This window comes from Pseudomonadales bacterium, assembly GCA_024234615.1.
Taxonomy (GTDB): Bacteria; Pseudomonadota; Gammaproteobacteria; order Pseudomonadales; family IMCC2047; genus JAJFKB01.
The window spans coordinates 1,269,900-1,385,242 of sequence record JACKNY010000001.1 but is presented as its reverse complement, the minus strand read 5'-3'; the positions used below and the strand labels follow the sequence as shown (position 1 = coordinate 1,385,242).

The 115,343-nt window shown below is 48.0% G+C and carries 96 protein-coding genes, 2 tRNA genes, 1 other RNA gene and 1 pseudogene (2 of these 100 cut by a window edge); 30 read left to right on the top strand and 70 right to left on the bottom strand.

All coding sequences use genetic code 11. The features are described 5' to 3' along the window. The 3 genes from H6995_06365 to H6995_06355 form a co-directional block, all read left to right on the top strand. A protein-coding gene (locus tag H6995_06365; protein ID MCP5214610.1) for an aromatic-ring-hydroxylating dioxygenase subunit beta crosses the window boundary here: on the top strand, positions 1-5 show its end. Its footprint begins 493 nt before the window's first position; 5 of the gene's 498 nt are visible here — the last part of the coding sequence; its start codon lies beyond the left edge, outside the window; it ends in the stop codon at positions 3-5. A 151-nt stretch (positions 6-156) separates the two neighbouring features. Continuing rightward, positions 157-1,083 carry a hypothetical protein gene (locus H6995_06360; GenBank protein ID MCP5214609.1) on the top strand — a complete coding sequence of 309 codons (927 nt, stop codon included), beginning with the start codon at positions 157-159 and terminating at the stop codon, positions 1,081-1,083. Next, positions 1,061-2,068 carry a U32 family peptidase gene (locus H6995_06355; protein ID MCP5214608.1) on the top strand — a complete coding sequence of 336 codons (1,008 nt, stop codon included), beginning with the start codon at positions 1,061-1,063 and terminating at the stop codon, positions 2,066-2,068. The genes H6995_06360 and H6995_06355 overlap by 23 nt, the downstream gene beginning before the upstream one ends. On the opposite strand, the gene H6995_06350 is transcribed toward H6995_06355, so the two are convergent. The 4 genes from H6995_06350 to H6995_06335 are packed head-to-tail and all read right to left on the bottom strand — an operon-like array spanning position 2,024 to position 6,547. Next, complete coding sequence (locus tag H6995_06350; GenBank protein MCP5214607.1) at positions 2,024-4,168, bottom strand: TonB-dependent receptor; 2,145 nt, start codon at positions 4,166-4,168, stop codon at positions 2,024-2,026. The genes H6995_06355 and H6995_06350 overlap by 45 nt on opposite strands. Positions 4,169-4,209: 41 nt before the next feature. Next, positions 4,210-4,620, bottom strand: a complete 411-nt coding sequence (locus tag H6995_06345; GenBank protein ID MCP5214606.1) for a c-type cytochrome — start codon at positions 4,618-4,620, stop codon at positions 4,210-4,212. A 14-nt stretch (positions 4,621-4,634) separates the two neighbouring features. Then, positions 4,635-5,123, bottom strand: coding sequence for a hypothetical protein (locus H6995_06340; GenBank protein ID MCP5214605.1), 489 nt, complete (start codon positions 5,121-5,123; stop codon positions 4,635-4,637). Continuing rightward, the gene (locus H6995_06335) at positions 5,120-6,547 is read right to left on the bottom strand and encodes an FAD-dependent oxidoreductase (GenBank protein ID MCP5214604.1); all 1,428 of its coding nucleotides are present in this window, start codon (positions 6,545-6,547) and stop codon (positions 5,120-5,122) included. Before H6995_06335 ends, H6995_06340 begins: the two co-directional genes overlap by 4 nt. Before the next feature lie 138 nt (positions 6,548-6,685). On the opposite strand from H6995_06335, the gene H6995_06330 reads away from it, so the two are divergent. Next, a complete protein-coding gene (locus H6995_06330) occupies positions 6,686-7,321 on the top strand; it encodes a TetR family transcriptional regulator (GenBank protein MCP5214603.1) in 636 nt (211 codons plus the stop codon). 152 nt (positions 7,322-7,473) lie between these two features. On the opposite strand, the gene H6995_06325 is transcribed toward H6995_06330, so the two are convergent. Continuing rightward, entirely contained in the window at positions 7,474-8,211 is a 738-nt protein-coding gene (locus H6995_06325; GenBank protein MCP5214602.1) for an enoyl-CoA hydratase, read from the bottom strand. Positions 8,212-8,270: 59 nt separating this feature from the next. Beyond that, positions 8,271-10,874, bottom strand: a complete 2,604-nt coding sequence (locus H6995_06320) for a TonB-dependent receptor (GenBank protein ID MCP5214601.1) — start codon at positions 10,872-10,874, stop codon at positions 8,271-8,273. A 293-nt stretch (positions 10,875-11,167) separates the two neighbouring features. On the opposite strand from H6995_06320, the gene H6995_06315 reads away from it, so the two are divergent. From H6995_06315 to H6995_06300, 4 genes are all read left to right on the top strand, one after another. Beyond that, positions 11,168-11,749 (top strand): RNA polymerase sigma factor, encoded by a 582-nt coding sequence (locus tag H6995_06315; protein ID MCP5214600.1) that lies wholly within the window; start codon positions 11,168-11,170, stop codon positions 11,747-11,749. Continuing rightward, positions 11,742-12,821, top strand: coding sequence for a FecR domain-containing protein (locus tag H6995_06310; GenBank protein ID MCP5214599.1), 1,080 nt, complete (start codon positions 11,742-11,744; stop codon positions 12,819-12,821). The genes H6995_06315 and H6995_06310 overlap by 8 nt, the downstream gene beginning before the upstream one ends. Before the next feature lie 35 nt (positions 12,822-12,856). Beyond that, positions 12,857-15,133 (top strand): TonB-dependent receptor, encoded by a 2,277-nt coding sequence (locus tag H6995_06305; protein MCP5214598.1) that lies wholly within the window; start codon positions 12,857-12,859, stop codon positions 15,131-15,133. A gap of 143 nt (positions 15,134-15,276) precedes the next feature. After that, entirely contained in the window at positions 15,277-16,854 is a 1,578-nt protein-coding gene (locus tag H6995_06300; protein ID MCP5214597.1) for a sulfatase-like hydrolase/transferase, read from the top strand. A 213-nt stretch (positions 16,855-17,067) separates the two neighbouring features. On the opposite strand, the gene H6995_06295 is transcribed toward H6995_06300, so the two are convergent. The 9 genes from H6995_06295 to H6995_06255 form a co-directional block, all read right to left on the bottom strand. Next, on the bottom strand, positions 17,068-17,472 hold the full coding sequence (locus H6995_06295) for a RidA family protein (protein ID MCP5214596.1): 405 nt from the start codon (positions 17,470-17,472) through the stop codon (positions 17,068-17,070). A gap of 354 nt (positions 17,473-17,826) precedes the next feature. Continuing rightward, positions 17,827-19,404 (bottom strand): GMC family oxidoreductase, encoded by a 1,578-nt coding sequence (locus H6995_06290; GenBank protein MCP5214595.1) that lies wholly within the window; start codon positions 19,402-19,404, stop codon positions 17,827-17,829. Next, the gene (locus tag H6995_06285) at positions 19,397-19,969 is read right to left on the bottom strand and encodes a gluconate 2-dehydrogenase subunit 3 family protein (GenBank protein ID MCP5214594.1); all 573 of its coding nucleotides are present in this window, start codon (positions 19,967-19,969) and stop codon (positions 19,397-19,399) included. Before H6995_06285 ends, H6995_06290 begins: the two co-directional genes overlap by 8 nt. Before the next feature lie 16 nt (positions 19,970-19,985). Further along, a complete protein-coding gene (locus H6995_06280; GenBank protein MCP5214593.1) occupies positions 19,986-21,560 on the bottom strand; it encodes an arylsulfatase in 1,575 nt (524 codons plus the stop codon). A gap of 230 nt (positions 21,561-21,790) precedes the next feature. Then, positions 21,791-24,142, bottom strand: coding sequence for a TonB-dependent receptor (locus H6995_06275; GenBank protein MCP5214592.1), 2,352 nt, complete (start codon positions 24,140-24,142; stop codon positions 21,791-21,793). 238 nt (positions 24,143-24,380) lie between these two features. Next, positions 24,381-25,331 (bottom strand): LysR family transcriptional regulator, encoded by a 951-nt coding sequence (locus tag H6995_06270; protein MCP5214591.1) that lies wholly within the window; start codon positions 25,329-25,331, stop codon positions 24,381-24,383. 65 nt (positions 25,332-25,396) lie between these two features. Then, on the bottom strand, positions 25,397-26,146 hold the full coding sequence (locus H6995_06265; protein ID MCP5214590.1) for an SDR family oxidoreductase: 750 nt from the start codon (positions 26,144-26,146) through the stop codon (positions 25,397-25,399). A 65-nt stretch (positions 26,147-26,211) separates the two neighbouring features. Next, a complete protein-coding gene (locus tag H6995_06260) occupies positions 26,212-28,173 on the bottom strand; it encodes a tetratricopeptide repeat protein (GenBank protein ID MCP5214589.1) in 1,962 nt (653 codons plus the stop codon). A gap of 225 nt (positions 28,174-28,398) precedes the next feature. Then, positions 28,399-29,982 carry a sulfatase-like hydrolase/transferase gene (locus tag H6995_06255; protein MCP5214588.1) on the bottom strand — a complete coding sequence of 528 codons (1,584 nt, stop codon included), beginning with the start codon at positions 29,980-29,982 and terminating at the stop codon, positions 28,399-28,401. A 187-nt stretch (positions 29,983-30,169) separates the two neighbouring features. Between H6995_06255 and H6995_06250 the strand changes: the two genes are divergently transcribed. Continuing rightward, on the top strand, positions 30,170-31,162 hold the full coding sequence (locus tag H6995_06250) for an AraC family transcriptional regulator (protein MCP5214587.1): 993 nt from the start codon (positions 30,170-30,172) through the stop codon (positions 31,160-31,162). A gap of 60 nt (positions 31,163-31,222) precedes the next feature. Here the strand turns inward: H6995_06250 and H6995_06245 are convergent, their stop codons facing one another. The 6 genes from H6995_06245 to H6995_06220 all read right to left on the bottom strand — a co-directional run bounded on the left by H6995_06245 (position 31,223) and on the right by H6995_06220 (position 36,739). Then, a complete protein-coding gene (locus H6995_06245; protein ID MCP5214586.1) occupies positions 31,223-32,728 on the bottom strand; it encodes an FAD-binding oxidoreductase in 1,506 nt (501 codons plus the stop codon). A gap of 12 nt (positions 32,729-32,740) precedes the next feature. Then, positions 32,741-33,064: a cytochrome c gene (locus H6995_06240; GenBank protein ID MCP5214585.1), complete on the bottom strand. Its 324-nt coding sequence runs from the start codon at positions 33,062-33,064 to the stop codon at positions 32,741-32,743. A 232-nt stretch (positions 33,065-33,296) separates the two neighbouring features. Next, positions 33,297-33,372 (bottom strand) — tRNA-Glu (locus H6995_06235). 4 nt (positions 33,373-33,376) lie between these two features. Continuing rightward, positions 33,377-33,452 (bottom strand) — tRNA-Ala (locus tag H6995_06230). A 64-nt stretch (positions 33,453-33,516) separates the two neighbouring features. Further along, positions 33,517-34,899, bottom strand: a complete 1,383-nt coding sequence (locus tag H6995_06225) for a PhoH family protein (protein ID MCP5214584.1) — start codon at positions 34,897-34,899, stop codon at positions 33,517-33,519. 355 nt (positions 34,900-35,254) lie between these two features. Continuing rightward, entirely contained in the window at positions 35,255-36,739 is a 1,485-nt protein-coding gene (locus H6995_06220) for a glutamate--tRNA ligase (protein ID MCP5214583.1), read from the bottom strand. 248 nt (positions 36,740-36,987) lie between these two features. On the opposite strand from H6995_06220, the gene H6995_06215 reads away from it, so the two are divergent. From H6995_06215 to H6995_06205, 3 genes are all read left to right on the top strand, one after another. Next, positions 36,988-37,590 carry a hypothetical protein gene (locus H6995_06215; protein ID MCP5214582.1) on the top strand — a complete coding sequence of 201 codons (603 nt, stop codon included), beginning with the start codon at positions 36,988-36,990 and terminating at the stop codon, positions 37,588-37,590. A 379-nt stretch (positions 37,591-37,969) separates the two neighbouring features. Next, positions 37,970-38,704, top strand: coding sequence for an NYN domain-containing protein (locus H6995_06210; GenBank protein MCP5214581.1), 735 nt, complete (start codon positions 37,970-37,972; stop codon positions 38,702-38,704). Positions 38,705-39,012: 308 nt separating this feature from the next. After that, positions 39,013-39,861, top strand: a complete 849-nt coding sequence (locus tag H6995_06205; GenBank protein ID MCP5214580.1) for a DUF3014 domain-containing protein — start codon at positions 39,013-39,015, stop codon at positions 39,859-39,861. A 34-nt stretch (positions 39,862-39,895) separates the two neighbouring features. Here the strand turns inward: H6995_06205 and H6995_06200 are convergent, their stop codons facing one another. The 5 genes from H6995_06200 to amrB all read right to left on the bottom strand — a co-directional run bounded on the left by H6995_06200 (position 39,896) and on the right by amrB (position 42,627). Beyond that, positions 39,896-40,021, bottom strand: coding sequence for a M48 family metalloprotease (locus H6995_06200; GenBank protein ID MCP5214579.1), 126 nt, complete (start codon positions 40,019-40,021; stop codon positions 39,896-39,898). A gap of 177 nt (positions 40,022-40,198) precedes the next feature. Beyond that, positions 40,199-40,501, bottom strand: a complete 303-nt coding sequence (locus H6995_06195) for a DUF898 family protein (protein MCP5214578.1) — start codon at positions 40,499-40,501, stop codon at positions 40,199-40,201. 168 nt (positions 40,502-40,669) lie between these two features. Beyond that, entirely contained in the window at positions 40,670-41,308 is a 639-nt protein-coding gene (msrA, locus tag H6995_06190) for a peptide-methionine (S)-S-oxide reductase MsrA (protein ID MCP5214577.1), read from the bottom strand. After that, on the bottom strand, positions 41,301-41,867 hold the full coding sequence (gene amrA / locus H6995_06185) for an AmmeMemoRadiSam system protein A (protein ID MCP5214576.1): 567 nt from the start codon (positions 41,865-41,867) through the stop codon (positions 41,301-41,303). The genes msrA and amrA overlap by 8 nt, the downstream gene beginning before the upstream one ends. Continuing rightward, positions 41,854-42,627 (bottom strand): AmmeMemoRadiSam system protein B, encoded by a 774-nt coding sequence (amrB, locus tag H6995_06180; GenBank protein ID MCP5214575.1) that lies wholly within the window; start codon positions 42,625-42,627, stop codon positions 41,854-41,856. The genes amrA and amrB overlap by 14 nt, the downstream gene beginning before the upstream one ends. A 64-nt stretch (positions 42,628-42,691) precedes the next feature. On the opposite strand from amrB, the gene amrS reads away from it, so the two are divergent. Then, a complete protein-coding gene (gene amrS / locus H6995_06175; GenBank protein MCP5214574.1) occupies positions 42,692-43,771 on the top strand; it encodes an AmmeMemoRadiSam system radical SAM enzyme in 1,080 nt (359 codons plus the stop codon). A gap of 9 nt (positions 43,772-43,780) precedes the next feature. On the opposite strand, the gene H6995_06170 is transcribed toward amrS, so the two are convergent. Both H6995_06170 and nudC read right to left on the bottom strand, forming a co-directional pair. After that, positions 43,781-44,686, bottom strand: a complete 906-nt coding sequence (locus H6995_06170) for an alpha/beta hydrolase (protein MCP5214573.1) — start codon at positions 44,684-44,686, stop codon at positions 43,781-43,783. Positions 44,687-44,711: 25 nt separating this feature from the next. Then, entirely contained in the window at positions 44,712-45,545 is an 834-nt protein-coding gene (gene nudC, locus H6995_06165) for an NAD(+) diphosphatase (GenBank protein MCP5214572.1), read from the bottom strand. 51 nt (positions 45,546-45,596) lie between these two features. On the opposite strand from nudC, the gene maf reads away from it, so the two are divergent. Then, on the top strand, positions 45,597-46,172 hold the full coding sequence (maf, locus tag H6995_06160; protein ID MCP5214571.1) for a septum formation inhibitor Maf: 576 nt from the start codon (positions 45,597-45,599) through the stop codon (positions 46,170-46,172). A gap of 89 nt (positions 46,173-46,261) precedes the next feature. Next, complete coding sequence (locus H6995_06155; GenBank protein MCP5214570.1) at positions 46,262-47,728, top strand: rubredoxin; 1,467 nt, start codon at positions 46,262-46,264, stop codon at positions 47,726-47,728. Positions 47,729-47,733: 5 nt separating this feature from the next. Here the strand turns inward: H6995_06155 and H6995_06150 are convergent, their stop codons facing one another. The 3 genes from H6995_06150 to rluC are packed head-to-tail and all read right to left on the bottom strand — an operon-like array spanning position 47,734 to position 50,427. Then, positions 47,734-48,729: a S49 family peptidase gene (locus H6995_06150; protein MCP5214569.1), complete on the bottom strand. Its 996-nt coding sequence runs from the start codon at positions 48,727-48,729 to the stop codon at positions 47,734-47,736. A 37-nt stretch (positions 48,730-48,766) separates the two neighbouring features. Beyond that, positions 48,767-49,432 (bottom strand): HAD-IA family hydrolase, encoded by a 666-nt coding sequence (locus H6995_06145; GenBank protein ID MCP5214568.1) that lies wholly within the window; start codon positions 49,430-49,432, stop codon positions 48,767-48,769. Positions 49,433-49,467: 35 nt separating this feature from the next. Further along, positions 49,468-50,427: a 23S rRNA pseudouridine(955/2504/2580) synthase RluC gene (rluC, locus tag H6995_06140; protein MCP5214567.1), complete on the bottom strand. Its 960-nt coding sequence runs from the start codon at positions 50,425-50,427 to the stop codon at positions 49,468-49,470. 843 nt (positions 50,428-51,270) lie between these two features. On the opposite strand from rluC, the gene H6995_06135 reads away from it, so the two are divergent. Beyond that, positions 51,271-54,399, top strand: a complete 3,129-nt coding sequence (locus H6995_06135) for an Rne/Rng family ribonuclease (protein ID MCP5214566.1) — start codon at positions 51,271-51,273, stop codon at positions 54,397-54,399. Positions 54,400-54,459: 60 nt separating this feature from the next. On the opposite strand, the gene murB is transcribed toward H6995_06135, so the two are convergent. From murB to H6995_06085, 10 genes are all read right to left on the bottom strand, one after another. Then, entirely contained in the window at positions 54,460-55,476 is a 1,017-nt protein-coding gene (gene murB, locus H6995_06130) for a UDP-N-acetylmuramate dehydrogenase (GenBank protein MCP5214565.1), read from the bottom strand. 21 nt (positions 55,477-55,497) lie between these two features. Further along, positions 55,498-55,977, bottom strand: coding sequence for a low molecular weight phosphotyrosine protein phosphatase (locus H6995_06125; protein ID MCP5214564.1), 480 nt, complete (start codon positions 55,975-55,977; stop codon positions 55,498-55,500). A 75-nt stretch (positions 55,978-56,052) separates the two neighbouring features. After that, a complete protein-coding gene (gene kdsB, locus H6995_06120) occupies positions 56,053-56,832 on the bottom strand; it encodes a 3-deoxy-manno-octulosonate cytidylyltransferase (protein MCP5214563.1) in 780 nt (259 codons plus the stop codon). A gap of 9 nt (positions 56,833-56,841) precedes the next feature. Then, entirely contained in the window at positions 56,842-57,027 is a 186-nt protein-coding gene (locus tag H6995_06115) for a Trm112 family protein (GenBank protein ID MCP5214562.1), read from the bottom strand. An 8-nt stretch (positions 57,028-57,035) separates the two neighbouring features. After that, positions 57,036-58,043, bottom strand: coding sequence for a tetraacyldisaccharide 4'-kinase (locus H6995_06110; GenBank protein ID MCP5214561.1), 1,008 nt, complete (start codon positions 58,041-58,043; stop codon positions 57,036-57,038). A 35-nt stretch (positions 58,044-58,078) separates the two neighbouring features. After that, positions 58,079-58,501 (bottom strand): biopolymer transporter ExbD, encoded by a 423-nt coding sequence (locus tag H6995_06105; protein MCP5214560.1) that lies wholly within the window; start codon positions 58,499-58,501, stop codon positions 58,079-58,081. A 5-nt stretch (positions 58,502-58,506) separates the two neighbouring features. Then, complete coding sequence (locus tag H6995_06100; GenBank protein ID MCP5214559.1) at positions 58,507-59,145, bottom strand: MotA/TolQ/ExbB proton channel family protein; 639 nt, start codon at positions 59,143-59,145, stop codon at positions 58,507-58,509. Between the two features lie 150 nt (positions 59,146-59,295). After that, complete coding sequence (locus H6995_06095) at positions 59,296-60,123, bottom strand: phytanoyl-CoA dioxygenase family protein (protein ID MCP5214558.1); 828 nt, start codon at positions 60,121-60,123, stop codon at positions 59,296-59,298. Positions 60,124-60,158: 35 nt separating this feature from the next. Then, positions 60,159-60,479 carry a hypothetical protein gene (locus H6995_06090; GenBank protein MCP5214557.1) on the bottom strand — a complete coding sequence of 107 codons (321 nt, stop codon included), beginning with the start codon at positions 60,477-60,479 and terminating at the stop codon, positions 60,159-60,161. Between the two features lie 92 nt (positions 60,480-60,571). Further along, complete coding sequence (locus H6995_06085) at positions 60,572-61,345, bottom strand: helix-turn-helix domain-containing protein (protein ID MCP5214556.1); 774 nt, start codon at positions 61,343-61,345, stop codon at positions 60,572-60,574. 176 nt (positions 61,346-61,521) lie between these two features. Between H6995_06085 and H6995_06080 the strand changes: the two genes are divergently transcribed. Beyond that, positions 61,522-63,690 (top strand): Fe-S protein, encoded by a 2,169-nt coding sequence (locus H6995_06080; GenBank protein MCP5214555.1) that lies wholly within the window; start codon positions 61,522-61,524, stop codon positions 63,688-63,690. Between the two features lie 33 nt (positions 63,691-63,723). On the opposite strand, the gene H6995_06075 is transcribed toward H6995_06080, so the two are convergent. Beyond that, positions 63,724-65,013, bottom strand: coding sequence for a hypothetical protein (locus tag H6995_06075; GenBank protein ID MCP5214554.1), 1,290 nt, complete (start codon positions 65,011-65,013; stop codon positions 63,724-63,726). Positions 65,014-65,200: 187 nt separating this feature from the next. Here H6995_06075 and mnmA point away from each other — a divergent pair, with 187 nt between their 5' ends. From mnmA to purB, 3 genes are all read left to right on the top strand, one after another. Beyond that, a complete protein-coding gene (gene mnmA, locus H6995_06070; GenBank protein MCP5214553.1) occupies positions 65,201-66,298 on the top strand; it encodes a tRNA 2-thiouridine(34) synthase MnmA in 1,098 nt (365 codons plus the stop codon). Beyond that, on the top strand, positions 66,291-66,926 hold the full coding sequence (gene hflD / locus H6995_06065; protein ID MCP5214552.1) for a high frequency lysogenization protein HflD: 636 nt from the start codon (positions 66,291-66,293) through the stop codon (positions 66,924-66,926). The genes mnmA and hflD overlap by 8 nt, the downstream gene beginning before the upstream one ends. Before the next feature lie 69 nt (positions 66,927-66,995). Then, entirely contained in the window at positions 66,996-68,372 is a 1,377-nt protein-coding gene (gene purB, locus H6995_06060; GenBank protein MCP5214551.1) for an adenylosuccinate lyase, read from the top strand. A 102-nt stretch (positions 68,373-68,474) separates the two neighbouring features. Here purB and H6995_06055 read toward each other — a convergent pair whose 3' ends face one another. Continuing rightward, the gene (locus H6995_06055; GenBank protein MCP5214550.1) at positions 68,475-69,422 is read right to left on the bottom strand and encodes a LysR family transcriptional regulator; all 948 of its coding nucleotides are present in this window, start codon (positions 69,420-69,422) and stop codon (positions 68,475-68,477) included. A gap of 236 nt (positions 69,423-69,658) precedes the next feature. On the opposite strand from H6995_06055, the gene H6995_06050 reads away from it, so the two are divergent. Beyond that, positions 69,659-71,251: an isocitrate lyase gene (locus H6995_06050; GenBank protein MCP5214549.1), complete on the top strand. Its 1,593-nt coding sequence runs from the start codon at positions 69,659-69,661 to the stop codon at positions 71,249-71,251. Between the two features lie 276 nt (positions 71,252-71,527). Here the strand turns inward: H6995_06050 and H6995_06045 are convergent, their stop codons facing one another. Further along, positions 71,528-73,699 carry a PQQ-dependent dehydrogenase, methanol/ethanol family gene (locus H6995_06045; GenBank protein MCP5214548.1) on the bottom strand — a complete coding sequence of 724 codons (2,172 nt, stop codon included), beginning with the start codon at positions 73,697-73,699 and terminating at the stop codon, positions 71,528-71,530. Between the two features lie 131 nt (positions 73,700-73,830). Next, entirely contained in the window at positions 73,831-76,176 is a 2,346-nt protein-coding gene (locus H6995_06040) for a TonB-dependent receptor (protein ID MCP5214547.1), read from the bottom strand. A gap of 276 nt (positions 76,177-76,452) precedes the next feature. Here H6995_06040 and H6995_06035 point away from each other — a divergent pair, with 276 nt between their 5' ends. Next, entirely contained in the window at positions 76,453-77,418 is a 966-nt protein-coding gene (locus H6995_06035) for a helix-turn-helix domain-containing protein (protein ID MCP5214546.1), read from the top strand. Positions 77,419-77,537: 119 nt separating this feature from the next. Here the strand turns inward: H6995_06035 and H6995_06030 are convergent, their stop codons facing one another. After that, positions 77,538-79,358 (bottom strand): SLC13 family permease, encoded by a 1,821-nt coding sequence (locus H6995_06030; protein ID MCP5214545.1) that lies wholly within the window; start codon positions 79,356-79,358, stop codon positions 77,538-77,540. Between the two features lie 192 nt (positions 79,359-79,550). Then, positions 79,551-80,954 carry a hypothetical protein gene (locus H6995_06025; protein ID MCP5214544.1) on the bottom strand — a complete coding sequence of 468 codons (1,404 nt, stop codon included), beginning with the start codon at positions 80,952-80,954 and terminating at the stop codon, positions 79,551-79,553. 267 nt (positions 80,955-81,221) lie between these two features. On the opposite strand from H6995_06025, the gene H6995_06020 reads away from it, so the two are divergent. Beyond that, positions 81,222-81,467: a type II toxin-antitoxin system CcdA family antitoxin gene (locus H6995_06020; GenBank protein MCP5214543.1), complete on the top strand. Its 246-nt coding sequence runs from the start codon at positions 81,222-81,224 to the stop codon at positions 81,465-81,467. Then, positions 81,467-81,785: pseudogene (locus H6995_06015) on the top strand (CcdB family protein). Before H6995_06020 ends, H6995_06015 begins: the two are co-directional and overlap by 1 nt. Before the next feature lie 335 nt (positions 81,786-82,120). On the opposite strand, the gene H6995_06010 reads toward H6995_06015, so the two are convergent. The 21 genes from H6995_06010 to H6995_05910 form a co-directional block, all read right to left on the bottom strand. Further along, positions 82,121-82,915, bottom strand: coding sequence for an HNH endonuclease (locus H6995_06010; GenBank protein ID MCP5214542.1), 795 nt, complete (start codon positions 82,913-82,915; stop codon positions 82,121-82,123). A 70-nt stretch (positions 82,916-82,985) separates the two neighbouring features. Next, positions 82,986-83,429 (bottom strand): hypothetical protein, encoded by a 444-nt coding sequence (locus H6995_06005; GenBank protein MCP5214541.1) that lies wholly within the window; start codon positions 83,427-83,429, stop codon positions 82,986-82,988. 109 nt (positions 83,430-83,538) lie between these two features. Then, on the bottom strand, positions 83,539-83,874 hold the full coding sequence (locus H6995_06000) for a hypothetical protein (GenBank protein ID MCP5214540.1): 336 nt from the start codon (positions 83,872-83,874) through the stop codon (positions 83,539-83,541). A gap of 446 nt (positions 83,875-84,320) precedes the next feature. After that, complete coding sequence (locus H6995_05995; GenBank protein MCP5214539.1) at positions 84,321-84,410, bottom strand: FRG domain-containing protein; 90 nt, start codon at positions 84,408-84,410, stop codon at positions 84,321-84,323. A 995-nt stretch (positions 84,411-85,405) separates the two neighbouring features. Further along, positions 85,406-85,555: a hypothetical protein gene (locus H6995_05990; GenBank protein ID MCP5214538.1), complete on the bottom strand. Its 150-nt coding sequence runs from the start codon at positions 85,553-85,555 to the stop codon at positions 85,406-85,408. Between the two features lie 291 nt (positions 85,556-85,846). Beyond that, positions 85,847-86,560, bottom strand: a complete 714-nt coding sequence (locus H6995_05985) for an NrdJb (GenBank protein MCP5214537.1) — start codon at positions 86,558-86,560, stop codon at positions 85,847-85,849. Between the two features lie 100 nt (positions 86,561-86,660). Further along, a complete protein-coding gene (locus H6995_05980) occupies positions 86,661-88,811 on the bottom strand; it encodes an adenosylcobalamin-dependent ribonucleoside-diphosphate reductase (protein MCP5214536.1) in 2,151 nt (716 codons plus the stop codon). Positions 88,812-89,288: 477 nt separating this feature from the next. Next, positions 89,289-91,214 carry a molecular chaperone HtpG gene (htpG, locus tag H6995_05975; GenBank protein MCP5214535.1) on the bottom strand — a complete coding sequence of 642 codons (1,926 nt, stop codon included), beginning with the start codon at positions 91,212-91,214 and terminating at the stop codon, positions 89,289-89,291. A 138-nt stretch (positions 91,215-91,352) separates the two neighbouring features. Beyond that, positions 91,353-92,054 (bottom strand): DUF599 domain-containing protein, encoded by a 702-nt coding sequence (locus tag H6995_05970; protein MCP5214534.1) that lies wholly within the window; start codon positions 92,052-92,054, stop codon positions 91,353-91,355. Between the two features lie 137 nt (positions 92,055-92,191). Beyond that, a complete protein-coding gene (locus H6995_05965) occupies positions 92,192-93,115 on the bottom strand; it encodes a histone deacetylase family protein (GenBank protein MCP5214533.1) in 924 nt (307 codons plus the stop codon). An 8-nt stretch (positions 93,116-93,123) separates the two neighbouring features. Then, a complete protein-coding gene (locus H6995_05960) occupies positions 93,124-93,573 on the bottom strand; it encodes a YcgN family cysteine cluster protein (protein MCP5214532.1) in 450 nt (149 codons plus the stop codon). A gap of 7 nt (positions 93,574-93,580) precedes the next feature. Continuing rightward, positions 93,581-93,865 (bottom strand): YcgL domain-containing protein, encoded by a 285-nt coding sequence (locus H6995_05955; protein ID MCP5214531.1) that lies wholly within the window; start codon positions 93,863-93,865, stop codon positions 93,581-93,583. Then, a complete protein-coding gene (gene rnd, locus H6995_05950) occupies positions 93,862-95,013 on the bottom strand; it encodes a ribonuclease D (protein ID MCP5214530.1) in 1,152 nt (383 codons plus the stop codon). Before rnd ends, H6995_05955 begins: the two co-directional genes overlap by 4 nt. 26 nt (positions 95,014-95,039) lie before the next feature. Further along, positions 95,040-95,639, bottom strand: a complete 600-nt coding sequence (gene recR, locus H6995_05945) for a recombination protein RecR (protein ID MCP5214529.1) — start codon at positions 95,637-95,639, stop codon at positions 95,040-95,042. A 55-nt stretch (positions 95,640-95,694) separates the two neighbouring features. Further along, on the bottom strand, positions 95,695-96,018 hold the full coding sequence (locus H6995_05940; GenBank protein ID MCP5214528.1) for a YbaB/EbfC family nucleoid-associated protein: 324 nt from the start codon (positions 96,016-96,018) through the stop codon (positions 95,695-95,697). A gap of 67 nt (positions 96,019-96,085) precedes the next feature. Continuing rightward, positions 96,086-97,969 (bottom strand): DNA polymerase III subunit gamma/tau, encoded by a 1,884-nt coding sequence (gene dnaX, locus H6995_05935; GenBank protein MCP5214527.1) that lies wholly within the window; start codon positions 97,967-97,969, stop codon positions 96,086-96,088. 186 nt (positions 97,970-98,155) lie between these two features. Then, positions 98,156-98,252, bottom strand: an RNA gene (gene ffs / locus H6995_05930) — signal recognition particle sRNA small type. 51 nt (positions 98,253-98,303) lie between these two features. Then, a complete protein-coding gene (locus H6995_05925; GenBank protein ID MCP5214526.1) occupies positions 98,304-99,140 on the bottom strand; it encodes a hypothetical protein in 837 nt (278 codons plus the stop codon). Further along, positions 99,121-99,816, bottom strand: a complete 696-nt coding sequence (locus H6995_05920) for a class I SAM-dependent methyltransferase (GenBank protein ID MCP5214525.1) — start codon at positions 99,814-99,816, stop codon at positions 99,121-99,123. The genes H6995_05925 and H6995_05920 overlap by 20 nt, the downstream gene beginning before the upstream one ends. 171 nt (positions 99,817-99,987) lie before the next feature. After that, positions 99,988-100,332, bottom strand: coding sequence for a carboxymuconolactone decarboxylase family protein (locus tag H6995_05915; protein MCP5214524.1), 345 nt, complete (start codon positions 100,330-100,332; stop codon positions 99,988-99,990). A gap of 18 nt (positions 100,333-100,350) precedes the next feature. Beyond that, positions 100,351-100,641: a winged helix-turn-helix transcriptional regulator gene (locus H6995_05910; GenBank protein ID MCP5214523.1), complete on the bottom strand. Its 291-nt coding sequence runs from the start codon at positions 100,639-100,641 to the stop codon at positions 100,351-100,353. A gap of 198 nt (positions 100,642-100,839) precedes the next feature. Here H6995_05910 and H6995_05905 point away from each other — a divergent pair, with 198 nt between their 5' ends. The 5 genes from H6995_05905 (at position 100,840) to H6995_05885 (ending at position 110,032) form a co-directional block, all read left to right on the top strand. Next, positions 100,840-101,493, top strand: coding sequence for a response regulator transcription factor (locus H6995_05905; protein MCP5214522.1), 654 nt, complete (start codon positions 100,840-100,842; stop codon positions 101,491-101,493). Positions 101,494-101,593: 100 nt separating this feature from the next. Next, complete coding sequence (locus H6995_05900; GenBank protein ID MCP5214521.1) at positions 101,594-102,634, top strand: hypothetical protein; 1,041 nt, start codon at positions 101,594-101,596, stop codon at positions 102,632-102,634. Positions 102,635-102,690: 56 nt separating this feature from the next. Continuing rightward, the gene (locus tag H6995_05895; GenBank protein ID MCP5214520.1) at positions 102,691-105,369 is read left to right on the top strand and encodes a response regulator; all 2,679 of its coding nucleotides are present in this window, start codon (positions 102,691-102,693) and stop codon (positions 105,367-105,369) included. Between the two features lie 309 nt (positions 105,370-105,678). Beyond that, positions 105,679-107,814 carry a TonB-dependent receptor gene (locus H6995_05890; protein MCP5214519.1) on the top strand — a complete coding sequence of 712 codons (2,136 nt, stop codon included), beginning with the start codon at positions 105,679-105,681 and terminating at the stop codon, positions 107,812-107,814. 112 nt (positions 107,815-107,926) lie between these two features. Then, positions 107,927-110,032, top strand: coding sequence for a TonB-dependent receptor (locus H6995_05885; GenBank protein ID MCP5214518.1), 2,106 nt, complete (start codon positions 107,927-107,929; stop codon positions 110,030-110,032). Between the two features lie 80 nt (positions 110,033-110,112). On the opposite strand, the gene H6995_05880 is transcribed toward H6995_05885, so the two are convergent. Next, a complete protein-coding gene (locus tag H6995_05880) occupies positions 110,113-111,867 on the bottom strand; it encodes a carbamoyltransferase (protein MCP5214517.1) in 1,755 nt (584 codons plus the stop codon). A gap of 459 nt (positions 111,868-112,326) precedes the next feature. Here H6995_05880 and H6995_05875 point away from each other — a divergent pair, with 459 nt between their 5' ends. Next, the gene (locus tag H6995_05875; GenBank protein MCP5214516.1) at positions 112,327-114,792 is read left to right on the top strand and encodes an EAL domain-containing protein; all 2,466 of its coding nucleotides are present in this window, start codon (positions 112,327-112,329) and stop codon (positions 114,790-114,792) included. A gap of 101 nt (positions 114,793-114,893) precedes the next feature. Here the strand turns inward: H6995_05875 and H6995_05870 are convergent, their stop codons facing one another. Further along, positions 114,894-115,343, bottom strand: the 3' portion of a protein-coding gene (locus H6995_05870) for an MgtC/SapB family protein (GenBank protein ID MCP5214515.1). 45 nt of this gene lie beyond the right edge of the window; only the last 450 of its 495 coding nucleotides appear in the window; its start codon lies beyond the right edge, outside the window; its stop codon occupies positions 114,894-114,896.

The following is a 115,343-nucleotide window of genomic DNA, read 5'->3' as shown; positions in this document are numbered from 1 at the left end:
TGTAACCCAAGACGCTCCTCGCAACGAAACATGCTGATGCCGTAAATCAATTTTACGGCATCTTTTTTTACATTCAGACTCTGGATATTACTTTTTAGTACGGTTGTATGGTTTAATTTTAATCTCTCAGTTATCACCGGAGATTTTGTAAACCACATGCCTCAAACAAGATCCGAAGCGGACCATCATCACCCCCTTCTCTATCTATCACTAACCGACGCCAAAGCGATTGGTCCGTTAGACTGCCTCGAATCACTGAGCGCCGCTAACTGTCTGAACGCACTGCATGCCGACCTCTCCTGCTATCCCAACGACCTTTCCGAAAGACGCATCAACGGCATTCAATTTGGTAACGAATTTTGCGAGCGCCTATTGCCTACGCAAAGGGATGTCTCTCGAATAACAGATTGGTGCCAAAGCAGAAACTTGACCTTTAGCTTCGCCACCCCCATGCTGGCCGACAAAGGTATCGCGCAACTCGCCAAGCTGTTAGGACTATTGCCAGCACAATGCGAAGTGGTCTGCAACGATTTCGGCGTATTGCGCTTAGTCACCCAGGGGTTTCACGGGTTGCAGCCGGTTGCCGGACGCCAGCTATGCAAAATGATCAAGGACCCCCGCTTGCCATCCGCAGATTGGGCGAAGGCGATACCACCCGGATTACAATCATCTTTGTTCGTGCGCATGCTGCATCGTTTTAATATTTCCAGCCTGGAAACCGACGTGCGCCCCTTTGCCGATACGACAGACTTTGAACCCAATGGGCTGGATCTATCGGTGCATATCCCTTTTGGCTATACCCTAAAAGGTCGTATTTGCCGACCCGGTTCACTGCACCTGTCTAAGCAAAAAAAGTTTACCCCAGGGCACAGTTGTCAAAAGGAATGCCTAAGCTATTTCGGCAAAATGGAGCGCACTGGAAAGCAGAGCCCACACGAGCTTAAAGCCTTTACGCGCGGCAACAGCATTTTCTACCATTACGCCGATGAACAGCAGCGCGTGCTAAAGCACGCCATTAACAAGGGCTGGGTAAAGCGTTTGATTCTCGCGGGAGACTGGCATGAAAATCGTCGCTCCCATTAGCCACATTGACGAGCTTGAGCCGGTGCTCGACGTCGGCGCCGATGAGATTTATTTTGGCATGGTGCCAGAAGAATGGGTGAGCCAGTTTGGTATTTCCAGTATTAGCCGCCGCATGTTTGGCAATATCACTTGCTATCAAGACATGCGACGGATTATCGAAACCACAGGGCAAGCAGGTAAACAGGCCATGCTGGTACTCAATGCACAGCATTATACGCAAGCACAAGCGCAATGCCTGATTCAGCTCGCCGAGCGCTTCTCCGCAGCGGGAGGACATGCCATTATCATTGCTGACGCTGCCTTATTATTTGAACTATCCACCCTGAATCTCAATGCCCGTTTGCACCTAAGCTCGATCGCCGCCTGTCGAAATACCGAGGCCACCAAACTCTTCGAGAGTATTGGCGCAGACCGTATTATCTTTCCTCGCTACATGACATTAGCCGAAATCAAAGCCATGACACAGTCGTTGCCGAACCTGGAGTTCGAAGCCTTCGTGCTTAACGACGGTTGCATTTATGAAGAAGGCGTTTGTCATACCATCCATTTGCCTAAGCAATATGGCGGCCCCATCTGCATGGATAATTACCGTTACAGCTACTACCGCACCGATGGCAGTGACATCGCCCCAGACGAGCAAAGCTTACTGCTCCAAAATGAAAAAGACTACGCTGAATGGACCTGGTATAAATTCAGCTGTGGCTTTAGCACTTCCAAACAAGGCTACACTTTCGGTCCCTGTGGGCTCTGCGCCATTGACGACTTCATGCGCGCAGGTCTAACCGCAATTAAAATCGCCGGCCGCGAAGCACCGCTGGAGCGAAAAATCAAAAGTATTGAGTTAGTTAAATCCGTGCGTGACAAAATTAAGCGCGGCGCAACGAAAAGCGACATACTCAACTACGCCACTCAGGTGAGAACGAGGCCGGATTTATGCGAGTCAGGCTATATGTGCTATTACCCGGAGGTATTGCAGATAACTTAAAAAGCCCCCAGGCTCCACAAGTGGTGTCTGGGGGCAAAGGGACGCTGGCATTAGAAAGAATAACTGAAATTCATTCCATACCGTGTAGGCATCTTCTGCGGAAATGGCAGAGTTGGTGGCCTCAATAAACTGATCATCGTTCCAGACACCATCCAACTGAGCCGCTACTTTACCGCTGCCCATTTCCCACTCATAGCGGGCGAGAAAGTTAAAACTCAACTCAGGCGCATTAGGAAATTCAGCTTTCGCGGTGCCGCCGAATACATCTGGCACAGCATCCACTTCGGAATCCAGAAATGACAGCCCAACCAGCAAATCAAGGTTCTCTGTCGGACTTATAGTCAGCTCGATTTCACCGCCATGGGCCGAAGCATCCGAGTTGGCTACCTGAGGTGTTAAGCCAATGAGTGAAAAGGCCTGATAATCCTTATAGTCATAGTAGAAAATCCCGACATTTAAACGGGCCCAATCGTTGAGATCCGTCTTAATACCCAACTCATAGGAGTAGAGCACCTCTTCATCATGCTTTAAATTCGCCGGGTCAATAGCAGCTACGGTACCCAGTGGATCAATCGACCAGTTCCCACCCTTAATACCTCTATTGATCGAGCCGTAAATCAGAGCACCCTGTTCCGTAGTGTAGTTAAGCTGCATTCTGGCGGCATAATCCTCATAGTCAATTTGATCAATTCCGGAAATTCCAACCTGCGAAATATCAAAGGTCTGGAATCTCGCTATACCAGCGCCTGGCTCCTCGTAAAACTGGGTGAAATCAATACTTTTATCGTCATCAGAGTAACGCACTCCGGCAATGAAGGTTAGCTGGTCGGAGAGATCAAACTCCACCTGACCGAATACCGACCAGTTTTTCGCATCAACACTGGATATTGTTTCCGCAAACGCGGTATCCGTGGTCGCCCCCGCTCCCTCTAAAATAGCGACTCCAGAGACACTTTGATTGGTGTCCGTTGACATATCAAGATAATAGACTCCGGTTTGCCAGCGTATACCGTCGTTTTCACCTGAGAGCCTCAACTCCTGCGAGAAGCTATCGAACTCCGTTGGCACAACATAGGGGAAAAAGAATAACCCACCCCCTGCGTCCTCAACATATTGCTTTTCCATATCCAAATAATTGGTGATGGAAACAAACTCGTTGCCATTAGCAAGATCCCAGGTAAGGGTCGCCGTGATATTGGTAGACTCGCGATCAAAACTCCCTTCCAGGGAGGAAGCATGTTCAAGCTCATCACTCAGTCTGCCGGGTGCCGGGACGCCTAAACCAGTGCCCGGATCAAATCCGGCAAAATTGATGGAGTAGGTGCCCGATGGAACATCGTCATCCTCCGACCGAGTCACCCGCAGGTCCGCCAGTAAATTGTCCGAAAGATCAACCTGCAATGCCCCCCTGACGGTATAGCCATCCGCACCGTGGGCATCGCGGATTCCTGGTGTTTGCGATTCCATATAACCGTCGTTTTCCAACCAGCGGGCGGCCAAGCGACCACGCACCTTTTCGCCCAGAGCGCCCCCGATCGCTCCCTCTATCGCACGCATATCGAAATCACCCGCCGACAACTCAAGATATCCGTTGATTTCAGACTCCTCAGCGCCACGAGTAATATAATGCACTAGGCCGCCGGTAGTATTTCTGCCGAACAGCGTCCCCTGTGGACCCCGCAGTACCTCTACACGACCCACATCAAACAGTTGTCCATTGATGGCATTCATGCTCGGCACGTAAGCGCCATCTACATAAACCGCCACCGGCGCTTCCAGATTATCCTGAAAGTTATTCTGCGAAATGCCACGCAAGTTGATAATAGTGAAGGCTGAGGTGAAGGTTTGTAGCTGCATACCCGGGATCTGCTGTGTTATTTCGGTAGTGTTGGTCACACCCAAATCTTTAAGCTGATCACCGCTAAAAGCAGTAACAGAAATACCCACGTCCTGAAGATTCTGCTCTCGCTTTTGCGCAGTTACTATTACCTCTTCCAGCACCGCAGCGTTGGCTAAACCGCTAATGGAGCTGGCAGTAATTGCCACCGCCAATAGACATTTCCTAAAATATTTTCGATTTTGTAATATCTCTCTTTTCATGACTTATCCCCCTCTATCCTAATTAAGATTATCGCTCTATATCAATCCGCACCCTGCGCCAGATAACAAATAACAGCTGCTCTTTGATGCGGTTTGGCTAAGCCCCCGAACGCCATGGTGGTTCCGGGAATAGCCGCCATCGGTTGTTGCAAAAAACTATCCAGCTCCGATTCCGTCCAAAGACGCTGAAACGCTTGCATCGCTTCCGAGTAGGGAAACCCACTGGAACTGCCCGACGGTTTACCAATTATTGAATTTAAATTTGGTCCTGCTCCGTGTCTGCCCGATGCATCGAAGGTATGGCAGGCGGCGCATTTAGTGAAAATTTTTGCTCCCAAGGCCAAATCACATGGCTCGGCTGCTTCAGCCCGTGCGGCACCACCAGCAATAGTGGCGCTACATCCCAGTATCACCAGAGCAACCGCCAGGACTTCAAGAAATGGAAATTTCATCACCATTTACCCCACTATTTTTTTAATCCCGGCGCAGAAACAAACCCCTTACCTTCATCTACACCCAGAAATATTTCCGGTGATGGTGCCGGTAGATACTCAAAATGACTGACAATCTCTCCGCTCGCCCCAACCCATTTCCCGGTACCGCCATTGATTTTGTAGTGATTGGATTCTCCCTCAGTGTGAAGGCTCACGTGCAGCCTATCCTTGTCCGCATCGGCCCAACTACAGCGTCCAATCCCGGAGGTCGTCTGTGCTGTGCCCACTTCATCAAAACCCAGACAGTCGATAGAGAACTTCCATTCATTGCCCTTCCCGTCCCGTAGTTTGGTGGCCCCTAGCACGCTGTAGATAAAAGCACTCTGCTCTGCACCGGTACTGATCATTCTTTCCGTCACGGCATGAAAAGCGCCTGTTAACGTAACAGTTATTTTTTCCGCAGCGGCTACCGAACCACTGAGGCTAATCATTGTGATTAAGATCGAAGTTATTGCTTTCATACTTTAATTCCTTTGGTAATAATCTTTTCAGAAACTAGTTGCGCGGCCCGTGCGCCGCTTTCGATGGCGCCGTCGATAAAACCACGCCACCCATTGGCTATATCGGATCCGGCAAAATAGATATTTTGTTCAGGTCTTTGCAGCTCCTTGAGCGCACCGGTAAGCATTCCGGGCGGATACATACACCAAGTACCTTTTGAGTAAGGATCCAGATTCCAGTCGTAGCTAAAAGACTCGATTAATTCTGCCTGCGGCTGAAACAGGTGTATGGCTTTTTGAATCTCCTCGTCATCGTTAACATCCAGAAACTCCGGCGACGCGTTGAAACCCACCATAATCTGACTGTCCTTGTCATCGTATTCGGTCCAGTAGAAGTTAAGCGGCATATCCTCGGTGCCCTGACCGAACATGATGGGATGCTTACCCTTGATACGCATATAGAGCTTACTGCCAGAGCCGGTATGACCCTGTTGGCTGGCGTTGACCTTGATGCTTGAAAGTGCTGGTTTAAAGTTGATCTTGCCGATGAGGTTTAGCGGTAAGGCAAAAATAGCTGTTTTGGCCCGATATAGATTCCCACGTGCAGTTGCGATTTCGACAATGCCATTTTTCTGAACCACGGATTTAACCGCCTCACCCAGCTTAAGTTCAGCTTCACTATCGGATTGCATTTTTTCAAGCAGAACCCGAGTACCTCCGGCAAGGCGGTAATACCCCAGATTTGACCACATAAACGCCTGATTAAACCCCCCCAGAGCGATCCATCTAAGCTGGTCGAGATAACTACTGTGAGTGGAGATCGAATGTCCGTTAATAGCCGCAAAACTTTTCACCAAATCCTTTTCTGCATCACTTAGGTCCAGGCTGTCAATCGCCTGTGCTGCTGAGATTTTATCCAGCTCCTGGAATTTTTTATTGCTTGAAGCAAACAGCGGGTCATAAGGCCGTGGGAACATCTCTCTGGCTGGCGCATAGAATTTCGCGTTGGCTCGTTCCGAAAACGGGCCAAACTCATCCGCACCACCCTCGTTACGTTGATTTTTAGAAAACCAAACGTATTTTTCTGCAATAGTCGATGCGCTCTCCTTTATCGGCAAGTTATAACGCATCCGCTCAGCCCAAATATGCGGCTGGCCCCAGCCAAACCAGGTGCCACCTACATCAATATCATGGCCAGCAAACTTTGTAGTAAATGTGCGGCCCCCTAATCTCGGGCGCGCTTCCAGTAGAAGCGTATTTAACCCTTTTTGGCTCGCATCTCTGGCAGCGGTAACACCGGCAAACCCTCCTCCAATCACGATGGTATCGAATATTCCATCCCTTTCCGGGACTAAACCTTCAACCGTTTGCGACATGCCTGTGGTAATTGCCGATATACCGGCCGCTCCGGTAATCGCATTTATTATGAAGTCACGCCGTTTCATTCTTCCTCCCAAAAATATGTTTGGTCGTATGACTAAACATTATTTGCCCGCACAAATAAAATGTCAAGATTTTTTTAGTCGCTTAACCAAAGAGATTGATTTGTGTATAATCCTCGAATTGAAAAAAACGGAGCAACGATGACAAAACTTTCTGAAAAAAATAGCCGTCATACAAGGTTAGGGACTGCGCAACGGGATGGCGGAAAAGCCACGGCTATGAAGCTGATTAAAACCGCGCACGAGATGCTTATGAAAGGTGCTTACGCCGATTTCACTATGCGAAACATCGCAAAAACTGCCGACGTTCGCTTAGCCAACCTACAGTATTACTTCCCTAAAAAGGAAGATCTGATTCTTGCCTTAATGCACTATGTGGGGGAGCTTTATGATAATCATTATATAAAGCGCTTAAAAAAGGCTGGCGATAATCCCCTTGAGCGTTTTGAGGCGGCAATAGAATTTAATTTGGATGATATTTATTGTCTTAAAACTCGTCATTTTTTTATCCAGTTCTGGCCGCTCATCGCTATTGTCGATAATTACTCCGGCAAACTGTTGAGCGAATTTTATATCCCACAATTGCGCCAGTTTGAAGAGCTGGTAAAAGAACTTGACGCCAACGCCGAAGATAACGAAGTTCAGCGGCGGGCAAATATGATTATCGCGCTGATTGAGGGCCTGATGGTTGTTGCCTCACCCCCAGGGAAAAAAGAACAAATCACTTTCCGAAAAAATGTGCTGCAGCAATGTTTGTCTATTGCTCGGGGTATTTAATCTTTATGGGTTTATTTCCACCACCTAGCTGCTAAATATCTCGCTACGCCATTCAGATCTGAGCAAGGCCAGACTTATACGAATCGGGTTATATGTGCTACTACCCGGAAGTCATAAATTAACCGCCAGCAGGTACGCTGATCCGGTTATTGTTACCCTTTAGAAAAAAAGGCCGTCATTATTCGGCGCGATTCTTCAGAATTAAGCAAGGATATGAACTGTTCATTTTCATTACTAATAGCTTGCGCAACTAATGGCTCCTGATGTTTTCGAATCAGTGCTTTGGTAGAGAGGATAGCAGCCAGCGGTTTCGCTGCTATTTCTTCAGCAAGCGCTCTGCCAACACCAAGGTATTCTTGTGCGGTGCAAACACGGTTGATTAGCCCCAACTCACCGGCTTTTGCCGCATTAATCCGCGCACCAAGCAACAAAAGCTCAGAAGCACGGCAATGCCCCAACATCCGCGGCAACAGATAAGAAGCACCCGCTTCGGGGCATAGGCCAAGATCCGTAAAGGGCATCATAAAGTAAGCATCTTCCGCCGCCACCACCAAATCGCAATGTAACAACATGGTCGTGCCCACCCCGACCGCAGGGCCGTTCACCGCTGCCACAATTGGCTTTTTAACCTGGCTAATGCACTTTACAAAATCCGCCGCCGCTTGTGCGCCGGTTTCGAGAAAATCCTTTAGGTCGTTGCCCGCACAAAAACATTCCTGCGTACCACACAGGAAAATACAATGAACATGATCATCGGCGTCGGCTTTTTTGAAAGCCTGAATCAAGCCCCGATACATCGCCTCAGTCAGCGCGTTTTTTTTAGCCGACCGGTTGATCTGTATCGTGAATATTTTTTCATCCTGTTCCACCATCAGATCATTTAAATGCATCACCTATCTCCAAACCACTTCTATTTCGAGTCAATAAAAAAGTAATTTTACGTTTATCACTAAAACCGTATTAAGCCTTGTACGGAAAACGCTCGCGGTGACTCAACCAAACGAAAATAGCTGCCTTCGCTAAATACACCCGACAGATCATTCGAAAAGTTGCTAGTGATTTCATCAGTCAAATTTCTGAGCACTGCCGAAATTTCCCAATCCCGGCGATCATTGGTCAGCGTGAAACGGGCATTTATTTTGGCGTATTCCTTTTGGAAGGTATAGGGGTCAAGGTCAAGCGCCAAGGCAACCTTATCGGAATAGTAAGCTTCAAAAGTACTGATTAATGCTAAACGATCCGACAGCTGCATAATATATTCTGCGCTAGTGAAAACAGCCCATTCCGGCGCATATTGCAGGCGTTTATCACTGAGGTCCTGAATACCGGTGGTTGGCGTCAGCAACCGACAGTCTGGCGAAGAAGTACGTACCTGTTCATCACTACATGGTGCGTTTGCAAAATCATTATAACGGGCATCCAAATAAGCCATGGACCAGGAAAAATTTAAATTTTTAGACGGACGCCAGCGCCCGTCAAATTCAATCCTCTGGGTAATGGCCGAAGCTGCGTTCCCTACACTGAAGGTTATATTATCCTGTACTGAACTCACTTGGATGTTGTCGAATTCGTTACGAAAGATAGCAAAGTTCATCTGCGAGGAGCCACCGCCAAATACCCATTTTGAGCCCAGCTCATAAGCCACGACCTGCTCTTTGTTAAACTGAAAATTCTGCTCGGCTGCCGACTGCTCTGCGACCAACTGATGATCGAACCCTCCGCCTTTAAAACCTTTGCGAATACTAGCGTATAACATCATCTCATCAGTAGGATGCCATTGCAGTGTCAACGAGGGTGACAGGTCATCTTCCCTGCGATCTTGCGCAACATCATGCCCTCCAGCAGCGGGACCGGATGCGATGGCGGTAGGATTGCGCGTATAAAGCGCCGCCGCGAATTGTTTCGACCGGGCGTCTTCCTCTTCCAGCGTATAACGAGCACCGACGGTAGCCGACAGTGCAGCGCTTAACTGCCAAGTGATCTGCCCAAAGACGGCATAGCTATCACCTTCCTGCCGGGTCGCGATAACCCGTGTCGCCCTATTTTCCAGCGGTTGGTCGGTGAAATGAACATCCAAACCACTGGTTTGGTCGGTATGGATAAAATAAAAACCCAGGATGTAATCCAACTGACTGTTTTTATCCGAGCTGATTCTCAGTTCCTGCGTCCACTGCGACCATTCTTCCAGCGCATCGAGGTTACCTAGTTCAAGAGGAAGCAGGTCACTGATCACTTGATCGTTAACCTTGTAGTTGGCGTAGCCGGTTAACGACGTCAATGTGCTTTGACTGAATTCACGGTTCAAGGTCAGCCCAAAGGTATCGAAGTCGGTATTGAAATCCTGAAAGTCACCCACGCCATTGCGTACTCCAACCGCCGAGCGCTTCAGATTGACACGACAGTCTTCCGGCAAGTCATTTTGCGCGATAAAATCCAGCAGTCGTTGTCCGCAACGGGATATTTCACGCGCCCTCCCCTCGCGATTCAAATCGCCCTTTTGATATCTTAGTGTCGCATTGAACGGAGCATCCGGATGCCAGGTTGCCGTCAAACGCCCGGTAATATCACCCATGGCCTGGCTGTCTTTACCAGTAACACTGTTGTGCGTCCAGCCATCATGCTGATCGATTCTAAGCGCCAGCCGCGCCGCGAGCGTTTCAGATAACGGGCCGGATAGCGCACCCTCCATCGTATAGCCTTGATCGGCTTCAAATTCATAGTTAGCCGAAACCCAGCCTTCAAAATGATCGGTGGGGATTTTAGAGGTGATATTGATTGCTCCGGCAGTGGTGTTTTTGCCAATTAAAGCCCCCTGCGGTCCTTTCAGTATTTCCACCCGTTCAACATCAAGAAAAGCAGCGCGACCGAAACGGCTGCGACCGTAGTAAAAATCATCAATCACTTGGCCCACCGCATTTTCAAAACCGAAATTGACACCCGAGCCCAAGCCACGAATAAATAGCTGGTCGTTCGCCGCTACCGCTTCGCTATAATGGAAGCCAGGCATCAGTGGCGCTAAGGATTCAAGACGATTAATGCCGGCCACTTGCAGATCCTCTCCTTGCGCCAGCAAAATAGAAATTGGTACGTCCTGTAATCGCTCTTCACGCTTTTGTGCCGTAACAATAAATTCCTCGATAAAATACTGGCCTTCAGGTTCCGGCCCAGCCTCAGGTAACGCAACAGACTCCGTGTTTGCCACTGCTTTAGCCGTTTGTTCTCTAATGACCACAATCAAGCCATTGAAAACAAACTCCAGGTTGGTATTTTCTATCAGTAAGGCTAAGGCTTCCCGGGCCAAAAAACGACCTTTAACGGCCGGGCTTATATGTTCAGGTATCGCTTCAGGAGAGTACATCAGCTGTAGATCAGCCTGTTTAGCAAACTGTTGCAACGCCGTGCTAAAAGATTGGCGGTCGATGTCAAAATCCAGTATTGCTTCCGCTAAGACTCGTGGCGGCGCTGTCGCCAATAGTAGCAGCAAGAGACCTTTGATGATTAATAACCATGCAGAATCAAGTACGGTGCGGACGCAATGAAGAAAGCGTAACATAGCTAATGGAGAGCCATATCGGTAAGCGCTAGATCTCACACCGAGATAAGAATGCAGAAAACTAACCAAAAGGTTCATTACAGCACTTTTTCTTGCATTAATCGTTGACATAGCGCTCTGTAGCAGACCCTCACGGTTTTATGTATCAGCGTTTGGCAATGGATAAAAATCTTTTCACTACAATAACATTTTTTCATTTTGTCGCAAAAAGCTGTCGGGGTTTTGCCTGCACCACGTTATTCCTATTGAGCGTGAGATAAAACCTAACTCACAGACAGGTTATAAAAGGCAATATGCAAAAAGCCAAATTGAAGCTCGTCAAAATAGTTGCCAACCGTTCGCAAAGCTTTGAACAAAAGAGCCGCGACGAGCATGCCTATTTAGAGTCGCTGTTCGGCAAATATCGGATGGCACTGAGACGCTACTTGGCCAAGTTGATGCGCAACGAGGAAGATGCTGCCGATTTGCTGCAGGAAACCTATCTAAAGCTCATTGAACAGGACAGTCTGGATCATCTCGAGGCAAACGCCAGAGCTTACCTGTTTCGTGTCGCGACCAATCTGGTGCGCGACAAAGCACGCAAGGATAAGGTCCGGGCCAAAGATCAGCATATATCCACAGAAAATACGGAATTGGAGAGTCAGCGGGCATCCCCATGCCAGCAGGCAGAATGGGATCAGGCGCTGATGAAGGTTAACAAGGCAATACTCCGGTTAAAACCACGCTGTCAGGAGATTTTTATTCTGCACCGTTACCGGGGTATGAGTTATCCGGAAATTGCCAAAGTAATGAGAACCACCACGAGAACCATAGAAAGAGAAATGAGCGTCGCAATAGCACAGCTTAAAGCCAGTTTGGATGAAAGCAATGAGTAACAACACAGAGAACAGTAAAAAAAGGAATACCGCCGTACAACCCTCGGCCGATACCGACTGGTTCGTCAAGCTTAAAAAGGACTCGTTAAACGACGACACGAATGATGAGTTTTTGGCCTGGCTCCAGCAGAACCCGGAAAACGAACTGGAATACGAGCGCTGTGAATTAGCTTGGGAACTCGCAGGGGAACTCGAAAACGAGCCTGCGGTTGCAGCTTTGATCAGCCGTTGTGACGAGCAGATTGCACAAGCTCAGCGTCAGGCTGAGACTGGCTTCTTCGTAGTATTGGCACAACGCTTACGCGGCCTATTTACCGCTCGCCCTATCTTCACAGCCGGCGCGATCGCATTTGCTTGTATCACGGTGATATCTACTCTGTTGTTATTTTTGCCGAAAACCTATGAAACCGGCATTGGTGAGCAGCGTTTAGTAACACTCCCGGATGGCTCCAGCATTATATTAAATACGAATACTGAGTTGGCTGTCAGCTTTAACAGTGATCATCGTGAAATAGCCCTCAAACGCGGCGAAGCCCTCTTCGAAGTTGCACATGATCCGAATCGACCTTTTGAAGTATTCGCTGCAAACGGGCTGGCACGCGCCGTAGGCACACGCTTTAACGTGGCGCTTGAGCAAAATCTAGTGACGGTTTCAGTGCTTGAGGGCAAAGTGGAAGTGCGTACTGATCTTCAGAAACCAACCCCCTTACCCGAAGGTGTTACTCACTTAGAGCAACAGCGAAATTCCGCCTTGCTGATAAAGGGTCAGGCCGTCAACTATTGGGATCAGGGCGCGATGGCTGAACCGCAGCCTGCACAGCTTAAACGCATTGAGGCCTGGCAGCAGGGAAAACTTGAATTCGATGCCAGCTCTCTGGTTGAAGTGATCAAAGAGCACAATCGCTATTCGCTCAACAAAATCGTCATCAGTAATGATCAACTGGAAAATATACAGATCAGCGGCATTTTTAATGCTGGCGATACTGAAGCGCTGTTATTTGCGCTCCATGAAACATTCGGGATCAACGCATTGCATCGCAATAACTTGATCCTGCTTGTACCCAAAAGCTAACAAAATCGTTTCAAAGTCCGAACAGGGAGGACAACATGCACTACTTTACTAAGAAAAAAACCAGCATACTGGCCGCTTCGATTATCGCTGCTGTCTATACCAATACACCGCTTGCCGCGGAAAAAAGCCGCGCGCTAGAAGAGGTTGTCGTCACAGCACAAAAGCGGGAGCAAAATTTGCAAGATGTTCCTGTGGCCATACAGGCCGTATTGGGCGAAGAAATGCGCACCAGTGGTATTGAGAAGATGGAAACACTGGCCCCGACAGTTCCTGCGCTGCATGTATCAGAGGCATTCGGCGGCGACCAAATCTTTCTGCGCGGTTTGGGACCAGGCGTCAACTTCGGTTTTGAACAGGCTGTCGGTCAGGTAGTGGACGGTTTCTTTTATGGCCGTAGCCGCTTTAGCCGCTTGCAGTTTCTGGATTTGGAACGCGTCGAGGTGCTGAAAGGCCCCCAGGGCGCCATCATCGGCAAGAACACCACGGCCGGGGCAATCAACATTACCACCGCAAAACCAACTGCAGAACTGGAGGGTTGGATCACGTTGGCGGAAGAGTTTGACGGCGCCGAAGGTGAGAGTTATGAAGGCGCTATCTCCGGCCCACTCAGCGATAAACTGATGGCCCGACTGGCTTTGCGTTTCGAGGATAAAGACGGCTTTCTCGAAAATAAAGTAACCGGGAGTGACGACCAAAGCCGAGACGATCTCGCCGGACGCTTGAGCGTCCTGTTCGAGCCTAACGATAGGTTTAGTGCCCTGGTTCAGTACGGCTTCAGCGATATCGAGCGCGAAGGCCGTAATATCCAGCCAATTCATTGTACTGCTCAAATGATCGGTGTGTTGGCGGCAAATGGTATCCAGGAAGACTGTAAATTGAATGATACCCGCAGCACCACGGACCAGCGCAACGGTGTCGGCGGATTCGAATTCCAGGATACCGAAGCCAGCACTTATGGTCTGACCCTTGAGTGGGAATTTGAAAACGTAACCTTCACCTCACTCACCGGTTACGCCGAGTATGAATACGTTGATGCGGGTAATGCGACCTATACGGGTATTGAAAATTTTCAGATTGATATTGAAGAGGACTACGAGCAATTCAGTCAGGAATTTCGCGTTGCTTCAAACGGCGACAGCAATATCGATTATATTCTAGGTCTGTTTTATCAGGATCATGAACTCACCTCAGATTTCGACCTGAATGTCGGCACCCTAGGCCCAAACACCATCAACCGGAACCGCCGCATACTGACCGAGCAAGACGGTGAAACGCTGGCCGCGTTCGGGCAGATGACCTGGCATCTTAACGAGCAATGGGATATCACGCTGGAGGGCCGTTATACTAAAGAGGAAAAAGATGGCTCCTCCCTGGGCTTCCCGGCAGCTCTGTTCGGCAAAGTTCAGGTTCCAGGGCCGGGTTCTGGTGGGCCCACTGGCGTATTCAACGTGCATGACGTCAAAGGTGATCGCTCAGAAAGTGATTTCTCGCCAGGTTTGGTACTGCAATGGCGACCAACCGACAACGCCATGTATTACGTCTCACTCAAAAAAGGATTTAAGGGCGGCGGCTTCGACCATCAGCTCGTGGCGAATCAGGCAGATGCCGCTGACGGACGCTTCGATTTTGAAGAAGAGGAAGTGGTTTCGGTCGAGTTGGGTGGCAAGCTAGACCTTGCCGATGGTGCGGCCAGGCTGAATTTTTCAATCTTCCGCAATGAATATGATGATCTTCAGGTCAGCACCCTGATTGGCCCAGCGACTTTTTCTGTTGGCAACGCGGCATCAGCGATCACCCAGGGCGCCGAGGCTGATTTTCAATGGCGTGTAACTGAGGCATTGACTGTTTCTGCCACGGTGGCGTTGCTGGATGCGGAATACGATGAGTTCGATCAAGCCCCCTGTAGTCAATTCCAAGTGGCCAACGCATTATGCGCCAGTGGATTTCAGGATCTTAGTAACCAACCATTACAGTATGCACCGGATTATTCCTATAACGTCACAGCGGAATATGTGTGGCCACTCAGCGACCAACTGGAGTTGATCGGTTTTGTCCGGATCTATGGCGAAGATGAAAAGGAATTGGCTTTGGATCTGGATCCGATAGACGTGCAGGACAGCTTTACCAAGGTGGATGCGCGCATTACGTTAGCGAATGCGGAAGGTCGCTGGCAGGTCTCTCTGATCGGCCGCAATCTGGGTGATGAAATAACCATGGGCTTCGCCAACGACATTAACTTTTTCAACGGCAGCCATTTCGGGATAACGGAAGCACCAAGAAGTATGATTCTACAGGGAACCTTCCGCTTCTAAACAGGCCAAGTCCCGCGTTATCACAGCGCGGGGCTATTTTACCTCTATTGGTAATAGCCACTCAGCATGTCCCGCTTTATGTGGTATTCAGGATAACCTGAGGGGAAGCAAGTCTATCAAATAAGGCACATGAGGAAAAATATATGAAAAAGTTAATGGCAGGTCTTTGTGCATTAACGCTGAGCGTGACTGTTGGCGATAGCATGGCATATCAGGTAGATGCCGCTCAACAGGCGTTAGCGCAGGAACACCGTGATCAATGGCGCGAAGAAGATAATGCAATACAGGAAAAATTAACCCAATTAAGAAACAAGAACGATAGGCCCAATATCATTATGATCCTCACCGATGATATCGGCTGGGGAGAACTAGGTTCCTACGGCGGCGGCAAGCTGCGTGGCACGCCAACGCCAAACCTGGACACCCTGGCAGCGGACGGCATGAAACTATTGCAGCATTATTCCGAACCTTCCTGTACGCCGACGCGTGCGGCACTGATGACCGGACGCTTACCCATTCGCAGCGGACTCGATGAAGTGTTATTCCCAGGCCAGGTTAAAGGGTTAGTGGCTGAAGAGTATACCCTCGCGGAATTGCTTTCCGATGCCGGTTACCGCACCGCTATGTTTGGTAAATGGCATATGGGCGAACAACCCCAGCATCAACCCACCAACCAGGGGTTTGATTATGCGTTGTACACTATGTTTAACGGTGGTGTCTGGCCCTGGTCCGAGAATGCCGATTACTATGACCCGGAAAATGAAACCATTGGTGAAGTCCCCTATACCCTGGATATGCCGAAGAACTACGAGCAACAAACCGGTATCGTCATTCATGGTATCCAGGAAAGCCGTAAAGGTGAAAAACCACGAGAAATCGGCAAGCTCACCCTGGAGCGTTACAACGTTCATGAACAGGAACTGACCGAGGGTATTCTGGATTTTGTTGAAGACAACGCCAAAAAAGATGATCCCTTCTTCGTCTATTGGGCCAGCAACGCCAATCAGGTTTTCTTTTGTCCTCCGGAAGAACGTAATACCAAATATGTGGATAAAGCCAACTGCCAGGCTTCACAACTGGCTCAACACGATAAAAATGTGAAACGACTTCGCGATAAACTGGAACAGCTGGATATCGCCAAAAATACGCTGGTTCTCTGGGTCAGTGATAACGGCCCCATGTACCAATTCTTTCCCGCGGCGGGCTTCAGCTACCTGCGCGGGAAAAAACATCAGGTCTACGAAGGCGGCGTTCGCACACCAGCAATTGCCTGGTGGCCCGGCGTTATCGCGGCTGGTCAGGATCCTATCGATCTGGTGCATGTAACCGACTGGTACACCACCATCGCACAGATTGCAGGCGCCACTAAACTGATGCCAGGCAAACGTATTATCGACGGAGTCGACCAAACTTCTTTATTGCTTAACGGCGAAGGGTACTCCAGACGGGATTATGTATTTCATTACGAGTATCAGTTTTTTAACAAGGAATCCGGCTCTCGGCTCGCAGCAGTACGTTGGAAAGATACCAAGCTTCACCTCAAGCAGCCGGTTGAAATATACAACATTATGCGCGATCCAAAAGAAGAGTTTTCAATGCGTGCAAAATATCTGTGGGCTGTCATCCCTATGCGAAAAATGGTTTACGAGCACCAAAACATGATGGAAAAATTCCCCAATCGTAAGATTAAGGAAACGGCTGGATCGAAACTAGCCTATTAATGGTCAAATTCGCTTGGTCATGAACGGTGACCACCTAGCTAAGCAACCATAGCTCTAAAACTAGAATTTGACTCCCTCTACCCACACCGAGTTGTGGGTATTTCAAGGCCACAATTTGTGGCCCTTTTTTTGGAATCGCCATAACCTCAAAAATTCCCACTGTCACTGAATAGCCGCAATGACCACATAGTCTGATGTCTAGAAAGTTACCCTCTAATCAATGATAGCAGTCACTTCAACCTCAATTAAAAATTCCGGCAACGCAAGAGATTGGACTCCAATTAACGTATTGGCGGCAGGCAGCTCTTGCGCATAAAAATCAGCTGCGGCATTAGTTATGATCTCTAAATATTGCGGTTCATGGTTTACCACATAGGTTCTCATCCTCACAACATCCGCCGGCGTCGCACCGGCTTCCCGGAGTACCGTTTTTAAATTTATAAATACTTGCTGCGCCTGTTTGGCCAGGTCTCCCGCACCCACCAGATTCCCGTTTTCATCCCATGCCACCTGCCCGGCACAGTAAATTTTTGTTTGTCCCTGCGACCTGGTGGCGTGAGAAAAGCCATAATGTAGACTGTTATACATTGAATCCGGATTAATCGTTTCGCGTGTCATATTAGACCTTCCTTTCTATCATAAAAATTGTACAGCTTCGGCAATGCGCGTAGCGGGAAGTTCTCCAGGCCCTTCTCTATCCCATTTTACTCCTAACCTAACTCTTTTGCCGGTGTAATGAGCGGGCTTGAAGAAATTATCTGAAAACTCTTACGCAACTAAACGTACAATAACCCTTCACAGGTTCACATTCCTGGCCTATCCACAGATCGCCACAATGGGTTGATGGAAAGTTTTGTTGTTCATATGGGAGTGGTTCCGATCCAGCCTTATGACAGTTTAGGATGAATGGTCAGCTGTACAAAAAAACCGCAGCACCCCGAAGAGCCACTGCGGTGAGGGAGGGAAATAGACTCAGTCCGCGAGCTGTCCCCAATTCTTCGCCATAAAATGGGCAGATTTCATCGCCACCGCATGGGCGGTAAAGGTGGAATTGATCGACGAACTGGTGGGAAACACGCTGGGGCCGCCGATAAACAGATTCGGCAGATCATGCGTTTGTGCTTCGCCGTTAGTTACTGATTGGCTGCTATCGGTCCCCATTATGGTACCTCCCATAATATGCTGTCCCGCCATCGGTCCATGCCAGGCTTGCTTGGCGCCCGCCGCGTTGAAAAGGTCGACACCCTCCTTGCTCGCGTTTTGCCAGAGCTTGCGCCCTTCTTCGCTGACCTGATAAGTGACCCGCGCCAGCGGCAGCCCGAAACGGTCCTTGTCTTTGGCCAATCCGATCCGGTTATCCCGTACCGGCTGATCTTCGCAGACGCCAACCATGGAACCGAGAAAACGCGCACCTTCCTGCATAAATTGATGCAGATCGTTACCGTAAATATCCGGTCGTGACATAGCAATGCCGAGCAGGTCGTTAGGCTTGACCGCTAAGCCGATTTCCCATTGACGGCTACCAAAAGCGTCGTTTGGATTACCGGTCTTGGTAAAGGCATCTTGACAGATCAGCTGACCACCAGTCGCGCCCAGGTAGTTCTGCATCTCTTCTTCGAACATGCCGAACACCGACAGCGCTGGATGAGCCATCAGATAGCGCCCCACCAGGCCGCTGCTGTTGGCCAGTCCGTCGCGGTGAGCACGGTTGGCCGAGTTGAGCAGAATCCGCGAGTTTTCCACAGTAAAGGCGCAGAGCACCACGGCATCCGCCGGTTGTATAACCTTTTCACCTTCACGCGTGTAATATTCAACGCCGGTGACCTTTTTACCCTTTTTGTCCGTCAGCACTCGGCTGATGTGCGCGTTACCCTGCAGCCGCGCTCCGGCCGCCTGCGCCCGTGGCAAATAGACTACCAGCGGGTTGGCCAGCGCACCGATCGGACAACCCGCATCGCACCAGCCGTCCCAGATACAGGCCGGACGGCCGTTATAGGGCTCGGTCAGCACCGCCATCGGGATCGGCGCTGTGTGCATGCCCATTTTCTCAAAGCCACGCGCCAGCACCTTGCCGTGATTACTCACCAACACCGGCGGCATAGGATAGGGATCACCCGCCGGACGCCAAACCTCCTGCTTCGCATCACCGGCCATGCCGACATCTTTTTGCACCATATCGTACCAGGGACGTAACGCCTCATAATCAAATGGCCAGTCCAATCCCTTGCCATAGCGACTATGTAGTTCAAAGTCTTCTGGGTGGTAGCGCGGCCAGACACCATAATGGTGGATTGCCGCACCGCCGAAACCATGGCCCGCATTGAAGTTGTACCAGATACTGTCGGCTCCATCTTCCACTACATGGGGGGCGCCCCACTTCAGCCGCCGCGCCCAGGTCTGCGAACTGTAAAGATCGCCCAGCTTGCGCTCCACTCCGCGCTCCAGCACCAGCACACTCTTGCCCGCCTCAGCCAGCACCGCCGCATAAACACTGCCAGCCGCACCGGCACCGACGATAACTACATCTACTTTTTCCAGGGTCTTAACCATTCCATCCCTCCGGGGGCATGATATGCGCCATATAAGGTACGTTAAGTTTTTCAAAGCCTTCCGGTGTGCCATACACCACATCCACCGCATCCGAGCGCAGGCACAGATAGAACAGCGACAGATCGTAGCCATCCGGCGTCCGGGTGCCCGGTTTGCCGATCATCTTGATCAATTGATCCAGTTGCGCATCACTGAGCTTCGCTACTTCTTGCTTAAATTGCTGCTGCGCCAGTTGCTCGCACCCCGCTACACCCTGGCGGTAGAAGTTACGATAGGGCGGCGGCACCTGAAAGTATTTGGCGATCAACAGGCAGTCGCCCGGATCCTCACCCAACTGATGATCGATGAAATGCGTCACCCCCGCTTCCGCCGCGCCGGGTAGCAAGGCGTCGGCCAGCCGATCCAGCACCGCCGCTTCGCTGGCGTTTAGCCGCAGCAAAGCTACCGACTGCGCACGCGCCTGTTGTGGTGTCAGCAGCAGGCTACCGCCGCCGATCTGGAAAGCCAGTGCCAGCGTCGCGCCGCCCACACCGCGTTTGATAAATTCTCGTCGATTGATTGTCATAGACAAATCTCCAGTTTTAATAGCCCGAGGGACCCTCGGGAAGTATCACTCCTACTTGATCAGCGTAATCTTGCCACGCCGCCGCCAGGCGCGCCATCAACTCCGGGTGAGCGGCTGCGACATTGTGGGTTTCACCTCTGTCCTTTTCCAGATCATACAGCTCCCACTCCCCCGTGCCAAAAGGTGGCGGTTCCAGATAAGCTTTCCACTTGCCTTGACGCAAGGCTCTGCGGCCAAACAATTCCAAACCGAGAGTGGCGTCTTCGGCATGAATCCGCGCCAATGGATCATCCATGAGCGGAAGAAGGCTCTTTCCGCGCAATTGCGCCAAGGGTCTTCCGCGGTACTTTTCCGGATAAACCACACCCGCCATCTCAAACAGTGTCGGTGCTATATCCATCACTGTAACCGGTGTGCCGGCGATTACACCTTTCGATGCCATCTCTTTACGCCAGATAAAGGCCGGCACATGGATACCGCCCTCGGAGACATGGCCCTTATAATGTTTGCCCGGCGCTGTTGTGGCGTGCGCCCAATTGGGGCCGTAGAATATATAGGAACCGGCACGTCCCATATTTTCAAAACTGTTGTCAAAGTGTTCTAACCAGCCCTCCAATAAAGGACTTTTTTCCAAAGGTGTGCCTTCGGCACCGTTATCGGAAAGAAAGATAACCACCGTATTATCCAACACCCCACTCTCTTCCAGATAGCTGACCAGAAGTTGTATATTCTGATTAATGCTATCCACCATCGCCGCAAAAACCTCCATTTTCCGTGCTTCGATGCGTTGCTGCTCCTTGCTCAGACTTTTCCAGGGTTGATACCCTGGCGGTGGTGTGAAATTAACACCTTCATCTAACAGCCCGGCTTGCTGCATTCCCTCGAGACGTTTCTCCCGGAGTACATCCCAGCCCTGATCGTAACGACCCCGATATTTGCGGATCAGATCGTCCGGCGCTTGCAATGGCCAATGCACGGCGGTAAAGGCCAGATAAGCAAAGAACGGCTGGCTCGCATCGTTTTCACTGAGATACTCTATCAGTTTTTCGGTATAGAAATCGCTGGAATAGCGCCCATTTGGCCATTCCGCCAGCTTACCGTCTTCCCGGAAAAGCGCTTTTGGCGCCATCGCCAACAGCCCGGTATCGTCAAAATGACCAGCGCCGCCGTGCAGCAGTGCGAAGGAGCGATTAAAGCCTTGCGCCGCCGGGCTGTGCTCCTCCTCCAAGCCCAAGTGCCACTTGCCCGTCATCGCAGTGAAGTAACCTGCATCCTGTAGCAACGAGGCGATCGAAACCACGCGCTGATTCAGATAGCCTTCATGTCCCGGTTTGCCCCGCTGATTGTCGGCCAGAAGCTCCGCCATATTGCCCAGTCCGGCAATATGCGGGTCTGTACCGCTGAGCAAGGCGGCACGAGTCGGGGAACAGGTGGGCGTGGAATAGAAAGAACTCAGTCTGACACCATCCAATGCCAGGCGGTCAATAGCGGACGTGTCTACCTCACCGCCACCGAAAGCGCCAAGATCGGAATAGCCGAGATCATCTACAACAACGACGAGAAAGTTTGGACGCTGATCTGAATTTTCCATCGACATGGACTGCCGCACAGGTGTTGCCGCACTGTTCTGTTGCTGATCGCTACAGGCGCTGAGGCTAAAAATGGCTGCCACAGTAAAAACACCAAAACGCAGCCAGGTCAAACTAACCCGTAACATAAAACAAACACTTTGCTTTATCACTTCGATCCCCGGATTGAGGTTAACTAAATAACTACCCTGACACCGAAAGCTATCAGGGTAGTTTAGTCACTGGTAACAGACTAAAAGCTGTATTTTGCGGACAGGCTCCACTCCGTTTCACGGGCAAAAACACCTGCCGAATAGGCGGCGCCAGTGTCCAGAGCCGAAATTCCGGTCGCCAGATAAAGCTCACTGTTCAGGTTGCGTCCCGACAGGATAACTTCCCAGGCTTCATCGATACTGACGAACGAGACGGAGGCATTCAATAAATGGTAAGCGCCCTGACGCAAACGCGGCGTATTAATCGCATCGTTATAGGATTCGCTCTTATAGGACCAGTCCAGCCTCGGTGTAATCGTACCCCAGTCAGCCAACTCCTTGGTATAGGCGACACCCAGGCTGGTAGACCATTCAGGCGTCTGTGCGAGGGCTGTCTTTTTCGTGATAGGGGAATTATCCAGCACCGTTTGATCCAGTTTGACATACTCCGCATCGATGTAACCTACAGAGGCCTGCAGCAACCAGGAGTCCGTCGGCACAAAGCTGGCTTCCACTTCAAAACCCTTAAGTTCCGATTCGCCGGCATTGAAGGTAATAGGAGCGAAGCCTTCACGAACGATAATGTGCTGATCTTCGTAATCAGTGAAGAAGACGGCCGCATTCAGGCGCAGACGGTAATCCAGCCAAGTGGACTTCAGGCCCAACTCATAGCTGGTTGCTGTTTCCGGGTCGAAGGAAGTGGGACCGTTGAGGAATTCAACATTGTAACGCTGATCGAAACCGCCGCTCTTGAAACCTTCTGAATAGGTGAGATATACCATGATATCGTCGGTGAGGTCATAGGCCAGGTTGAACATGGGCGTCCAGTCATCGAACTGTTCCTCATACTGTCCCGCTGGCAACAGACGGTCGCCGGACGTGAAGAGCCGTCCAGCTACGCCGCCACATCCTGGCTCCGTTCCGGTCGGACAGTCAAAAAAGCGTACCCCCGGACTGCCAGGACCGCTTTTGATGTAATACGCACCCTCTGGGATATAGGAATAGGGCGAAAAGCGTTTGGTTTCATCGGTGAAACGCAGGCCGAAGGTCAAATGTAGACGATCGGTCGCATCCCAGGTTGCCTGGCCGAATACTGCCACATTATCGTTATCGGTTTGACCGCCGCTGATAAACTCACCGATAAAAGGCAGCGGGAATTCCACTGGATTCGGATTATCCGCTTCCTCTTCGAAATAATACAGGCCAACCAACCATTTCAGGGTGCCGTCCAGGGCCAGACCGCTGAACTGAAATTCCTGGCTAAACTGCTCGTGCTCAAAAGGGTCCTGAGTGTGGAAAATTCGAAACTGCGTATTGTCACCATCGCGTGCAGAAAAGGAATCCATGTCACGGTATCCGGTGATCGATTTAATACTCAGATAATCGTTAACTTCCCAGGTCGCGGTCAAATTGACGCCCCAGTAATCCAATTCGGAGACCACTTTGGCAGTTCCCTCGGATTCAAACTCATCCTTAAAGGTGGTGTCGTTCAAACAGTTGGGATCGCCATTAGTGCTGACCGGGGGGCCGGGCGGCAAGCCGAAAGAAGAACAACCCGGAATCTGGATATTGGTCAGGTGGGCAAAGGACTGGGTATCGTTAAGACCTAAAGAGACGGAAGGCGCGCCTTGCTCTCTCTCCTTGGTGGCGTCAACGGCAAAGAACAGGTCGAACGAGTCATTGGGCATCCATTGCAGTGCCAGACGGCCGGCCAGAGCGTCGTCGTCACCCAGCTCCTTACCATCAAACACACGATCCACATAACCGTCACGTTTACGGCTCGACAGGCTGATTTTACTTAACAGCGTATCGGAAATCGGCACATCAAAATCCGCCGACACGTTGCGCATATCATCGTCACCGATTTCAATTTCGATACTGCCACGGAATTCCTCCGCTGGCCGCAGCGAAATCATCGATACAGCACCGCCGATCGTATTACGTCCGAACAGCGTTCCCTGCGGCCCTCGCAAAATTTCAATACGCTCCAAATCCAGGAAGTCCAGCGCACCGCCGATCGACCGCGAATAATATACGCCGTCCACGTAAAGACCAACACCGGGGTCGGTTACTGCAGTGAAATCGGTTTGTCCGATACCCCGAATAAAAATCTGCGACGACGAGTTACTGCCCGACGCCGGCGCATGGGAATCGAAGGTCAGGTTGGGCGTCACATCGGCCAGCCGGTCGGTGGATTTGATATTTCTTACCTTCAGTTCGTTGGTAGTGAAGGCCGATACCGCCAGCGGCGCATCCTGCAAACTTTCCTCGCGCTTACGCGCGGTAACCACGACTTCCTCCAAAGCAAAGCCGCCCTCGGCCGCCTGTAGGTTGGTGGTCGCCAGCAAGCCGGTTACGGCCAAAGGGGTTAGCACGTATTTTATTGAGTTCATGTATTTTCCCTCGTTTGTGTTCATTGAAATACCTTCTGTTGTTGAATCGCCGTCTATTGTTTTTATGCTCAGAACGATGCCGGACAACCCTATCTCTGCAAGCTGATAGGAATTACACCGACAGCGATTAGATCAAAAGTTCGCTTTTCACGGTAACGAAAAAAAATATGGGAAGTTATACTAAAACTTATAGCCGGAGACGCTGGTAGATATCAGCGATAAACCGAAAAGAAAGGAATTAGAGTGTTACAGTCAAATCACAGTGCCTTTGCAAATAGGAAATCAAGCGTCTGGCTCCAGGCAACAGCTCGGGGCTTTTCAGATAAGTGATTCCCACCGGGCCCCAGTCGGTATCCAGATCAATGGGTAATATCACCAGCCCCGCAGCCGGGCGATGCTCGACCACCTTGCGCGGCAGTCCGAAAATAATAAATTTACCCGTCGCCAGCAACGCATCAACCGATAACACGGATAACGTATCAACGCGTCTGGAAGGGAGTTTCAGTTTCTTATTGAGAAAGATTTTAACCAGCTGTTGATAAGCTAACGAATGTTCTTTGGGTATGATGCAGTACTCATCGACCAGCTCTTCCAGCGTCAGTTTTTTTCGTTGCGCCAATGGGTGCGAATGGTGTGCCGCGACACACAATTGATCGTGATAAAGCAGTTGCGTTGCAAATTCATCCTGACTAAGGTCGGCTGGCAATCTGCCGATCACCAGATCCAATTGCCGGTTACGTAGCGCCTCGAACAGTACTTCATGGTCGCCCTCGGTAATTGAAACACAGATACCGGGATGCGCCAGCATCAATTCGGTCACGGCAGCCGCCGCCAACCCCGCTGCCGCAACCGGCATCGCACCCAGGGATATTTTGCCTGAGTCGGCGTTTGTTAACTGGGTTATTTCTTCCCCGGCCAATCTGATTTCACCGAAGATCACCAACGCCCGTTTACGCAAAACTTCAGCGTACCGGGTCGGGTAAATACCGCGGCTGTCCCGCTCAAACAGGGTAACACCCAAGGTCGACTCCAGCTCGTTAATGCTCTTACTCACGGCAGGTTGTGTTAATGAAAGCCGTCGCGCCGCTTCAGCAATACTGCGCGACTCTGCGACCGCTAAAAACACTTGGAGCTCACGGGTTTTCAGGTATCTGGGCAGCCTGTCTGCAAGGCTGTAGGTATCAGCCACGCAATTTATCTCCTTCACTTTGTAGGGTATTTATTATAGAACAAACCTATATAAAAAATGTATTTTCAAGTGCCACTCATCCCCCCATCAACCGGCAGACAGGCACCCGTAATAAAGCTGGCGTCGTCAGAAGCCATCATCAATATGGCCGATGCGATTTCCTGCAAACTGCATAACCGTCCCATCGGCGTATGGGCAACCGTCTCCTCGACACCCTCCTGCGGTACCCATGACGAACCGGGCGTGACGGTAAGGCTCGGCGCAACCACATTAACGCGAATGCCATGCGGCGCCAACTCCAACGCCATGGCTTTCAGTAATCCTTCGATAGCTGACTTGGCGGTCGTATGCGCGCTAAATCCCGGGGCCGGTGATTTGGCCAGGACGCTGCTCAACCCGATAATACAACCTGACTTTGCAGCAATCATTAATTTTGCGACTATTTTCGCGGGAATAAAATAGCCCCGAACCTCCGTTAACAGCTTGGTTTCAAGCTCCTCTAGAGAGAGCTCCGTAAACAGTTGCCAGGAAGCCGGCGGGGCGGCATTGAGAACTAAAATATCAATCGACCCAAACTTGGCCACTGCCTGTTCGACCATTTGCCGGGTAGCTGCTTCATTTTGCACATCGCTACAGATGGCCTCCGCCTTGCCACCGGCACGGACAATCTCCTCAACAACCGAATCCGCCGCCGCTTGATTGCGGTGGTAGTTAACAATTACAGAAGCACCATTGCCCGCCAGTAATTTTGCGGTTTCAGCGCCTATCCCCTGGCTGGCGCCGGTAATTAGCGCAACTTTTCCTGTTAGCCTCATAATACATACCTCAATGATGTTAAATTACAGTCTACACAATCCACTCGTTGATATACCGGATTGCCTCATTGGTTAAGATAGAAACGTACCGCCTGGAGGTTTTTCAATACCCGCTCATTGTCCGGCATTCGCTGCTGCGCCTGCAGCAGATAATTTTCAGCCTCTTTATAGCGTTTTAACTCCGCCAATAGCAGCCCCAGGGAGTAATAGGCCGGGCCAAAAGTAGGTTCATACTTAATGGCTTCTTTAAACACGATCTCCGCATCCCGGTACTCTTTAAGGCGATAGTGCAGGTGCGCCAAGTTAATGCGCGATGCGGTATCACGGTTATCAATTTTAAGAGCTTCTCGATAAGCCTTCTTTGCCGCTACAGGTCGTTGCTGCTTTTCGTGATACATGGCAGCGTAGCGTTGACCTGAGGCAAAATCGGCGTTTTGTTTCATGTATTCCTGATGTTCTCTTTGCGCCTGTTGGAATGCTGCCACGTAATTTTGCGCAACGCTGACCTCAGGAATATCCGCCATCGCTCCAGCCACGGCAATTCTGACAGCGCGTACCGGGTCATTCAGCAAGAGAGTAAGTAAGTCTTTTCGACGCTCTGCCGCGACATTCTCCAGAGCTCGGATTGCGTGTAATCTCACCAGCGGCGCTGAATCGGCGATGACATTGATCAGCGCCTGTTGAACGGGTTTCAAATGTACCGCCTGCCCGAGCCAGAATGCCGCCGTAGCCCGGGAAATTGCCGGCTGGGATTGATCCTCCAGCAAACTCACCAATCCGGGAAGCGCTGCGCCCAGATCGGTTGTAGCGGAGGCTAATATTTCTGAAAAATGCGGCTGCCGTTTCTCGCCAAACCATTGAACAACTGTCTTGGCAGCCCAATCCGCCGTTTTCTTCTCGTGGCAGCCGTTACAGGCGTTAGGTGTTCCGAAACCTGTGCTTAAATCCGGACGCGGTACACGCAGGCTATGGTCGTGGCGTAAATCCACGCCCATGTAGTATTTGCCCGGCATATGACAGCTGACGCACTGGGCACCCGGGGATGCATCAGGATGATGATGGTGTTGGCTGCTATCGTATTGCGCAGAATCATGGCAACTAGCACAGAGTTGATTTCCCTGTGCACGCAGGCTGCCCGAATGAACCTCGTGACAGCTGCTGCAGGTAACACCATTAAGATACATCTTGCTCTGGGTAAAAGACCCATAGACAAAGACTTCATCATTGATCTGACCGTCGGCGTGATAAAGACCGGGCCGTAAAATTTCCGGAGCATAATGATTCATCATGCTGCTCTCGTCGGCCTTAAAAACCGGACTCAATTGGGCACGCCGGGAATGACAGCGGCCACATTGTTCCACCTGCAAGGACGGCGACAATCCCGGCCTCATCAGAATCGCCGGATCGGTATCCGGCGGGCGCGTTTGGTCTTGCATCAAATTAACATGCGCTAATCCTGGGCCGTGACAAGCTTCACAGCCGACATTGACTTCCGACCAACGCGTGTCATAGGTTGCTGAATCCGCTTGATAATTTTTATCCACAGCGGTGGAGTGGCAATCGGAACACATGGCGTTCCAGTTCATCGCACCACGAGTCCAATGCAGCCAGTCGTCGCTGTCAGGAACCGGATCCTGCAGATAATACCAGTGCTGCTTTTGCGTATCCCAGGCCCAGGGCAACGCCTGTAATCTGCCACCGGGAAATACCACCAGATACTGTTGTAACGGTTCGTAGCCAAAGGTGTATTTTACCTGGTACTCCTCCACCTTCCCGTCGGTGCCTTGAGTGGTGACGAAATAATTCCCGTCGCGTTGCCGAAACTGAGCCGTTAATTTTTGATGTGTTGCTTTAACATTATTGAAATCAGCCCTGACGCTGGCCTTCGTGGCTGGCAACATGGCTTGGGCATGGTGGGATCGCTGCCAGGATTCAAATTCGTTGAGGTGACAACCAGCACATTGCTGGCTGCCTAAATATCCCGTCATCGGTTGTATGGCCTGTTTCCCCGGCAGGGAATCAGCCAACGATGCGCCGTGAGAGAGGCTGCCTTGGATGAGCATCAGGCAAAGCAAAAGCCAGGGTCTCCGGGGCGTCTTAATAATCGGCAAGGCCTTCTTCAAACTATGTTTCGCATAAGCATGAAAAGTGAGTGTTCATGCAGCGAATGGTAGCATGAAAACAGCCACGGGAAAGTGGCAATAATACCGTAAAGGGTATTATTACCACTTTCCGCCAGAGTCTAGAAACCCCTAGAAAATGCCGCTCGGAAGAACGCGATGAGGATATTTTTGAATCAATTGTTGGTGCTTACCGATTATTCGTTGGAAGGGTACGACATAGGCCAAATGATGATACATGGAACCAAATTTTTCACCTGGGTCTCGGATAATGTTGTACACCTCCATATTCGGCAAACCACCCTTACTTCCCGGTTTGATGTGCAGCTTCATGTTTTCCATGCGCACCGCAGCTAACCGATTGCCGCTGTAATGGAAAATATAGTTACGGCGGCCATGGCCATTGCCGTTTAATAGCAGCGCCGTTTGGTCGAGGCCGTCGACAATGCGGTCCGAAGGTATTTTGTTTTTGACACCGGCAATGCGTGCTGCTGTCGTAAATAGATCGGTAGTTGAAAATAAGTCATACGCTGTCTGTCCGGGTTCGATCACTCCGGGCCACCAGGCCATGCCCGGCGTGCGTACGCCGCCCTCATACACTTCGCCTTTACCGCCACGCAACCAGGAATAACCACTATCCGGCCAGAAGGCATACATGGGGCCATTATCGCTGACCCACACGACCAGTGTATTTTCGGCGATTCCCTGTTCTTTCAAGGTATCAAGCAACTCTTTCATATAGTCATCGTGCTGGGCCAGCTCCGCTGCTTGCAGGTTGGGCACATCATAACCGGGCCTGCCACGGAATTCCTTGGGTGAAGCGGCCATTTGTTGAGCGTAACTCGCCCAATATAAAAAGAATGGTTTATCAGATTTGGCATTGTCTTTAATGTATTTTTTGATGCGCGTAATATTACCGCTTTCCATATCCGGCATCGAAGTCGCACCAATCGGTTCAACTTCCTTACGCCCTTTACCTTTTATTCCCTCAAAGTGGCCATGTACCTTAATACCATATTTGTCTTCGTAATCCTTAAATGAGCCAGGGAAATCATACTCGTAACCATTACCGTTAATGGTTTCCGCGTCGTAGTGTGCCTCCATATTGGCCCAGGAATAGGGTTTGCCGTTATACAGCCCATAATAGGCATAGTCGAAGCCCTGCCGTTCCGGGGCATGTTCCTCCCGTTCGCCGACATGCCATTTACCGAACATAGCGGTTTTATAACCGGCCTTGGACAACATTTCCGCTACAGTCACTTCCTCATCCGCCAAACCTTGTGTTTGTCCCGGCCAGAGCACGATATCGACACCAGTACGCACTGGATAACGGCCAGTCAACAACGCCAGCCGCGTTGGCGTACAGGAAGGCTCTGAATAATGCGACATAAACTTCATGCCCTCCTGCGCCATCGTATCCAAATTGGGGGTCGGGGTGCCACGCAGGATGCCGCCACCATAGGAACCAAGCTCTCCCCAACCGATATCATCGGCCAGGACATAAATAATATTGGGCTTTTTACCGTATTTCTTCTCCATTGCCGCTAGCCGATTATCCAGGTCTTTATCTTCCTTCGACCATTCCTTGTTATGCTGTTTTTGCGCGTCGATAAAAGGGGCATCCGGTTCATAGGCCTGAGCTAACGAGCTGGACAATAGGAATGCGCTAATTAATCCGCCAATACGTGCGCGATCGATGATTGCTTTGCTAGGCATAGATAACTCCAACGTTAGATTTTCTGCTTCGTAGAATAAAAGACGATACACTGACTACTCAGCTTACCGAAAATCTTCAAGAACGGGTTATCGGAAATGCGCAAACTATTTCAGGTTTGTGCATAAATTGGAAAAAATGCCGTGCAAGCGTACAATAGCAAAGGTCTCCTTAGAGCCAGTCTCAGTCATGCAAAACACATTATTTGACAGCAACCCTATCCCTCTCTCCGCCTATAAGTTTTTGGATACGAAAACCTATGCCGAAGCGGAAAAGGCTTTGGAAAACACGGTCGAACCAAGACGCTTTAGCTCTCACCGCCGCAATGGCAACCAAGGGATACAAGTGACCCGTTATCAATTGGGGGAGATTCAGTTATTCGGTCTCCATTTCGAAGGCGCTCTCAGTATCGCCTCTGAGCGGTTGGAATCGGTAAATATTATTATCCCAATATCCGGTCGACTCCATACCGATACAGGGTCTAATACCACTTCAATGAGTGCCGGTCTGGCCAGAATCAATTCACCGGGCGAGAAAATTTCAGTCGAATGGGAATCCAGTAGTACTTCTTTGGTGGCACGTATCCCTCGGGATACACTGAACAGATATTGCCGTGAACTTTATGATATAGAGGCCTATCAGGATATTCGCTTTGCACCGGTGTTGGATCTTTCCCGAAACGCCGGCAGCAGCTTTCACAATATCTTGGACACTATTCTTCGCGAGGCAGATAATACCGATTCATTACTAAACCGAGGCGTATTAGCGAAGCATTTCCAGGAAATACTAGTCACGGCATTACTGAATCTTCAAACCCATTCGCTCTCTGAAACACTAGACCGACAGGCACGTCAGGTGAGGCCCTTCTATATCCGCAAAGCAATTGCCTATATCCATGATAATGCTGCTGATTCGATTACCCCCGCTGACTTGGTCAAAGTCGTCGGTGTTAGCCTGCGGTCACTACAGGCAGGTTTTGCGAGCTATCATAACATTGGCCCCAGCGCCTATATTAAACAGGTAAAAATGCAAAAAGCCCGGGAACAGCTGCTGATCGCAAACCACCTGGAAACCACCGTAGCGGAAGTTGCCGCGAGCTGGGGCTTCTACAATCCCTGTAGCTTTACCGGCAATTACCGCAAGTTGTATGGCGAAAACCCCTCCGAAACGTTACGACGTTAGCACAACAAAGCGGGTAATATAACCGATAGCGTTTAAGCTATTCCCAAAATGGAAGTGCAGTTAAGCAACCCCTAAATAATGATGAAATAACCCTTTAGGGTCATAGTTTTTACGTAGTTGTTCCAGACGTTCCCAATTTGCCGCCGTATAACACTGCCGGTAGCGGTTTGCCGTCAGGCTCGGCTCTATCTCGTTGACATAATGGCCTTCGCCAAAGGGATCCATCAATGGAATCGTATCGCCCAACCATTGATAGTTGGCGGGATCATCCTCTTCCCGATCCCAAATGGCATAACAACCCACATAACAATCGGCAACCCAGGAAAAACAGGAATCGTCTTTTGGTTCGAGCCGCATATTAGCGGAGGCAAGCACATGACAATCCTTAGTTGGTGCGGTTTTAAAATGATCCGCCAGTGCATGCAGTGCACCGTTGCCATCATTGGTCAGCACGTTATCGACAATGTAACGCGCCTGACGGCCAGCTGGATCAGCCAGGCTAAAGTAGCGGTCGTATAAGCCTTCGAAGGAAAACGTCTGGAACTCCATACTGACCAAGCTCTGCGTCGCCAACGCTGATTTAGCAAAGGGTTCAAGAGCAGCCTTGGCCTTTGCCTCCGTATCCTCAAAGGCAAAAGCCGTGAAGAAGCAAATTTTCGACTGTTCCGGCGGCGCATCCTCCGGCACTTCCGGATGATGCATCAGCACGGTAATCAATTCCACTCGGTCCACATCATTTTCCGCTCTGATTTTATCCAGGGTCTTAGTGACCATTTCCAGGTTATCCAGGGAAGTAATATAGGAACTTGACATAATCGCTTTCGGCACAGGATAAAGTTGCAGATACAAGCGCGTCACGATTCCGAAAAATCCAGGGCCAGCGCCACGCACTGCCCAGAAAAGATCGGTGTTTTGCGTAGCATCAGCTTTTACCAGCTTACCATCCGCGGTGACTATTTCCGCACCGACAATAGAATGGGTCGCCATGCCTCCGCGTTGAGGATAGTTCCAGCCGATCCCACCACCCATGGTAAAGCCACTCAACCCTACCGAGGGGCAATGCGGCACTGGGAAACTTAACCCTTTTTCGCGCGCGGCAGTGACCAGATGCAAGCTGCGCACGCCCGGTTGAATGGCTGCTACCTGCGTTGAAACATCAATTTGAATATCATCTAAAGCGGAAACATCAATGACCATACCGCCATCACGCACTGATGTTCCCGTCGAATTGTGACCACCGGCACGCACCGACACTTTAAGCTTTTTCTTACCAGCATATTTGACGGCGCTAATCACATCCTCTACCGATTTTGCTTGCACGATCATTTCCGGATAGCGTTTCGGTTTCGAATGATGCCAGACCATCGCCTGTCGCCATAATTCGTAGTTTTTATCATTACGATGAATAATTTTTCCCTGCACGCCCGGAATTTTTGTTCCGTATAGTTCTCCTGAGGGTTTGTCGGCAAGTATAAGGCCAGAGCGCAGCATACCCAATGCCCCGAGGGCCGTCATAGAAGCCAGCTGTTTAAGCACGAGCCGACGTGAAGCTGTTGATTGACTCATAACCATCCTCTCCTATTTCACCTGAGTAAAGAATTTAGCCAGCATTTTCATATCAGCCTCGGATATAGACTTCACTACGGTGGTCATCGTCGCATCCTTACGAGCACCGGACTGAAACGCTTTCAGCTGCTTAACCATATAAGCCTCGCGCTGCCCCTGTAAATTAGGGTATTGATCCGCTTTGCCGATACCGTCAGCGCCGTGACAAGCCACACAGGCAGCAATTTTAGCCTGATCATCCGCCGCTTGGTCATTGGCGATAGCGCCAACGGTAAAAAACGTAATAACCGTACCAAGCCAGTATGAGCAGGCTTTCAATAAAAAGCGGTCATTCATGATTTGTTCTCCTCGTTTATCCAGCTCAATAGTATAGCCATCAACCTGGAAGAATAAGATGAACAGACCAAAGAGACTATCAAATTTACGAAAGTGATAGCCTAAAAACGTAATAAACTTGCGGATTAATTTGCTTGGCGGAGAAAGCTACCCAGCATCAACTGCAACACAGGATTATTTTTTTGGAAAGAAAAAGGCCCACTCTGACGAGTGAGCCTTTAATCTACAATGGTGGCGTCCCCTAGGGGGTTCGAACCCCTGTTACCGCCGTGAAAGGGCAGTGTCCTAGGCCTCTAGACGAAGGGGACAATTTGGTGGAGCTAAGCGGGATCGAACCGCTGACCTCAACACTGCCAGTGTTGCGCTCTCCCAGCTGAGCTATAGCCCCAAAAAGAGCTGGGCATATTAAGCACACGGGTGTTTTCTGTCAAGCATTACTGCGGCCAACCCCTCTATAAATTTTCTTCAGCGAAGGCCGCTAAGCGGCTTCGTTCAATGCTCTCTATATGCATGATGCCCGCATGTTGAAAAGCCTTAAATTTTTCCACAATATAGGTCAACCCCGAAGTGAGTGGGGTGATGTACTTATTATCAATCTGCGCCAAATTTCCCAGCACAACAATTTTAGAGTTTTTACCGACGCGTGTGATAATGGATTTTAGCTGAAACTGCGTCAGGCTCTGGCTTTCATCGATGATGATATAAGCGTTATTGATGGATCTTCCGCGCATAAAATTGAGTGATTTAAACTGTATGTTGGCCTTCTCTTTAACGTAGGAAATACTGCCGATACAGGATTCATCGTTGCCGTGTAAAATCTCCAGATTATCGTCGAAAGCGGCCAACCAGGGGGCCATTTTTTCCTCTTCCGTACCGGGCAAAAAACCGATATCTTCAGCGATAGGTGGTGTGGAGCGGGCAACGATAATTTTGTTGTACTGCTTTTTCTCGATGATGGCATGCAGGCCGAAGGCTAACGCCAGCAGAGTTTTTCCGGAACCGGCCGGACCGGTAAGAATACTGAGGTCGATTTCCGCTGATTGTAGTAAATAAAAAGCCATTGCCTGATCAAGATTTCGAGGTGTTAAACCCCAAATATTCTGATGCATCAATCGGTTAACATTTAAATCTCGAAGAAAAATGGCGTCATTTTCAATCGCTTCGACGAACCCGATGAACCCGTTATCATCACGCACGAACATATTCGGATAATATTCGGGATGTAAGTCGCGACGAATAACATGCACCGTATTGTCACCACGCGTTAGGGTATCTACCTTATCCACCCCATCCCAAAAATCTCCGGCAACCACTTCACGGCCTTTTGCAAGCAGGTCGATATCGTCTAGAATTTTGTCCTTACGATAGTCTTCAACATTGCGTAGTCCCGAGCCTTTCGCCTTGAGGCGCATGTTGATATCTTTGGTGACGAGGCAAACATAAATTTCCGGGTTATGCTTTTGCAACGACAGCGCTGTGTTAATAATCTGATTATCCTGTGCATCCTTGGTCAGATAAGGAATTGATATATCACTACGTAGCAGTTGGTCGGGAAAAATAGACAATGTTCCGGATGCCGTACTATTTTTCGCTACCGAGGTAACGATTTCCACCCCTTCCTGAATTTCACGTGTATCGGCGTTCGCCAATAATTTGTCAATCATTTGAATGGCTATACGCGCCTCTTTGCTGACATCCTTGTCGCGCCGGTCCTTGATATCGTCCAGCTCTTCGAGCACGGTCATGGGAATAATAACCTTGTGCTCATTGAAGGAGTAAATCGCGTTCGGGTCATGCAACAATACATTGGTATCAAGCACATAAATTTTTTGCATGAATCAATTCTCCAAAGACAATGATTGAGGATAAGTACCGGACGATAGGTATAGGCTTGAAAAAGGAGTGTTTAAGTGCTGGTGCTGGGTAAGGTTTAAGGAAAAGGATTGTGGATTGAAAGCTGGTGCATATGGGCTGACTGCGAGCCCCATCAAAACCCTAGAGGGTCTTGCCAATAGACGCATAAAACCTCACATAACGTTCTGAAAAACCACTATCCCATATTAAACCCCTCATAAACAGGATCAACCGTTTTTTAGTTATTATGGATAATTTTTGTGGCTACTCGACATCACCCCTTATTTTACTCAGAGGTGACGTCTTCAGGCTGCACACATGCTGTTTGTCTGGTTATTATGCAAATTTCCGAAAATCCTTTTCCCACTGTTTCGTCTGTTTTTTGGATAAACCACCCAAAGCGTTAACCGCATGACGCAACCGTGCTCGGGATAAATCCGCGCCCAGAATCGACATCGAGTCAAACACCGAAGTAGATACTGACGTTCCGGCGATAGCAATAAACAGTGGGAACAGATAATCCCTGATTTTTAATTCCATCGTCTCTGCCATGCCTTTGATAATGACCTCAATATTGTCACGGCTCCAGTCCGGCTCGGTTTCTAAGCGCCAAAGCGTAAATTGCAAAATCCGTTTACAGTCATCCTGTGTCAACGATTTATGCTCAAAATTCTTCTCACCAATATTCAGCAGTCCGGAACAGAAAAACGCTGCCATAGGCACGATATCGCTGAACAGCTCAACCCGTTCCTTCAATAAGGCGGCAATACGCATTAGGTATTCAGGGTTTAAGGCCCATTCCTGCACCCGGCCAGCAAACTGTTCAAGAGATAAATCTTCCCTAATCCAGTTGCCGTTGAGCCAACTGAGCTTTTCCATATCGAAAATCGGGCCACCCAATGACACTCGATTCAGATCAAAATTTTCTATCATCTGATCCAAGGTGAACTTTTCCCTTCCGTCAGGCATGGACCATCCCATCCGCCCTAAATAGTTCAATACCGCTTCCGGTAAAAATCCCATTCGGCGGTAGTAATTAATACTAGTGGGATTTTTACGTTTGCTCAGCTTGCTTTTATCCGGGTTACGCAACAGTGGCATATGACAAAGTTTAGGCATTTCCCAGCCAAAATATTCATAGAGCAGCTGGTGCTTAGGCGCTGAGTTGATCCACTCTTCGCCACGAAGCACATGGGTAATGCCCATCAAATGATCATCCACCACATTGGCCAAATGATAGGTCGGCATGCCGTCGGCCTTCATCAAAATTTGCATATCAACCTGCTGCCAATCAATCTGGATATCACCGCGCAGCTGATCCCACACCGTGCAAACGCCTTCTCTTGGCACCTTCATGCGAATCACAGACTCCTCGCCCGCCGCCAAGCGCTCCGAGACTTCTTGCTTGCTTAAGTGAATACAAAGACCGTCATAACCCGGCGTTTGCTTGTTCGCCATTTGTTCTTCACGCAACTGTTGCAATCGCTCCGTGGTACAAAAACAATGGAAGGCATGCCCTTTTTCAAGTAACTGCGCAGCATGGTGCTGATAAATATCGCTGCGTTCACTTTGGCGATAGGGCCCGTGTGATCCACCGACGTCCGGGCCTTCGTCCCAGGTAATGCCCAACCAATTCAACGTATCAAAAATTGCTTGTTCTGAATCCGGCGTACTGCGGGCCTGGTCGGTATCTTCAATTCTGAGGATAAATTGGCCACCTTGGCTGCGTGCAAAACACAGATTAAACAGTGCAATATAGGCAGTGCCTACATGAGGGTCGCCGGTAGGCGAAGGCGCGATGCGGGTTCGTACGGTCATTATCTAAACTCAATTACAATCGATTAACGTCGATGGCGAGATAGCGCCACGGAAAGTCGCGTATTATACGGGTTAATCGGGATGATTGGCGATAGTTTATGCACGGGGCGAAAGCGGCAACGCAAATGGATGCTCCTAGGTCACCCAGTGTTGATGAAACCATACATCTGGTTTAGTATCTGCGCATCCGACCGGTCAGCCGCTCCCAGCGCGCCACTACATTTGCCAAAACATCTGTGGAGAATTTGATAATGAAAAAAATAACGGAAGGTATCGCTCTCCTAAAACCCTTTTCTCTTTACGAGATTTCCGGCACAGTGCTGACGGAGTCGACACGCAGTGAAACGCAAACCACGGGGAGTGTCGGCACCTCGGATAACCTAGCCCATAGTCTTGCCCCCCATATGCCGCGGGCCATCAAGGGAAAGATAAAATCAACCACCACCAGGTACCAGACGATTCATCTCAAGGACAGTGATGAGCGCCGACATGTAGTTGAGCTGGTAGACTTTATTGTGCCATGCGCAGAAGGCGATGTATTAAGCTTCTGGGGCATACAAGAAGACAGATGGTTCGCTGCGCGCAATCATAGCACAGGAAAGAAATACAAAAAGCTTTCCAAGGCAAGGTCTGATCTCTATCCGGTGCGCATGCACCTTGTTGCTACCGTGCTGCTCGCCGTGCCGCTGTGGCTGGATATGAAAGCCCAAAACGACGATGCCGGATTCAGTGTGTTTGCGGGTTTGATATGCCTGGTTTTAGCCGGCCTGATCACATGGGTACCTATGGCAATCTTAGCATTCATCCGTAGTATGATCGTGATACGTAAGGTTCCGTTCGACGCACCGCAGTAGACAGCAAAGAAATACAGGCGACAACTCAAATTAGGAAAGCTTTCATATACACAATGGCAGTCTTTGCCATAACCACTGGGGCGATAATGATAGACCAACCGCCTCCCGCTCTTGCGCCAGCAGACGACAAAACACTGGGCAAAGAAGATATGGAAACATTGAGGCTATCGCAACTTAACTCGATCATTACAAACCATCAGTTTCGTGCACGCTAGAGTCTCATTCCGCAATCCATTATTATGCTAATCTGCGCTGTGCTTTATCTATCTCATTGGAAACTGGCGAAAAAATTCAGTGCGTAATAAATCATCAGGCAGTATGGTACTGACTGATGAGCCTATTTTAACCAACCTGAACATTTTACTGAGACGCCAAAGCCATGGAATACACCAACAAATTAGCCGTATTAATTGACGCAGATAACGCGCAGCCAAGCATCGTTGACGGGTTGTTATCAGAAATAGCCAACTATGGCATCGCGAGTGTCAAACGCATCTATGGCGATTGGACTGCACCTGGCTTAAAGGGGTGGAAGGATGTTCTTTTAGAGCACTCTATTCAACCCATGCAGCAATTCGCCTACACCAAAGGTAAAAATGCAACCGACAGCGCCATGATTATTGACGCTATGGACTTGCTTTACACGGGTAATTTTAATGGCTTCTGTATCGTATCGAGCGATAGCGATTTTACCAAGCTAGCCTCACGCATCAGAGAGTCGGGCTTGCTGGTTTACGGTTTTGGCGAACAGAAGACGCCTGCTCCTTTCGTTTCCGCCTGCGATAAATTTATTTACACCGAAGTGCTTCGCGCGAAGACAGACGATAGTGAAAAAATCGTAAAAAAATCCAGTAACGAACTGAAGCAGGATACTAAATTAGTCAGCCTGTTGCGTAATGCTGTGGAAGCATCCTCCGACGAAAGCGGCTGGGCGCAACTAGGGCCAGTAGGAAGTAATCTCGCTAAACAATCATCGGAGTTCGACCCGCGTAACTATGGTTACGGTAAACTGGGTGAGCTAGTTGCCGCAACCAAACTTTTTAACCTAGAAGAAAGGGCTATCGGAAGCGGTAACTCAAAAGCACTCTATGTGCGAGACAAAAGAAATAAATAAAACTCACTAGCGTTTTAACTAAAGCTATAGCTGATTTTGCTGACATACTCGCATCACCCGAAAGACCAAAAAGAACGTTTTCCATTAGTGCTCTTTGCGTCGATTTCCGCTACTATCGTTATAGCACGGTAGCGCAAGCGGAAATAAATAACCGCGTAATCATGAGTGGCGCTTGCCAATACCTGGCAAAATTTAAATGGGATCGAGACAGAAAATCTGATTCACATTTACGCAATCCCTGACACGGAACCTATCGCAGACGGATAAGCCCCAATTCTTCGGCCTTAACTAGACATAAGGAACGAATCATGAAAAACACCGAACAACGCCGACCCTGGATTTTGACTGCCGGACTCTGGTTAGTTTTGATTGCCGTTGGTGTGTATTACACATGGTTCAGGAATACTGAACACACAAACCCCACTGCCGACACAGATTCGCAGATTCAAACCGCTCCTGAGCCAAAGCCAATTCGCTACCCGATAGAGCTACCTAAGGCGGAAACCGACACCCAGACGATAGCGACCACGTCACCGCAACCTCCCCCGGAACCACCTTTACCAAAACTTTTCGAAAGCGACCAACGAGTGTTGGAGTTACTACATCAATCAATTGACAATGAATCGTTATTACCCGTGCTAATTCCACAGCATATTATCGCCAGAGTAGTGACGACCATTGACAATTTAACCCCAGCCAAACTGGCCACCAATGCACTTCCTGTAAAACCCGTTCCAGGCGCTATTCAGGTCAAGCATATGAATGACCGAATCTATCTTTCCGAACAAAACAGCAAACGTTATAGCCCCTACATCACGCTGTTGGAAAAGGTTGAAAGTGCAGATATCGTCGCTATTTATCGTAAACTCTATCCGCTGTTTCAAGAGTCTTACAAAGACTTGGGTGACCCGACAGCTTATTTCAATGACCGGCTAGTAGAGGTGATCGACCATCTGTTGGAAACGCCTGAACCAACTTTACCTATCGAGTTGGTACAACCAAAAGTATTTTTAGAATACGCAGACCCAGCGTTAGAAGCAGCCTCTGCCGGACAAAAAATTCTATTACGGGTCGGCCCTGAAAATGCTGCCAAAATAAAAGCGAAACTACGTGAAATTCGTGCCGAACTGACTGCCAAAAATACCGCTGAGCACTAGGAAACCTCTGATGATTTGGAGTTTTTTAGAAGAACTAGTGCTTATTTCGTTCTAAACGCCCAATACGCTCCACACTGGGGGGATGTGAAGAGAAATATTCGAGCAGCCTGTTGCGCTGATCTTTATCTTCGCGCATTTCCTCTGCCTTGCTATTCAGCATTTTTTCCATCCTATCCGCAAAGGCATTGGTATCCATGTTTTGCCATTGTATTTGTTCTAAGGCATAAGCAGTCTGATTGCCACTCAAACTCCTGTGAGCAGCTAGCCTGCAATAACAGGATGGGCAGTAAAAAAACTAATGTACTTGCTGTACCGGCCTCTCCGGTAAAAAGCAGAATCAAAGCCGACACGCCCGCCTGTCGAACTGTATTTTGAACCGCATGCCGGTATTTAATCGGTCCGATTTCAAGCAACATGATTCTGCCCAGCATGGTGTTTTCCGTTGCAAGATTGACCATCTGATCGAGTTGCAGCAGTGCATGTTCTGCCATTTTAAAATCTGTGTGGGTCGGGCGGTATAGTCAAATACCGAACCATTCAGAACAGTATTTCCATAGAGATGTTTTTTGCTTAGAACCTTAGCCCATGCAGAATAAATTCCAAGGGGCACTATCGTGAGGAGTAAATTTACAACCCAAATCCGGAAGGATTCTCCGGTTTAACCAAAAAATTCAAACCTATATTTCGTTGGGTTATGTCGCTCTAGTTCCATCTGGCGTGCACTCCATGTCTATTCGTTATAACGAAGCATACATTTTTGAATGTTTTTTGTTCAGGCCTTACAGCAACAGATATCTGACAGTTTTTTCTATTCGAAACTGATGCCCGTACCACCCAGCCCACAATAACCACCTATATTTTTCGCAAGATATTGCTGGTGATAATTTTCGGCATAATAAAATTCCCCCGCTGCCTTTATTTCTGTCGTAATTTTTCCAAAACCCGCAACGGAAAGCTTCTTTTGATAGGCCTGCAACGAGGCAAGCGCCTGTTGTTCCTGCTTTGACGAATAGGTGTAAATGGCAGAACGGTATTGGGTGCCAATATCATTACCCTGGCGCATACCCTCAGTAGGATTATGCGACTCCCAGAATGTCTGTAGCAATTGCGCGAAACTTATCACCGCCGTATCGAACACCACTAGTACCGCTTCAGTATGACCGGTAAGCCCGGAACATACCTCTTCATAGGTGGGGTTTGGCGTAAAACCACCCGCATAACCAACCGCCGTCGTATATACACCTCGCGTTTGCCAAAATTTCCTTTCAGCACCCCAGAAACAACCAAGCCCCAGTTGAACCTGTTGCAGATTTTCAGGGAAAGGCCCTTGAATTGGGGTTTCGTTCACTGTATGTCGATTCTTTACCTGTATTGGTTCATCTCGACCGGGCAACGCACGTTCCGCTGCCACCATTTCCGGTTCGGCGGTTCTATAATGTCTAAACATCGCTGAAACTCTCCGTTGTATAGATGAAACAACTGATCTCGTTAGACCAGTACCCTTTCGGTAACCCCGCTTTTAACTTCAAGTGTGCCAAAAAATCATTTTTGTTCGGCAAAGATTGCCAAACCTTGGGTAAGAACGTCGCTCTATGTCCTGCGGATTCAATGAGCAGCCCATGCTTATTGACGACAAGCTGAGCTTTTAATTGCGCCTCAGACTCAACTTCTATCAGGTGAAGTTTAGACAAGAGCGCTATTTCTATGTTCAATGACGTAAGATCGCTTCCTTTGATCGCGGCAAACCGAGTATCGCAGTTGGCTGCATTGTATGCATTTTCGGCCACATCCTGCAGCAGCGGCCTAGTCGCCGTCAGGTTACCAATACAACCGGCTAATTTCCCGTCCAGGTATAAAGTCACAAAGGTAGCACGTAGTTGCTGGAGTGCTTCGCTATAATTTTTGGGGTCAACGTGAAGACGCTTACCGCTATCAAGTCCGAATTCGATCACCTGCCTGGCAACCTGTAGTAGTACCTGTTGGTCCTCCTGACTAAGAGAGCGCATAAGCACCATAGCCAACCACGCGTTCTTTATTCCCGGCGGTATCCCCAGAGTTGCACAGGCCAAGCATTTTAACACTTAGCCTCTTCACTTTGGCGCAATGCATTAAGCCATTGATAGCTCTGCAGCCACAGGCCTGATTTCCCCGCAACGATTCACTAAGCTGGCAGATCGCAGCGTTAGTACGCTGATCGATTTGCTGCGCCTCAGTGTAATGGTGGAAGTGACTGAGATCCGAACTAATTAAAATTAATGTCTTTGCATTACCCCAAAGCCGTTCGATGACCTCCGCCGTTTGTTCAGTTGTCGCATTGCCAACCAGCACCGGAACTAACGAAAAATCTGGTAAAACCATTTGTAAAAAGGGCAACTGTACCTCAACACTGTGTTCTGGCGCATGAGCCTGATCCGATATCGATATTTGGGGTAAATCCAAAATAGACTCTATCGCTTTTGTATTAACGGGAATTGCTCCCAATGGGGTTACAAAATGTGAGGCTGAGGGAACGACTAACCCCTCCACATAGACATAATGGGCCGGCCCCAACAAAACCACATTTGTGAACTGTGATTGGTGCTGTAGCAACTGGTATGCTTGAGCCGCTATCTGGCCCGAATAAATATAGCCCGCATGAGGTACAATCAGGGCTTTAACAGGCATAGTCTTGGTTTCGCAAAGCGCCAACATCGATTGAATTTGATATTGAAGTTCGCTGGCATCGCCCGGATAAAAGGTCCCGGCAACTGCGGGTGCTCGAATCATCTTGAAAACCCCTGTTTTACCCACATTATTTTATAGCAATAGCTGTCTTGATACGAGGTGAAAGATGACTACACCCGCCCCCATCAGCACCCAGTACTGGCACCGTTTGGAAGACGAGCGGATCCAATGTGATGTCTGCCCGCGTTACTGTAAATTACACGAAGGCCAACGTGGGCTTTGTTTTGTTCGTGGCCGTGAAGATGACCAGATTAAGCTATTCAGCTATGGTCGCTCCAGTGGTTTTTGCGTCGACCCGATTGAAAAAAAGCCGCTTAACCACTTTTTTCCCGGCACATCTGTTCTCTCCTTCGGCACCGCTGGTTGTAACCTGGCCTGCAAATTTTGTCAGAACTGGGATATGAGCAAATCTCGCGAAATGGACACCTTGGCGGATCAAGCCAGCCCAGAACAGCTAGCCACTACCGCAAAAAAGCTGGGCTGCAAAAGCATCGCCTTTACCTACAACGATCCTGTCATTTTCCTCGAATATGCCGTCGATGTCGCCGCAGCCTGCCATGCTCTGGATATTCAAGCCGTGGCCGTGTCCGCTGGTTATGTCTGTAAAGAACCGAGGCAACAGTTTTTTCAACAGATGGACGCTGCAAATATTGATTTAAAAGCGTTTACTGATCGCTTTTACAATAAAATTTGTGGTGCTCACCTCGCCCCGGTTTTAGATACGCTGCAATATCTAAAACATGAAACCGACGTTTGGTTTGAACTCACCACTCTGCTGATCCCCGACGAAAACGATTCCAATCGAGAAATCGATGACATGACCGCCTGGGTAGTAGAAAACTTAGGGTCGGATGTGCCAATGCACTTTAGTGCCTTTCATCCAGACTGGAAGATGCGGGATAAGTTGGCGACACCTGCCGCGACATTACAGCGTGCTCGTGAAATAGCCATGGCCAACGGCGTGCGCTACGCCTATACCGGCAACGTGCATGACCAGGACGGTGGCAGCACCTATTGCCATCAGTGCGGGACTAGGCTGATTGAACGCGACTGGTATCGACTGGGTGAATGGAACCTTGATGGTCAGGGCCATTGTCGAAATTGCGCTACACCTCTCGCCGGTCGTTTTTGCGGTGCTCCAGGCAGCTGGGGCGCGCAACGCATGCCCGTCAGAATGATGAATTGAGGGCTTTACCTAGCCACCTAAATGCTCTGCCAAAAAGTTACCTATCTGCACAATGGTTTTACGGCTTTCCGGCAGCAAACGGGCAAATACTGGCCAGACGTGCGGCAGATTCGGTTCAACCTGCAAACTGACTTCTACCTTGGCTGCAGTCATTTTTTCAAATAATCGGCGCGAATCATCCAACAATATTTCAGCGTCACTGACCAGAATTTGGGTGGGAGGAAAATTACGGAAATCAGCAAAGAGTGGGGAGACATAGGGATTGTCCAGCGCGAAGTTTCCCGCATAAAGTTTGGCGACAGCCGATAACAGATGCGCTGGCACCATCACCTCCGTTTCAGCGTTTTCAACTATCGAATCGCCACTACTGGTTAAATCAGTCCAGGGAGAAACCACCGATACGGCAGAGGGTAAAGGCAGAGCACCGTCCCTGAGCTTCAACACGAGAGCAATAGCTAACCCACCTCCTGCGGAATCTCCGCCGACGGCAATATTGCTTGGCTTATATTGCTTAAGCAACTTTTGGTAAACCTGGACGGCATCGTCCAGTGCCGCAGGAAATGGGTGTTCAGGTGCTTTACGGTAATCTACCGCCCATACCTGAGATTTCGCTGCTTCAGCGAGACGCCAAATATAGTCTCGATGCGTCGTACTGGGAGAACCCGCCACATAGCCACCACCCGGAAAGTAAAGCAAAACTGATTCGTTGTTGGTTGTTGGTGATGTTATTTTTTGAACTGAGACCTCACCAACCAGTAGCGTTTCCGCCTTTATTCGAGTGGGTTTATTCGGTACCCAACCACTGATACTTTGCTCACGTGCGATAATGTGCTGCGGCGAGGCGGAGCGATGGTTTTGCCAAAACTCCATGTTAATGCGTAACCCGCGATTGAGTATTCGCAGCCTGACACTCATGTCTTTTCTGCCCCGTGAAAACATGCTACTTGCGCCTGATACGATCTAAATAATCATGGATCAACTTACCTGATATCGTCGTCTCTGGCGGATGTTGAGGTAATTCCCGATAATGCCACCAGCTTGCTTCTGTAATTTCCTCATCCTCGAAAATAAGTTCACCCTGCTTATATTCAGCATAAAAACCGAGCATTAATTGATGCGGAAACGGCCAGGGCTGACTCCCCCAATATTCAAGGTTACTAATTTCAATACCTACCTCTTCGCGCACTTCCCGATGCACTGCGTGCTCCGCCGTTTCACCCGGTTCAATAAAACCTGCCAAGGTGCTATACATGCCTTCTGGATGGCGGTCACCGCGCGCCAATAGTACTTCCTCCCCACGCGTCACCAAGACGATAATGCAGGGCGACAAGCGCGGGTAGAAGGTTCGCTTACAACTGTTGCACTCACGGGCTCGATCGACTGAATGAGTTGCCAGTTCCCCGCCACATTGTCCGCAATAGCGATGGGTACGATGCCACTCGATGATTTGCACACCCCGCCCAGCTAACGCAAATAGTGCGTCATCAGGGCTACGAATAAAATGACGCAAGCTGATCCACTCATAGCCAGCGGGAGCTGTTGTTTCCAGTTCTAGTTCGATTGCATAGCAAGCAATGCGATGCCATGCGCCAATATAATGCTTAGATTGCGCAACAACACCTAATGCTTGCCACTCCGATTCCAACAGTGGCGACCACTTAGCATCCGCAGTGCGGCTCAGGATAGCGTAGCCACAGTAAACGAAATAAAAATCATGGGTAACTTCTAACGGGGGGTTTAAACCCAGATCAAAATGCTCTAGCATTTTCGACACATCACAGATCCCTATTACTGTCAGGAAGGTCTCATTGAGGCCCTATCTTCCATGCAAATCATTTTGGCATCAAGTTCAATCTACAGAAAAGCGCTGTTGCAACGACTGCAACTTAACTTCATTACCGCGAATCCTAGCGTCGATGAAACCCCATTGCAAAATGAAACTCCCATGGAATTGGCCGCCCGGCTTTCACTCCTTAAAGCGCAGGCACTGGCGCAACAATATCCCAACGCACTCATTATAGGCAGCGATCAGGTCGCAGTGCTGGAAGGCCAGACTCTGGGCAAGCCCGGCTCCAGTGCGCGTGCTGAAGAACAGTTACAGCAGGTTAGCGGTAAATGCGTCGAATTCCTAACCGGCTTATGCCTTTATCAAAGTGGCGATCACAGCTATCAATTGGATGTTATTCCCTTCCAGGTCTGCTTTCGCCAGCTGAGCCTAAGTCAAATTAAGCAATATGTCGCATTAGAACAACCACTCGATTGTGCAGGCAGTTTTAAATGGGAAAAACTCGGTATTGCGCTGTTCAGCAAAATGCAAGGCGACGATGTCACGGCGCTAGAAGGCTTACCGCTGATTCGTTTAGTCGATATGCTGGCGCAAGCGGGTATTGCGGTAATTTAATTCAACTCCAGAAAATTGATCAATATCAGCATTATTGTTGCGCGCATAAATTATAGTATGTATTCCATACATTTTTGATTGAATTTTTGATGACACTTGCAATTAAAAAAAATCTTATTTGGGTTGGCAAAAAGGATGGCGACCTCCAACACTTCCATGGGCTCGACTATCCGACCAACGAGGGATTCAGTCACAATAGCTATCTGATCAAGGAACAAAAAATTGCGTTGATCGATACCGTTTGGTCTCCCTACGCCAAGGAGTTTGTAGAAAACCTAAAACGTAACGTGGCGCTAGAAAAGATAGATTTCATCGTGGTTAATCATGCTGAAATTGATCGTAGCGGAGCCCTCCCCGCATTGATGGAACAAATTCCCAACACCCCTATTTACTGTACGGCTAACGGCGTTGAAGCGCTACGCGGACACTTCCACAAAGATTGGAATTTTCAGGTGGTAAAAACCGGCGACAGTTTGGATATGGGTAACGCTAAACAATTGCTGTTTCTCGAAACACCTATGCTGCACTGGCCAGACAGTATGATGACTTATTTAACTGAGGACGGTATTTTGTTTAGCAATGACGTGTTCGGTCAGCATTATTCCAGCAAGCAGGTGTTTAACGACCTGGTCGACCCGGAAGCCTTGTATCACGAATCCATGAAGTATTACGCCAATACACTCACTCCTTTTAGCCGTGTCGTCACCGATAAAATCCAGGAATTGTTAGATACCAACTTAACACTCAAGATGATTTGCCCTTCTAATGGCGTGATTTGGCGTGAACAGCCAACTCAGATCATTCAGCGTTATTTGAAATGGGCGGATAACTATAAAGAAAACCAAATTACTCTGCTTTACGATACGGTGCGCAACAGCACCCGCGATATGGCTGAAGCTATCTTAACCGGTATTGAAGAAGCAGATCCTGAGGTGATGGTTAGACGCTTTGATCTGGCGGAAGCTGACCGTGAAGAGGTATTAGCCGAGATATTCAAATCGAAAGGCATTTTGATCGGCTCTCCGACGGTTAATATCGGCATGCTGCCACGCGTAGCGGCTCTGCTCGAAGAAATTGTAGGGCTGCGTTTTCAAGGTAAGCAGGCAGCGGCGTTCGGTAGTTATGGCTGGAGCGGTGAAGCCGTCAACAAAATCAACGAACGACTACAAGAAGCGGGTTTTACTGTGCAACAGGGCCTGCAAGTTCCTTGGAAGCCGACGGAAGATGCGCTAAAAGAATGTCAGAAATTTGGTCGTGATATTGCCAAACTATGGCAAGACGATGACCCTAACCTCATTGCGAGTTCCAAACAACACACCGCTACTGCAAAGACATCTTCCGATGAATCGGGGCTATACAAATGCTGGGCCTGCGGTTGGGTATATGACCCAGCCAAAGGCATACCGGAACAGGGTATTCCGCCAGGAACACCATGGGAAGATGTTCCTGATGACATGCAATGCCCTGTTTGCTTTCTTAACAAGAAGGGATTTGATCCCATCGATTCCTCAAAGGCACAAAGTTGCCTTGAGGATTCTGACGATATGTGGGACTAATTCCGCTAGCGGTAATTAACCTGAGTCACGCCAAAATAATTAGCCAGCGTATGACCAATCGATACGCCCAGACGATTTGCAAACATCTCGAAGGGTGACGGTCTCGGCGTAAAATCGACGATATTTTCTTCACCAATAATTTCACGCGCCACATAGCCGGTACTGCCTAAACCATCGATTAAGCCTAGCTCTAACGCCTGTTCGCCACTCCAAATCAAGCCGCTAAACAACTTGGAATCATCCTGCAAACGCTCACCCCGACCTTGCTTGACGCGATCGATAAACTGTTGGTGCGTAACGCCCAAAACACTTTTCCAAAACTCAGAATCTTTTTCCTTCATCGGCGAAAAAGGATCGAGAAATGCTTTGCTCTCACCTGCAGTAAAAACTCTGCGCTCTATGCCCATTTTATCCATCGCACCGGTAAAACCAAAGCTGGACGAAATCACCCCGATCGACCCAACCAAACTTGCTTTATCAGCATAGATTTTATCGGCAGCCGCCGCAATGTAATATCCCCCAGAGGCGCCCAAATCGCTGATAACTGCATAGAGTTTAATGTTTGGGTATAGCTGACGTAACCGTTTTATTTCATCGTAAATATAACCGGCCTGCACCGGGGTGCCTCCAGGACTGTTAATTCGTAGAATCACCGCTTTGGTTTTATTGTTCTCAAAAGCATCGCGAAGACCTTTGGCGATATTATCTGCACCCGCCAACTCTCCCTCAGCAATGACGCCCTGAACGTCAATCAAGGCTGTGTGGCTTTCACTCATCTTTGCGGCATTACTCAAATCCAGATTCGGTGACAGCAAAAACAGCAAGGCGAACAGATAAATAAAGGTTAGCAATTTAAAGGCTATACCCCAACGCCTTGCCCGGCGCTGTTCTTTACCCGCATCCAGTAGTAGCTTTTCAATCAACCGCCACTCTTTGTCTTGGCGACCCTGGCCATCATCACTTTGCTTTCGCTCATCTTCGTTCCAAGCGTTGTTACTCATTTATCTCTCCATAAACCATGCGTGTATCGATAAAATATCATCTAAATTTTGCTGCTTGTTGCTGTGCCAGCCAATCGTTTAATTGATTAATTTGGTCGACTACTAAAACTGGCTCATATTTTTTAAGTCGTTCAGTCTCATGCACACCGTAGCTAACGGCAACTCGGTCAACACCGGCCAATTGCGCCATTTCCATATCAAATTCGGTATCACCCACCATGAGCGCACGTTTTGGCACAACCCCTGTTTCATCCAATAACTCATGTATCATTTGAGGGTGCGGTTTGGAACGAGTTTCGTCAGCACAACGGCTAGCGCAAAAATAATCTCCCCAGGGTGTTTCGCTAAATACGCGATTTAATCCCTTTCTACTCTTACCCGTCGCTACCGCCAACTGAAACCCCTGGGTTTTCAACCTGTCCAAACTTTCCGCCACGCCGGGAAATAATTGTGACGCCGGTATTTCATTGCCGATAAAGTGTTTGGCATAAAAATCACGCATGCGTTCCATTTCACGCATGTCGATTCCCGGATACAGTTGCTGGAACGCTTCCGGCAACCCAAGACCTATAATTTGGCGGATCGCATGATCACTCAGCACCGGCAAACCCACCTCACGCATAGCAATCTGCATACAGGTTACAATACGTTCAGCAGAGTCAATTAGGGTGCCATCCCAATCAAATATAATCAATGAATACAAAGCATTACCACTCTTATTTAAAAAAAATATAGCATCTATTTTTGTTCTAATTGGCCCAACCAAGCGGTGAGATCCGGCGCCAATGGAGCCGTAATTCGCAAGGTCTCCGCGCTATCAGGCCTGGGAATTTCAAGCCGCTCAGCATGCAAAAATAATCGTTTAAAGCCTGATTGCTTAGCCGCCTTATTGGCGCCTTCATCACCATATTTTTCGTCGCCAAGGATGGGAAAACCGGCATGACGACAATGCACCCTAATTTGATGAGTGCGACCAGTGATTGGTTTGGCCTCTACTAAGGTATAACCTGGATAGTGTACACAAACTTGAAACTCTGTCTTCGATCTTTTGCCATCCGCGGTTACGGTTACCATGCGTTCGCCCGACTTCAGTACATTTTTCTGCAACGATGCATCAACCAAACGTTTACGGTTCGGCCAATGACCTACCACCAGTGCCTTGTAGTACTTTTGTACCGAATCACCCCGCAGTGCTTCATGCAAGAACTTCAACATGCTACGCTTTTTTGCCACCATGACACAGCCTGACGTATCACGATCCAAACGATGTACTAATTCCAGCATACGCTGTTGTGGCCGGATTTTGCGCAGTGCTTCTATAAGGCCAAACTGGAGGCCGCTTCCACCATGAACAGCAAGACCGGAGGGTTTGTTAATCACTATCAGCTGGTCATCCTCATAGAGAATCGCCATTTCAAGACTATGTGCAAAACCTTGATGGATATGCAGTTGATCGGCAGACTCACTGATACGTACCGGAGGAATACGGACAGAATCACCTGATTGGAGTTTATATTCAGGCTTAATCCGCCCTTTATTAACGCGTACCTCACCCTTACGAATGATTCTATAAATATAAGTTTTTGGCACACCCTTCAGTTGCGTGCGTAAGAAATTATCCAGGCGTTGGCCTTCATTGGCCTCGTCTATTTCGACTAGACGGACTTTTTGGCCGCCACTACTCTTTTCGTTTACCATTGATCTGTGTCTAATACCGCTTTTTTGTAGCGACCTATGTAATTGATGTAGCAGACTATTTGCTGTAACGCGCTTTTATTGATATATTGGCCTGCGCTTTGCTTTTCGCGCGCCCTATATAAGGGTTACCCCGAGTACAGGACGACCGCATTGTACAGGCTAAGCGGAACAAATTACATTAACCAGATTGCATTGCAGCAATATCGCTGTTGAATGCACTAACCAGTTTTAGGTACCCAATGGCAACGTTGGGGAGGTAGTATAACTGCGTGACTGAGACAACGCGCTACCAATCAATATTAAGTGTGATAATTGAACTTGATAAAAGGAAAGAGAATCGGCCAGCTACTTGAATAACAATATATCGACATATTTCCAACCTTTGTAGTCAACAAATGTGTACGAATTAAATTATATCCGTTGGAAAATTAATCTGAGTATTGCTTAATCACTAGCTTACAACATTGCGGTAGATCTAAATTCAGCTCACCTCAATTTCATAAAATGAAACTGTGTCAGAAGCTCAGCAGCGACAGCGCCAACCCTACATCTGGCCGTACTGTGAACCTATTATTCTGACGTGAAAATGATTTAAGATTTACTAAAACGGCTTGATACTTTCTTTGATTGCGAATAAAAGTAGCTCCAGATTTATTACATAACGTACTGTTTAAAAAGGTTTTTATTGAATTAATATTTGGTTATTCCAACATTTAAACCCTCAATATATTCCTACTTCTGAATAACACAGAAGTTTGAGCACAATAGCAGTATTACTGTTTATAAGTCTGGTTCTGTTGTCGTCAGGTAACGCCTAACGAGCAATAGAGTCATATGAAAAGAATGTTAATTAATGCAACTCAACCAGAAGAGTTGCGTGTCGCACTTGTCGATGGACAGCGGCTATACGATCTGGATATCGAATCCGGTTCCCGCGAGCAGAAAAAAGCCAGCATATACCGAGGTAAAATCACACGGGTAGAACCCAGCCTAGAAGCGGCCTTCATCGATTTCGGCGCTGAGCGTCACGGCTTCCTTCCACTAAAAGAAATTTCACGCGAGTATTTCCTCAAACAGCCTTCTGAAATCAAAGGCCGGGTAAACATCAAAGATGTTATCAAGGAAGGCCAGGAACTAATCGTCCAGGTGGAAAAAGAAGAGCGCGGCAATAAGGGCGCAGCACTAACCACTTTTATCAGCCTGGCTGGTCGTTATCTGGTGCTAATGCCAAATAATCCACGTGCTGGCGGCATTTCAAGACGAATCGAAGGAGAGGATCGCACCGAGCTGAGAGATGCTTTGGCGCAACTGACCATACCCGAGGAAACCGGCGTTATCGTGCGTACTGCGGGTGTCGGAAAAAGCTCGGAAGAACTGCAATGGGATCTTGAGTACTTACTACAGCTTTGGGACGCCGTCACCAAAGCCGCATTGGAAAATCGTGCCCCCTTTTTGGTGTATCAAGAAAATAACTTAATTATCCGCGCGATTCGCGACTATCTAAGACAAGATATTGCTGAAGTGATCATTGATGATCCTACTGTCCACCAAGAGGCACAGCAGTTTATCAGCCAAGTAATGCCGCAGTACCAGAGCAAAATAAAGCTGTATCAGGACAAAGTACCTTTATTTAACCGTTATCACATTGAAAGCCAAATCGAAACCGCCTTTCAACGCGAGGTTAAATTGCCTTCTGGAGGCTCAATAGTCATCGACCCCACAGAAGCACTGATTTCCATTGATATCAACTCAGCTCGCGCCACCAAGGGTAGTGATATCGAAGAAACGGCCCTTAATACCAACCTTGAAGCTGCGGAAGAAATCGCTCGCCAATTACGTTTGCGCGACATGGGCGGCTTGGTAGTCATCGATTTCATTGACATGATGAACAACCGCAATCAGCGTGAAGTCGAAACACAACTGCGCAACGCTCTTAAGGTTGATAGAGCACGCATTCAGGTGGGTCGCATTTCCCGCTTTGGCCTATTGGAAATGTCTCGACAACGCCTGCGCCCTTCTTTGGGCGAAACCAGCACTATTGTTTGCCCACGCTGTAACGGCAACGGCACAATACGCGGTGTTGAGTCACTTTCGCTATCGGTCATGCGGCTAATAGAGGAGGAATCCTTTAAGGACCGCACTGAGCAAATACATGCTATTTTGCCAGTTTCAGTTGCCACCTTTTTGCTTAATGAAAAACGTCAGAATGTCGCCGATATTGAAAAGCGCCGTGGCGTTAAAATTCTCATCATCCCTAACCCTAATATGGAGACACCCCATTTTGAGGTACAACGCATTCGGGATGACAATGAGATCATTCATACCACCGATGCCAGTTACGACCTTATCGAACCGGATGAGGAAGACAGTAAGCCAACCACCATTGTGAGCAGCCCGAAACGAGCGGTTGCGGCCGTAAAAACCGTCATTCCTTCGAACCCTCACCCGACGAGACCCGTAGAGGTTGAGCATTCAGAGAAACCCAGCTTGATCAAACGGTTCTTTGGCGCTTTACTTGGTAGCCCTGAAAGTAAACCTGCAACCGTTGAAACAAAACCCGATTCATCAAAAGCAAAACCCAGCAGTGTTAAGCCTGAGCAACAAAAACGTCCACCAAGACGTAACAGTAAAGGTGGCAGTACTGAAGGCGGCGAGACAACTCGCACCAGAAATAGGAAAAGTGGCGGTAACCGCCAACCGGCAAAGACACGCAAACCGGCCTCTGAAGAAGAAGTTAAAGAAGCTACTCCAGCGGCGGCTGCAGGTGCGGCGTCCGCTAATAAAAATGTTCGTACACGGGGCGGCAATCGTTCACCGCAACGCCGTGAGCGTAATCGGGGGGGGCAACCAAAGGAGAACTCCGATGTTCAGTCGGCCAATAACGCTACGCCTCAAACCCAGGCTCAGGACAAGACCTCTGCTAAAAGTGGCAGTCACCCCGCGCGGCAATCATCCACAAGCACTGTTTCCGAGCCTGAAAAATCACCGTCCTTTAACACGACGGAAAGCAAAAAACTAGGTAAGGAAACGCAAGCTACCACAAATTTGGCGGCAGTAACCGCTAGCGTCGATATGGCAAAAGCCCAAGAAGCTGTTGATAACGAGACCAAAGCTCCCCGTCCTGAAGAGAAGCTGTTCGTGCAGCCAACCGTGCCGGAAGCGGCTGCAGCCTCTGAAACTAATGTTGCGCAGGACAACTCAGGTAACAAAAATGACGAGGGCAACAAGCCTGAGCGAGTAACGGTTCCGACGCAGGACATGGCGCCCGAATCGGCAGCTCAGACTGATCTAGCTGCGACACCGAACAAGCTGGGTCAGATGCCTGCAGAGAAGACCGAGCAGTTGATTTTGGAAGAACCAGCTCCGTCTCGAAAGGAACCTACTTCCGTGGTGGTGGAAACCGCAGCTAAAGATGAGCAGTCTCAAGCCGTATCTGCGACCTCAGAAAACACGGCAAGCGGTGCCGAAGGTTCAGAAACAACTGCTGTTAGCACCCCTGAGGATACAAAACCACCAGCTCCACATAAACCCCAGCGCGCGCCCAATGACCCAAGGGAAATAAAGCGCCGCCAACAGGAGCAGGAAAAGCTCGCCGCTCAGAAACCGTCACCGGACGCCGTTACCGAAAAGCCTGAAATAATCGGCGACACCCAGGCAGAACCCTCTGTAGAACGGGTTGAAGCGGCCGAGACAGCAACTGTTATCGCTTTGCCGACTAACGACAGTCCCGACGTCGAAACAAAACACTCGGACTCACAACCGGAAATTTCTACGTCATTTTTGGAAAGTAAAAACCTGAAGCTAAGTTTGGAAAATGCGGAAGCAATAAACGTTACTCTGGAGCCGAAACCAACTGAGCCAGAAGAACAAACCAAAGAACCTATAAAAGAGGATACGCCGGACGACGAACAGCTCGCGAAAAGCGATAAAACCACGAACCCGCCGGAAGATAATCTCACTCAAAAGGTATAAAACGAATACCATCCGCAGTCACAATGACTGCGGATGGACTCGTTTTTCGCAGTCAGTCGGTCACGGATAAATCTGCGGCTCGAACTCTAAATCAATACCAAAGGTTTGCTTTACCGAATCCTGAATTTTAGCCGCCAAATCAAGCACCTGTGCGCCGTTCGCGCAACCATAGTTAACCAGCACTAGCGCCTGCTGATCATGGACGCCCGCATCGCCTTCTCGCTTACCCTTCCAACCACAATAATCCACCATCCAGCCCGCCGCCACTTTCACGCTACCACAATCTTCATAGCCAACCAGTTTAGGGAAGCTGCTTTTTAATTGCTCAAATCGCTCACGGCTGATGATTGGATTTTTAAAAAAACTCCCGGCATTGCCAATAACCCGGGGATCAGGAAGTTTTCGCCGCCGAATTCGACTAACCGCCTCGGCGACATTAATTGCTTCGTAGTCGGCGAGCCCTTGGGACTTTAATTCAGCCTCGACATCGCCATAACCCGTCACCAGGTCTGGCGTTTTATTCAACCGAAAGGTAACCTGAGAAATAATGTAGCGATCTTGAAGCTTACTTTTGAATACACTATTCCGATAATCAAATTCACAGGATTCTTTATCAAATACCACCAGCACTCCGGTATCCCGCTCAACCGCCTCTAACTGATCAAAACAGCTTTTCACCTCGACACCATAAGCACCAATGTTTTGAATAGGTGCAGCACCCACAGACCCGGGAATTAAAATGAGGTTCTCTAAACCAAAGTACTGATGCACAAGACTCCACTGGACAAAATCATGCCAATTTTCTCCAGCACCCACACGCACCCATATATGCTGTGAGTCTTCCCGAACAATTTGCTTACCTCGAATAGCAACATTTAAAGCCAGACCGGGATAGGCTGCGGTAAATACCAGATTACTACCCTCTCCTAACACCATTAAGGGTACGCGCTGTGCTTTGGCATATTGAAGAGCTTCGCAAATGTCATCGGTACTCTGCGCTTGCGCCCAGAATCGGGCGGTAACATCAAAACCGAAACTATTATGTGTTCGCAACGAATAGTCGGTTTCAATTTGCATACTGTTATAACCTAGCAAGCGTTATTGCAAAGACTGTCGGAGTTGTGCAAGCAAACCCGCCGATGCAGCTTCGACCATATCTAATACCAGATGAAAGCCCTCCTCTTCGCCATAATAAGGATCTGGCACATCGGCTTCTTCTAATGCTGGCGCAAAGTTTAAAAACAAACTCAGTTTATGCCAGTGCTGTTCAGGGCACATAGCCAGCATTGCAGATAGGTTAGCGCCATCCATCGCTAAGATATAATCGAATTTATCAAAATCCTCCACGCTGATTTGGCGCGCACGCAAGGGTGACAAATCATATCCCCGAGTAGCTGCAACTTCAGTGGCGCGGCGATCCGGTGGATAGCCGATATGCCAACTACCCGTGCCTGCGGAATCGACCAAAATAGCATCCGTTAAACCAGCATCGGCAACCATTTTATTGAATACCGCATCCGCCGTAGGCGAGCGGCAAATATTACCCAAGCAAACAAAAAGTACTTTAATCATCGTCAGTTGTGACCAATATCTGATTTACGGATTGCCAATCATAGTTACTAGTTAATACCACGAGCTGATAACTCACAGCAGCTATCTGCAAGATAGAATTTTCCTCACCCGCGCTAGATCTGCTTCCGTATCAACACCTGCAGGCGGTGACTCAAGTGCTGGCGCCACCCTAATTTTTACACCATTCCACATGGCTCGAAGCTGTTCTAGGGATTCTGTCATTTCAATCGGTGCCACCGGCCATTGTACAAATTGATGTAAAAATTTTACACGGTAGGCATAAATACCAATATGACGTTGATAGTTTGCACTTATCGGTAGTTCAGTACCCTCGGTACACTCCAACGTTAGCGAAGAGAACTCATCGCGAGCCCAGGGTATGGGAGCACGACTGAAATAAAGCGCATACCCCTGTCCATCCGCAACCAGCTTCACGGTGTTAGGGTTAAATAAATGCGCTGCTTCAACAATAGGTTCACTCAGTGTCGCCATACCCGCTGCCGTATCGACACTCAGTAGCTCGGCAACTTGATCGATAATACTCGGAGGAATCAGCGGCTCATCACCCTGTACATTAACGATAATTTCATCATCGCTAAAACCGAGCTTTCTCGTGACCTCCTCTAACCGATCCGTACCTGATAAATGATCGGCTGACGTTAAGCAAACCTTGGCGCCAAAAGCATGCGCAGCTGCTTCAATACGTAAATCATCAGTGGCGATAACAACTTGTTGGGCAGCACTCATCCTGGCCTGTTCATAGACATGTTGCAGCATGGGTTTACCGGCGATATCCAGTAACGGTTTACCGGGCAAACGTGTAGAGGCATAGCGCGCAGGAATAATGATGTTAAAGGACATGGTAGGTAGCTATTTTTCCAACCGTTCGTCGGTGGAAAGCGAACGTGCCTCCTGCTCCAACATCACCGGAATGTCATCTCGAATTGGAAACGCCAAGCCGTCAAACTTACAAATAAGCTCTTTCTTCTCAGCATCGTGTTTTAGTTCGCCCTTACAAATAGGGCAAGCCAGAATATTTAACAGTCGTCTATCCATTCATTTTCCTAAACATTGGTTTTTGGGTGGGCTGAAAGTACGGAAATCCTATCGATTAACGCATTTTTAAACAAGGCTGGCAACTCAGCACTGACCCGCAAACACCAGCATTGATCATGCGCAATCGCGGCACATTTTACTGCATCTTTCTCTGTTATGATAACGGCTAGGCCATCATTAAAAGAAAGGTCCTTAGCTCTAAACTGATGATGATCAGGGAACTCATGCTCCATCACTTGATAACCCATCGACCTCAAGGTAGCAAAAAAGCGGCTCGGATTGCCGATTCCCGCCACCCCATGCACTGGAGCTTGAGTCGCTAAGGCATTACCAGGAAGTGAGGATTTTGAAACCAGATTCTGCAACTGCCCAGGGACTATGCTCATTCGATAGTGAGGCTGGACAGGCACAAAGCCCTCACCATTAACCAGGATAAAATCAACTTCTTGTAACCTTGACGGTGGTTCACGCAGCGGCCCAGCCGGTAAACAAAGGCCATTACCCAGCCCTCTGCTACCATCAATTACCGCAATCTCGAGATCGCGTGCCAGTGCGTAGTGCTGCATGCCGTCATCACTAATGATCAGGTCACAAGCGTGGTGTTTCAGTAAGAACTTTACCGCCGCAACGCGATCAGCGTCGATAACCACCGGGCAACGCGTATTTTGCGCCAACAGCATAGGCTCATCGCCACATTCAATCACATTTGTATCGGGACTGACATCAAAGGGATATCGCGGTGCCCGGCTGCCATAACCACGACTGACAATACCCGGCTTATAGCCCGCCTCCTGTAAGATTTGCGCCAACCAAGCCACCAGGGGTGTTTTGCCAACGCCGCCAACAGAGATGTTGCCGACAACAATCACCGGGACCGACGCACGCCAACTGCTTTTTTTTCCACTGAGGTAAGCATTACGCCGTTTTTCCGCTTGCCAACGGAATAATGTCGAAAGGGGTTTGAGTAGCGACAACCAAGGGCTGCCCTGATACCAAGCCTCTACTAGCTTGTTCACAATTCTGAGGATAATCCTTTTAGAGTAAGCACTTGTTATTGGTCTGAATCTCTTTGCCGAGTCGCAATACTCAAATTGACAAACCCCAGTTGTCCGGCGGCATCCATCGCTGTCACTACGGACTGGTGAGGAGATACCGCATCCGCAGAAATAATCAGCGGCAATCCAGTATTGCCCTGCGCTACGGCGTTGATCGCTGCACGCAGGGTGTCTATTTTATTGTTAACCAGCATCTTGTCATTGACCGCATACTCACCATTAGCATTGATGACAATTTCCACCTGATTATTTTTTACCGCCAGCGGCTCACCGCCAGCCTCTGGTAGATTAAGGCTTATGTGAGACTCCTTTTTAAAGGTGGTGGATACCATAAAAAAAATCAACAGCAGAAAGACCACATCTATGAGTGGCGTAAGATTGACTCCAACCTCTTCCCGTCGTTGGCGACGAAACATCATAATGGTTATTCTCCGCGTTTAGTCGCGCTATCTTCTTTGCCGCGATCACCGTGGAAGACATCAACCAGCTTAACCGCTTCCTGCTCCATATCAACCACAAGCTCGTCAATCCGGCGCTGGAACACTCGATGAAAGATTAATGTTGGAATCGCTACGCTTAATCCAGCCGCTGTAGTAATTAGCGCCTCGGATATCCCCCCCGCTAAGACGCTGGCATTACCTGTGCCCTGCACCATGATCGCAGTAAAAACTTTGATCATACCAATGACGGTGCCCAATAATCCCAACAACGGGGTAATTAACGCGATGGTGCCTAAGGTATTCAGATAGCGTTCCATTTCATGGATGACATGGCTGGCAACTTCCTGAATACTCTCCTTCATAATGTCGCGGCCATATTTTGAGTTAGACAAACCCGCCGCCAGAATTCTGCCTAAAGGCGTTTTCGTGCGTAGCTCGCGCATCCGCTCTGCTGACAACTGATTGCTACGAATCCAACCCCAAACTTCTGATAATAACGTTTTAGGTGCAATCTTACTCGGCCTAAGCGTCCAAAACCGCTCCAGAATAATTGCCAGCGCCAAGACCGAACAGAGTAATATCGGCAGCATCAGCCAGCCACCGGATTTAATCATTTCCAACACGATTGAAACCCCTAAATTTTAGAGTATAAGTGAAAGTGCATTACTAGTAACTCTAGCACAATTTTTTGAGCTTACCGTAAAAGCACAGGTGAAGATAGTCAACTCCTAGGCTTTACTCTTGTTGGACGAAATCACCAGCTAACCACTGGTTTAGCGCTGCCAAACCAGTGGAAAAACTTTATCGTCCCGTGCCAAATCGCCGGGTTGAACAGAGACATCCTTTTGCGTCACAGTCGGGTCGGCGCCATCATGTGGAAACCAGATGGCGTCATCCCCTAACCATCGGGTTGAAATGGCAGCACGGCGCTGTGTCGGCGAGCTATTGCCCGGGGCCCAGTGCAGCGTCCAAGCGGAAAATAATACTGCATCTCCAGCTTTCATATCCCAACCAACAATATCAAAACTTTCTCGATCTGACTCAATATCAGGTACTTTCTCTCCGTCACCCGCTGTCGCCCAACTTGCCGGATGGTTCTCTCGCGCCCCAAACAGCTCTGGGCGATAGTACTTGCCATCAGCATGCGAGCCTCGCACAAATTCCATCGCGCTTTGTTCGATAGTGACATCCGTCAATGCCAACCATACCGAACATATTTGTTTTCCCATAAAAGGCCAGTAGGGTACATCCTGGTGCCAGGGCGTTGGCGCAGTAGTTCCGGGTTCTTTGACCAAGAGATGATCAAAATAAAAACGCACTTGGTTACTCTGCATTGCCTGCCCAGCAAGCCGGGCAACACCCGATTTAAAAAGATAAGCATTGATCTCCGGGTTTTCACACCACTGGTATCTATCAGTAAAAAGACGGTTGGTTTTTTGTCCAGGGTTGGCATCATTGGCCCATTTGCTGGGTTTGTTGAGTTGCGCATCGATTACCGCTTGCATCCTAATCACCCACTCCTGGTCGACAGCCTGACTAATAAATATCACACCATCCTGATTATATTGGGTGATCTCCTCTGGCGTTAAATGTCTTTGCACCTCAGCCCCCTCTTTTTTGTTTACCAATTGAACAGCTACTCTTCACCTCTAACACAGTAGTCAACGGTAGCGGGTTCACACCCGCCAAAGCAATAGACGACTCCGGTATCACCCATTGCTGCACCACCACCTTCAATTTTAGAGCAAACGAACTCGCCTAACCTATCTTGAAGACACTCCCCTTTACCGCACACTAAAACACCAAGTCGATCAAGCTTAATATCGCCCATGGCAAATTTTGAACACCAGACCTCGCCGAACGAGTCAACAGCACAACCGGCCTGCAAATTTAGTGAAAGGAAACTCATAAAAATAACAGCGCCCAGCAACGGCATATAACTCTTTCGATATTTCATATGATTTACCCCCTCCCCATCTTTCGAAACCAAGCTTTACTGTGCTACAGATTAATCCTCTACTTATCGGCATTCAATCCCAAAAACCGCTATTACCGCGATACCCTTTTTGCGATTTCAGCCGCGGCTTCACTAAAAAACGGAAGTAAATCAGTTTCAAACTTTGTTTGGCTCAACACATCCCGCAGAGTTACCAAGGTCAATACTGCTATTGGACGCCCCCGATCAACTACAGGTAGGCTATAGACCCTGGTTCCCTGAATGGGGGCATCATATTCCCAGCTAGCGTACCCTGCTTTTTTTGTCTCCTCTATCCACCCCGCAACCTGCTCTTCTCTAACAGGTGACTGCCCATTGGGCACGCCATGCGCAAGTACCGAGGTTAAAACTTCTCGACACTCCTTTTTGGGCAGATAAGCCAAGAGCGCTAGCCCTGAACTTGAGTTAATCAAAGGAAAACGCTTTTGCTCAAAACGTTTCAAACGTATTGGTGCAACCAGTCGGTTGCTTGCTTCAATTACCATCGACAAACCATCTCTCACTAACAAGTCGGCTGGCCACTTGGTTTCTTCACACAGATTATTCAATACGGGCTGCGCCGCCTGAGCAAGTAACGTGCCCTCGGCAAAGGCGCTTGCCAACAAACGAACTTTAGGTGTAGGGGCATAGCCACCACCTTCACCTCTAGGTCGGTTCTCGACAAAACCCTCTGCCACCAATGTATTTAAAATGCGAATCAGTGTCGGTTTCGGTAACCCGGTCTGCTCCACTAAGGAAGAAACACGAGCAGGAGCCAGCTCATTTACGGCAATAACTACGCCTAAACCTTTTGCCAGCGATTTAATATGCTCTTTTGAATAGTCCATATTACGAACCTTTTAATAACTATTTGACGATTTATACCTATTTTTGCAAGAATTCACAACCATTAGTATCGTATTGCGGACTTATAAATCGCTATTTGACACTAATTATTGAAAAAAGCTATAGTTTGCATCAATTAGCAATGATAAAAATGGGTTTTTACCCAGAGGATCACAACATGTTGAATCGCAAGCGGAGAAGCCGCCCGGTGGATTTTGGCCCTTACCCATTGGAGTCCCTCGCGAGAGATATCTCCATCTCTGAGCGCGAAGCCAACCGTCCTCCACTTGTGTCGCTTCCTCCTCTACCTGAGGCAGACACAGCCCTGGTAGAAGCAACCAGAAAGTACCGTAAAATCTTCGAAGAACTGCGAAAAGTTACCGTCTTTATTCGCAAAGCACCACTCCCTGAAAACCTTGAAAGGCGCACGCAGGACTTAAAAGGCGCAGGTTATTTTCTTGACGCCTCAATGATTGGCCTCTGTAAACTCCCTGAAAACGCCTGGGTTAAAGGTGGGGCACGTAACCCATCACACACTCACGCCCTAGTGGTTCTTGTAGAGTTTTCCAATCCAATCGATCCAGACAACATGGCAGCCGAGTGGGTGCAGGGCTTCGAACATGAGTTGGCAACCACCCGTGCTGCGGAGATATCCGCCATTTTAGCAGGGCATATCGCCGCCCTCGGTTTCCATGCGCAAGCCCATTGGCGTGGCGCAGGTGAAGTCGATTTGGAGCGCTTAGCGGTATTATCCGGCCTCGCTATTCGAGATGGCGATTCAGTAGTCAATCCCTACGTTGGAAAATCATTCGCCCTCGCCGCAGTCACCACCGAATATATCGCGGCCACGGACATACCGTTATCGACAGCAGCGATCAAGGCAAAAGGGCTGTCCTACTTTCTCGGATTGAGCGGTGCAGTATCAGGCATCGAACGCTGGCGCCGCAACCGCCGCCCTTCTCACTTTGGCCCCTATCCCGTAGAAAAATTGAAGCGAGTGGAGCATCCAACCACCCATATTTTTGATGATGAGGTACCCAGAATTCCCCAGCGCGCCAACTTTTATGTGCGCGCAGAGCGAGGTGATCTAGGCAAACGCCCCTTAAAAGAGCGTCCACGTTGGGCCTATAAGCATCCCCTATCGCAGGGAATACTCGGCCTACTTTGGGATATGGTGCCCTATCAAGATGGAGAACCAGCAACCCAAAAAGCAATAGGCACCGAAGACGCCATTGCCAACACCAAAGCCATCAAGGCACTCAGCCACTACATCGGCTCAGCCATTACCGGTATTTGTGAAATACCGGATTATTGTTGGTACAGCCACCGCAAGGACGGCTCAGTGATAAACCCTTATCATAAATACGCTGTGGTTATGCTGGTCGACCAAGGCCATGAAACCTTCGAAGGCGCCTGTGGTGACGACTGGATTTCTGGCTCACAATCCATGCGTTCATATATGCGCGGTGCTGAAATTGCGGGCACTTTGGCCGACCATATTCGACGCTTAGGTCATTCCGCTCGCGCCCAAACCAGCATCGACAGCGATGTTCTGCATGTTCCACTAGTTATAGTTGCCGGACTGGGAGAACAAAGCCGTATTGGTGAAACGGCGCTTAACCCCTTTTTAGGTCCGCGCATCAAAACCGTTGTGTTAACCACCGATATGCCCCTAATCGCTGACAAGCCGATTGATTTTGGCCTCCAACAATTCTGCTCCAAATGCTTGAAATGTGCTCGCGAATGCCCAAGCCAATCCATCCCCTTTGGCGACAAGATCATATTTAACGGTTATGAAACCTGGAAGCCAGATAGCGAACGCTGTGCAAAATACCGTATGCAGAATATGAAAGGTTCCGCTTGTGGACGCTGCATTAAAGTCTGCCCATTGACCAAGGATGTGACCTGGGATGGCCCCCTCTATGCAAGAATTGGCAGCTGGCTCGGTATTCATGCGATGTGGTTAAAACCCATCCTCGCCCCTCTCGCCATTTGGCTCGACGATAAAATAGGGAACGGCAATCCGGTCGATGCAAAAAAATGGTGGCTAGATTTGGAAGTCATCGGCGACCAATGCAACAAACCCGACGCCAACAATTACTGCGATACCCCCACCGTAGGGATCAATCGAAAAAAATTACGACCCGAACACTATATCGACCCAAAAGTACATCGGATCTCGTACTTCCCCGCCAGCAAGGTTCCCCCTCCCAACATGGAAGGGGCTTACCCTACTGATCGCAAAGCCGGGTTAGAGATTGCCGATCGTGCGGAAACCGTGAAGCAAGCTTTGGCGCGACGCAAGAATGGTGGGCCAGTACCTGAAGAGTATCGCACTAACTGGTAATTCTTATCTCAATTACCAGCGCGATATCAGTAATTAGCCACGGTAGGCGCGGCAAGCCTTTAAGCGTCTTTCAATCTCATTTTCGATGACACGATACTCATCACTACCCAAGGAAGCAAAACGCGCCTTAAACTCTAGCTCCTGAATACCTTCCGGCAGGCTTTCTATGCTCGGCATAAAGTCATTTTCATTGGTTGCAGATATTATCTGCTGCTGTAAATTTCTGGCCCGGCTCGGGTCAATCGCCAATTGTGCAAACTTCCTACCCGCTCGATCTGCAGCTAAATCCGCAAAGCTAAAACCGGAACCACCCTGGGAGTCTTTAAACTCTTTAAATAGCCCCAAACCATCGGCGACCCCATCTCCTGCTGAACTTGAAAGGTAAGCGGATAAAATAAAATGTTGTGCAAGATCATAGCGACCAGCCAACGTTAGATATCGGCGAACAGCTCTTTCACGAGGGTGTTTTTCCTGCCTACCCATCAATTGTTGAGCAGTATTACCCGCCATATATACCCCAAGAGCAGAAAGTAATGCTCGATTTTCTAATGCCGCCTGCTCTTCAGTTGCAGAACGCAGATACGCGAAATTAAATAACGGTTTTAGCATTAGCTCCGCTGGCGCAATAATATGTAGCTTGCGGCTAATTTCAGCAATACGTTGTGCATAGAAAACAAATCGTTCGTCCTCCTCCGGAGAAGAAAAAAGCTCCCGATGCGCGATAGCAATTTCCTTCAGTAATTCCGGTCGCCACTGATAAGTCAGTTCTAATTGATCTGGCCTGAATTTTAATTCGTCAATGGCGCCAAGCCCATTACGATATGATTCAAAATTCAGCAGTAGTCGGTGCGATAACCAAGATAGTATGCGACTCACCCTGTTGGGGATGGCAATTGCGCCAATACGAATGTCCTCTAACCAGAAATTATTACCCTTCTGTACTAACGCTGCGGTGGCGTTGAGATAACCCTGAAGCTTGAAAGGCTGTAACCCCACCGATAGGGTCAAGGTCGCTTTATTATTGTCGATATCCACTTTGGCACCAGAGTCTTTGAGGTTCGACATGACATACTGCAAGGCCAGGTTCAAATCATCTTCCACGGTGACGAGTTGCTTGGTTTCCCCCGCTCGCATACGCCTTGGGTCGTGGTCTTTCATCAAACGATGCAGACGCGTGACATGCTCGTAATTCATACGTTGGCCAGTCAACAATACTGGTTGTTCTTGCACCCCCCAAATCAGCACCGCAGCGGGAATAAACAGAGTCATCAACACCACAGTAAATAGCAGCCACTTCAAACCCTTCCAGATTAGTTTTAACATAGTCCGCGAACACGTTGTTTCGATGAAGCCAAGTCTAAACCAATAAGTCGCCAATGCAATCTGCGCTGTGCGAATGTCTTAGCCGTAAAATTAAACGGTCAGAGAAAATAAACCAGAGTCCTTTTGTTTATCTTTCGGTTCACCGCTAAAATAGCGCCTTTGTGATTGAAAGGCCGCGCCAACTCCAATGCCATTAACCTCAAAGCAAGCACCTGACACCCATGTCATTGTCGGCATGTCCGGCGGCGTCGACTCCTCTGTGTCAGCATTATTACTCCAACAGCAGGGCTTTCAGGTGGAAGGTCTGTTCATGAAAAACTGGGAGGAGGATGACGGAACTGAATATTGCACCGCCAAAGAAGATCTTGCCGATGCTCAAGCGGTGTGCGCAAAGCTGGGTATCAAATTGCACACGGCCAATTTTGCCGCTGAATATTGGGATTATGTGTTCGAACATTTCCTACACGAATACCGTGCGGGGCGCACGCCGAACCCTGATATCCTCTGCAACAAAGAAATTAAATTTAAGGCTTTCCTAGAATATGCTGAAGCACTGGGTGCCGACTATATCGCCACCGGGCACTATGCCCGTTTGCGCACTGTCGATAACCATACCCAGTTATTACGTGGTTTAGATGCCAATAAAGACCAAAGCTATTTCCTCCATGCTGTCTCTGAACAGCAATTGAGCAAAGCCATGTTCCCGATTGGTGAACTGGAAAAGCCAAAAGTACGAGAGCTAGCAGAACAGCATGGTCTGATTACTCACGATAAAAAAGACAGCACCGGAATTTGCTTCATCGGGGAGCGCCGCTTCAAAGATTTTTTACAACAATATTTGCCAGCGCAACCCGGTGACATCATCAGCCCAGAAGGCAACGTAATTGGTCGCCATCACGGCCTGATGTACCACACCATTGGCCAGCGTCAAGGGCTGGGCATCGGTGGGCTCAAAGACTACGATGAAGCACCCTGGTATGTGGCCAGCAAAAATATGGCGACAAACCAATTGGTTGTTGCTCAGGGCTCGGAGCACCCCTTGCTATTTTCAGATTGTCTCAAGGTCGCACAACTGACCTGGATTGATGGCGACGGGCCCCTGCTCCCGTTCAAATGCACAGCTAAAATTCGCTACCGGCAAAAAGATCAGCAATGTGAAATATTTCCCGCCAGTGGGGGAGAACTGGAAGTTCTATTTAACGAGCCGCAACGCGCTATCGCACCCGGCCAATCAGCAGTTTTTTATCTCGGCGCACAGTGCCTAGGTGGGGGTATCATTGTTTAATCCCGATAGCAGTAAAATTTATAAGCAAACCATCGCCTTTGCCGGTCTCCTGCAAGCAACGACATTGGTGGAGCAAATTGCCTGTAATGGTAATTATGATAATGATAGCTTTACCACGAGTATTGCCAGCATCTTTAAAATGGACGCTATTTCGGTGGAAGATGTCTATTCTGGACAGGTCAATTTTATTCCCAATCTGGCGCTGGGCATGAAGCAGCTGCAACAGGTACTTGAACAAAACAGACCACCGCAAACCGATCACTTTCGCTATGCCCTCGGCCTGCTTCACCTTGAGAGTAAACTGCGAAAAAATGCTGCTTTGATGGAAATACTCAGTAGTCGTCTACAAAAGACCAACGACAATTTAAACCATTTCGAGATGACCCATGAACGCATCATTGCCAGCCTGGCGCATATTTATGAAGACACGCTGAGCACGTTTCGCTACCGTATTCATGTCAATGGTAATCGACTTTACCTAGAGAACCCGCGTAACGTTAATAAAATTCGAGCCCTATTGCTGGCGGGAGTGAGATCAGCGATGCTGTGGCGTCAGGTAGGAGGCAAACGTTGGGGCATGTTGTTCTATCGGCGTTCAATGCTTGAGGTTACAAAATCGCTCTTGTAACTGCTCTAAAAATCAATTTGGTGTATTATTGCAGCCCTTTCTTAACCGCAAACTGACTGGATTTCATCGATGGAATTAACTTCCCTTACCGCCGTTTCTCCGCTGGATGGGCGCTACGCAAGCAAGACTCAGGCTTTACGCCCGATTTTTAGCGAATTTGGCCTAATGCGCTGCCGCTTTGAAGTCGAGGTGCGCTGGCTGCAACAGCTTTCCGAACACGAACAAATCGTAGAGGTTCCCAAATTCAGCACCCAGGCGCAGGATTATCTCAATCTTTTAGTCGAGCATTTTGACCTGGCTAATGCCGAGCGTATCAAAGAAATTGAACGCACCACCAACCATGATGTCAAGGCATTGGAATATTTCCTCAAGGAACAGTTTCAAGCGCAGCAAAAAAACCTGCCGGAATTGTTAGCTGTCAGTGAATTTGTACATTTCGCCTGTACTTCAGAAGATATTAACAACCTCGCTCATGCGCTAATGCTCAAAGACGGCCTGAGCGTCGCCTTGCCGTTGATGCAGCAAATAGTCGATGCCATCAAGTCCTTAGCCAAGCAGTACGCCAAGCAACCTATGCTGTCACGTACCCATGGTCAACCAGCCTCTCCAACCACTATGGGCAAAGAGATGGCAAATACCGCGTATCGGCTTGAACGTCAATTAAAGCAAGTCCAACAGGTTGAGCTATTAGGAAAAATAAACGGCGCAGTGGGCAATTATAATGCCCACTACTCCGCCTACCCGGAAATTGATTGGCCGGCCTTTGCGGAAAAGTTTGTGTCCCACTTAGGCCTAAGCTGGAACCCCTACACCACGCAAATCGAACCCCACGATTATATTGCCGAACTGTTCGATGCCGTAGCGCGCTTCAATACCATCCTGCTCGACTTCGACCGCGATATCTGGGGTTATATTTCGCTGGGATATTTCAAGCAAAAAACTATCGCGGGGGAAGTAGGCTCTTCGACGATGCCGCACAAGGTAAACCCCATTGATTTTGAAAACTCTGAAGGCAATCTCGGTATCGCCAATGCGGTTTTTAATCACCTAGCGGCTAAATTGCCGATCTCCCGTTGGCAGCGCGATTTAACTGACTCGACCGTGCTGCGCAACCTTGGCGTGGGTTTTGGCCACAGTCTGATTGCCTATGAATCCAGCCTCAAGGGGATTGGCAAACTACAACTCAACTCCGAAACAATCAACCGGGATTTGGATGATTGTTGGGAAATTCTAGCCGAACCGGTACAGACTGTGATGCGTCGCTACAATGTGCCGGAACCTTATGAAAAATTAAAAGCGTTAACCCGTGGCAAAGGAATTACTCAGGAAGGACTGCACGACTTTATTGATAAGCTGGCGATTCCCGAAAACGCAAAAGCACAACTGAAAACGCTCAAACCAAGCAGTTATATCGGCAACGCAGTGACGCAGGCAGATAACATTTAATTTGTCTTCACCCTGGCTTTTGACCATACCTTCCAAACACACTCGCTGCAGGAGAAAGGATGCCCCTTCTCCTGCAGAAGAGAACTAACCTAAAGTAAGATTTTAGATATCCCCCGAAATCTCACGCGCCACATCAACAATTAATCGACGCAGCCATTGATGCCCCGGATTCTGCTGCAACAAAGGACTCCAGGCCATTTTTAGATTGAAGGGGGGAATCTCAAAGGGTGGTGACCGCACCGCCAGACGGGGGTTATCAAGCTCCAATTCCGCAGCTTTCCTTGGCAGCGTCGCAATTAAATCCTTCTGGTTTGCCAGCAATCGTGCCACCTGGTAATGCCGGGTAAACACACTAATTCTACGTTTCTTATCCAGCTTAGTCAGGGCCTCATCAACCCGCCCCAAGCGCTGATTATCCTGTGGGTTCATGCCGACCCCAACACCCATACCTGTTTTGCTAACCCAGATATGATGCGCTTTGAGATAATTATCGAGGGTAAAATCTTCTAACACCGGATTATCAGCGCTCATCAGACAGGCAAAGCTGTCTTGCCATAGAGTGATTTGATGGAAGGATAAAGGTAATTCATTGAACCGATTGATGGCCATATCAACCTTGCCCTGCTCCAAATCGGGAAAGCCCACATCGCTTGGTGTTAAAATATCAAGCGTGATACCGGGGGCCTGTTCACGCAATTTACCCAATACTGCGGGTAGCAGAGTGGATTCGCCATAATCACTTGCCATCACACGAAAGGTACGGTCGCTGACACCGGGATCAAACACTCCCTGCGGCTGAATCGCTTTTTCAACTCCCGCCAACACATTACGAATCAGCGGCTGCAATTCCAGCGCTCTTTCTGTAGCCGTCATCCCTTCGCTGGTACGAATCAGCAATGGATCACCAAACAGTTCCCTCAAACGGCGCAGACCATTACTCATCGCTGGCTGCGTAATTCCCAGCTGGTGCGCTGCCTTAGTCACATTCTGTTCACGCAACAGAACATCAAAATAGACAAGTAAATTTAGATCAATACGGGATACATTCATGTTAGCTATAGTAATTCAGAAAGTATAAGTTTGCGAAATCATCTCATAACCTGTTGAAATACGCACTAAAAAATTCCGATTCCGGCAAAATATTCACCGCGCGAATAGCTAAAATAATTAGCATTTATTTCTTTTATAGTCGATAGCTCTCTATGATAGACCTCCAACTAACAAAGCAACGTTATTTCCCCAATAAACGTTAGCGTAAACATCACTACTAGATTGAGGATTATAAAATGTCAGATTACCAAAACGACATCGACTCGGTGGCTTCATTGAAAGAAGCACAGGGCGGTACCTGGGCTGCGATAAGCCCAGAGTATGCTGCGAGAATGCGCGCCCAAAACCGCTTTAAAACCGGTCTTGATATCGCCAAGTACACTGCTGGCATTATGCGCAAAGATATGGCCGAGTATGACGCGAATAGTGCCAAATACACCCAATCACTGGGCTGTTGGCACGGTTTTATCGGTCAACAGAAACTGATTTCTATCAAGAAACATTTCAATACTACCAACAAAAAATATCTGTATCTTTCCGGCTGGATGATCGCAGCATTGCGCTCTGACTTTGGCCCTTTACCTGATCAATCTATGCACGAAAAAACGTCAGTATCAGGACTCATTGAAGAACTATACACCTTCTTGCGTCAGGCTGACGCTCGTGAACTAGGCGGCTTGTTCCGCGAACTGGACGCTGCTAATCAAGCCGGTGATTCTGCTAAGGCCGCAGCAGCACAAGATAAGATTGATAATTTTCAGACTCACATCGTACCCATAATAGCGGATATCGATGCTGGTTTTGGTAATGCTGAGGCCACCTATTTACTCGCTAAGCGCATGATCGAAGCAGGAGCTTGTGCGATTCAATTGGAAAACCAAGTATCAGACGAGAAGCAGTGTGGTCACCAGGACGGCAAGGTTACCGTCCCTCATGAAGACTTCCTGGCGAAGATTCGGGCAATACGCTACGCATTCCTTGAACTAGGGATTGATGATGGTGTTATCGTAGCTCGTACTGATTCACTGGGTGCGGGCCTGACCAAGCAAATCGCTGTGACCAATCAGCCTGATGACCTGGGTGACCAATACAACTCTTTCCTCGACTGTGAGGAAGTATCTCCAGCAGATATGAACAACGGTGACGTCATCATTAATCGTAATGGCAAGCTGCTGCGTCCCAAGCGCCTGCCAAGCAATCTATTCCAGTTCCGCAAAGGCACAGGTGAAGATCGCTGCGTACTGGATTGCATCACATCACTACAAAACGGTGCCGATCTACTCTGGATCGAGACCGAAAAGCCACATATCGGCCAAATTGCCGGCATGGTAAACCGCATCCGCGAAGTGATCCCGAACGCCAAGCTGGTTTACAACAACAGCCCATCCTTTAACTGGACTTTGAACTTCCGTCAGCAGGTATTCGACGCCTGGAGCGAAGCCGGTAAAGATGTGTCAGCCTATAACCGTGCTGACCTGATGAACGTCGAATACGACGAAACAGAATTAGCAACCGTTGCCGACGATAAGATTCGCTCGTTCCAGGCCGATTCCGCTCGTGAAGCCGGTATCTTCCATCACCTAATCACCTTGCCGACTTACCACACTGCTGCTTTGTCCACTGACAACCTAGCCAAAGAATATTTTGGTGAGCAAGGGATGTTAGGTTACGTAGAAGGTGTACAGCGCAAGGAAATCCGTCAAGGGATTGCCTGCGTCAAGCACCAAAACATGGCAGGCTCTGATATTGGTGACGACCACAAAGGCTACTTTGCGGGTGAAGCCGCACTGAAAGCTGGCGGCAAAGACAACACCATGAATCAGTTCTAACCTGGCGCACTATTGAAAATAGCCCCGCCAACATTGTGGTAATGCTGTTCATTTAGGTATTGCAGCTTGGGCTAGACCTTAAAAAATCCGGTATTCATGAACGAATACCGGATTTTTTTATGCTTCGAGAAACACGTTTAGACCTCAAAGGTATTCATTCTTTTTCAGCATTAAGCATCTTTACCCAGCACAGGTCCGTGGCATAATTCAAACCGGCAATGACAAAAGGCAAGACCTACCCGGCAAGATATAGATGCCTTGATATTCGGTTTAAACTTAACGACTTAAACGCTTAGTATCTCCAATTTTTTGTGCGAATTGATTCCTTGTGATGACATAATGGCGAGCTGCCTCAGCATCTTGCGATGACAGCTCAGCAGCAAAACTCACCATACCGCGGTCGCTGAGAATGCCATCCAAAACAACCTGCTGCCATACCTGCGGTGCCGATAACATAGCCGAATAACGAAGATCCGGAATAACACCGCCACCCACGGCACCAGCGCCATGACAATTAACACAATAGCGATCATAAACGGCAACACCCTTCTCAACCATCGTGGCATCTAATTTAACTTTGGATAGGTCAGGCATATCACGCATTTGTTCCAGCGCCATGGGTAATTCCGCAGTTCCACCCAGCTTGAAGGTTAAAATTCTACTTCTGTTGATGGGATCACCAGCGGCAGCATCTAGCACCAAGGGACCGGTCATTAAGGGGAAGATCCCGCCCCACCCAGCACTCACGCTTATGTACTGTTCGCCATCGACTTCAAAGCTTATGGGCGGCGCGACAACGCCTGTTTGCGCGGAAAACTCCCAGAGTTTTTGCCCGTCTTTTGCTGCATAAGCATTCAGAAAGCCCGTCGCACTGCCTTGAAAAACGAGTTCTCCTGCGGTTGTCAGCACACCGCCATTCCAGGCACCGGGGTACTCTACACGCCAAACTTCTTTCTGCGTAACCGGATTCCAGGCCACCAAACGACCTGAGGTCGCTTTTTTGATGGCAGCAATCACTGCCGGATCATCTGGAAAGCTGGCCACTTTGGTATCGACGCCTAAGTTAACTGCCAGCTTGGAAGGTGTTTGTTCATCCTCGGCCAAATAGGGAAAGGCGGATTCCTGCGCGGGGAAATAGACTAACCCGGTATCGCTGCTATAGGACATCGGGTGCCAGTTATGGCCGCCCATCCAGGACGGTGAAACCAATGCTGGCTTACCAGTTTTCCAGTATTCAGCTTCTGGGTTTACTACCGGGCGTCCGCTGATTTTATCGACGTGGCTCGCCCAGGTGACTTTGACAAAGGGCTCCGCAGATATCAGTTCACCGCTGATCCGGTCGAGCACATAAAAGAACCCATTTTTAGGTGCCTGCATCAGCACTTTGCGTGGCTTTCCGGCGATGTCCATATCTGCCAAAATCATATGCTGAGTTGCGGTAAAGTCCCAAGCTTCGCCAGGTGTTGTTTGGTAATGCCAACGATAGATACCGGTATCTGCGTCAACCGCAACAATTGATGATAAAAACAGATTATCGCCTGCGCCGGCGGTGCGAATGTTGGGGTTCCAGGGGCTACCATTTCCTACCCCGAAATAAAGCAGGTTGGTCTCCGTGTCAAAGGCCATCGAATCCCAAACTGTACCGCCACCTCCGAACTTCCACCAATTGCCATTCCAGGTAGCCGTCTGTGCTTCAACAGGCTCTGTACCCACTGGCTCACCCGGCGCGCCGGGCACGGTGTAAAACCGCCACACTAGGTCACCCGAATTGGCATCATAGGCGGAAAGATAACCGCGCACGCCATATTCCGCCCCACCATTACCAATAAAGACTTTGCCATTCGCAACTCTGGGAGCGCCGGTGATAGTGTAATTTTTTTCCTGATCCACGGTGATGGTGGACCAAAGTTGGTCGCCGGTTTTAGCATCCAAGGCAATTAAACGGCCATCCAGCGTACCGACAAAAATACGGCCATCCATAAAGGCAACGCCACGGTTCACCGCATCACAACAACCCTTCACACCGGTAGACTTAGGCACCTTCGGATCGAAATGCCAAAGTTGCTCGCCGGTCGCTGCCTCCAGTGCTAACACGTGGCTCCAGGCGGAGGTGGTGTACATGACGCCATCGATAACCAGGGGGGTAGCTTCTTGCCCGCGTTTTCCCGGCAGGTCAACGTACCAGGCCAGTTTTAATTCACCGATAGTCTCTTGGTTTATTTCATGCAGAGGGCTATACCGTTGCTCAGCGTAGGTACGCCCATGACTCAGCCAATTGCCCGTTTCATGCTCCGCATCGGCCAGTCTCGGCTGAGGGCTTAGACTAATGACTCCTTTTTGCTGAATGACATCCGTCTTATTTTCTAACGGCAAACAGCCGGCTATCACCGACGTAATGGCAAATACTAAGAGAACCCCTAGTGGCTGCTTGCTGTTCCGGTTGGTCATAGAATTAAGCCCTTTCCATTTACTTGAAGATCGCTCAAAGGATCACTGATTCTGCGGGAACTACCGCATAGTTTTAAGTCATAAAAAAGGCTGCCAATCACTTGGCAGCCAATAAGGGGCATCGCTATGTTTTAGAAGTGATACTCGGTGGTCAGGTAATATTCTCTGCCGCGACTATAACTGCCCTCAACAAAGCCAACACCCGGCTGACTAAACCCTGAATAGAGGAAGATTTCATCCGTAGCATTTTTTACGCCAGCGATAATCTTCCAATGCTTCGGTGACGTATAGGAGGCCGACATGCCCAGCAGACCGAAAGAGTCCTGAGCAAGCAATTGCGTATTCTCGGCATCGTTAAAATGGTCGTCTTTCCAGTTATAATCGGCACGTAATAACAACTCAGCGCCCGAGTTCAGGTCGATGATGTAATCCACTGAAAAATTAAAAGAATTTTCAGGCGTATTCGCGAACTCAAAGTCTTCCGTAATGGTCGCATTAGGGTCGGAGATTTCTGTGTAGTCCGCATCCAGATAAGAGTAGCTAAACATCAGCGTCAGGTTATCGGTCGGCACCGCCATGATTTCAAGTTCAAGGCCTTTTATCTCCGACTCACCCGCATTGACTGTGATGGGTGTAATACCCTCCTGGTTGATTATCTGCAGATCAGTGTAATCGGTGCTAAAGAGCGCCGCGTTAATACGAACTCTATCGTAATCAAGCTTAACCCCGACTTCCAGTGTTTCCGCCTCTTCCGGGTCGAATGGACGCGCGCCATCTTTCGGGTCAACGGTTCGACCGGTAAATCCACCCGACTTAAATCCGGCTGAATAGGAGAAGTACGTGAAGACACTGTCACTCCAACGATAATCGATGCTGAATCTTGGCGAGGTGTCAGAGAACTCAACGCTCTCGTCATCAATCAGCAACGCAACAGGATTCAGGCCTTGAGTAACGTGTGTCGGGCTATAACGCTTATCATCCTTGGTATGACGAAGGCCAAAAGTGGCGCTTAACTTATCGGTAAAATTATAACTTGCCTGAGCAAAAATCGCTTTGGAAGTATTCTCCACATCATTCAACTCATCGAGCCAAAGGTTGATAACTGTACCCGGCGCGCCTGCCAGAGCAAGGTCAACTTCCAGGCCGAGCGGCACCTGAACCCGATCCGATCCTTCCTCCTTAAAGTAATAGACACCGCCCAACCAACTCATTCTGTCATTTAGCAGCGAGCCGGTAATCTGAAACTCTTGTGAAAACTGTTCATGCTCGTAGGTGTTTCTAGTGTGGTCGAGAATAATCGGTGAACTATCACCATCACGACCGAAATCTGACTCCAAGTCACGGTAGGCAGTAATGGATTTAACATCCACCGCATCAAATTGCCAGTTCAGCGTCAAGGCAGCACCAAACAAATCATAATCGGATTGAGACGGCGCATTACCGTAGGTCGTATGCTCATTACCGGTGATCCAGCGCTCATCATACACCAGTCGATTTGCCGGTGCCGCACCACCTGTGGCAAAAGCATTGTGGGCATCAGCCAAGGCAGCACCAGTACCGTACGTCGGCGCAAAACCCAATAAAGTGGACACTGGTGCAGTCTCCCGGGCACGCGTTATATCGACCGCAAAGCGAGCCTGGAATTGATCGTCATTAAAAAACAGCTTTACCCTGGCTGATTGTGTGTTGACCTCTCCCAGGTCATCACCATTGCCATATAGTTCACCGTTACCGAAGGCGTTTGGTGCTGTTCCTGCGGGAACCGAGAGTGGTATATAGTCGCTGGGAAACGGTAGGCGTTTACCATAACCATCCTGAGTCTTCGACGAAAATGAAAGTGAGCTCAACAATTTATCTGTCAGCGGCACATCAACCTTACCACGCATATCCAGCCGGTTGTCTGTTCCCAGTGTCAACCCCAAAGAGCCCGCCAACTGGTCGCCCGGATCTTTCGAAACGATGCTGACAGCTCCACCAATAGTATTGCGCCCAAAGAGCGTACCTTGGGGGCCCTTCAACACCTCCACCCGCTGAATATCCAAGAGGTCAACCAAACCACCAACGGACCGAGCCACATATACATCATCCACATAAAGGCCAACACCAGGATCGATGGTTAGTAAGAAATCGCTCATGCCGATGCCACGAATAAAGGTGGTTAATGCCGCCGAGCTACCACTAATAGCCGCTGTCGAATCCATCTCCAAGCCTGGGGTATAATCCGCGACTTGCGCAATATTGGTGACACCTTTTTTATTTAGCGCATCACCTGAAAAGGCCGATATCGCGATAGGTACATCTTGCAAACTTTCCTCACGTTTTCGTGCGGTCACTGTAATTTCTTCGATACCCACCCTTTCCGCTGCTAAAGTTAGCGGTTGATAAATAGGTAAACCAAAAACAAGCGTCACCACACCGCAAACCAGCTTTTTCTTTATAAAAATCTGTGGTTGGTCATCAGATCGACTCTGAACCATGCCCTTATCCTCCGTTTTAGTTATTTAACCTCGGCCAGGAATTTAGCCTTTGACCGGATATTTTTTTACTTAACGATTAAACCATTTGCGCTAAAATGGTTCTTGTCGAGAACGGCAAGAAAGATTTACCAAAATGGCACTGGGCATGCGAAATACACTAATCTCCAAATTTTCTATGATATTCTGTTCACCAAAGCTGGATTTCTAACAGGCGACGAAAGGAGACGGGCGGAGCCAATATTGCTCCACAGCCCGCAAACAGCAAGAGGGGCACCGATGAGCATTACAACATACCGCACTCATGACATACATAAAAAACAGCAATTCGAGTTCTGGAACGAATTGATTTGTAAGGAGTTTATTCAGCTTGAGTGCAACACCAGCGATAACAGCACCTATCGCGGCGAACTAACAACCTGGGATTTAAGTAGTATCCAAATTTCAAAAGTGTGCTGCGACCCTTCGGATGTTCATCACTCAAAATGGCAGGTCGCTAAATCAAACGATGATGTCTATATGATGCATGTCCAGGCGAGTGGCGAAAGTATGAACCGCCAGAATGGCCAAGAGGCCCATTTAAAACCGGGCGACTTCACGCTTTGTAACAGCAAATTCCCCTATTCCGTATTATTTAACAAACCCATCGAGATGCTCGTTCTGCGTATTCCTGGTTCAATATTACATCAATATTTTAGCGGCTCAGAACAGGACATTATCGGCCGTAAAATTTCCGGCGACGAGCAGCTGGGGGCCGCTATCTATAGCTTGCTGGTAAGACTTTGGCAAAACAAACAGCATATTGATACGCCACAGCAAAACATCAATATTTGCAAAAGTGTGCTATCCCTACTGGCCACTCAACTGCAAATGATCAGCCCGACAGGTAATGCTGCGGAATCTTCTGTCAGAGCCAGCCATATGCAACGTATCAAGATGTACATCGAACATCATTTGGCGGACCCCATGCTTTCCCCTGCCACCATTGCCAATAGCAATGGCGTTTCCCCTCGATATTTACGCCTACTGTTTGAAAAGGAAGGGCTGACCTGTTCAAGATACGTTATTAACCGCAGGCTGGAAGAAGTGGCTCGGAATCTCGCCAACCCCTCGGCGGATCATATGAAGATAATTGAGATTGCTTATCGTTGGGGGTTTAGTAATCCATCACATTTCAGCCGAACCTTTAAAGAACATTTTCTCTGTGCGCCCCAGGATTATCGGAGTATGAAAGACAAAGCGTGATGCCATCTATTAGCAAGTGGTGTCATAGATGAATCACACTTAACGTTTTTCTTGAAAAGCCTGTTATCACAGAATGGTAAAAGGAATCGTATTTAAGCTCCCCCAAAAACTCTTCAATGCTATATATCGTAAATCATGGGTAGCGTCCAAGAGAGAGTGAGCCAGACAATCAGGGTCAGCGGGACACCCACTCGAACAAAATCAGTAAACTTATAACCCCCCGTACTCATGACCAGCAAATTTGTTTTATAGGCCATGGGGGTCGCGTAACTCATATTCGCACCGAACAATACCGCCAGCACGAAGGGTTCCGCGGGAAGGCTCAATTGTTGCGCAATACTGATGGCAATCGGAGTGCCAATCACCGCAGCGGCGTTATTGGAAACAATGTTAGTCAATATGGCCATGAGTAGCATTAAGCCACTCAGCATGACGACCGGAGAGCTGCCGGCGCTCATACCGACAAAGAGTTGAGCCAAATATTCCGCACCGCCGGTTTTGGACAGTGCCATACCCAAGGCGAGACTCACCACCACGATCAGAATCACTTGTGTGTTAAGCGCTTGGGCCGCATCATTCCAGCTCAGGCAGCGAGTAATGATCATCAGTAGTACGCCGCAAGTTGCACTAACCGCGATAGGTAGCAACCCGATCGCCGCTACGCCGACAATGCCTGCCATGATCAGCAACGCCAGTGATGCTCGTTTTGTGGTGGGAAGATCGCTGGTAGCGTCGAGCACCAATAACTCTCCGCTGCGCTTCAATTTGGCAATCTGTTCACGGTTGCCTTGCACCAAAAGCACATCGCCGACAGTAAGGATCACCTCTCCAACTTCCTTGCGAATTTCAGCGCCAGCACGGTGCACTGCCAAGGTCATCAGCTGGTAGTATTCGGCAAAGCGGAGTCTGGATAAGGTTGTTCTATCCAATACTGATCCCTGCGTCACAACAACCTCGGCCAGTTGTTGATGCTCATCTTGCAACGGGTGCTCCTCATCCACCCGCTTGTCGCCGACATAAAGTTTTGCCCCCAGAACGGTTTCCATTTCCTTCAGGTTGTCCGGAGTATCTTTTACGCTCAGACGATCACCCGCTTTGATAATGACATCGGGAAAAGGGATTAGTACCACGCCCCCATCTCGGTGAATCTGTAACACCCGCAGATTCATTCCCGCGATATCTTTCAGTTCGGCCAAGGTTTTGCCTACCGCTGAACTCTCCTCATCCACATTCAATTGCGCCGTAAAAACGCGCGGTGAAGTATCCCCCATCAAGGTCTCGCGTCGAGGTAACATATGGGGTGCCACCAGCCACAAGAAAAGAATCGCTACCCCACCGGCAATGGCCGCCGGAATAAAGAAGTCGAACATGCTGAAGCGTGCCAATCCCATATCGGACGCCACCGAGACCACCAACAGATTGGTCGAGGTGCCTATCGTGGTACTCATGCCCCCAACCAAGGTCGCAAACCCCATCGGCATGAGTATCTGCGATGCCGGTCGATTATTGCGCAGGGAAACACTCACCAGGATAGGCAACAGCAGAACCACAATGGGGACATTGTTCACAAAGGCGCTCAGAAAAGCCCCCACTAGCAGGGTCAACAGCAACGACAACATAGGACTAACCGACCACAACCGCGCCAGTTGACGCCCCACCGGCTCCAACGCACCCGTGCGCACTAGACCTTGTCCGGCAATCATCAAGGCACAAACAGCGATCAGCGCCTCATGCCCGAAGCCCATAAAGAAGTCTATCGCATGAATCTGCTCGTCCCCGACGCCATAAGGAAAAAATTCAAAGCCGAGTATCAACAGCACCAACACTGCCAAACTGGCTGTTTCAAGAGGAATACGCTCGCGGGTAAACAACACCAGAGCAATCCCCACCAGGAGAAGGACAGCCAGGCCATGAGCATCAAGCATTGCAGGTAATTCCATAAAGTTTAGCTTACCGCTTTATTCAAGGGCTGAGTAGATTAAATCCTTCTCTAACCCTGGGTATAAAAAATTGTAGATGTCCAAATAATACTGCCTTAAGAGTAGTTACCGGGTCTACTCATATTTAATAGGTGACACCTTTTTGTAAAGAGCAGGAAAAATCAATCAAGCCTGACCCATCGATTCCGGCAATCAGTATTTGGATTCATGCGACCATTGAATTCGGTATCCCTTCTCGCCCGTTCCTTTGGGGTTTTCGAGCATTAATACCTGATCCACTCTGGCAATATCTCCCAGCCGCAAGCTGCTTTCGGCGTCCTGGATTAGCGTCATGTCACTCAGGGAATGCTCATCAAATCCAGCGGGAAGGCTATCTACAAATAAATTAACTTTCCGCTCAACCTCGGAAATTGTGAGCCCGTACTGATAGATTCTGCCGAGAGAAACTTCGATTAAATAGCTGCGGGATTGATCATTAGTTAAAGCAAAGGGCTGCCAACTACCCGGCAATAGCTTTGCTGAATCGATGTCCACTTCAACCTGTTCAAAATCACCAATCTTCCTTATCGGGATGACTAGTCCATCTTGAGTGAGTATTTTTAAATCCATTAGCTCAGCAAACCGAACGCCTGCTGGCGCGAGCCGGAGCAATGACGCCACCTCCTCACGCGCATAAGCTTCATTCATATTTAACTTCCTGACAACCTCTTGATTCAATCTAAACCTGAGTTCCCTATGGGCAGAAGACGATGGTTCTGGAATTAACGGCTCGATGTTTGTGACCAGTCGGCTTTGTGTAGCGGGATGCTGAAATAACCCAAGCAGCTTTTCCGACAACGCTGTTTTAGCCGCCCTGGTTTGCCATTCCTCATGCAAGCTGACTTCTATTAAGAATTCTGCGCGGTAAAGTCGCGCTATGTCCGCTTGCGGGTTCGGAGCCTTTCCCACCCTTGCGTTAACTGCGCTAACTTCCTTCATGCTGAGAGCTTGACGCTCCATCCGCTGATACAACGACAGGACTTCCGGTCGGGACAAGTCATTTGCAAAAGACACCCGTACTAATATCGGTTTACTATCGCTGCTAAAAAATTGTTCCGCATCAACAAAAAAACTACTAACCACAACAAAACCAATCAACAAACCAACACCGGCACCAAAGTGCTTCAGGTTTTTCCGTACCTCTGCCCTCCTGGAGTCCTTACCCTCCTTGTTCACCAAGGTTCGAGTTAAAGCCAGGGTGAACTCACCACAGACCCAATACACGACTATGACTAATACCCCCGGCACCAGCAAAACAGCGCTTTCCCTGCCGTCGCCACCAAAATAGGCCACTAGGGCCATCAGGTTGAAGAAGATCAACATTTTGAAAAAGTAGGTGAAGTTGAATTCTCCGGAAACACGATCAATTGATCCGACGTGCAGGATACTCAGGATGGATGACGCAAAAAGTATCTGAGAAAAAGAGGGTGGGAATTCCAGTGGCACCAGCCTGGAGATATAAAAAGACATAAAGGGAGCCAGGATCAACCCTCCCAGAATCACCGAACCTGCGGCATACCCGTAATATTCAGATTTTGTATAAGCTGCGGACTTCATCAAATATCCTTGCAGTGGTTAAGCGTCTGAGCCACTCCCTCCCGATCAGACGATAGCCTTAATCGGGGAATCAAAAGGAGTGAAACAGCAGGCTCCAATATTTTAGGTGCACTTGCTACTTGAATCCGATAGAGAAGGCAAAATCAATCAATTTTGCCATCGATTCTTGTGACTTGAATTCACCATTTCAATTTGGTTGAAAACCGCTAAGAAGTACCCTAACATATCAATGCGCACCCTAACGCGCACAAACATAGGAGCTACGACATGCAATCACTTTTTGATCAAAACGCCCCTAAAAAAGCGACTAACCTCAGCATAAACAGTGACTTATTAATCAAATCTCGCTCAATGCACATTAATTTATCCGCCACCCTGGAGCAAGCCTTAACTCATGAACTCTCTAAAAAAGAAGCCGAAAAATGGAGAAACGAGCATAAAGCAGGAATAAACGCCTACAATCAGTTTGTAGAAGAGTACGGCTGTTTTGGCGATGAATATAGAGCCTTCTAATGGCGCAATTTGACGTATATAAGAACCCCAGCAAAGCTACACAAAAGACTTTTCCCCTTTATTCTAGATATTCAGCACGATTATATTTCTGACATAGGCACAAGAATCGTACTTCCGCTCGGTCGGCTCAAATACTTTCAAAATGAAAATTTAGGGAAGCTTACCCCCTCCATCGAGTATAACGGTGAAAAACTTCTTATTCTTACGCCCCAAATTGCCTCTATACCCCGTAACAAACTGAAAAACCCTATTGGTACGCTTAACCATTTTCGATCAGAAATTTTAGCCGCTTTAGATTTTGCTATTACAGGCATTTAACGCCACACATTAGGCGACCATGAGCAAATACGGAATACGGGGACAGGTCTTTGATTTTTGATCACCTCCTCCATTTCTTCAAGCTACTCAACATAACCATTGACTCCTCGATCATAAATCAAAGACCTGACCCTCGCCTTCTTTCGATGCAACCGAAGTAACGGTCTGCGCCAGGTAGATGCTCGATAGATGTTTGTTCGCAGGCACACCTGTAGAACGACAATAAATGGGTCGGCAGTAGAGACAACAGATCAAAGGATAAGAAAAAGAATAAACCGGCTGACGCCGGTTTAAAAACTCGTTTTGCCTATTGACGAGGGGCGGTCATATAGATGTTAGCTATTTTTCTCAAAAGCATCAAAGCGTTTTTCCAAGTTCTCCGACATGGTTACCGGAATGCTATCCAGGACAACATGACCGTGAAATACCCAATACTCACTTTCTTTCAGAGTGGAAGAAACAAACACTATTCCATCTCTGTCAATTCCGACTAAATTTAGATCGTATAGTGTGTGGATATCTGATCTTAATAGCAGGCCATTAGTTACAGAGTAGTTGGTGTCAATGGAATGAGGAACAATATGTGCTGCCTCTAAAACTCCTTCAATGGAGCACTCTGTAATGCAACAGCGACCGCCGAAAATTGAGAGCAAAGCTTGGCGGAATTCGGGCTGGCCACGCCTCGTTTTTATAGCCTTGTAGGTCACCTCATCTACCGGGTGTTCTTTATTGCTTGGTGGCACTTCCGAGGTAGATATTGAATTAGCAGCCGATTGTTTCTGTGTTCTTGAAATTGAAAGAGGCTTTTTTACAGCCGCTTGAACCAAATGCTCGAACTCTTCATCAACCTCGTAGCCATGTACTGAGCGCTTATTTATTCCTAGTGTACCCTCACGCTGCCTATCCGGTTTGTTGGTGGTTTTTACCCTGACGCTCCAGCCATCGTTAACAACACGCTGGATTACTTCATCAACGCTGTCGGTGTACGTGCCTTGCCCATGGCGATCTTGTTCACCTGGCTTTGTGAGAGCGAAGCCATAGCGACCTGTACTTTTCTGAGCCTTTTTATACGGATATAGTCTGTCACCATTATCAGCAACTAATACAAACCTTTTATCTACAGTTTCCATTGCACCTCTCTGCATTTTTTATAGCTAACAGCCAGCTAACAGGACCCCTTCGGTCCCGTTAGCAAGATTTTTAGGCATTTGCGATTTCCTTATCCAAGTTTCTTTTGAATAAATAAATCGCTATAGCACTTAGAAAAACACCCACGAAAAACTGAAGAATTCGGTTAGCCTTATAATCGAATGTATAAAGTGTGTTCTTTTTATAATTTCTGGGAAGGTAAGTGATTTTAAGCGTTTCACCTAAATCATATTTACCCGCTACGGAAACTTCAGCAGCAACATTCACGTTTCCTACATCAACATAAATGATTTTGCACTCCATCGCATTGCCATATCTGTTATCCCTGCACCCTTCGTTTTTACCAAATAAGCTATAACTTGAAACGACCTTGCCCTCTTTTGTAATTCCCTTATCCCATAGTTGGTATATTTGAAATCCTTGATATCCGCTGAGCGCTAAGCCGACAAAAAATAATGCAAACCAAATGAAGCTCTTATCGATTTTTTCCTCCACAAAGCCTCCTCCTGCCTAACGCTTAGTGAATGGGCAGCGTTGCTGCAAAGCAGCGCTTTTAGCTGTCCAGCCAGCTTGCTGGCGAACATTGCACATATTGTTATGTGTATTACGCACCGATATTCACCACTGCATTAGTTAGGGGAACTAAGAATATTACGATACCAGTAAGCACCCCAATACGCAGCATGCAATGTGCTTTTTTAATTAATTTAGATAGCTGATGGTTGTTTATTTGAACATGGCAATCTTTGACCCAAAGCATGTTAAGGAAGCTTACATCTGCCATGAGGTGATATAAATTTTTATAGCGAGCACCGAATATTTCAGCCTCATTTTCGTTTGAAAAATCTACGATAGACTGCAATAGGCGAGCATACCTAATCATGAATATTCCCATACCAATTAGAAAGGCTAAAAATAGTAATACGATTATCGAATCCATGCTCTCTCTTTACACATAAAACGACTGGCCTCACCAGATCGCGAAGCGGAGCGTAGCGATTCCGTGTGCAGGCCGCTGTTATACGTCATTCGACTATTCGCGAAGTGCCTAATGTTCAATTGCTTGCACCCTCTGCCAGGAAATAAAGCACCCCAAGTTGCTGTAAGATGCTAGATCTGTAACACTTTGATCGCTGCTCTCAAGCAATGCAATGGCTGTTAAGTATTGCCCTGGATGCTGTTCATTGTTCTTAATGATCGTTTCTATATCGTCCTGACGTTTTGAATACATTGTTTATGGATTGCTGTGGCAAAACACGCTGATTCCCGAAACAGGGCAACTCTAAATTCCTCACGGTTGGCTTAGGCGATCGGCAGCTGCGCCTGTCTACCAACGACTCTCGACCACTTATGATCGTCATAAAAATGCTAACTGGGCCTCACTTTTTATTGAGCTTTTATGTACAAAAGCAAAAAGGCAGCAACAAATGGGCTTTTCGTCCAGTCCAATAACGGAGTTGGACCGATGTTGCGCAAAGTTTTAACTGATCTTCAAGTGATCGATCTTCGGTGGTGTCGAATTCGTGTTCAGAAAAAGCGTTGATGTGCTTTCTGGCTGGTACTTTTTACATCCAAATGAGTCAATGAGGTCAGCTTAGCTGTCCACAGCAAACTATTCTTAAGCGCCAATGTCTTGCCTGCCGATAGATGACTCCATCTTCTTGGCCTGATGCAGCTTTAAACTCATCCCAATCCATCTTCTGATGGAAAACTTTTGAACTAGTCGTTTCTTTTTCGGTATTGCCTCGTCTGACTGAGTTTGGCCGTTGGAATAAACAGAGTCCATTCGAGCTTTTTCAGCTTATAAAGACCTTCGCTCCACCTGAAATTTGTTTGAACTGGATAAATTGTCTGCGAATCAACTGCAAGTTTGGCGCGCTGCTCAGGTGTTAAATATTTCCATCTTCCCAAAATAACGTCGGAGGCTAAAGACGATATTTCGTTATCTGTATCCATTTCCCTGAAAGAAAAAATAGGCCATGGTCGAATCTGGAAAGGGCTCATTGACAATAACGCGCGCTCAAAACGGAAACGCGACCATCTATCAGATCGCCTCTGTCGTTAATATTCGCAATACAGTAATCTCCTGATTTGTACTACCTGTCCATTGACCGAAGATTGATTCACGTCCATTTCAGCGGTGCTCTTGATTCAAACGTATAACGCTGTGGTTTTGGGGCGGCTGGAGCAACGCGTAATTTGTCAGCCACGAAGTGGCAAACAACACCACCTTGTTATGCATTTTTTGCACCCTATCAGTTTTTCTCAAGTTTGATTAGCTCGCCTGTTTTAGTTTTAACAACAAGTTCGCCATCTTTATAGGAAGCTACAGGGATGAGCTAAACATACGGATTTTTATCTGGGATTGGGTGTAGAAGGTAGTGCTCAAATCGATTCTCTGCTTTGATGGTTAAGCATTCCTGATACCAATTTTTCACATATAAGATTTCACCAGGCTTAGCACTCAAGTGTTAGATCGTTTGAAAGAAGGTTGAAAAAATCTCTGATGAATAGCTTATTTTATTGGCAATGCAGTATGCCATTACAGCTATATCAATTAAGCCAATAGTGACTAAAACCATACCAGGTTTTCTAAATGGGTTTGTATTCTCTTCTTCCATGCTTTTATCTTTGTTCAGCTAACAGTATGTTTATGAGGCCGTCTGCCGCCTCATAATAATTATTATCGTGCCGCAAGTTAATTTTTTATTCAAACTATTAATAAACGATAACCCATTGAAAAACAGATAAAATTCTACCTTCGCTATTCCGTATTTTTATTATCGAGCCAAATTCAAATAAAAAATCACACCTTCCCCCCAAAAAAAAGCGGCTAACGCTATAATTAACCGCTAGCCGCCTTATTTTTATTACCACCCGAATTCCCTTTCGTTATTGTCATTGTTATTCGATCATCCGCACTTGGAATCCCCACAACACAGACAGGTCATGCAGCCGTCCATCAGGATTACGGCTTTGGTGTTGCATTTTACACAGAGGTTGGCGCCTGCCGGATATTGCGCGTCATCGGCATCGACTGGCTGAAACGCTTTTTGACCGGCTTCATACTGATCACGCTTTTCCTGCAATATTTGTTTCTGATGTTCGCTCATGCCTTCGTCGACGATCATGCCGATTTTCTTCAGGTGGTCTTCGATGACGTCGCCTATTTCAGCGACTAAGGAGGGAATGTAACGCCCACCTTTCTTGAAGTAGCCGCCTTTGGGGTCGAATACGCCGCGCATTTCTTCCACCAGGAAGGTGACATCCCCGCCCTTGCGGAATACGGCTGAGGTAATCCGGGTAAGTGCCAGAATCCATTGAAAGTGCTCCATGTTTTTGGAGTTGATGAATATTTCAAAGGGGCGACGTTGTTGGTGCTCGGTGCCTTCATTGAGCACGATGTCATTAATGGTGACGTACATGGCGTGTTCGGAATCCGGTGTTTTGATTTTGTAGGTGGAACCCACCAGCATTTCCGGTCGCCCGACACTTTCGTGCATATGGATGATGTTGCTTTCCGCTTTTTTGGCGATGGCTTGTTCTGCGGCTTCAGCCTGTTGCTGTTTGTCAGCTTCGCTGAGCACTTTGTAATCGACGATTTTCTTATCTATTTTAATGGCCATTGTTGGCCTCCTCATGTCTTTATCTTATTGCCTGGTTATCCAGTTCTAGTTCGGCTGAACACCCGAAGGATAGACCAGTCGAACCTACAAATTTTACCGGCTAGAACTTGCCGTAATAGCCTTCTTTAATGGCATCGAACAGGTTGGCGGCGCTGTGAATCTCGCCGTCATATTCCACTTCTTCATTGCCTTTGAGTTCCAGCACTGTACCGTCCTCCAGAGTGAACTGGTAGGTAGTTTTCTCAAGGTCTTTTTCTTTCACCAGTACGCCCTGAAAAGCTTCGGGATTAAAGCGGAAGGTGGTGCAGCCTTTCAAACCTTGGTCGTAGGCGTACATATAGATGTCTTTAAATTCCTCGTAGGGGAAATCGGTCGGTACATTGGCAGTTTTCGAAATGGATGAGTCGATCCACTTTTGCGCGGCAGCCTGAATATCCACATGCTGTTTTGGCGTAACATCCTCGGCGGTGATGAAGTACCCCGGCAGTTGTTCCCCTTCAACGTCGGAATACGGCATGGCTTTAGTGTTGATCAGTTGCCGGTAGGCCAACAGTTCGAAGGAAAAGACATCAATCTTTTCTTTGGTTTTGCGTCCTTCGCGGATCACGTTACGCGAGTAATGGTGCGCAAAGCTCGGCTCGATGCCGTTACTGGCGTTATTCGCCAAAGACAATGAGATAGTACCGGTTGGAGCGATTGAGCTGTGATGGGTAAAGCGCACCCCGTGTTCGGCAATTTGTTCAACCAGTTCCGGGTCTTCCTTGGCCACCTGCTGCATATAACGGCTGTATTTAGCGTGCAATACTTTACCGGGCACCAGATCACCAACCTGATAACCGTCGCGGCGCATTTCCGGGCGCTTCACCAGCATTTCTTCGGTGACCTCAAAACGTTCTTCCATAATCGGCGCTGCGCCCTTTTCCTTGCCCAGTTCCAGGCCGGTATACCAACCCACCATGGCCATTTCTTTCGTGACTTCCTCAGTAAAATCGAGGGAGGATTCATCACCATAACGCATACCCAACATAGTGATGGTGGAACCTAGCCCCAGATAGCCCATGCCATGACGACGCTTATTCATAATTTCATGGCGCTGCTGTTCTAACGGTAAGCCGTTGATTTCGACGACGTTGTCCAACATGCGAGTAAACACGGACACGACCTTGCGGTATTCATCCCAGTCGAAACGCGCCTTCGCGGTGAAGGGATCGCGTACAAAGCGGGTAAGATTCACGGAACCGAGCAAACAGCTGCCGTACTCTGGCAGGGGTTGTTCGCCGCAGGGGTTGGTAGCTCGGATATTTTCGCAGAACCAGTTATTGTTCATCTCATTGACCTTGTCGATGAGAATAAAACCGGGCTCGGCAAAATCGTAGGTGGAAGACATTATGGCGTTCCAGACACGTTCGGCTTTGACGGTTTTATAAATCAGGCAGGCTACTTTGCCGCTGGCATTATGGACATAGCCTTCTTTAATCGGCTCTTCGCGCCAGATCACTTTACTCGCGTCATTCAGGTCAATCTCGTCTTCTTCCACTTCGCGTGCGGTTAAGGGAAAGGCTAAGGGCCAGTCAGCCTTATCTTTAACCGCCTGGATAAATTCTTCGGTAATCAACAGGGATAAATTAAACTGGCGCAGACGCCCGTCTTCGCGCTTGGCGCGGACAAAATCCAAGACGTCCGGGTGGCCAACATCGAAGGTGGCCATTTGTGCACCACGGCGTCCGCCCGCCGAAGATACGGTAAAACACATTTTGTCGTAGATATCCATAAAGGATAAGGGGCCGGAGGTGTAAGCACCCGCACCAGTGACATAAGCCCCGCGCGGACGCAAGGTGGAAAATTCGTAACCAATACCACAACCGGCTTTTAACGTGAGGCCCGCTTCCACGTTCTTTGCCAGAATATCTGCCATCGAATCTTTAATCGCACCGGAAACCGTGCAGTTAATAGTTGAGGTGGCAGGCTTGTGCGCGCCTGCACCGGCATTGGAAATAATACGCCCGGCGGGAATCACGCCTTGGCGCAACGCCCATAAAAATTCCTTGTACCAAAAGTCACGCTTTTCATCAGATGTTTCTACATCCGCTAAAGCCCTCGCTACACGCTGAAAGGTTGCTTCAATATCGGCGTCAACAGGATCGCCATTTTTTGCTTTTAATCGGTATTTTTTGTCCCAGATATCAAGGGATGCGTCCTGGAGTGTAATTTCGGCAACGCTGCGAGTCACAGCTTTTAAAGAAACATTCATGCGGAACCTCAGAAAGGAATATTGTTATTTTAATCACCCAGCGGCCATGTTGTGACTGAAGACTAAAAACACTAGATGTTGTGTTGAGGTGAACGATCTTATCAAAATATGGTGCGAGCGCAACCCTAGAATAGGTGCTTTTTATAAAGATTTTTATATACAGACGATTTCAATATAGCCAAATTATCTAAAGCATATTGGCATGTAATTGAGCTATTTCCGCTAACATTTTGTTTTACCAAAACAAATAAGGCGGCCTTAATAAGCCGCCTTAGATTTGTAACAAATTGTTGATATTTTACTTGACCTAGACCCGCTGATCGAGGGTGTTAATTACTGGAGACCTTTGCATAATTGCTACGCTCGGCAATACGGCGTTAAAAGTCAGCTCAAAATACTCATTTATAGCTATAAACTCCGCTTTTTCGCCGGTTTTTGCCTTGTCTTGCCTTCGCTCGCGACATTATGAAAAGGTCTCTACTGACTTAAATCCAATAATAATTTATTGAGCCGTTTCACGTAAGCGGCCGGATCGGTCAAATGACCACCTTCCGCCAATAGCGCCTGCTCAAAAATGATGGCCGCCAGATCGTTAAATCGATCATCCTTATCCTCACCTTTGAGCTTCGCTACCAAAGGGTGCTCCGGATTGAGTTCCAGAATGGGTTTACTCTCCGGTAATTTTTGCCCAGCGGCTTCCATGATACGCCGCATCTGTGCGCCCATATCATGATCACCCACCACCAAACAGGCAGGCGATTCAGTCAGTCGATGGGTAATGCGCACATCTTCCACCTGTTCTTGCAGCGAGGTCTTCACGCGCTCGACCAGATCTTTGAATTGCTCCGCTGTCTCTTCCTGCTTTTTCTTTTCCGCTTCGTCTTCGACCTTGCCCAAATCCAGCTCGCCCTTAGCAACATCCTGGAAGTGCTTGCCATCGAATTCCATCAGGTGGCTCATCAACCAATCATCGATACGGTCGGACAGTAGCAATACTTCTACACCTTTCTTGCGGAAGACTTCGATATGTGGGCTATTTTTAGCGGTGTTAAAGGAATCGGCGACGACATAGTAGATTTTGTCCTGGCCTTCTTTCATGCGGCTAATATAGTCTTCCAACGAATGGGTTTGCTCAGCCTTATCGTCATGAGTGGTGGCGAAACGCAACAGTTTAGCAATCTGTTCTTTATTGGCAAAATCCTCTGCCGGGCCTTCTTTAATGACTGAGCCAAATTCTTTCCAGAAGATGGCGTAATCCTCCTTCTTGTTCTTAGCCATTTTACCGAGCATATCCAGCACGCGCTTAGTTAAGGCACTGCGCATCTTGTCGATTTGTGGGTCTTTTTGCAGTATTTCGCGAGAAACATTAAGCGACAGGTCATTGGAATCGACAATACCCTTCACGAAACGCAGATAAAGCGGCAGGAATTGCTCGGCATCATCCATAATAAAGACGCGCTGTACGTAGAGTTTTAAACCGCGCGGCGCTTCGCGGTTCCACATATCGAAGGGCGCACGTTTGGGAAGATAGAGTAAGCTGGTGTATTCAAGCTTACCTTCAACTTTATTGTGACTCCAACTCAGCGGGTCTTCAAAATCATGTGAGACGTGCTTGTAGAACTCTTTGTATTCTTCATCTTTGAGTTCATTACGCGGACACATCCATAGCGCAGTGGCAGCGTTAACCGATTCAAACTCTGGTACTTTTTCCTCGGTTTCCTTGTTTTCTTCGTCCTCTGCCGCAGGCGGGTAGTTTTCCTTGAGCATTTCCACTGGCACGGAAATATGGTCTGAATACTTTCTCACTAAGGCGCGTAAACGATAGCCTTCGGCAAATTCTTCCTCGCCCTTTTTCAAATGCAAGGTAATACGGGTGCCGCGATCAGCCTTTTCAATATTCTCCAGGTCAAACTCCCCTTCCCCAGCAGATTCCCAGCGGACAGCTTCGGTGGCGGGACTACCGGCACGCAAAGTTTCAACAGTGACCTTGTCGGCCACAATAAAAGAGGAATAAAAACCGACACCAAACTGACCAATTAACTGCGAATCTTTTTTCTGGTCGCCAGTCAGGTGTTGTAAAAATTCAGAAGTGCCGGATTTGGCAATAGTGCCCAGGTTGGCAATGACTTCATCGCGTGACATACCAATGCCGTTATCGCTGATAGTCAGCGTGCCAGCATCCTTGTCAAATTCAACACGTACTTTAAGGCTGGTATCTGAACCATAGAGATCCGCATTAGCCAGCGCTTCAAAGCGTAATTTATCGATCGCATCCGACGCATTGGAAATTAATTCGCGCAGAAATATCTCCTTATTACTATATAAGGAGTGGATCATCAGGTGCAGTAACTGCTTGACTTCCGTTTGGAATCCCAGGGTTTCTTTCTGCGTTTCAACTGCCATTTTCATTTGTCTCCTGTTTCATTATTTGTGCATAGGTACAAGCTGCAACTTCCCGCTACGGATCCGTTGCAAAGAATAAACTCTGGGCTAGAAAATGGGGGCTAAACTGACTTTTTCAAGACTCAGCAACGACAGCTTTTAACCATGAGAGCGTCCCGCCATCAGCGTGCGTAAGGTTTTCGACTGGAATTCGCGTCGGTAGAGAACACCCACGACCCAGGCAGTGGCGACAACAAAGGCTAGCGGGTGGATAAACCAGACCAACAACGCGAGACTGAAATAATAAGCGCGCAACCCTAGATTGAAAGAATATACAGCCAAACCCACGATACGGGAAAGCGTCTCGATGTGTACGGCCCGTTGTTCCGGGGTTACCGTCGGGTCATTATAAAGCGGCGCATTGCCTATTAACACAGAAGCAAAGCCATACTGACGCATACACCAAGTAAAGGTAAAAAAAGCATAAACAAAAATGAATGACAGCACCAGCAACTTGAGTTCCCAACCCTGACGCGTAATATCGGTGACAAAGGGGAGATCGGCAATCAGATTAATCGCGCGGTCAGTTGAACCAAGCACTGTCAGCAAACCGGCAATAATCAATAAACAGCTGGAGGCGAGAAAACTGGCATTGCGCTCCATATTCGCGATAACAGTGGTATCAACGATGCGGACGTCGCGCTTATGTAACACGGCAATCCATTCTTCAATATAACGTTGCAGCATATTTTGCAGACGATCAACTTTTTTGGCCCGAAAGCGGGAAAAGTAGTTATAGCCAATCCAGCAGAGAAAAAACCAGAGTAACGACAACAAGTCCATACTGCTGAGTTCAGTCATAAGCGACAATATCCTGTATTTAATGAGTAAGATTGCGCCATCAATGGCGCTTCTTTAAGCAAGTTCAACGGCCGAATTCCTTCTCCTGAGGGAGAAGGATAGGATGAGGGGATGACTCAAACTCCCTTCACCCCGCGTTACGCTTTAACCAATTCCGCCACATGCACATGCACACTGCGCGCTAAAGCCTGCAGGTTATAGCCACCTTCTAGTATCGACACTAGTTTGCCACCGGCATACTGTTGCGCCGCTTTGACAATAAGTTGGGTCACCCAGGCATAATCTTCTTCCAGCAGATTCAAACCGCCCAACGGATCATCACGGTGCGCATCAAATCCCGCTGAGACAAAAATCATTTCAGGCTGATGTCGTGCCAGTGCTGGCAGCCAATCGCGCTCGATTGCCTGCCGAAATTGCTCGCCGTCAGTACCGGCAGCCAGTGGTGTGTTAACTATATTAGGCCGTTGCAGATCCGCATAACGTCCGGGATAAAACGGGTGCTGAAAGCTGGAACAAACCATGACTGAAGGATCATCCTTAAAAATATCCACCGTGCCATTCCCGTGGTGGACATCGAAATCTAATACCGCAATGTGCCTCAACCCCCACTGTACCTGAGCATGTTTAACGCCTACCGCGACATTGTTAAACAAGCAAAAGCCCATGCTGGTGGTATATTCCGCATGATGGCCGGGCGGCCTAACAGCGCAAAATGCATTATCAAAGTGCTTTTCACAGACGCCATTCACGGCCTGAACAATTGCCCCGGCGGCAAGTTCGGCAGCCCGAATGCTGTGCGAGCATACGGAGGTGTCCGAGTCAATCGACGCCAATCCCTGCGCCGGTGCCGAGGCCCGAATACGCGCCACATGAGCGGCAGAATGGGCACGCTCGAGCTGTGCGGTGGTGGCCAGTTGCGCCTTAATCGATATCAGCTGCTGCAGCAGTCCGCTCGCTTCCATATGGGCCTGAATGGCCTCTAATCTGGCTGGGCTTTCAGGGTGATAACTGCCCATATCATGTAAGCAACAATCCTGATGGCTGATGTAAGCGGTAGTCATAGGCAGCCCTAGCCTATCTGAACCCAATCAATTAAATGATCTTCCCACTGTTCGCTAGGCACAGTCGTTTCGGTAACACATTTTCCTTTAATGGAAATACCGGCGTCAACGACTGAGGCGGCGGAACCTGAAATCAGCGGATGCCAATCGTACAACCTTTTTCCCTCGGCCACTAAGCGATAGGCGCAGGTATCCGGCAACCATTGCAGTGCGTCCAAATTATCCACCCCCAGAGAAATACAATTAGATACCTGGCGGGTGCGTTGCGCATAGTCTTTACAGCGGCAGCTGGTCAAATCCAGGTTACGGCAGGCCAAATCGGTGTAATAAACCTCGCCAGTATCTTCGTCTTCCAGTTTTTGCAGGCAGCAGCGCGCACAGCCGTCACAGAGAGATTCCCATTCTGGGCCAGTCATTTGCCCTAGCGATTTAGTTTCCCAAAAACGTGGCTCAGGCATAAGTGTGTCAGCTCAGGGAGTGTCCGGGCGCATCGAATTTACTCGCGCTATCTTGTTTGCCAGGCGGCATCTGTAGAAAAAAACCTTTATCTGCGATGCTGCGTATTACCTCATCCCGATCAACCCTCGCAAGTTTCTGAGTTGGACTCAATGCTAAAGTCATCACCAAGTGAGGTTCACCAAAAGCTTTTAACAGGGTTTCAGGTACCTTAGCCACACCCACTTCTTTGTCTACATAAAGGTACATACCTTCCTTACGCGGACTTCTGTAGATTGAACATATCAGCGTCATGAACCTTGCTCGGAAAAACTAGCCATCAATTTCATTAAGTCTGTCTCTATTTGCATACGTTTCCAGGGAGTTAACCCCGCCGGTAATTCAGGTTTCCCCGTCGCTAAATAATTCAGTAAACAGGTGACCATAAGTTTGCGGCTCATCATCAGTTCCGGCGGCACATTAAGTAATTTAGCTTTGGCAGCGATCAGCCCTTGCATTTGCTTTAACTGCAACTTTGCCTCGCGCGACAAGCTCGTATCTAGGGTTTCTAACGAACCACCTCTTGCGACGGCCACTGCGATTATATCAAGTATTTGCTGGCCATCTTTACGTAATACGCGAGGGTGGATTTGCTCCACTTCCGCTAATGCTGGCATCGAGTCGGGCTGCCTTCGCGCCAACTCCACCATCACCAAATCCTTAAGCAAAAAACCCCGAGGTATATTTCGCTGCTCCACTTCCTGCTCGCGCCAGGTTGCCAGAGCTTGTAATATTTGCAGCTGTTCGCCGGTCAAGGTGCCCGCCCCCTTGATGCGCCGATACTGTTGCTCTGGCGGTGTTTGTTGCCGCTGCTTCGCCAACAAATTCTGGCAGTCCTGCTCAACCCAAGTTAAGCGATCCAGTTGCTTAAGACTCACTAATTGCTGTTGATAAATATCCGCCAGATAAACCACATCGAGTACCGCATAGTCCTTTTGTGACTCACTTAAAGGTCTCTGTAGCCAGTCGGAACGCTGTTCACCTTTGGGTAAGCTGACTTGGTAGATTTCTTCAACCAGGGTTTTATAACCAGCGGACAAACCATGACCGAGCACGGCGGCGGCAATTTGTGTATCAAACAAAGGCTCCGGCATCATCCCCAAATAACGCTGAAACACTTCCAAATCTTCCGAACAGGCATGCATCACCTTTACCACCTGAGGGTGAGATAGAAGGTCTTTAAGCGGCTGCGTTTGCTTGATGGCAAGTGGATCAATAAGGAAAAACTCCTCGCCTAAAGCCAGCTGAATCAAACCGATAATGGGGTAATAGGTATTGGTTCTGACGAACTCGGTATCGATGGCGACCCAATCTGCCGTTAGGCATCGTTTAACTAATTTGGCTAACTGGTCGTCACTGTCAACCCATTGGTAATTTATGGGATCGGGCGTAAATTGATTCAAACAGTCCTCTTCTCGTCAGGAGCTCATTAAAAAATTGACCGCCTGCCTTGAAATGCGTGGGCCAGAGTGCCACCGTCCACATACTCCAGTTCCCCCCCAAGAGGGACGCCATGGGCAATGCGGCTAATGGTAATATTGCTGGGTTTTAGTTGTTCGGCGATATAGTGTGACGTCGCCTCTCCTTCAACAGTGGAATTGGTCGCCATGATCACTTCCTCCACCGCCGAGCGGTTTACCAGAGCAACCAGTTGGTCAACGCCTATTTCCTCCGGCCCGACGCCGTCGATCGGGGATAAATGACCTTTGAGTACAAAATATCGTCCTCGATATAGACCGGTCTGTTCAATCGCCAGTACATCCGCTGGCGATTCCACCACACAGAGCAAGGTCACATCACGTTTCGGACTGGCGCAAATTTTACAGGTATCGACTTCGCACAGAATGCGGCATTGCTGGCAATGTTTAACCTCACGAATAGCCTGTGCCAAAGTTTCCGCAATTTTAGCGCCACCCTCACGATTGCTTTCCAGCAGATGCAGAGCCATACGCTGCGCAGACTTTGGACCAACACCCGGCAAACACCTCAGGGCGTCGATGAGCTGATCGATAAGGGGGCTAAATGACATAATAGGACAACTGAATCATCAATAAAAAATAATAAATAATTTAAAAAACAATCTGTTAAAACGGTATTTTAAAGCCACCCGGCAAGTCAATTCCTGCTGTCATACTAGCGAGTTGTTCTTGGTTTTTCTGCTCCACCCGGCGTACCGCGTCATTAACTGCGGCGGCTAGCAAATCTTCCAGCATTTCCTTATCCTCGCCCATCAGGCTCGGATCAATTTCCACTCGTTTTACATCATGACGGCCGTTCATACAGACCTTGACCAGGCCCGCACCGGCTTCACCGATCACCTCTGCCCGTGCTAAATCTTCCTGCGCCTTCTGCATTTTTTCCTGCATCTGTTGCGCTTGCTTCATCAGTTCACCCAAATCTGCTTTCATCTTTAATCACCTCTGTTTACGTTCGCCTTGAGAACATCTCTTCCATGCTAAAACATTCCCACTGCTATTAATCTTTTGGCTCAATCGAATCAATATCCAATACAGCTTCAAACTGCTGAACCATTGCCTGAACTATCGGGTCCTGTTCTAGAGCGTCCCGCGCCAGCTGCAAGCGTTCCTTTTGTTGGCGTTGCTGAAATCCGATCGGTGTTTCCAACACCGAAGTCCCAGCCGTGATTTTCGCCAGAACGGGTTGCTCAAAATACTCTGTTAATGCTTGATTGATTCGCTGTTGATGTGCATCGTTCAGCAAATCAAAATACTGTGGATCTATGCTAAGTTGGATTGCCGATGCTTGCTGCCCCAGATAAATGCATTGCAGCAGAATGTTTTTACTCATCCCTCTGAGAGGCAGTTGTAGCGCCTGTTTAACCCAAAGTTCATTATTTGTCATCTGCGCAAGTTTTAGCTTGCTCGGCGATTTAAGCTCAGATATTGCATTATCTGTTGCGGTTGATGCCGAGCCCTTCAAATCACTAGCAACTGGTTTTGGCTCAACACGGGGCTCGGCTACCATGGGCTCAGGTTCAGCGCGATTATTAATCACCAAATCTAGTTTTGGACGTTCGCTGGTTTCAGTTTGAACAGGTTGTCGACTTTGCCGTTGCGCTGTCGCGCCCGACGAACTGGTTATGCCAAGCACTTCTTCCTGAATTTTTCGCAATGGGGAATTGTGGCGACTATATCCCGAGTTAGAAGATACTGTGCTGGAAGAATTATTAGTCGTTAGTTTTTTTTTTGATTCGGGGGCGGCGTTGAGGTCTGAATCACTTGGTTGTGTGCCCCCCTTTGCTCCCGGCGATTGGCTATCCGGACGAAATGCAAGCATACGTAAAAGCACCATTTCCAATCCGGCCCGCAGATCAGAATTCAATGGTAAATCTCTACGCCCAATCAACGCAATTTGATAATAAAGCTGTAAGTCTTCCGCGGTAATCTGTGCTGCCAACGCTTGAATTTTCTCTAGATCACCGAAACTATTGTCAGTCAGCTCTGGCACCGCTTGCGCCACCGCAATTCGGTGTAATATAGCAATGAGCTCATCCAGTACTGCGCGATAGTCTGGCGAGTACTGCGCCAACTCAGCGACCTGAGTAAGCAACTGAGCAGCATTGCCTGCGATCAATGCTTCGAGCAAATAAAATACCCGACCACGATCTATGCTGCCAAGCATCGCGCCGACATCCGCTTCACGCACCTTGTTTTCGCCATAGGCGATGGCCTGATCCGTCAGACTCAAGGCATCGCGCATACTACCATCAGCGGCACGACCCAGGAGCCAAAGCGCTGGGTCATCAAACGCAATGTGCTCTTCGGTTAAAACATGCTTGAGATGACCGACAATAGCGTCTGGCGGCAAATTTTTAAGATTAAACTGTAGGCAACGGGATAGAATCGTGACTGGTAATTTTTGGGGGTCCGTTGTTGCCAATAGAAATTTAATATGTGGCGGCGGTTCTTCCAACGTCTTCAAAAGTGCGTTGAAGCTATGAGTTGAAAGCATGTGGACTTCGTCGATCAGGTAAATCTTAAAGCGACAGCGGGTGGGCGCATACTGGACGTTATCCAACAGTTCCCGCGTATCCTCGACTTTGGTTCGTGAAGCCGCATCCACTTCGATCAAGTCAACACAGCGGCCCTCATTAATTTCAGTACAGGAAGAACATTGGTTGCAGGGTGTAGAACTGACGCCGGCCTCGCAATTTAAGCACTTGGCCAAAATACGTGCAATGGTCGTTTTACCGACTCCTCGCGTACCGGTGAACAAATAAGCATGGTGCAACCGATCCTGGTCAAGCGCATTAACTAACGCCCTCAGTACATGCTCCTGCCCCACCATTTGCTGAAAAGTGCGGGGACGCCATTTACGCGCGAGTACCTGATGCTGCATATTAATTCGTATTAAACCCGGGTTTCATAAAGGGCATCTCTAAAGTATTTGGTGAAACCCTTATGCTATCTGTTCGGGACAAAGTTCACCAGTCAAAACTTGCTTCTTTCCTCCTGCACCAAAATTACCGGACAGAAAATAAAGCCTTAAGCCAACAGACAAATGAACCCTGAGAATGGAGGCAACTCCCGCCAGCTACACCCCGGCACATGAATTCTTTGCTGCCGTTGCTCCCTTCCGGGCCTGGCGGGGTTCACAAAGTTTCATTGCGGGGGAACCAACGAGAGTTACCATAAAAACGCGGCGTGCATTGTCGCCGATTGCGCGCGGCTATTCAAGCAACCTCTTTGGCTTTTTGTTGTTGCTTTGCCTGCTTGGCGAGAATAGCTTGATTTAAGCGTTGTCGCCAGCCCGTCAAATCAGAATCCGCAAAGTAATAGGCCAGTAATTTTTCAGAGGCGCCAGGGTCAAGCCCGGGCATGTGACGCAGTAACTGACTCAAATCCTTTTCTATCGCGAGCCTTTTAGACCAGATTTTTTTTGCTTTTTCAAGATCCAGGAGCTTGATATCGAAGACGGGGGCATCTTGCTGAGCCTGTAATTCTTTAACAAAGAGGTGTTTGCCGTACAAGCAACCATGCTTAATTCTGTTATTGTGCATAGGTTTAATTGCTTTCACCAAGGCACTGAGCACAGCATTCACAGAATCCTGGTTACTTATTTTTTCGGGCTGACTAAACCATTCCTCCAGGGAGACATAATCATCTAGCCCTTTAGATATTAATATCGCTTGGCGTTTACCTGCTCCCAGCGCTTCACCATAATAGAGCACTTCAATCACAGGAACACCCATAGACTCAAGCATTTGGAGATTCCGAAATTCGCGATAAAAGGTCGGCTCACCTCTGAACGGGTGACGATAGGTTCTAGTATTATGGTTTTCCTGACGTTTGATAAATACACGCTGACTTGAGTCATCCGGTAATTTAAGTTGCCAGGTAACAACGCCACTGACACCATCGCGCCTTTCATTAGGGTCTTCAAACCAGGGTGCTTGCAGAGCCCAAATACGATCAAACTGACCTAGGTCGTTATCTTCTAATATTTTTTTAGCCTTCTTCGAGGTAAAGAGGTGGCGCACCACCTTAGGCTCATTGTTTCTTGAGAACATAAATTCGCCACATGGAGAAATATCTAAAAAAATCAAAATATCCCTTCACTTGAAAACCTGCCTGACCAAATTCGTACTCTATTTGTCGTCTTGGCATCACAAATCGATTTTGAAGCTTGGTTCTTATGCCTGACGTCCTGCGCTTTTGCTCAAGCTTTAAGCGTCTCCTTGCCTGTTTGTTGCCATCAACCCAAAGCGAAATACAGACCGTATCAGCGGTGACACGATGAAATTCTTTAAGCATCGCCGCACGATGTTCCGCTGAGCCTATATGATGTAGCAATCGCATACAAAAAATGCAGTCTACGGCTTCATCGGGTAAGTCGATGTCAAAAGCGGAAGTCTGAAATGATTTAATTCGCTCCACGACTTCCGGTGCTCGCACCTGTCGTGCGACTTCTAGCATATGCTCACTGTTATCGGCTGCCAATATTGCTCTATTTTTCTGCTCCGCCAGCAACGGCCAAAACCTACCGGTACCGCAGGGAAGGTCTAATACTTTTTTTGGATTTCCCGCAAGCTTTAAACTACTTCTGGCAATGCGCTGCTCCCGCCAATCGGAGAACTTACGCGCTGGAGTTGCTTCGTGCTTTTCGGCATATTGTTGCGAATGCTCAAGCGTATATTTTTTGGAAAATTCTAGCTCTGGGGTTTGGGGGGCTTCAGGCTCAGTCATTTATCATATTCCAATAAGAGATAGGCATTGACGCACCACAAGTTTAAAACAATGATCTAGAATCATCATCATAAAGCCGGTGTAAGTCGAACAAACTTGACAATAGGACACCGCTACAACCTAATGAGTTTCCAATTAATTCCCAATATTCTCTGTTCAGAGATTTCATCATTAGGCATTTTTAAACTGTTCGTAAGCTTCCAATGCTTCTGCGGCATACATAAGTGAAGGCCCGCCACCCATATAAACAGCCATACCCAAAGTTTCCAAAAACTCCTCTCTGGTTACGCCCTGCTTAACTAGTGTCTTGGTATGGAAGCCTATACAGCCATCGCAGCGTGCGGCGACACCCAACGCCAACGCGATCAGCTCTTTGGTTTTTGTCGTGAGGGCTCCCTCTGCGGTAGCACCTTTGGCCAGCTCGGTAAAACCCTGCATCACAGCCGGAATTTCTTTATGTAATTTTCCAAGCGTGGCGGCAATCTCGGCGGTAATGGCTGGGTAATTTTTACTCATTTACTTCTCCTGGTAGCTCTATTCTTGACAAAATAATTGGTGCAAAACTTCTAAGACACGTTCCGCACGATCATTCGCTAACGAGTAATAAACGGTTTGTGCTTCTTTGCGTGTTTTCACAAGACCATCTTTTCTTAATACGGCAAGATGCTGAGAAAAGGCAGATTGGCTTAAGGCAACTTTTTCATTTAGCGCTCCGACAGAAAGTTCGCCCTCAACTAACTGGCATAAGATAAGAAGTCGACTAGGGTTAGAGAGGGCCTTCATTAAACGCGCCGCTACAGTCGCATTTTGTCTGAGTAGGTCCATAGGTGGGATATTTTTCATACGGGCTAATTTAGCATTAACTAATATAATGTCAACCGAAATATGCCTTATGTATCGTTCTGTACCACTAAATACTCCTATGTATTAATACATAAAGGTTAGTTAAAATCGGTTCGAGATAGCGTAAAATTAGTTGTAATTGAAAACCAAACAGCCATTTGAAACTTAGGCCGCCACTCAATGAATATTCTTATAGCCGATGATCACACTTTTATTCGATCCGGTTTACAGGACAACCTGAAGCAGATCATGCCGCAAGCGGTTATATTTAATGCCGACAGCGCTACTCAGGCATTACAGCTGGCGGCACAAAACATTGATTTCAGGCTGGCCATTGTTGACCTCTTTATGCCCGACATGGACGGCTTTGCCTTTCTGCGCAAACTTTGCACTAACCATCCGGAACTCCCTATCATCGTTATTTCGGCTACGGACAACCCAGCCCATGTGCGCAAAGTGCTGGAGCTAGGAGCTATGGGCTTCATCCCAAAGTCCAGTTCGACACAACAATTTAATAATGTGGTTAATATTGTTTTATCTGGCGGCACACATATTCCGGCTAGTTTTGCTGATAGCCTCCGTTTGCACGATGCGGAAGTGTCGATAGCAGATAATGCAGACACCGAGGAAGCTCTATTAAAACGACAGCTAACGGTCAGGCAAAAGGAAATTTTAGCTAAGCTGGGCGAAGGCAAGTCCAATAAACAAATAGCCAGAGAGCTGCTGGTTTCTGAAAACACTGTAAAAGTGCATGTCAGCAGCATATTAAAAGTACTCAAGTTGGATAATCGCACCCAAGCAGGTATCGCTGCGGAAAAATTGAATTTACTCTAGATGTAAGAAAAACGGCAAGAAGGGAATCATCTTGAAAAGCCTTACACAAGGAAAGTTTTACCTAAAATCGTATCTAATACGACCCAGGTCGTTCGATATCATGCCGACGAAGCTTGGCGTACTCAATTCGAGCAAAAAATTACGGCGGCCTTATTTAAACCTTAGCCGCTGCTTATTTGTCCTTTCCTTACTCCTCACAGGAGTCGCCGGGGCGGAATATAAGGTCAGCATAGTTCTCTCTGGCGACAATCCTGCTTACGAAAAGCTGGCGGATACTATCACTAAGTCTCTTCAGGCCAGTACGCTGATATCGATCCAGGTTTCATCCCATATCCTAACTAAACAGGGCATCATCCCCCCCGAACTCATTACAGAAGCGAATACCCTTATTACGGTTGGGACGAGCGCCACTGCATTAGCACTTGAGTCGCCATCCGAAGCAAAAATTATTTCAACTTTTATCACGCAAAATGCAGCCAGCAAGTTACTCGCACAGCACAAGAGCCACAGCAAAACTGGGCATGAGCGACTGCTCGGAGGTATCTATCTTGATCAGCCGGCACAACGTCTTCTTAGACTTGCTCGCTTAATCAATCCAAGTGTCACGCAGATAGGAATGTTAACCGGGGCATTATCTAACGCTCGCACGCCAGAGTTTCAAGAGCAAGCAAAGGAGTTTGCTATTAGCCTCAACACCGCACAACTGGACCCACAGCATAACCCGGTTAAAATATTAGAGCCCATCATGTCAAACAGCCAAGCCTATATCGTGCTGCCAGACAAAGCTGATTTTAACCGCTCCACCGCGCGCTGGATTATTTTTCTTAGCTATCGACATGGCATTCCCGTGATTGGCTATTCAAATAGATACATTGATGCCGGAGCCTTGGCATCCATTTTCAGCACGCCAGAACAGATAGGCCAGCAAACCGCAGAACTTGTTATTGATCAGCTGCGAAATCCTACCGCAATTCTGCCTTTTGAATTTCCCAAATATTATGTCGTCCGCATCAACGACAAAGTTAAACGTTCACTTGGCTTCAGCCAACTGGACGAAACCGAGATCAGCCACTCGTTAAAAGAGCTGGAAACTTCTCAGGCAAACTCATCGAGCCAGGATGGCTTTGAACTGAATGAATAGATAACCCCATGCCCATGACAAATTTAAACCAAGGCAATTGGAATATAAGACATAAGATGCTCTTACTTGCGGTTATTCCGCTTGCCCTCATTACTTGCCTGCTATCCGGCTATTTTATCCGGTCAAGCCAAGCGGAATTGCGTGACTTATTCATCCAAGAAGGCAAAGACATCAGTCGCTACCTCGCCAAGGTAACTGAGTTTTATATGTTTTCCGGTGATACGGATTCGTTGCGCGCTATTGGCGAAGTTGTTCTTACCGAAAATAACGTCAAGTCGGTAAGCTTCTTTGATCCTGACGGAAAAATATTGATCCAAATGGGTGAAGTCGATTTAAATACTCTCGCCTCTTCCGCAATGACTAAACAGCAGTCGCTTTGGTTTTTCCAACAGCCTGTTCTATATAGTGCGCTAGAAGTGGACGATTTTTCTACTGCGGACAATCGTTCGCTAAAGCCCTCTTTAGAAAAAAGAACCTTAGGCTGGGTACAGACTTCTGTCAGTGAATCGCTACTACTGGAGAAGCAGCGCCGCATTCTTTTTACTGGAATTTTTATCGCCAGTCTTGGCTTAGCCATCGCGATATTGATGGCTATTCGCTTAGGCAGAGGAATCACAACACCTCTTTCTCAGTTATCCAATACCGTTCAGCAACTTGAGTCAGGAAACCTTTCCGCCCGAGCACCAGAATTGAATGGCAAAGAATTTCGTATTCTTGCCCAGGGGCTCAATCGCATGGCCGAGCGCATTGAATATGTCAACGAAGAATTACAACAACGCATTGCTCAAGCCACCAAACAGCTTACTCAGACACTTGATGATCTCGAACAACAAAATCACGCATTGGAGCAAGCCCAAAATGATCTCATTGCGGCAGATATTGCAAAGGACGAGTTTCTTGCACGAATGAGTCATGAACTGCGAACACCTCTCACTTCCATTATGGGTTATAGCGAACTTCTGGAGGATATGGGATTAGCCGAGCAGCAACGGGAATTTAATCAAATTATTAAGCAGTCATCCGACCTACTCCTTTCTATCATCAATGATATTTTGGATTTCACCAAACTTCGAGCCAACGCAATTGAACTGGAAATGCTCCCTTTTAACCTGGAAGACTGCATGGAAGATGTGGTGGCGATGCACGCCCATCATGCCTTTGCAAAAGGTATAGAGCTCGTACTCTTTATCGAATCAGATGTGCCGAGACGGCTAATAGGAGATGCGTTGCGACTCCGTCAGATAGTGAACAACCTTATTAGCAACGCCATCAAATTTACTTCAGAGGGAGAGGTAGTCATTTTCGTTTCCATCGAATCAACTACTGAGCAAACTGCAACGATCAACCTGTTGGTAAAAGATTCAGGCATCGGCATTCGAGAAAAAGATTTGGAACATCTATTTAAGGAGTTCAGCCAAGCCGACCTTAGCATTTCACGCCGATTTGGGGGTTCTGGCCTCGGTTTAGTCATTGTTAAACGCCTGGCACAATTAATGGGTGGTGATACTCAACTAACCAGCGCCTGTGGTCAAGGCGTCGAGGCTAGCTGCCAAATAACACTAGCTATCGACCATAGCAGCGTCCCCACCAATGTCTTACCAAAAATAAATTTAGATCAACTACTCATCTATGACCAAAATGTATGGTCGCTAAGGGCGTTAAGGCACCATGCATTAAAATGGACGACAAACATCACTACTGTTACCACTCAATACGCCTTGTTTCAAAAATTACAGCAAGATGCGGGTAAATTTAATGCACTAATTATTGGCTTGAGCCAGCAGGAAATACTATCCGAACCACTGCAACAGCTGATCCGCAACATCCGAGAATACACTATGTTGCCAATTCTCCTGACAGGTGGTACCGCAATACTAACTCTTAAAGAAGACTCCATAATATGGCAACAGAACCAACCACTGGACTTTATCAGTAAGCCTTCCCGTAGCAGCCATTTTTCAGATCATTTATTAGCACTTACCGCTGTCAAGAAGGCGTTACCATTTAATGCTCCATCGGACTCAAACTATCGTTCAAAACGCTACGCCGAGCAACAGCTTAGCGGTGCTCGAATTTTGATCGCTGAGGATAATAACTTTAATCGACGCTTTATCACCAAGATTTTGAAAATGATGGGGGCCGAAGTATTTGAAGCATCAGATGGCGCACAAGCACTCCAAATTCATCAAGATAATCCTATAGATATTTTTCTACTCGATTTAAATATGCCGGAAATCGATGGCCTTGAAACCGCCACCTTGATTAGACAACACTACGGAAAAAATAAGCAACCTGCCATTATCGCGTTAACTGCCGCTATTACCAGCGAGCAGAATAGCAACGATAAACTCGGCGTTTTCAATGAGATACTGCACAAGCCTATTCGCCAGGATTGGCTGGCTACAACACTGACAAAATATTGGCACAGAGACAAGAAGTTGAGTCCACCAGTTTTAGCCCAACCGATGATCTCCGTTTCGAAAGAAGAGTTAAGAGAAGAGCTGTTTCGGCTTGCGAAGGAAATAGGTTTAGCCATTAAGCACATGAACCGAGACGGCATCAAGATGTTTACACATCAGATTTTAGGCGTGATAAACAGGGATAGTTATACTGAAATTACGGAGCTGACCAAGCAGATTGAACTACTCGCTTCTGCGTCAAGCGAAGAAATACTAAACGATCACTTTAACCGCTTGGTAGAATTGCTAGCGGCAAGCTTTAATCGCGATAGCTAACTAAAATTAACGATAACTAGCTATAATTAAAGCACGAAGAAAGGGAGGAGGTCATCCGTGACCAAAAATCATCCGTGAATCTTCCTTTGCCGCTAACCATCCTTGATTAACCCCTGCTGGCCGAATAAACCCAGCCAATTAAACTCATTTGGGCTATTATTGCGCCCTAGCCAACGGACGTAAATAACCCATAAGTATTAGTTATTTTGGGTATAGCCGATACCCCTATGATTACATGGTTTACTCAGAACAAATTTTTAAATTGCTATGCTATAATCGCCGCGCCAACAAAACGTGATGACCAACTTGATGATAAATAGCCGAAAGGAATATTGGTTTTTAACCTTCAAATTGTTAACAACCCGCAAGTCACAGACGATAGCTTTTGCCAGCATACTCATCTTTACTCTTTGCAACCTGTTTTCTAAGCCGGTGTTTGCACAGACTGGCCTAGCATCGGAGCAAATTGATCAAGCCGATTTTCTCAGCGAAGTGCCTATCGTTAGTTCAGCAACACGATTAAATCAAAAAATTACCGAGGTGCCAGCTTCAATTACTATTATTGATCGCGAAATGATTGAAGCATCCGGCGCTACTGAAATTCCACAATTATTCCGTCTCGTTCCAGGCTATATTTCCTATTACGTATTCGGTAATCAATTCGGCGTAACTAATAGAGGATTAACCATTGAGTTTCCTGGCGATCTCGAAGTCATGATAGATGGGAGATCAGTCTACGAACCCATCTTTTCCGCTGTCGAATGGAGCTCTCTGGGCATAACCGTTGAAGATATCGATTACATTGAGGTATTAAGAGGTTCAAACACCCCTGCCTATGGCTCAAATGCTTATCTAGGCGCCATCAATATCGTTACTGCCAATCCGGTTAAAGCACATGGTACCAATATCAATGTCACCCTTGGCGATCTCCATACCCGTAACACTCAGATCAGACAAAACGGTAGCCTTGGTGTTGTCAACTATAGCCTGGGTGTTTCCTATCGTTCAAATGAAGGTTTCCCTCGACTTAAAAAGCAAGCAAACCCGATACCTTTTGACCGGATTCAAGACTCTAATGAAGCTCTCCACCTAAACCTCAGGCTCATCTACACACCCACGGTATTCGATACCATAGATTTTCAGATGGGCGTGGGCAAAAGCGACCTGGATATCCCAGGTAATGACCTGACGGACGGCCCGAACGGTTTTAATGAGCGAGAGATTGAAACTAACTTCCAATTTATACAATGGCGGAAAAGTCTACAAAACACTAATGAAATTCAACTTCAGCTTTACCACAATCGCCTTGCTGTGGATGAGATTCGAGAGCTCGGCCCACTATCTGGCCTCTTGAGCGTACCTCCATCATTTATACCGCTGATTTTTGACGGCCATGCGGATGAAGATATAGTCACTGGAATTCGCGACACTGTTTCAGAGCGGTTTGATGTTGAGTTACAGCATAAACTGAACCTAACCGAGCATCAACGTTTGGTTTGGGGTGCCGGGGTCAGGTACGACAAAATTCGTAGTGAATTTCTGCTAGGTCGTAAGGATGCAGTGGACGAATTCCAGTACAGGCTCTTTGCCAACTGGGAATGGCGGCTGGGGGAAAAGTTAACCTTTAACTTTGGTGCAATGTCCGAACACAATAATATTGTTGGTAATTTTATTTCTCCGCGTGCGGCAGTTAATTACCAATTCTTACCGGGTCAGGTTATCCACTCGTCCTATACCTATGGCAATAGAACACCATCAGTTTTAGAGTCCAGCCAATTCCAAGCGACCTCCTTTGCAGATGGAACTTTGATCGATGTGGATATAAATTTTGATGACAACATCGACGAATCGAAGGTTCGAGAAGTAGAAATCGGTTATCTAGGTAACTTTCTAAACAGCAAATTAACGGTCGACCTAAGAGCTTTCAGAACGGAAACTGATCGTGTCATAGGTGAAGTCATTAATCTTTTCCCTGACCTTAGCGGCGATGTTCATACTGTCTCCAATACAATGGATTGGGTCAGCAAGGGCATTGACACACAAATCCAATTCCGCCCCAGCAACACAATCCTGCTCTCATTACAGTACGCCTACACAGACTTTCATGGCAACCGTTTCAAGCGTGTCGAACCATTGGAAATTCCGGCATTAGACCGGGAGCTGCCACGACATAATGCCAATCTGCTCGTATCCAAAACCTTCAAACATGGCTGGAATGCTAGCTTTGTGTGGTATTACGTTTCAGAGGTCGCTTGGCGCCAAGGCGATCTGATCAAGTCCCAAGACCGGCTCGACTTGAGACTGGCAAAAACCTTTAATATTGGTGCCAGGGCAGCTAAAGCAGAACTTATTGTTCACAATTTATTAAATGATTACCCGGAGTTCGAAGACTTTAACCTTTTCGAAACGCGGGTATTTTTACGTTTGAGCATTAACTTACCCTAATCAACTTGCCGTTGAGCCCCCCATGAAATCTTTCAAATACTGAATGGACTAGGCTATACTGCGCGCCAAAACTGAGGCTGCCTCAACAAAATAATTACAAAGGGTCAATTCATTGATCAGATACCAAAAGGGATGTTGGTTCACTCGCGCTCTATCAGCACCAATCTGTATCATTCTTAGCTTAATTCTCGCAACTCAAGCTGGGCCAGCAAATGCACAAGCCGCTAAGCCAAACACCAATAATATTGACCAGGCTGACTATCTCAGCGAAATTCCAATTGTCAATTCTGCAACCAGGCTCAATCAGCCAATTATCGACGTTCCGGCATCTATCAGCATCATCGACAGAGAATTAATTGAAGCGTCCGGCACAACGGAAATATCTCAGCTTTTTAAATTTGCACCAGGGTATTTATCCTATTACGTATCAGGCAATCAATTCGGCGTTACCAATAGAGGCCTCACCTTAGAATTTCCGGGAGACTTGGAAATTATGGTTGATGGACGTTCAGTGTATGAGCCATTCTTTTCAGCTGTTGAATGGGGCTCTCTGGGCATTACCCTTGAGGATATTGATCATATTGAGATAGTCCGCGGCTCCAACACTCCGGCCTACGGATCGAACGCCTTTCTAGGCGCTATCAATATCGTGACGAAAAATCCATTGCAGGCAAAGGGAAGCTCTATCAATATAACCTTAGGCGATATTGGAACACGTAACTCGGCACTACGACATAATACTCGCATAAAAAATATCGACCTCAGTTTTGGACTAACCTACCGATACAATGAAGGCTTCCCCAAGCTGGATAAAACCAACCTCCCCTTCGATAAAATCAATGACACCAGCGAATCCTCTCATGCCTTTGCCAAAGGTGTTTATACCCCCTCGCTCACCGATACCCTGGAATTTCAAATTGGGCTGGGGAAAAGTGCCGTCAACCTCCCCTATGCGCCGCCACATGGCGATGTTCAGGGCTTTAACCATCGTAAATTCAAAAATGACTTCGAGCTGGTCCGCTGGACTCATAACATTACCGACGACAACGAGATAAGATTACAGCTCTACCATAATCGTCTTTCGGTCGATGAACTCAGAAAGCTCGATTTATTATCAGATATTGAGAAAATTTCCCCTGCGCTCGTTCCGGTGCTATTCAACGGACGCTCCGATGAAGAGATTCTGTTCGACCTTCGAGGCACCCAGTCTGATCGAACAGACCTCGAACTCCAACACCGATTTTCAGTTGGCGCACACACACGCTTAGTTTGGGGGTTCGGAACCCGATATGATTGGTTACAAAGTAAATTTTTAATTGGTAGGCCAAACTCGATTGATGAATTTCAGTATCGTCTTTTCTCTAACTTAGAGTGGCGCTTACATAAAAGCTGGACGGTCAATCTCGGCGCGATGGCGGAAAGAAATAAAATTGTCGGTGAATTCATTTCGCCCCGAATAGCCCTGAACTATAAAATATCAAATCAACAGGCACTGCACGTCGCGTACACCTATGGCAATAGAACACCTTCGGTACTGGAAGCGAAACAAATTCAGTCTACGCGGTTCAGCGACGGCACTCTCATTAATGCTCAGTTTGTATCTTCTAATGACATTCAAAAATCCAGCGTTCGCGAATTTGAAATTGGTTACCGCTCCACCTATTGGCGCAATAAGCTGTCTATTGATTTGCGGTTTTTTAGCACCAAAACGGATGGCGTTATCGGCAAATACAAGGACTTTTTTCCCGATCTGGACCAAATCGCGTTCTATATTTCTAATACCACCTCCTGGACCAATAAAGGCGTTGACACGCAACTACAGTGGCGCCCTAATAGCAGCAGTCTTATATCATTTCAGTACGCTTATTCAGACTTTGAAGGCCATCAGTTAAAACAGCTGAACCCCAGAATAGTTGAGGGTCTGGGCCAGGAAATACCAACACACAATGCCAACCTATTGATAGCAAAAACGGTTGCGCAAAACTGGAATGCAAGTTTGATTTGGTATTATCTATCGGATATTGAATGGCGCGAGGGCGACCGGGTGCGAGCCCATGACCGCCTCGATTTTCGACTCACTAAAATATTTCAATTCAACAATAAAGTGGTAAAAGCCGAACTTATTGCGCACAACCTGCTAGGAGATTACCCGGAATTCAAGAATGTTAATCAATTCAAAACACGACTATTCGCACGCCTGAGTTTAGAAATACCCTGAAATCTTCTTTGCATAATGCCGCATGATAGTTATGCAAAGGTATCACCCTGATGGAATCAGCCGATATTTGGACCAGCTCTCTAATTGACCAGGCCGACATTTTTATCCGCTCCTGCTTTTACCACCAGCACATCCTGCATTATCAAATACTCCAGATCCGAACCAAAAAACATATTAAGCGCATCTGTTGGTGAGCAGACCATGGGTTCACCACGACGGTTGAGTGAAGTATTAAGTACTACGCCATTACCGGTTATTTTCTCCATTTCCTGTAATAGCGCGTAATAGCGCGGGTTGTGTTCTTTTTCGACAACTTGAGCACGGGCGGTACCATCCTCATGGACGACCTCAGGCACCCTCTCCTTCCAGGATTCCGCGACATTAAAGGTAAAGGTCATAAAAGGTGAAGGGTGATCTGTCTGTAACATCTGCGCCGCGACTGAATCCAAAATACTCGGGCAGAAGGGACGCCAACGTTCACGAAATTTGATTTGCTCATTTATACGATCCGCAACCCCTTTCACACTGGGGCAACCTAAAATACTGCGCCCACCTAATGCCCTTGGCCCAAACTCCATCCGACCCTGAAACCAAGAGACCGGATGTCCTGCGGCCAGTATTCCGGCAATACGTTCTGGCACATTATCGATGATTTCATAAGCAGGCTTACCTGAGTGCTGCTTACAAGCAAGAATACACTCATCGTTGCTATATGCCGGGCCAAGATATACATGCTCCATTTTCTCCACTGCCACCTGTCTTTTCACTGAAGCAAATGAAGCGGCACCAACAGCGGTGCCAGCGTCGCCGGAGGCTGGTTGAACCCAAAGCTCCTGCACATAGGGTAGCGCAATGATACGTTGATTCAACTTCACGTTTAACGCCCCGCCGCCCGAAAAGACGAGCTTACCCGTTTCCTTCAGTACATCGCCAAGATAATAGTCGATGAGTTTCAGCACCACCTCTTCGTAAAGCCGCTGAATACTTGCCGCATAGTCAATATAGGGCTCATCCGCCGAATCACCAACTCGGCGCGGCCCCAGCCAATCTATGAGTTTCTGGCTAAAGTAAAAGCCGACACCATTTTCTTTATAACGTCTTAATCCGATCGTATTGACTAATTCGTTATTGACGCGAAAATCTTTACCATCGAAGTCTATCAGTCTGGATAAATCATGTTTCGTCGGATCACCATAGGGCGCCATACCCATTACTTTATACTCACCGTCGAGCATCTCAAAACCAAGGTATTCAGTAATCGCACCGTACAAACCACCTAACGAATCAGGGTCATAAAACTCTTTAATTTTATGGATTTTACCGTTCTCACCATAACCAAAAAAAGTAGTGGCATATTCGCCCTTACCGTCGACACCCAATATTGCGGTTTTCTCAGTAAAACCACTTAAATGATAACAGCTGCTGGCGTGCGCCAAATGGTGTTCGACCGGCTCAAACTCAACTTCTTTCCAATTAATACCCAGTTGATTGCAAAGTTCTCGAATACGTTTCACATAGCGACGGTAACGCCGATTACCGTTAAACAGTGCATCTAGCGCTCGATCCGGCGCGTACCAATAGCGTTTTGCGTAATGCCAGCGCGCTGCTGACAAGAGGCTGATTGGCGCGAAAGGTACCGCCACTACATCGATATCCTGAGCACGCACACCTGCCTGGCGCATACAGAATTTGGCGGACTCATAGGGCATTTTATTTTTAGCATGTTTATCACGGATAAAGCGCTCCTCCTCCGCCGCAGCAATCAGTTTGCCGTCTTTGTATATTGCTGCTGAAGGGTCGTGCGTCAAAGCGCCGGATAAGCCAAGAACAATCATATAAAAACCTTAAATGTGACAGCAAGCACCAGCAAATTTGGCAACGCCGAGAGCATGGCAACCTGAGTCGATTTAAAAACGGGGCTAGTATAAACGATTAAAACTAGAGTGCCGAGCCAGGATGATGCCGAAAATTCAGTTCAAGCCATAAAAGTTTAAATCGCGGTGATAAGGGCCGGGGCGTTGGCATTAGGGTCACAACCTGGACTACCCTAATCCGACATCAAATTCCCGGTCCTTTATAAGTAAAAAACCTCTCTTTTTTGATCAAAATAATCAGCCTGTTGCGGGCGCTAGTTATCGTCTTCTAAACTGGAATATATTCAAAATTCACCCATACTTAGGGCGCAATTAATAAGAATGGTTGTTTCCACCAAGGCACTGCATTAAATCAACACTTTTATTATTGATATAACAGTACCGTTTCATAAGGATTAAGTGAATTACAAGATTTCGCCTATGCTTGAACTTGACGTCGATGTAACGGTACTGCCCAACCAATTTGAACAGGCTCTTAATCAAATAGAGTTAGGCGTGTGTCTTTTCGATAGTGAACTCAAACTCACTTACATAAATGACACCGCCTGTTTGCTTATCGGCACCCAGGCAGTCCGTTTACCCACCCAACTATCTCTCTCGCAATTTGTTGAGCAATATCGGCTACCAAATGAGCTATTAAAAATCCGACCTGAACGTAGAGCCGTCTCTACCTGGAAAAATCCTCTGGGTAAAGAAATTGAACTAGAATTAATTCAGCTCACTGACCAATCAGTCCAACTTATTCTTAAGGACGCCAGTACCGTTGCCGATCTGTTATACCAGTTACAAGATTCACAGCAGCGAGCAACGCGTTACGCGCTCGCTTTTGAGGGGGCAAAAGATGGTCTTTGGGATTGGGACATTGAGAAAGACGAGGTTTATGTATCTTCCCGCATGGAAGAAATATTAGGCCACTCGCTTCCCACACGCGTACTAAGTTCTAAACAATTATTCTCTTATTTCCATCCAGACGACCGCGCGCCTCTCGCCGCAGCGATCAGTCAGCTCTGCGAGGGAAAGACAAGTCATTTGGAGTTTGAATACCGGGTTATCACCCAGACCGGGGAAATTCGCTGGTTGTTGGATCGCGGCATAGCCCAGTTCACCCCCGATGGTAAAGTCTGCAGGATAGCAGGCTCAGTCACCGACATACACGAGCGTAAAATTGCTGAGGATAAAATACGTCATTCAGAAATGCGCTTCCGAGCACTTTTCAAAGATAGCCCTTTAAGTATTCAGGTACTGGCGCTCGACGGCAGAACACTGGATGTTAACAAAGCCTGGGAAGATCTATGGCACTCCAACTTAGAGCAACTAAATAAATCTAATTACAACATACTGAATGACCCGCAGATGGATCAGTATGGTGTCCGCACGTACATTGAACGGGGGTTTGCAGGAGAAACCATCAAGGTACCTCCAACAGAATACTTAATGCCCCCTAAAACACCCGGAGGCGGCCGTCAGTCAAAATGGATTCAAGCTCATGTTTACCCAATACTAGAGGCTGACCAGAAAATTGCCGGGGTGATACTCATTCACGAGGATGTCACTCGTCAAGTCAAAGCCGAGCAACTCATTCGTCATCAGGCGAATTACGATAACCTGACTTTTTTACCTAACCGTGCACTATTTTTTGATCGCCTATCGCAAGCGATGCATACTGCCCACCGCGAGTCCACCCGGGTCGCATTAATGTTTATCGACCTGGATCACTTTAAACGCACCAATGATACTTTCGGACACGCAGCCGGAGATGCGCTGCTCCACCAAGTTGCTCAAAAAATGCAGGACTCTGTACGCGAGTCCGATACCGTAGCACGACTGGCAGGCGATGAGTTCACTATCATTCTGCCAGACATCAAACAAACCTCTGATATTGGACTAGTGCTAAATAAAATTTCCACCGTATTAAGCGGGTATATCGAATTCGAAAATCAGCGCATACCCGTCTCAGCCAGTATCGGCATTGCGGTCTATCCAGATGACGCGGAAGACGAAGACGCCTTAGTCAGCTGCGCTGATACCGCCATGTATGAAGCCAAAAAAGAATCAGGCACGAGCTACCACTTTTTTACTCAGCAAATGAATGAAAGTGCGCATCAGCGAATGCGCCTGGAAAAAGCGCTCTCCTTGGCGATTAGTAACAATGAGCTCTCGCTCTATTTCCAACCTATTATTGAAATAACATCCGGTTTAACCTGTGGCGCAGAATCCTTATTACGATGGAAAAATCCGGTATTCGGGGATATCCCTCCCGATCAATTTATTCCCATCGCTGAAGAAAGCGGGCTGATTCTGCCTATTGGCCTTTGGGTATTAGAAACAGCCTGTCGGCAATTTCAGAAATGGACACAGCAAGGCATGTTGTCGAAATCATTTCGAATCGCTATCAATATTTCGGCAAGACAATTCACACCTGATCTTACGAACAGTATTTTAGCGTTAGTGGCAAAGTATGAGCTGGCCCCTCACAACCTAACTTTTGAAATTACGGAGAGTTTAATCGTCGAAGAAATGGATCAGGTTTCTGATGCGCTGGAGGAACTCTGCCGCCGTGGCTTTCAAATCGCGCTGGACGATTTTGGCACTGGTTATTCGTCACTTAGCTATTTGCACCGACTCCCCGTCAACACCCTCAAAATTGATAAGTCTTTTATTCGAAATATTAATCTTAACTCCGACGCCAAAATACTAACCAAGGCTATTGTTGCCATGGCGCACAGCTTATCATTGGAGGTGGTGGCGGAAGGGATAGAAACCAAGAAGGAGCTAGAGTTCCTGCGCAAAATGCATTGCGATTATGCCCAAGGTTTCTATTATAGCGAGCCATTATCCGCCGATAAATTTAGCCTTTACCTCAAGCAGTGCGAGCTACAGCCATAATCGGCATAGTTGATGCGGCCGCTCACAAGCCGCGACCATCCTACCCTTTTTCATCATAGTTTCTTCTGATAGACCCACGCTCCCGAATGTAGGGTTAGACTCTACTCGCCTGAAATCTGATCATTCCTTCGTCGTTTAATATATCTGGCATGTACGCCACGACTGAAGGCTTTGGTATGGTTTTCCAGCCAATCGACACCATAAAGAATCGCGACGCAAATAAGAGAAAACTTGATGGCGGCTAACAGACTGCCAATTGAAATACAGACGCCTATCGCTGCTAATACCCAGATCGTCGCCGCCGAGGTTACCCCCACTACGGCGCCATCTTTTGCTAACATCACGCCAGCCCCAAGAAAACCGATCCCGGTTATCACCTGTCCTATTACCCTTGATGGATCAGTCACATCATTACCCAACAATAACGCCGAATGCACAAAGATATAAGTCCCCAGGGTGATAAGCGAGGAGGTGCGAACACCTACCGGCTTGCCGCGTAACTGACGTTCGACGCCAATAATCGCGCCACAAAAAACGGCAGTGACAATAGA

What these genes read in the sequence shown, in the direction of transcription:
- H6995_06025 (MCP5214544.1), bottom strand. Translation starts at nt 80,954, where the DNA reads ATGAAGTCCGCAGCTTATACAAAATCTGAATATTACGGGTATGCCGCA.
- H6995_06030 (MCP5214545.1), bottom strand. Translation starts at nt 79,358, where the DNA reads ATGGAATTACCTGCAATGCTTGATGCTCATGGCCTGGCTGTCCTTCTC.
- H6995_06315 (MCP5214600.1), top strand. Translation starts at nt 11,168, where the DNA reads ATGCAAAAAGCCAAATTGAAGCTCGTCAAAATAGTTGCCAACCGTTCG.
- H6995_06000 (MCP5214540.1), bottom strand. Translation starts at nt 83,874, where the DNA reads ATGGATTCGATAATCGTATTACTATTTTTAGCCTTTCTAATTGGTATG.
- kdsB (MCP5214563.1), bottom strand. Translation starts at nt 56,832, where the DNA reads ATGTCCTTTAACATCATTATTCCTGCGCGCTATGCCTCTACACGTTTG.
- H6995_05880 (MCP5214517.1), bottom strand. Translation starts at nt 111,867, where the DNA reads ATGATTGTTCTTGGCTTATCCGGCGCTTTGACGCACGACCCTTCAGCA.
- H6995_06080 (MCP5214555.1), top strand. Translation starts at nt 61,522, where the DNA reads ATGTTGAATCGCAAGCGGAGAAGCCGCCCGGTGGATTTTGGCCCTTAC.
- amrB (MCP5214575.1), bottom strand. Translation starts at nt 42,627, where the DNA reads ATGATTCGAGCACCCGCAGTTGCCGGGACCTTTTATCCGGGCGATGCC.
- H6995_06305 (MCP5214598.1), top strand. Translation starts at nt 12,857, where the DNA reads ATGCACTACTTTACTAAGAAAAAAACCAGCATACTGGCCGCTTCGATT.
- H6995_06325 (MCP5214602.1), bottom strand. Translation starts at nt 8,211, where the DNA reads ATGCATTTAAATGATCTGATGGTGGAACAGGATGAAAAAATATTCACG.
- H6995_06245 (MCP5214586.1), bottom strand. Translation starts at nt 32,728, where the DNA reads ATGAGTCAATCAACAGCTTCACGTCGGCTCGTGCTTAAACAGCTGGCT.
- H6995_06335 (MCP5214604.1), bottom strand. Translation starts at nt 6,547, where the DNA reads ATGAAACGGCGTGACTTCATAATAAATGCGATTACCGGAGCGGCCGGT.
- H6995_06290 (MCP5214595.1), bottom strand. Translation starts at nt 19,404, where the DNA reads ATGGTTAAGACCCTGGAAAAAGTAGATGTAGTTATCGTCGGTGCCGGT.
- H6995_06215 (MCP5214582.1), top strand. Translation starts at nt 36,988, where the DNA reads ATGAAAAAAATAACGGAAGGTATCGCTCTCCTAAAACCCTTTTCTCTT.
- rluC (MCP5214567.1), bottom strand. Translation starts at nt 50,427, where the DNA reads ATGGTAAACGAAAAGAGTAGTGGCGGCCAAAAAGTCCGTCTAGTCGAA.
- H6995_06225 (MCP5214584.1), bottom strand. Translation starts at nt 34,899, where the DNA reads ATGCAAAAAATTTATGTGCTTGATACCAATGTATTGTTGCATGACCCG.
- H6995_06210 (MCP5214581.1), top strand. Translation starts at nt 37,970, where the DNA reads ATGGAATACACCAACAAATTAGCCGTATTAATTGACGCAGATAACGCG.
- H6995_06280 (MCP5214593.1), bottom strand. Translation starts at nt 21,560, where the DNA reads ATGGAAAATTCAGATCAGCGTCCAAACTTTCTCGTCGTTGTTGTAGAT.
- H6995_05915 (MCP5214524.1), bottom strand. Translation starts at nt 100,332, where the DNA reads ATGAGTAAAAATTACCCAGCCATTACCGCCGAGATTGCCGCCACGCTT.
- H6995_05985 (MCP5214537.1), bottom strand. Translation starts at nt 86,560, where the DNA reads ATGGCCATTAAAATAGATAAGAAAATCGTCGATTACAAAGTGCTCAGC.
- H6995_05970 (MCP5214534.1), bottom strand. Translation starts at nt 92,054, where the DNA reads ATGACTGAACTCAGCAGTATGGACTTGTTGTCGTTACTCTGGTTTTTT.
- H6995_06310 (MCP5214599.1), top strand. Translation starts at nt 11,742, where the DNA reads ATGAGTAACAACACAGAGAACAGTAAAAAAAGGAATACCGCCGTACAA.
- H6995_06350 (MCP5214607.1), bottom strand. Translation starts at nt 4,168, where the DNA reads ATGAAAAGAGAGATATTACAAAATCGAAAATATTTTAGGAAATGTCTA.
- H6995_06135 (MCP5214566.1), top strand. Translation starts at nt 51,271, where the DNA reads ATGTTAATTAATGCAACTCAACCAGAAGAGTTGCGTGTCGCACTTGTC.
- amrS (MCP5214574.1), top strand. Translation starts at nt 42,692, where the DNA reads ATGACTACACCCGCCCCCATCAGCACCCAGTACTGGCACCGTTTGGAA.
- H6995_06250 (MCP5214587.1), top strand. Translation starts at nt 30,170, where the DNA reads ATGCAAAACACATTATTTGACAGCAACCCTATCCCTCTCTCCGCCTAT.
- H6995_06155 (MCP5214570.1), top strand. Translation starts at nt 46,262, where the DNA reads ATGACACTTGCAATTAAAAAAAATCTTATTTGGGTTGGCAAAAAGGAT.
- H6995_06090 (MCP5214557.1), bottom strand. Translation starts at nt 60,479, where the DNA reads ATGAAATATCGAAAGAGTTATATGCCGTTGCTGGGCGCTGTTATTTTT.
- H6995_06320 (MCP5214601.1), bottom strand. Translation starts at nt 10,874, where the DNA reads ATGTTACGCTTTCTTCATTGCGTCCGCACCGTACTTGATTCTGCATGG.
- H6995_05895 (MCP5214520.1), top strand. Translation starts at nt 102,691, where the DNA reads ATGCTCTTACTTGCGGTTATTCCGCTTGCCCTCATTACTTGCCTGCTA.
- H6995_05905 (MCP5214522.1), top strand. Translation starts at nt 100,840, where the DNA reads ATGAATATTCTTATAGCCGATGATCACACTTTTATTCGATCCGGTTTA.
- dnaX (MCP5214527.1), bottom strand. Translation starts at nt 97,969, where the DNA reads ATGCAGCATCAGGTACTCGCGCGTAAATGGCGTCCCCGCACTTTTCAG.
- H6995_05900 (MCP5214521.1), top strand. Translation starts at nt 101,594, where the DNA reads ATGCCGACGAAGCTTGGCGTACTCAATTCGAGCAAAAAATTACGGCGG.
- H6995_06050 (MCP5214549.1), top strand. Translation starts at nt 69,659, where the DNA reads ATGTCAGATTACCAAAACGACATCGACTCGGTGGCTTCATTGAAAGAA.
- H6995_06340 (MCP5214605.1), bottom strand. Translation starts at nt 5,123, where the DNA reads ATGAAAGCAATAACTTCGATCTTAATCACAATGATTAGCCTCAGTGGT.
- H6995_05955 (MCP5214531.1), bottom strand. Translation starts at nt 93,865, where the DNA reads ATGACGCTGATATGTTCAATCTACAGAAGTCCGCGTAAGGAAGGTATG.
- H6995_05925 (MCP5214526.1), bottom strand. Translation starts at nt 99,140, where the DNA reads ATGTTCTCAAGAAACAATGAGCCTAAGGTGGTGCGCCACCTCTTTACC.
- H6995_06170 (MCP5214573.1), bottom strand. Translation starts at nt 44,686, where the DNA reads ATGAGTGTCAGGCTGCGAATACTCAATCGCGGGTTACGCATTAACATG.
- H6995_06020 (MCP5214543.1), top strand. Translation starts at nt 81,222, where the DNA reads ATGCAATCACTTTTTGATCAAAACGCCCCTAAAAAAGCGACTAACCTC.
- H6995_05980 (MCP5214536.1), bottom strand. Translation starts at nt 88,811, where the DNA reads ATGAATGTTTCTTTAAAAGCTGTGACTCGCAGCGTTGCCGAAATTACA.
- H6995_06205 (MCP5214580.1), top strand. Translation starts at nt 39,013, where the DNA reads ATGAAAAACACCGAACAACGCCGACCCTGGATTTTGACTGCCGGACTC.
- H6995_06085 (MCP5214556.1), bottom strand. Translation starts at nt 61,345, where the DNA reads ATGGACTATTCAAAAGAGCATATTAAATCGCTGGCAAAAGGTTTAGGC.
- H6995_06330 (MCP5214603.1), top strand. Translation starts at nt 6,686, where the DNA reads ATGACAAAACTTTCTGAAAAAAATAGCCGTCATACAAGGTTAGGGACT.
- H6995_06240 (MCP5214585.1), bottom strand. Translation starts at nt 33,064, where the DNA reads ATGAATGACCGCTTTTTATTGAAAGCCTGCTCATACTGGCTTGGTACG.
- H6995_06045 (MCP5214548.1), bottom strand. Translation starts at nt 73,699, where the DNA reads ATGACCAACCGGAACAGCAAGCAGCCACTAGGGGTTCTCTTAGTATTT.
- H6995_06360 (MCP5214609.1), top strand. Translation starts at nt 157, where the DNA reads ATGCCTCAAACAAGATCCGAAGCGGACCATCATCACCCCCTTCTCTAT.
- H6995_06105 (MCP5214560.1), bottom strand. Translation starts at nt 58,501, where the DNA reads ATGATGTTTCGTCGCCAACGACGGGAAGAGGTTGGAGTCAATCTTACG.
- H6995_06075 (MCP5214554.1), bottom strand. Translation starts at nt 65,013, where the DNA reads ATGTTAAAACTAATCTGGAAGGGTTTGAAGTGGCTGCTATTTACTGTG.
- H6995_06035 (MCP5214546.1), top strand. Translation starts at nt 76,453, where the DNA reads ATGAGCATTACAACATACCGCACTCATGACATACATAAAAAACAGCAA.
- H6995_06115 (MCP5214562.1), bottom strand. Translation starts at nt 57,027, where the DNA reads ATGGATAGACGACTGTTAAATATTCTGGCTTGCCCTATTTGTAAGGGC.
- H6995_06345 (MCP5214606.1), bottom strand. Translation starts at nt 4,620, where the DNA reads ATGAAATTTCCATTTCTTGAAGTCCTGGCGGTTGCTCTGGTGATACTG.
- H6995_05875 (MCP5214516.1), top strand. Translation starts at nt 112,327, where the DNA reads ATGCTTGAACTTGACGTCGATGTAACGGTACTGCCCAACCAATTTGAA.
- H6995_06055 (MCP5214550.1), bottom strand. Translation starts at nt 69,422, where the DNA reads ATGAATGTATCCCGTATTGATCTAAATTTACTTGTCTATTTTGATGTT.
- H6995_05890 (MCP5214519.1), top strand. Translation starts at nt 105,679, where the DNA reads ATGATAAATAGCCGAAAGGAATATTGGTTTTTAACCTTCAAATTGTTA.
- msrA (MCP5214577.1), bottom strand. Translation starts at nt 41,308, where the DNA reads ATGTTTAGACATTATAGAACCGCCGAACCGGAAATGGTGGCAGCGGAA.
- H6995_06285 (MCP5214594.1), bottom strand. Translation starts at nt 19,969, where the DNA reads ATGACAATCAATCGACGAGAATTTATCAAACGCGGTGTGGGCGGCGCG.
- mnmA (MCP5214553.1), top strand. Translation starts at nt 65,201, where the DNA reads ATGCCATTAACCTCAAAGCAAGCACCTGACACCCATGTCATTGTCGGC.
- recR (MCP5214529.1), bottom strand. Translation starts at nt 95,639, where the DNA reads ATGTCATTTAGCCCCCTTATCGATCAGCTCATCGACGCCCTGAGGTGT.
- H6995_05965 (MCP5214533.1), bottom strand. Translation starts at nt 93,115, where the DNA reads ATGACTACCGCTTACATCAGCCATCAGGATTGTTGCTTACATGATATG.
- maf (MCP5214571.1), top strand. Translation starts at nt 45,597, where the DNA reads ATGCAAATCATTTTGGCATCAAGTTCAATCTACAGAAAAGCGCTGTTG.
- H6995_06010 (MCP5214542.1), bottom strand. Translation starts at nt 82,915, where the DNA reads ATGGAAACTGTAGATAAAAGGTTTGTATTAGTTGCTGATAATGGTGAC.
- H6995_06150 (MCP5214569.1), bottom strand. Translation starts at nt 48,729, where the DNA reads ATGAGTAACAACGCTTGGAACGAAGATGAGCGAAAGCAAAGTGATGAT.
- H6995_05960 (MCP5214532.1), bottom strand. Translation starts at nt 93,573, where the DNA reads ATGCCTGAGCCACGTTTTTGGGAAACTAAATCGCTAGGGCAAATGACT.
- H6995_06265 (MCP5214590.1), bottom strand. Translation starts at nt 26,146, where the DNA reads ATGAGGCTAACAGGAAAAGTTGCGCTAATTACCGGCGCCAGCCAGGGG.
- amrA (MCP5214576.1), bottom strand. Translation starts at nt 41,867, where the DNA reads ATGCGCTCTCTTAGTCAGGAGGACCAACAGGTACTACTACAGGTTGCC.
- H6995_06200 (MCP5214579.1), bottom strand. Translation starts at nt 40,021, where the DNA reads ATGCTGAATAGCAAGGCAGAGGAAATGCGCGAAGATAAAGATCAGCGC.
- H6995_06300 (MCP5214597.1), top strand. Translation starts at nt 15,277, where the DNA reads ATGAAAAAGTTAATGGCAGGTCTTTGTGCATTAACGCTGAGCGTGACT.
- H6995_05920 (MCP5214525.1), bottom strand. Translation starts at nt 99,816, where the DNA reads ATGACTGAGCCTGAAGCCCCCCAAACCCCAGAGCTAGAATTTTCCAAA.
- H6995_06355 (MCP5214608.1), top strand. Translation starts at nt 1,061, where the DNA reads ATGAAAATCGTCGCTCCCATTAGCCACATTGACGAGCTTGAGCCGGTG.
- murB (MCP5214565.1), bottom strand. Translation starts at nt 55,476, where the DNA reads ATGCAAATTGAAACCGACTATTCGTTGCGAACACATAATAGTTTCGGT.
- htpG (MCP5214535.1), bottom strand. Translation starts at nt 91,214, where the DNA reads ATGGCAGTTGAAACGCAGAAAGAAACCCTGGGATTCCAAACGGAAGTC.
- H6995_06040 (MCP5214547.1), bottom strand. Translation starts at nt 76,176, where the DNA reads ATGGTTCAGAGTCGATCTGATGACCAACCACAGATTTTTATAAAGAAA.
- H6995_05910 (MCP5214523.1), bottom strand. Translation starts at nt 100,641, where the DNA reads ATGGACCTACTCAGACAAAATGCGACTGTAGCGGCGCGTTTAATGAAG.
- H6995_06275 (MCP5214592.1), bottom strand. Translation starts at nt 24,142, where the DNA reads ATGAACTCAATAAAATACGTGCTAACCCCTTTGGCCGTAACCGGCTTG.
- purB (MCP5214551.1), top strand. Translation starts at nt 66,996, where the DNA reads ATGGAATTAACTTCCCTTACCGCCGTTTCTCCGCTGGATGGGCGCTAC.
- H6995_06295 (MCP5214596.1), bottom strand. Translation starts at nt 17,472, where the DNA reads ATGACACGCGAAACGATTAATCCGGATTCAATGTATAACAGTCTACAT.
- H6995_05990 (MCP5214538.1), bottom strand. Translation starts at nt 85,555, where the DNA reads ATGGAAGAAGAGAATACAAACCCATTTAGAAAACCTGGTATGGTTTTA.
- H6995_05940 (MCP5214528.1), bottom strand. Translation starts at nt 96,018, where the DNA reads ATGAAAGCAGATTTGGGTGAACTGATGAAGCAAGCGCAACAGATGCAG.
- H6995_06255 (MCP5214588.1), bottom strand. Translation starts at nt 29,982, where the DNA reads ATGCCTAGCAAAGCAATCATCGATCGCGCACGTATTGGCGGATTAATT.